This window comes from Streptomyces sp. AC558_RSS880 (assembly GCF_019049255.1).
GTDB lineage: Bacteria > Actinomycetota > Actinomycetes > Streptomycetales > Streptomycetaceae > Streptomyces.
The window spans coordinates 284132-397385 of record NZ_JAGMUJ010000161.1 but is presented as its reverse complement, the minus strand read 5'-3'; the positions used below and the strand labels follow the sequence as shown (position 1 = coordinate 397385).

The 113254-nt window shown below is 72.4% G+C and carries 110 protein-coding genes and 1 riboswitch (2 of these 111 cut by a window edge); of the genes, 71 read left to right on the top strand and 39 right to left on the bottom strand.

All coding sequences use genetic code 11. The annotated features are described in order from the left end of the window. The 6 genes from KUM38_RS37870 to KUM38_RS37845 all read left to right on the top strand — a co-directional run. A protein-coding gene (locus KUM38_RS37870) for a metallophosphoesterase (protein WP_217136647.1) crosses the window boundary here: on the top strand, positions 1-481 show its 3' portion. The gene continues 317 nt to the left of window position 1, outside the view; only the last 481 of its 798 coding nucleotides appear in the window; the start codon falls outside the window, past its left edge; its stop codon occupies positions 479-481. Between the two features lie 140 nt (positions 482-621). Further along, on the top strand, positions 622-1065 hold the full coding sequence (locus tag KUM38_RS37865) for an SRPBCC family protein (protein ID WP_217136645.1): 444 nt from the start codon (positions 622-624) through the stop codon (positions 1063-1065). A gap of 147 nt (positions 1066-1212) precedes the next feature. Next, positions 1213-2367 (top strand): ArsA family ATPase, encoded by a 1155-nt coding sequence (locus KUM38_RS37860; RefSeq protein ID WP_217136643.1) that lies wholly within the window; start codon positions 1213-1215, stop codon positions 2365-2367. Positions 2368-2424: 57 nt separating this feature from the next. Then, on the top strand, positions 2425-2943 hold the full coding sequence (locus KUM38_RS37855) for a DUF5304 domain-containing protein (RefSeq protein ID WP_217136641.1): 519 nt from the start codon (positions 2425-2427) through the stop codon (positions 2941-2943). 127 nt (positions 2944-3070) lie between these two features. Continuing rightward, positions 3071-4024, top strand: coding sequence for an ROK family glucokinase (locus KUM38_RS37850; protein ID WP_217136638.1), 954 nt, complete (start codon positions 3071-3073; stop codon positions 4022-4024). Between the two features lie 189 nt (positions 4025-4213). Further along, positions 4214-4969, top strand: a complete 756-nt coding sequence (locus tag KUM38_RS37845) for an endonuclease/exonuclease/phosphatase family protein (protein ID WP_217136637.1) — start codon at positions 4214-4216, stop codon at positions 4967-4969. A gap of 6 nt (positions 4970-4975) precedes the next feature. Here the strand turns inward: KUM38_RS37845 and KUM38_RS37840 are convergent, their stop codons facing one another. Next, on the bottom strand, positions 4976-5563 hold the full coding sequence (locus KUM38_RS37840) for a hypothetical protein (RefSeq protein ID WP_217136635.1): 588 nt from the start codon (positions 5561-5563) through the stop codon (positions 4976-4978). Beyond that, positions 5556-6353, bottom strand: coding sequence for a carboxylesterase (locus tag KUM38_RS37835; protein WP_217136633.1), 798 nt, complete (start codon positions 6351-6353; stop codon positions 5556-5558). Before KUM38_RS37835 ends, KUM38_RS37840 begins: the two co-directional genes overlap by 8 nt. A gap of 189 nt (positions 6354-6542) precedes the next feature. Between KUM38_RS37835 and KUM38_RS37830 the strand changes: the two genes are divergently transcribed. From KUM38_RS37830 to KUM38_RS37815, 4 genes are all read left to right on the top strand, one after another. Further along, entirely contained in the window at positions 6543-7346 is an 804-nt protein-coding gene (locus KUM38_RS37830; protein WP_217136631.1) for a 1-acyl-sn-glycerol-3-phosphate acyltransferase, read from the top strand. Positions 7347-7381: 35 nt separating this feature from the next. Continuing rightward, positions 7382-8620 (top strand): MacS family sensor histidine kinase, encoded by a 1239-nt coding sequence (gene macS, locus KUM38_RS37825; protein ID WP_217136629.1) that lies wholly within the window; start codon positions 7382-7384, stop codon positions 8618-8620. Next, on the top strand, positions 8617-9309 hold the full coding sequence (locus KUM38_RS37820; RefSeq protein WP_217136626.1) for a response regulator transcription factor: 693 nt from the start codon (positions 8617-8619) through the stop codon (positions 9307-9309). The genes macS and KUM38_RS37820 overlap by 4 nt, the downstream gene beginning before the upstream one ends. A 118-nt stretch (positions 9310-9427) precedes the next feature. After that, positions 9428-10423, top strand: a complete 996-nt coding sequence (locus KUM38_RS37815; RefSeq protein ID WP_217136849.1) for a 2-hydroxyacid dehydrogenase — start codon at positions 9428-9430, stop codon at positions 10421-10423. 123 nt (positions 10424-10546) lie between these two features. Here KUM38_RS37815 and KUM38_RS37810 read toward each other — a convergent pair whose 3' ends face one another. The 3 genes from KUM38_RS37810 to KUM38_RS37800 form a co-directional block, all read right to left on the bottom strand. Next, complete coding sequence (locus KUM38_RS37810; RefSeq protein ID WP_217136624.1) at positions 10547-12403, bottom strand: anthranilate synthase family protein; 1857 nt, start codon at positions 12401-12403, stop codon at positions 10547-10549. 104 nt (positions 12404-12507) lie between these two features. After that, positions 12508-12564, bottom strand: coding sequence for a trp operon leader peptide (locus KUM38_RS43900; protein ID WP_107062014.1), 57 nt, complete (start codon positions 12562-12564; stop codon positions 12508-12510). Positions 12565-12574: 10 nt separating this feature from the next. Further along, a complete protein-coding gene (locus KUM38_RS37800) occupies positions 12575-13195 on the bottom strand; it encodes a TetR/AcrR family transcriptional regulator (RefSeq protein ID WP_217136622.1) in 621 nt (206 codons plus the stop codon). Between the two features lie 51 nt (positions 13196-13246). Here KUM38_RS37800 and KUM38_RS37795 point away from each other — a divergent pair, with 51 nt between their 5' ends. From KUM38_RS37795 to KUM38_RS37785, 3 genes are all read left to right on the top strand, one after another. Beyond that, positions 13247-14140 carry a DUF2867 domain-containing protein gene (locus KUM38_RS37795; protein ID WP_217136620.1) on the top strand — a complete coding sequence of 298 codons (894 nt, stop codon included), beginning with the start codon at positions 13247-13249 and terminating at the stop codon, positions 14138-14140. A gap of 201 nt (positions 14141-14341) precedes the next feature. Next, the gene (locus tag KUM38_RS37790) at positions 14342-15697 is read left to right on the top strand and encodes a class II 3-deoxy-7-phosphoheptulonate synthase (protein ID WP_217136618.1); all 1356 of its coding nucleotides are present in this window, start codon (positions 14342-14344) and stop codon (positions 15695-15697) included. 144 nt (positions 15698-15841) lie between these two features. Continuing rightward, on the top strand, positions 15842-16078 hold the full coding sequence (locus KUM38_RS37785; protein ID WP_308409146.1) for a (2Fe-2S)-binding protein: 237 nt from the start codon (positions 15842-15844) through the stop codon (positions 16076-16078). Between the two features lie 7 nt (positions 16079-16085). Here KUM38_RS37785 and bfr read toward each other — a convergent pair whose 3' ends face one another. Then, positions 16086-16604 carry a bacterioferritin gene (bfr, locus tag KUM38_RS37780; RefSeq protein ID WP_217136616.1) on the bottom strand — a complete coding sequence of 173 codons (519 nt, stop codon included), beginning with the start codon at positions 16602-16604 and terminating at the stop codon, positions 16086-16088. Between the two features lie 184 nt (positions 16605-16788). Here bfr and KUM38_RS37775 point away from each other — a divergent pair, with 184 nt between their 5' ends. Continuing rightward, a complete protein-coding gene (locus KUM38_RS37775; protein WP_217136614.1) occupies positions 16789-17436 on the top strand; it encodes a sulfite oxidase-like oxidoreductase in 648 nt (215 codons plus the stop codon). A 14-nt stretch (positions 17437-17450) separates the two neighbouring features. Here KUM38_RS37775 and KUM38_RS37770 read toward each other — a convergent pair whose 3' ends face one another. The 5 genes from KUM38_RS37770 to thiO form a co-directional block, all read right to left on the bottom strand. Next, complete coding sequence (locus KUM38_RS37770; protein WP_217136612.1) at positions 17451-18329, bottom strand: deoxyribonuclease IV; 879 nt, start codon at positions 18327-18329, stop codon at positions 17451-17453. A 34-nt stretch (positions 18330-18363) separates the two neighbouring features. Further along, positions 18364-20289, bottom strand: coding sequence for a Stk1 family PASTA domain-containing Ser/Thr kinase (gene pknB, locus KUM38_RS37765; RefSeq protein WP_217136609.1), 1926 nt, complete (start codon positions 20287-20289; stop codon positions 18364-18366). A gap of 207 nt (positions 20290-20496) precedes the next feature. Further along, positions 20497-21291, bottom strand: coding sequence for a thiazole synthase (locus KUM38_RS37760; protein ID WP_217136606.1), 795 nt, complete (start codon positions 21289-21291; stop codon positions 20497-20499). A gap of 2 nt (positions 21292-21293) precedes the next feature. Next, positions 21294-21494 (bottom strand): sulfur carrier protein ThiS, encoded by a 201-nt coding sequence (thiS, locus tag KUM38_RS37755; protein WP_217136604.1) that lies wholly within the window; start codon positions 21492-21494, stop codon positions 21294-21296. After that, the gene (thiO, locus tag KUM38_RS37750; protein WP_217136603.1) at positions 21491-22657 is read right to left on the bottom strand and encodes a glycine oxidase ThiO; all 1167 of its coding nucleotides are present in this window, start codon (positions 22655-22657) and stop codon (positions 21491-21493) included. The genes thiS and thiO overlap by 4 nt, the downstream gene beginning before the upstream one ends. Then, positions 22655-22766: riboswitch (TPP riboswitch) on the bottom strand. Its footprint overlaps the gene before it by 3 nt. A gap of 42 nt (positions 22767-22808) precedes the next feature. Between thiO and KUM38_RS37745 the strand changes: the two genes are divergently transcribed. The 6 genes from KUM38_RS37745 to KUM38_RS37720 all read left to right on the top strand — a co-directional run bounded on the left by KUM38_RS37745 (position 22809) and on the right by KUM38_RS37720 (position 27863). Continuing rightward, positions 22809-23150: a hypothetical protein gene (locus KUM38_RS37745; protein ID WP_217136601.1), complete on the top strand. Its 342-nt coding sequence runs from the start codon at positions 22809-22811 to the stop codon at positions 23148-23150. Between the two features lie 28 nt (positions 23151-23178). Next, positions 23179-24420 (top strand): NAD(P)/FAD-dependent oxidoreductase, encoded by a 1242-nt coding sequence (locus tag KUM38_RS37740; protein ID WP_217136599.1) that lies wholly within the window; start codon positions 23179-23181, stop codon positions 24418-24420. 76 nt (positions 24421-24496) lie between these two features. After that, a complete protein-coding gene (locus KUM38_RS37735; RefSeq protein WP_217136597.1) occupies positions 24497-24862 on the top strand; it encodes an Rv2175c family DNA-binding protein in 366 nt (121 codons plus the stop codon). Positions 24863-25165: 303 nt separating this feature from the next. Continuing rightward, complete coding sequence (gene thiE / locus KUM38_RS37730; protein ID WP_217136594.1) at positions 25166-25831, top strand: thiamine phosphate synthase; 666 nt, start codon at positions 25166-25168, stop codon at positions 25829-25831. A 107-nt stretch (positions 25832-25938) separates the two neighbouring features. Next, a complete protein-coding gene (gene metF / locus KUM38_RS37725) occupies positions 25939-26862 on the top strand; it encodes a methylenetetrahydrofolate reductase [NAD(P)H] (protein WP_217136592.1) in 924 nt (307 codons plus the stop codon). Positions 26863-26918: 56 nt separating this feature from the next. Continuing rightward, positions 26919-27863 (top strand): hypothetical protein, encoded by a 945-nt coding sequence (locus KUM38_RS37720; RefSeq protein ID WP_217136590.1) that lies wholly within the window; start codon positions 26919-26921, stop codon positions 27861-27863. 6 nt (positions 27864-27869) lie between these two features. On the opposite strand, the gene KUM38_RS37715 is transcribed toward KUM38_RS37720, so the two are convergent. The 4 genes from KUM38_RS37715 to KUM38_RS37700 form a co-directional block, all read right to left on the bottom strand. Next, positions 27870-29366 carry an NAD(P)/FAD-dependent oxidoreductase gene (locus tag KUM38_RS37715; protein WP_217136589.1) on the bottom strand — a complete coding sequence of 499 codons (1497 nt, stop codon included), beginning with the start codon at positions 29364-29366 and terminating at the stop codon, positions 27870-27872. Positions 29367-29770: 404 nt separating this feature from the next. After that, complete coding sequence (locus KUM38_RS37710) at positions 29771-30400, bottom strand: TetR/AcrR family transcriptional regulator (protein ID WP_217136587.1); 630 nt, start codon at positions 30398-30400, stop codon at positions 29771-29773. Positions 30401-30435: 35 nt separating this feature from the next. Beyond that, entirely contained in the window at positions 30436-32520 is a 2085-nt protein-coding gene (locus tag KUM38_RS37705) for a YhgE/Pip family protein (protein ID WP_217136585.1), read from the bottom strand. Further along, positions 32492-33256 carry an ATP-binding cassette domain-containing protein gene (locus KUM38_RS37700; protein ID WP_217136583.1) on the bottom strand — a complete coding sequence of 255 codons (765 nt, stop codon included), beginning with the start codon at positions 33254-33256 and terminating at the stop codon, positions 32492-32494. The genes KUM38_RS37705 and KUM38_RS37700 overlap by 29 nt, the downstream gene beginning before the upstream one ends. A 166-nt stretch (positions 33257-33422) precedes the next feature. On the opposite strand from KUM38_RS37700, the gene KUM38_RS37695 reads away from it, so the two are divergent. From KUM38_RS37695 to KUM38_RS37685, 3 genes are all read left to right on the top strand, one after another. Next, complete coding sequence (locus tag KUM38_RS37695) at positions 33423-33941, top strand: SAV_6107 family HEPN domain-containing protein (RefSeq protein WP_217136581.1); 519 nt, start codon at positions 33423-33425, stop codon at positions 33939-33941. Between the two features lie 222 nt (positions 33942-34163). Beyond that, positions 34164-34934 (top strand): methyltransferase, encoded by a 771-nt coding sequence (locus tag KUM38_RS37690; RefSeq protein ID WP_217136580.1) that lies wholly within the window; start codon positions 34164-34166, stop codon positions 34932-34934. Between the two features lie 288 nt (positions 34935-35222). After that, positions 35223-35624, top strand: coding sequence for a DUF3040 domain-containing protein (locus KUM38_RS37685; protein ID WP_217136578.1), 402 nt, complete (start codon positions 35223-35225; stop codon positions 35622-35624). A 316-nt stretch (positions 35625-35940) separates the two neighbouring features. Here KUM38_RS37685 and KUM38_RS37680 read toward each other — a convergent pair whose 3' ends face one another. From KUM38_RS37680 to KUM38_RS37665, 4 genes are all read right to left on the bottom strand, one after another. Beyond that, positions 35941-38331, bottom strand: a complete 2391-nt coding sequence (locus KUM38_RS37680; RefSeq protein WP_308409145.1) for a DUF3488 and transglutaminase-like domain-containing protein — start codon at positions 38329-38331, stop codon at positions 35941-35943. After that, on the bottom strand, positions 38328-39689 hold the full coding sequence (locus KUM38_RS37675) for a DUF58 domain-containing protein (RefSeq protein WP_217136576.1): 1362 nt from the start codon (positions 39687-39689) through the stop codon (positions 38328-38330). Before KUM38_RS37675 ends, KUM38_RS37680 begins: the two co-directional genes overlap by 4 nt. Next, positions 39689-40738: a MoxR family ATPase gene (locus KUM38_RS37670; protein ID WP_217136574.1), complete on the bottom strand. Its 1050-nt coding sequence runs from the start codon at positions 40736-40738 to the stop codon at positions 39689-39691. The genes KUM38_RS37675 and KUM38_RS37670 overlap by 1 nt, the downstream gene beginning before the upstream one ends. 262 nt (positions 40739-41000) lie before the next feature. Further along, positions 41001-41549, bottom strand: coding sequence for a carbonic anhydrase (locus KUM38_RS37665; RefSeq protein ID WP_217136573.1), 549 nt, complete (start codon positions 41547-41549; stop codon positions 41001-41003). Between the two features lie 414 nt (positions 41550-41963). Here KUM38_RS37665 and rsmH point away from each other — a divergent pair, with 414 nt between their 5' ends. The 16 genes from rsmH to KUM38_RS37585 all read left to right on the top strand — a co-directional run bounded on the left by rsmH (position 41964) and on the right by KUM38_RS37585 (position 59732). Next, the gene (gene rsmH / locus KUM38_RS37660) at positions 41964-42920 is read left to right on the top strand and encodes a 16S rRNA (cytosine(1402)-N(4))-methyltransferase RsmH (RefSeq protein ID WP_217136571.1); all 957 of its coding nucleotides are present in this window, start codon (positions 41964-41966) and stop codon (positions 42918-42920) included. Positions 42921-42995: 75 nt separating this feature from the next. Then, positions 42996-43466, top strand: coding sequence for a septum formation initiator family protein (locus KUM38_RS37655; RefSeq protein WP_217136569.1), 471 nt, complete (start codon positions 42996-42998; stop codon positions 43464-43466). 5 nt (positions 43467-43471) lie between these two features. Further along, positions 43472-45430: a penicillin-binding protein 2 gene (locus tag KUM38_RS37650; RefSeq protein WP_308409144.1), complete on the top strand. Its 1959-nt coding sequence runs from the start codon at positions 43472-43474 to the stop codon at positions 45428-45430. Positions 45431-45654: 224 nt separating this feature from the next. Then, the gene (locus tag KUM38_RS37645; protein ID WP_217136566.1) at positions 45655-47175 is read left to right on the top strand and encodes a UDP-N-acetylmuramoyl-L-alanyl-D-glutamate--2,6-diaminopimelate ligase; all 1521 of its coding nucleotides are present in this window, start codon (positions 45655-45657) and stop codon (positions 47173-47175) included. Between the two features lie 4 nt (positions 47176-47179). Next, the gene (gene murF / locus KUM38_RS37640; protein ID WP_217136564.1) at positions 47180-48595 is read left to right on the top strand and encodes a UDP-N-acetylmuramoyl-tripeptide--D-alanyl-D-alanine ligase; all 1416 of its coding nucleotides are present in this window, start codon (positions 47180-47182) and stop codon (positions 48593-48595) included. Then, positions 48595-49665: a phospho-N-acetylmuramoyl-pentapeptide-transferase gene (gene mraY, locus KUM38_RS37635; RefSeq protein ID WP_217136846.1), complete on the top strand. Its 1071-nt coding sequence runs from the start codon at positions 48595-48597 to the stop codon at positions 49663-49665. Before murF ends, mraY begins: the two co-directional genes overlap by 1 nt. Continuing rightward, the gene (gene murD, locus KUM38_RS37630; RefSeq protein WP_217136562.1) at positions 49647-51065 is read left to right on the top strand and encodes a UDP-N-acetylmuramoyl-L-alanine--D-glutamate ligase; all 1419 of its coding nucleotides are present in this window, start codon (positions 49647-49649) and stop codon (positions 51063-51065) included. The genes mraY and murD overlap by 19 nt, the downstream gene beginning before the upstream one ends. Before the next feature lie 73 nt (positions 51066-51138). After that, a complete protein-coding gene (gene ftsW / locus KUM38_RS37625; RefSeq protein WP_217136560.1) occupies positions 51139-52491 on the top strand; it encodes a putative lipid II flippase FtsW in 1353 nt (450 codons plus the stop codon). Positions 52492-52497: 6 nt separating this feature from the next. Beyond that, positions 52498-53592 carry an undecaprenyldiphospho-muramoylpentapeptide beta-N-acetylglucosaminyltransferase gene (gene murG / locus KUM38_RS37620; RefSeq protein WP_217136558.1) on the top strand — a complete coding sequence of 365 codons (1095 nt, stop codon included), beginning with the start codon at positions 52498-52500 and terminating at the stop codon, positions 53590-53592. A gap of 25 nt (positions 53593-53617) precedes the next feature. Beyond that, entirely contained in the window at positions 53618-54415 is a 798-nt protein-coding gene (locus tag KUM38_RS37615) for a cell division protein FtsQ/DivIB (RefSeq protein WP_217136556.1), read from the top strand. 288 nt (positions 54416-54703) lie between these two features. Then, positions 54704-55897 (top strand): cell division protein FtsZ, encoded by a 1194-nt coding sequence (gene ftsZ / locus KUM38_RS37610; protein ID WP_217136554.1) that lies wholly within the window; start codon positions 54704-54706, stop codon positions 55895-55897. Beyond that, positions 55894-56622: a peptidoglycan editing factor PgeF gene (pgeF, locus tag KUM38_RS37605; RefSeq protein ID WP_217136552.1), complete on the top strand. Its 729-nt coding sequence runs from the start codon at positions 55894-55896 to the stop codon at positions 56620-56622. Before ftsZ ends, pgeF begins: the two co-directional genes overlap by 4 nt. A gap of 6 nt (positions 56623-56628) precedes the next feature. Next, positions 56629-57348, top strand: coding sequence for a YggS family pyridoxal phosphate-dependent enzyme (locus tag KUM38_RS37600; RefSeq protein WP_217136550.1), 720 nt, complete (start codon positions 56629-56631; stop codon positions 57346-57348). Positions 57349-57477: 129 nt separating this feature from the next. Then, positions 57478-58119 (top strand): cell division protein SepF, encoded by a 642-nt coding sequence (locus tag KUM38_RS37595; RefSeq protein WP_217136549.1) that lies wholly within the window; start codon positions 57478-57480, stop codon positions 58117-58119. 49 nt (positions 58120-58168) lie between these two features. Further along, complete coding sequence (locus tag KUM38_RS37590) at positions 58169-58459, top strand: YggT family protein (RefSeq protein ID WP_217136548.1); 291 nt, start codon at positions 58169-58171, stop codon at positions 58457-58459. A gap of 52 nt (positions 58460-58511) precedes the next feature. Continuing rightward, positions 58512-59732, top strand: a complete 1221-nt coding sequence (locus KUM38_RS37585; protein ID WP_217136547.1) for a DivIVA domain-containing protein — start codon at positions 58512-58514, stop codon at positions 59730-59732. A 338-nt stretch (positions 59733-60070) separates the two neighbouring features. Here KUM38_RS37585 and ileS read toward each other — a convergent pair whose 3' ends face one another. Continuing rightward, a complete protein-coding gene (gene ileS / locus KUM38_RS37580) occupies positions 60071-63214 on the bottom strand; it encodes an isoleucine--tRNA ligase (protein ID WP_217136546.1) in 3144 nt (1047 codons plus the stop codon). 581 nt (positions 63215-63795) lie between these two features. Here ileS and KUM38_RS37575 point away from each other — a divergent pair. The 6 genes from KUM38_RS37575 to KUM38_RS37550 all read left to right on the top strand — a co-directional run bounded on the left by KUM38_RS37575 (position 63796) and on the right by KUM38_RS37550 (position 69608). Then, positions 63796-64962 (top strand): TraR/DksA C4-type zinc finger protein, encoded by a 1167-nt coding sequence (locus tag KUM38_RS37575; protein ID WP_217136545.1) that lies wholly within the window; start codon positions 63796-63798, stop codon positions 64960-64962. A gap of 66 nt (positions 64963-65028) precedes the next feature. Beyond that, complete coding sequence (gene lspA, locus KUM38_RS37570) at positions 65029-65631, top strand: signal peptidase II (protein ID WP_217136544.1); 603 nt, start codon at positions 65029-65031, stop codon at positions 65629-65631. 43 nt (positions 65632-65674) lie between these two features. Further along, positions 65675-66619: an RluA family pseudouridine synthase gene (locus KUM38_RS37565; RefSeq protein WP_217136542.1), complete on the top strand. Its 945-nt coding sequence runs from the start codon at positions 65675-65677 to the stop codon at positions 66617-66619. Then, the gene (locus KUM38_RS37560) at positions 66616-67083 is read left to right on the top strand and encodes a GNAT family N-acetyltransferase (RefSeq protein WP_217136540.1); all 468 of its coding nucleotides are present in this window, start codon (positions 66616-66618) and stop codon (positions 67081-67083) included. The genes KUM38_RS37565 and KUM38_RS37560 overlap by 4 nt, the downstream gene beginning before the upstream one ends. A gap of 87 nt (positions 67084-67170) precedes the next feature. After that, on the top strand, positions 67171-68757 hold the full coding sequence (locus KUM38_RS37555; protein ID WP_217136538.1) for a Na+/H+ antiporter: 1587 nt from the start codon (positions 67171-67173) through the stop codon (positions 68755-68757). 110 nt (positions 68758-68867) lie between these two features. Continuing rightward, the gene (locus KUM38_RS37550) at positions 68868-69608 is read left to right on the top strand and encodes an SDR family NAD(P)-dependent oxidoreductase (protein ID WP_217136535.1); all 741 of its coding nucleotides are present in this window, start codon (positions 68868-68870) and stop codon (positions 69606-69608) included. Between the two features lie 7 nt (positions 69609-69615). Here the strand turns inward: KUM38_RS37550 and KUM38_RS37545 are convergent, their stop codons facing one another. Then, positions 69616-70731, bottom strand: a complete 1116-nt coding sequence (locus KUM38_RS37545; protein ID WP_217136533.1) for a mechanosensitive ion channel family protein — start codon at positions 70729-70731, stop codon at positions 69616-69618. Between the two features lie 107 nt (positions 70732-70838). Here KUM38_RS37545 and KUM38_RS37540 point away from each other — a divergent pair, with 107 nt between their 5' ends. Continuing rightward, on the top strand, positions 70839-71411 hold the full coding sequence (locus KUM38_RS37540) for a dienelactone hydrolase family protein (protein ID WP_217136531.1): 573 nt from the start codon (positions 70839-70841) through the stop codon (positions 71409-71411). A gap of 293 nt (positions 71412-71704) precedes the next feature. On the opposite strand, the gene KUM38_RS37535 is transcribed toward KUM38_RS37540, so the two are convergent. From KUM38_RS37535 to KUM38_RS37515, 5 genes are all read right to left on the bottom strand, one after another. Next, positions 71705-72223 carry a hypothetical protein gene (locus KUM38_RS37535; protein ID WP_308409143.1) on the bottom strand — a complete coding sequence of 173 codons (519 nt, stop codon included), beginning with the start codon at positions 72221-72223 and terminating at the stop codon, positions 71705-71707. 273 nt (positions 72224-72496) lie between these two features. Next, positions 72497-74182 (bottom strand): alkaline phosphatase, encoded by a 1686-nt coding sequence (locus KUM38_RS37530; protein WP_217136528.1) that lies wholly within the window; start codon positions 74180-74182, stop codon positions 72497-72499. Between the two features lie 90 nt (positions 74183-74272). Further along, complete coding sequence (locus KUM38_RS37525; RefSeq protein ID WP_217136526.1) at positions 74273-75085, bottom strand: DsbA family protein; 813 nt, start codon at positions 75083-75085, stop codon at positions 74273-74275. Between the two features lie 94 nt (positions 75086-75179). Then, entirely contained in the window at positions 75180-75881 is a 702-nt protein-coding gene (locus KUM38_RS37520; RefSeq protein ID WP_217136524.1) for a hypothetical protein, read from the bottom strand. A 68-nt stretch (positions 75882-75949) separates the two neighbouring features. Further along, positions 75950-77275: a DUF2252 domain-containing protein gene (locus KUM38_RS37515; RefSeq protein WP_217136522.1), complete on the bottom strand. Its 1326-nt coding sequence runs from the start codon at positions 77273-77275 to the stop codon at positions 75950-75952. A 205-nt stretch (positions 77276-77480) separates the two neighbouring features. Here KUM38_RS37515 and dnaE point away from each other — a divergent pair, with 205 nt between their 5' ends. Beyond that, a complete protein-coding gene (gene dnaE, locus KUM38_RS37510; RefSeq protein ID WP_217136520.1) occupies positions 77481-81020 on the top strand; it encodes a DNA polymerase III subunit alpha in 3540 nt (1179 codons plus the stop codon). A gap of 91 nt (positions 81021-81111) precedes the next feature. On the opposite strand, the gene KUM38_RS37505 is transcribed toward dnaE, so the two are convergent. Further along, a complete protein-coding gene (locus KUM38_RS37505; protein ID WP_217136517.1) occupies positions 81112-81279 on the bottom strand; it encodes a hypothetical protein in 168 nt (55 codons plus the stop codon). A gap of 220 nt (positions 81280-81499) precedes the next feature. Here KUM38_RS37505 and KUM38_RS37500 point away from each other — a divergent pair, with 220 nt between their 5' ends. The 4 genes from KUM38_RS37500 to KUM38_RS37485 all read left to right on the top strand — a co-directional run bounded on the left by KUM38_RS37500 (position 81500) and on the right by KUM38_RS37485 (position 85648). Continuing rightward, positions 81500-82708 (top strand): NYN domain-containing protein, encoded by a 1209-nt coding sequence (locus KUM38_RS37500; RefSeq protein ID WP_217136515.1) that lies wholly within the window; start codon positions 81500-81502, stop codon positions 82706-82708. Positions 82709-83032: 324 nt separating this feature from the next. Then, the gene (locus tag KUM38_RS43445; protein WP_217136845.1) at positions 83033-84007 is read left to right on the top strand and encodes an ABC transporter ATP-binding protein; all 975 of its coding nucleotides are present in this window, start codon (positions 83033-83035) and stop codon (positions 84005-84007) included. An 80-nt stretch (positions 84008-84087) separates the two neighbouring features. After that, positions 84088-84909 carry an ABC transporter permease gene (locus KUM38_RS37490; protein ID WP_217136513.1) on the top strand — a complete coding sequence of 274 codons (822 nt, stop codon included), beginning with the start codon at positions 84088-84090 and terminating at the stop codon, positions 84907-84909. A gap of 34 nt (positions 84910-84943) precedes the next feature. After that, positions 84944-85648 carry an AAA family ATPase gene (locus tag KUM38_RS37485; RefSeq protein WP_217136511.1) on the top strand — a complete coding sequence of 235 codons (705 nt, stop codon included), beginning with the start codon at positions 84944-84946 and terminating at the stop codon, positions 85646-85648. A gap of 140 nt (positions 85649-85788) precedes the next feature. Here KUM38_RS37485 and ybaK read toward each other — a convergent pair whose 3' ends face one another. The 4 genes from ybaK to KUM38_RS37465 all read right to left on the bottom strand — a co-directional run bounded on the left by ybaK (position 85789) and on the right by KUM38_RS37465 (position 89918). Next, the gene (ybaK, locus tag KUM38_RS37480; protein WP_217136510.1) at positions 85789-86292 is read right to left on the bottom strand and encodes a Cys-tRNA(Pro) deacylase; all 504 of its coding nucleotides are present in this window, start codon (positions 86290-86292) and stop codon (positions 85789-85791) included. Positions 86293-86321: 29 nt separating this feature from the next. Next, entirely contained in the window at positions 86322-87062 is a 741-nt protein-coding gene (locus tag KUM38_RS37475) for an LON peptidase substrate-binding domain-containing protein (RefSeq protein WP_217136507.1), read from the bottom strand. An 11-nt stretch (positions 87063-87073) separates the two neighbouring features. Further along, the gene (locus KUM38_RS37470; RefSeq protein ID WP_217136505.1) at positions 87074-88150 is read right to left on the bottom strand and encodes a hypothetical protein; all 1077 of its coding nucleotides are present in this window, start codon (positions 88148-88150) and stop codon (positions 87074-87076) included. A gap of 190 nt (positions 88151-88340) precedes the next feature. Further along, positions 88341-89918 (bottom strand): oxidoreductase, encoded by a 1578-nt coding sequence (locus tag KUM38_RS37465; protein ID WP_217136503.1) that lies wholly within the window; start codon positions 89916-89918, stop codon positions 88341-88343. A 193-nt stretch (positions 89919-90111) separates the two neighbouring features. Here KUM38_RS37465 and hisD point away from each other — a divergent pair, with 193 nt between their 5' ends. Genes hisD through hisF form a run of 8 tightly spaced genes read left to right on the top strand, consistent with a single transcriptional unit; the run spans position 90112 to position 95837 of the window. Continuing rightward, positions 90112-91437, top strand: coding sequence for a histidinol dehydrogenase (gene hisD / locus KUM38_RS37460; RefSeq protein WP_217136501.1), 1326 nt, complete (start codon positions 90112-90114; stop codon positions 91435-91437). Beyond that, a complete protein-coding gene (locus KUM38_RS37455) occupies positions 91434-92540 on the top strand; it encodes a histidinol-phosphate transaminase (protein WP_217136499.1) in 1107 nt (368 codons plus the stop codon). The genes hisD and KUM38_RS37455 overlap by 4 nt, the downstream gene beginning before the upstream one ends. Next, entirely contained in the window at positions 92537-93130 is a 594-nt protein-coding gene (gene hisB, locus KUM38_RS37450; protein WP_019525453.1) for an imidazoleglycerol-phosphate dehydratase HisB, read from the top strand. Before KUM38_RS37455 ends, hisB begins: the two co-directional genes overlap by 4 nt. A 2-nt stretch (positions 93131-93132) precedes the next feature. Further along, positions 93133-93291: a hypothetical protein gene (locus KUM38_RS37445; RefSeq protein ID WP_030858893.1), complete on the top strand. Its 159-nt coding sequence runs from the start codon at positions 93133-93135 to the stop codon at positions 93289-93291. Between the two features lie 4 nt (positions 93292-93295). After that, entirely contained in the window at positions 93296-93937 is a 642-nt protein-coding gene (hisH, locus tag KUM38_RS37440; RefSeq protein ID WP_217136497.1) for an imidazole glycerol phosphate synthase subunit HisH, read from the top strand. A gap of 4 nt (positions 93938-93941) precedes the next feature. Continuing rightward, entirely contained in the window at positions 93942-94664 is a 723-nt protein-coding gene (gene priA, locus KUM38_RS37435) for a bifunctional 1-(5-phosphoribosyl)-5-((5-phosphoribosylamino)methylideneamino)imidazole-4-carboxamide isomerase/phosphoribosylanthranilate isomerase PriA (RefSeq protein WP_217136495.1), read from the top strand. Between the two features lie 16 nt (positions 94665-94680). Beyond that, the gene (locus tag KUM38_RS37430) at positions 94681-95085 is read left to right on the top strand and encodes a Rid family hydrolase (protein WP_073936538.1); all 405 of its coding nucleotides are present in this window, start codon (positions 94681-94683) and stop codon (positions 95083-95085) included. Next, on the top strand, positions 95082-95837 hold the full coding sequence (gene hisF, locus KUM38_RS37425) for an imidazole glycerol phosphate synthase subunit HisF (RefSeq protein WP_217136493.1): 756 nt from the start codon (positions 95082-95084) through the stop codon (positions 95835-95837). Before KUM38_RS37430 ends, hisF begins: the two co-directional genes overlap by 4 nt. Before the next feature lie 2 nt (positions 95838-95839). Here hisF and KUM38_RS37420 read toward each other — a convergent pair whose 3' ends face one another. Together KUM38_RS37420 and KUM38_RS37415 are read right to left on the bottom strand one after the other, a co-directional pair. Further along, on the bottom strand, positions 95840-96238 hold the full coding sequence (locus KUM38_RS37420; protein WP_217136491.1) for a VOC family protein: 399 nt from the start codon (positions 96236-96238) through the stop codon (positions 95840-95842). A 21-nt stretch (positions 96239-96259) separates the two neighbouring features. Further along, complete coding sequence (locus tag KUM38_RS37415) at positions 96260-96895, bottom strand: TIGR03085 family metal-binding protein (RefSeq protein ID WP_217136489.1); 636 nt, start codon at positions 96893-96895, stop codon at positions 96260-96262. Between the two features lie 172 nt (positions 96896-97067). Between KUM38_RS37415 and hisI the strand changes: the two genes are divergently transcribed. The 11 genes from hisI to lgt all read left to right on the top strand — a co-directional run bounded on the left by hisI (position 97068) and on the right by lgt (position 105801). Then, positions 97068-97451 (top strand): phosphoribosyl-AMP cyclohydrolase, encoded by a 384-nt coding sequence (gene hisI / locus KUM38_RS37410; RefSeq protein ID WP_217136487.1) that lies wholly within the window; start codon positions 97068-97070, stop codon positions 97449-97451. 11 nt (positions 97452-97462) lie between these two features. Then, positions 97463-98956: an anthranilate synthase component I gene (locus KUM38_RS37405; protein WP_217136484.1), complete on the top strand. Its 1494-nt coding sequence runs from the start codon at positions 97463-97465 to the stop codon at positions 98954-98956. A 41-nt stretch (positions 98957-98997) separates the two neighbouring features. After that, positions 98998-99639, top strand: a complete 642-nt coding sequence (locus tag KUM38_RS37400) for a TIGR02234 family membrane protein (RefSeq protein ID WP_217136482.1) — start codon at positions 98998-99000, stop codon at positions 99637-99639. Between the two features lie 102 nt (positions 99640-99741). Beyond that, positions 99742-99993: an HGxxPAAW family protein gene (locus tag KUM38_RS37395; RefSeq protein WP_217136480.1), complete on the top strand. Its 252-nt coding sequence runs from the start codon at positions 99742-99744 to the stop codon at positions 99991-99993. A 75-nt stretch (positions 99994-100068) separates the two neighbouring features. Further along, positions 100069-100506 carry a DUF2752 domain-containing protein gene (locus KUM38_RS37390; RefSeq protein WP_217136478.1) on the top strand — a complete coding sequence of 146 codons (438 nt, stop codon included), beginning with the start codon at positions 100069-100071 and terminating at the stop codon, positions 100504-100506. Positions 100507-100673: 167 nt separating this feature from the next. Then, complete coding sequence (gene trpC, locus KUM38_RS37385) at positions 100674-101483, top strand: indole-3-glycerol phosphate synthase TrpC (protein ID WP_217136476.1); 810 nt, start codon at positions 100674-100676, stop codon at positions 101481-101483. Between the two features lie 21 nt (positions 101484-101504). Beyond that, on the top strand, positions 101505-101723 hold the full coding sequence (gene trpM, locus KUM38_RS43895) for a tryptophan biosynthesis modulator TrpM (RefSeq protein ID WP_374227127.1): 219 nt from the start codon (positions 101505-101507) through the stop codon (positions 101721-101723). A gap of 54 nt (positions 101724-101777) precedes the next feature. Continuing rightward, positions 101778-103061: a tryptophan synthase subunit beta gene (gene trpB, locus KUM38_RS37380; protein ID WP_217136474.1), complete on the top strand. Its 1284-nt coding sequence runs from the start codon at positions 101778-101780 to the stop codon at positions 103059-103061. Next, positions 103058-103873, top strand: a complete 816-nt coding sequence (trpA, locus tag KUM38_RS37375) for a tryptophan synthase subunit alpha (protein ID WP_217136472.1) — start codon at positions 103058-103060, stop codon at positions 103871-103873. Before trpB ends, trpA begins: the two co-directional genes overlap by 4 nt. 98 nt (positions 103874-103971) lie before the next feature. Beyond that, positions 103972-104751 (top strand): thioredoxin domain-containing protein, encoded by a 780-nt coding sequence (locus KUM38_RS37370; RefSeq protein ID WP_217136470.1) that lies wholly within the window; start codon positions 103972-103974, stop codon positions 104749-104751. Positions 104752-104844: 93 nt separating this feature from the next. Beyond that, on the top strand, positions 104845-105801 hold the full coding sequence (lgt, locus tag KUM38_RS37365; protein WP_217136468.1) for a prolipoprotein diacylglyceryl transferase: 957 nt from the start codon (positions 104845-104847) through the stop codon (positions 105799-105801). A gap of 147 nt (positions 105802-105948) precedes the next feature. Here lgt and KUM38_RS37360 read toward each other — a convergent pair whose 3' ends face one another. Genes KUM38_RS37360 through KUM38_RS37335 form a run of 6 tightly spaced genes read right to left on the bottom strand, consistent with a single transcriptional unit; the run spans position 105949 to position 112950 of the window. Next, positions 105949-106779 (bottom strand): CoA ester lyase, encoded by an 831-nt coding sequence (locus KUM38_RS37360; RefSeq protein WP_217136466.1) that lies wholly within the window; start codon positions 106777-106779, stop codon positions 105949-105951. Next, a complete protein-coding gene (locus tag KUM38_RS37355) occupies positions 106776-107981 on the bottom strand; it encodes a CaiB/BaiF CoA-transferase family protein (RefSeq protein WP_217136464.1) in 1206 nt (401 codons plus the stop codon). The genes KUM38_RS37360 and KUM38_RS37355 overlap by 4 nt, the downstream gene beginning before the upstream one ends. Next, positions 107978-109462, bottom strand: coding sequence for an ADP-ribosylglycohydrolase family protein (locus KUM38_RS37350; protein WP_217136463.1), 1485 nt, complete (start codon positions 109460-109462; stop codon positions 107978-107980). The genes KUM38_RS37355 and KUM38_RS37350 overlap by 4 nt, the downstream gene beginning before the upstream one ends. Further along, positions 109450-110637: an ADP-ribosylglycohydrolase family protein gene (locus tag KUM38_RS37345; protein WP_217136461.1), complete on the bottom strand. Its 1188-nt coding sequence runs from the start codon at positions 110635-110637 to the stop codon at positions 109450-109452. Before KUM38_RS37345 ends, KUM38_RS37350 begins: the two co-directional genes overlap by 13 nt. Positions 110638-110644: 7 nt before the next feature. Continuing rightward, positions 110645-111907, bottom strand: a complete 1263-nt coding sequence (locus KUM38_RS37340; protein ID WP_217136458.1) for an ADP-ribosylglycohydrolase family protein — start codon at positions 111905-111907, stop codon at positions 110645-110647. After that, positions 111904-112950: an ADP-ribosylglycohydrolase family protein gene (locus KUM38_RS37335; protein WP_217136456.1), complete on the bottom strand. Its 1047-nt coding sequence runs from the start codon at positions 112948-112950 to the stop codon at positions 111904-111906. Before KUM38_RS37335 ends, KUM38_RS37340 begins: the two co-directional genes overlap by 4 nt. 259 nt (positions 112951-113209) lie before the next feature. Between KUM38_RS37335 and KUM38_RS37330 the strand changes: the two genes are divergently transcribed. Then, positions 113210-113254, top strand: the 5' portion of a protein-coding gene (locus KUM38_RS37330; protein ID WP_217136454.1) for a VIT1/CCC1 transporter family protein. 687 nt of this gene lie beyond the right edge of the window; only the first 45 of its 732 coding nucleotides appear in the window; its start codon is at positions 113210-113212; its stop codon lies beyond the right edge, outside the window.

Here is a 113254-nt window from a genome sequence, read left to right as displayed (position 1 = left end):
GTACGCCGAGCTGTTCGCCGCGTTCCCCACACCGACGTACGCGACGTACGGCAACGTCGACATGCCGCCCCTGTGGCCGGAGTACGCGGGCCCCGGCACGACCGTGCTGGACGGGCAGCGGGTGGAGATCGGCGGCTGGACCTTCGGCTTCGTCGGCGGCGGCCTGCGCACACCGATGCGCACGCCGTACGAGATCGACGACGAGGAGTACGCGGCGAAGATCGAGGCCGTCGGCGAGGTCGACGTGCTGTGCACGCACATCCCGCCGGAGGTGCCCGAGCTGGTCTACGACACCGTCGCGCGCCGCTTCGAACGCGGCAGCCGCGCCCTGCTGGACGCCGTCCGCCGCACCCGACCCCGCTACTCCCTGTTCGGACACGTCCACCAGCCGCTGGCGCGGCGGATGCGGATCGGCGCCACCGAGTGCGTGAACGTGGGGCACTTCGCGAGCAGTGGGAAGCCCTGGGCACTCGAATGGTGAGGCCGGAAGGGTGTGGATGCCCCAGGTCGGGTGAGTTCCGTCGGTCCGCCGCACGGTAGCCTTCCGCTGCACGCGCGTGCGCTGTGCGACTCGCGCACGGCGATGACGACTACCGGCCCGCATCTGGAGGAGCCACGGCGATGGCGGAACACACCAGCTCGAGCATCACGATCGAGGCGGCACCGGCCGACGTCATGGGGGTGATCGCCGACTTCGCCCGCTACCCGGACTGGACCGGTGAGGTGAAGGAGGCCGAGGTCCTCGCGACCGACGGCGAGGGCCGCGCCGAGCAGGTGCGTCTCGTCATGGACGCCGGCGCGATCAAGGACGACCAGACCCTCGCCTACACCTGGACCGGCGCGCACGAGGTCTCCTGGACCCTGGTGAAGTCCCAGATGCTCCGCTCCCTCGACGGCTCCTACATCCTCACCCCGGTGGGCCCCGGCACCACCGAGGTCACCTACCGCCTCACCGTCGACGTCAAGATCCCCATGCTCGGCATGATCAAGCGCAAGGCCGAGAAGGTCATCATCGACCGCGCCCTGGCAGGCCTGAAGAAGCGCGTGGAGTCAGGCCCGAAGTAACCCCCGCGACTGCGGGCAGTCGTGCCTCCCCCAGTGCCTCAAGGGCCTGGGAGGTACCCCCAGGGCGGCACGGGTGGGCGCGGCGGCACCCGCGAGCGCGGGCAAGCGAAACCCACCCCCGCCCGGTGTCAGTTACCGTTCACCCCCATGCGCACCCTCCTGATCACGGGCCCCGGCGGCAGCGGCCGCACCACGACCGCCGCCGCCACCGCGCTCACGGCAGCCCGTGCGGGTGCCCGCACCCTGCTGCTCGGCACCGACAGAACGGACACCCTCGGACCCGTACTGGGCGACGAGGCCACTCCACGCCTCACCGTGCGGCGCGTCGACCCCGACGCGGACTTCCGTGCGGACCTCGCCGCCCTCCAGGAGCGCGCAGCCTCCGCACTGGACCTCCTCGGCGCCTCCCGACTCGACATCGAGGAGACCACCCCCCTCCCCGGTGCCGAGGAACTCGCCGTCCTGCGCGCCCTGCGCGACGCCGCGCTCTCGGAGGACGCGTACGACCTCGTCGTCGTCGACCTCCCGCCCACCCCCCGCGCCCTCTCCCTCCTCGCCCTCCCCGAGGAGCTCCGCCGCTACCTGCGCCACCTGCTCCCGCCCGAGCGGCAGGCCGCCCGCGCCCTGCGCCCCGTGCTCGGCCGCCTCGCCGGCGTCCCCATGCCCGCCGAGTGGCTGTACGGCACGGCGGCCCGCCTGGACCTTCAGCTGGCCGCCGTGGAGGCCGTGCTCGCCGACCCCGGCACCGTCGTACGCCTGGTCGCCGAGCCGGGACCCGCCGGCGCCGACGCCGTACGCACCGCGGCCCTCGGACTCGCCCTGCGCGGACTGCGCGCCGACGCGCTGATCGCGACCCGCGTCCTGCCGGAGAGCGACGCGGACAGCTGGCTCGCCGGCCCCGTCGCCCAGCAGCGCAAGACCCTGGAGGAGTGGCGCGAGGCGTACGACGTCCACCCGGTCGCCCACCTGGGCCGCGACCCGCGCGGCACCGACGACCTCACCGCGCTCGCCGTACCCGGTGCCGGGACCGGACCGGGCGGTGCCACCCGGTGGCCGGTGGAGGACCGGCTGGCCGACGACGGCGTCCTCGTCTGGCACATCCCCCTGCCGGGCGCCCGCCGCGACGAACTCGACCTGATCCGGCGCGGCGACGAGGTCGTCGTCACCGCCGGACCGTTCCGCCGCATCGTCCCGCTGCCCTCCGCGCTGCGCCGCTGCACCGTCGCCGGCGCCGCCCTGCGCGAGAACGAGCTGCGCATCCGGTTCCGGCCGGATCCGGAGCTGTGGCCGCGCACCCGGTGAAGCGACGACGGCCGTTCGGGTAACGTCGAAGGTGCCATCCGTAGTCAGGAGTCCGTCATGAGCGAACAGCTCCCTCCGTCCGACGACGCCGGGGACGAGATCGTCGGCAAGCCGGTGGACGACGTACGGGCGGCCGAGACCCACGCCGACGCCTGGGCGACCGCCGCCGCCGAGGACCTCGAGGCGGAGAAGGCCCGCCGCCGGACCCAGTACGGGCCGCCCCCCGGTTCCGCAGCCGAGGAGCTGAAGAAGCTCGTCGACGCGGTCGCCGACAAGCTCTCCGGCCTGCAGTCCCCGCTGTTCGGCGCGGTCGCCGGACCGGCCGCCCAGCAGGTGGTGCGGCAGGTCGTCCAGCAGGCCAAGGCCGCCGTCGAACCCGTCATCGAACGCAACCCCGACGTCTTCGACCACCTCGCGGCCGCCGGCAATGAACTCCTCGCCGCCTACCGCTCCGCCGTGCAGGACCAGGAGCGCCGCTGGACGGCCCGCGAGGCCGACCCCCGCGACCTCGACGAGCGCCGGGACCGGGGCGACGACCCCGGCACCGGCCCCGGCGAGCGCATCGACCTGGACTGACGTCGAGGTCCCCGGCGGGGTTCCCATGATCCCCGCCGGGCCGCCCACCGTGCGGACGCCGGGCCCCTCACGGCAGTGCCTCGGGTACCGTTGGCGGTAGCGGGGCTCGACCGGAACTGAGGGATTCATGGGACTCACCATCGGCGTCGACATCGGCGGCACGAAGATCGCGGCCGGCGTGGTCGACGAGGAAGGCAACATCCTCTCGACCCACAAGGTGCCGACCCCGGGTACGCCCGAGGGCATCGTGGACGCCATCGCCTCCGCGGTGGAGGGAGCGCGCGCCGGGCACGACATCGTCGGCGTGGGCATCGGTGCGGCCGGATACGTCAACCGTCAGCGCTCCGAGGTCTACTTCGCGCCCAACATCGACTGGCGCAACGAGCCGCTCAAGGAGAAGGTCGAGGCCCGTACGGGTCTCCCGGTCGTCGTGGAGAACGACGCCAACGCCGCCGCCTGGGGCGAGTACAAGTTCGGCGCGGGCGCCGGCCACCGCAACGTCATCTGCATCACGCTCGGCACCGGCCTCGGCGGCGGCATCATCATCGGCAACAAGCTGCGCCGCGGCCACTTCGGCGTGGCCGCCGAGTTCGGCCACATCCGCATGGTGCCGGACGGCCTGCTGTGCGGCTGCGGCTCACAGGGCTGCTGGGAGCAGTACGCCTCCGGCCGCGCCCTCGTGCGCTACGCCAAGCAGCGCGCCAACGCCACCCCCGAGAACGCGGAGACCCTGCTCTCCCTCGGCGACGGCACCCCCGACGGCATCGAGGGCAAGCACATCTCCATGGCCGCCCGCCAGGGCGACCGGGTGGCCGTCGACTCCTACCGGGAGCTGGCCCGCTGGGTCGGCGCCGGCCTCGCCGACCTGGCCTCCCTCTTCGACCCCTCCGCCTTCATCATCGGCGGCGGCCTCTCCGACGAGGGCGAACTGGTCCTCGGCCCGATCCGCAAGTCCTACAAGCGCTGGCTGGTGGGCAGCAACTGGCGCCCCGTCGCCGACGTCCTCGCCGCCCAGCTGGGCAACAAGGCGGGCCTGGTCGGCGCGGCGGACCTGGCCCGGGAGCCCGACCCGGTCATGTGACACCCCTTCACGTGCACGGCTGCGCCCGCCTGGCCCCTCCGGGGACGGCGGGCGCAGCCGTACCCGGCAGAGGGCGTGCCCGGTGCGGAGCCGAAAGCCGTGGGTTCCTCGTCCGCGGGGGGCGGCTTCCTCGGGTACGTGCGGCGCCGAGCCGCACCGCGTGGTGCGCGTAGGCGTATCTTGATCCGCATGGCGACGACTCCGCTGCTGCCCGACTCCCGGACCGAGTCCGACGGTTCGGCCGTCATCCGGGTGCTGAGTTACAACATCCGTTCCCTGCGCGACGACACCGACGCCCTCGCCCGGGTGATCACCGCCTGCGCTCCCGATCTCGTCCTGCTCCAGGAGGCGCCGCGGTTCTTCCGCTGGCGCAAGAAGCTGGCCCGGCTCGCCTCGGAAACGGGCCTCGTCATCCTCTCCGGGGGCGCCACCGCCGCCGGGCCCGCGATCCTGTGCTCGCTGCGGGCGACCGTCGAGCGCACCGAGGACGTGCTGCTGCCGCTCACCCCGGGGCAGCACCGGCGCGGGTTCGCCACCGCCGTCGTACGGTTCGGGGGCGCCCGGATCGGCGTGCTGAGCTGTCACCTGTCCCTGGAGAAGGGCGAGCGGTACGAGCAGGGCGGCATGCTCCTCGACCGGCTCGCCGGGATGGGCGTCGAGCACGCGGTCGCGGGCGGGGATCTCAACGAGCGGCCGGGCGGGCGGACCTTCCGGCGGCTGGCCGAGTCCCTGACCGACTGCTGGACCGCGGCTCCCTGGGGCGGTGAGCACACCTGGGTCCGCGACGAACCGCAGCGGCGGATCGACGCCCTCTTCGTCACCAAGGGCGTCGAGGTGCTGGGCTGCGGGGTTCCGCTCGAGCAGCCCGGGGTGAGCGCGGCGGACCTGAGGGCGGCCACGGACCACCTTCCGGTCCTGGCCGCCCTCCGGATTCCGGCCGCGTGACAGCGGTCAGACCACCGCGCCCCGCCCCGGATCGTCGTCGTCCTCGTCGTCCGTGCGCATGCGCATCACCAGCGTGACGAAGCCGCCCAGGAAGCCGCCGATGCACAGGGTGGTCAGCCACCAGGTCATCTCCCAGCCGAGCAGGATCGCCAGCAGAAGCAGGAGCGGGCCACCGAGCACTCCCAGCCAGGCGAACTTCGACGTGACGTCGGCCTCCGGCAGCGGCGGGGGCTCCGGCGGGACGAAGTGGCCCTCGTCGGTCTCGTCGAGGTCGTCGTCCGACGGCTCCTGCACGCTGTAGTCGCGCGGGCCGCCGACGCCGGGCGCGAAGGAGACGGAGCCGCCCAGCGGCTTGGCCGGCTTGTCCTCGGCCTTGACGGGGGACTCGGCCTTCGCCTCGTCGTCGTTCGTCTCGGGCTCCAGCAGCGCCAGGTCCTCGACGGACTTGAACGGCTTGGCGCCCGGTGGATCCGGCGGCTCCTCCCCGTACCCGGCGACGATCGCCTCCCACGCGGCGGTCTCGTCGAAGGGGACCCCCTTCTCCTCGGGCTCGCGGTCCTCACGGTCCTCGCGGTCCGAGTCGTGCTCAGCCACCTGTGGTCGTCCCTTCCGTGCCGAGACCGGGCTCCTTGACGGCGCCGGGTGCGAGCCGGCCGATGAACGCGGTGCTCTCCCGGAAGATCCGCTCCGCGTCGTAGTCCAACGTCGCCACGTGGTAGCTCTGTTCCAGCAGGATCTCCGTGACGTCCGTCGACGACACCCGGCCGAGGATCCGGGCCGAGTCCGCGGGCGGCACCACGTGGTCCTGCGGACTGCGCATCAGCAGCAACGGCTGGGTGACCTGGGGCAGCTCGCCGTCGACGAGCCGGAGGAAGTTCCGCAGCGAGTGCGCCGCGTGCAGCGGCACCCGGTCGTACCCGAGCTCCCTGCTCAGCGGCTTCGCGATGTCGCTCGCGATGCCCTTCGTCGCCGGGACGAGATGGCGGAGCACCGGAAGGGCGTGCGCGGCCACCCCGTGCACCTTGTTCGCCGGGTTCACGACCATCACCCCGCTCACCGCGGCACCGTGCCGCGCGGCCAGCCGCAGTGCCAGCGCGCCGCCCATCGACAGACCGGCGACGAACACCCGCTCGTGGCGGTCCAGCAGCAGCCGCAGCTCGCGGTCCACCTCCGCGTACCAGTCCTGCCAGCCGGCGACCCCGAGGTCCTGCCAGCGGGTGCCGTGCCCGGGCAGCAGGGGCAGCGAGACGGTCAGGCCGTGCCCGGCGAGATGCTCGGCCCAGGGGCGCAGCGACTGCGGTGAACCGGTGAAGCCGTGGCAGAGGAGGACGGCGCTCTCCCCGCCCTCGTGGCGGAACGGCTCGGCTCCGGTCAGGAGCGGCACCTTCGGCCTCCTGTTCGTAGGAAGGTCTGGTACGTCACGGTGATCGCGGCAGGCGCCGCACACGGGTTGCAGGACCTTCACCGTACGCGACCGCACTGACACCGACCAGGGCCGTCGGGGCCTTTGACGGCGCTCCGGGATATGGTCTGACCAACACGCACGGGAGGCACTCGGTTGTTGTACGGCACGATGAAGGTCGCCATCGGAGGGCCGCTGAAGCTCGCCTTCAGGCCCTGGGTGGAGGGCCTGGAGAACATCCCCGCCGAGGGCCCCGCCGTCCTGGCCAGCAACCACCTGTCGTTCTCCGACTCCTTCTTCCTCCCGGCCGTGCTGGACCGCAAGGTCACCTTCATCGCCAAGGCCGAGTACTTCACCACCCCGGGCGTGAAGGGCCGGCTGACGGCCGCCTTCTTCAAGGGCGTGGGCCAGCTCCCGGTGGACCGCTCCGGCGCGCGCGGCGCGGGCGAGGCGGCGATCAAGAGCGGCATCGAGGTCATCGAGCGCGGCGAGCTGTTCGGCATCTACCCGGAGGGCACCCGCTCGCCCGACGGCCGCCTCTACCGCGGCAAGCCCGGTGGCCTCGCGCGCGTGGCGCTGGCCACCGGAGCGCCCGTCATCCCGGTCGCCATGATCGACACGGAGAAGATCCAGCCTCCCGGTCAGGTCATGCCCAAGCTGATGCGGCCCGGCATACGGATCGGCAGGCCGCTGGACTTCAGCCGTTACCAGGGCATGGAGCACGACCGCTTCGTGCTCCGCGCGGTGACCGACGAGGTCATGTACGAGATCATGAAGCTGTCCGGCCAGGAGTACGTCGACATGTACGCCACCGCCATGAAGCGGCAGCTCTCGGAGGCGGCCAAGGCCGAGAAGGAAGCGGAGAAGGCGGCGAAGGCCGCGCTCGCCCGCGCGGAGAAGGAACAGGCCGAGAAGCTGAAGGCCGCCATGGAGCAGGCCGACCGGGAGCAGGACGGGCGGCGGTCGGGCCCTTAGGGTCCGGACGCGGGGCTCGGGGGGGAGTGGGGGACATGGCCAGGCGCGAGAGAGTCATGCGCATGTCGGTGGAGCAGCCGCTGTGGCGCGCCCTCACCGGCTACCGGATCCTCACGCTCGTGTACGCGATCGGCCTGTTCGCCACCGCCCACGAGGAGTTCCCCCGCCCCTGGCTCGCCGTCGGCTACTTCACCGTCCTCGCGGTGTGGACCCTGGCCACCCTGCCCAGGACCGCGAGTGAGGCCGCCTGCACCAAGCGCTTCCTCACCGCCGACCTGACCATCGCGATCGTCGGCATCCTGATCACGCCCCTCGCCGACGCACCCGAGCGCATCCACGAGGGCGGCCCGACCCTGCCGTCCATCTGGACCGCCGGATCGGTGCTCGCGTTCGCCGTCAAGGGCGGCTGGCGCTGGGCGGCCCTCGCCTCCACCCTCGTCGCCGTGGCCAACCTGATCGAACGCGGCAGCCCCGTCCGCGACACCGTGCACAACGTGATCCTCGTGTGGGTCGCCTCCATCGCCATCGGCTACGTCGTCGAGGTCGCCCGCGCCTCCGAGCGCACCCTCGCCCGCGCGCTGGAGATCGAGGCCGCGACCAGGGAGCGGGAGCGCCTCGCGCGGGACATCCACGACAGCGTGCTCCAGGTGCTGGCCATGGTGCAGCGCCGGGGTGCGGTGATCGGCGGCGAGGCCGCCGAACTGGGCCGGCTGGCCGGGGAACAGGAGGTCGCGCTGCGCACCCTGGTCTCCGGCGGGCTCGTCCCCGTCTCCCGGGCCTCGGAGGACGCCGCCGAGGGCGCCGTCGTACGGGCCGTGGACGAGGACGACACCGGGGACGACGAGCCGGTCGACCTGCGCACCCTGCTCGCCCCCTACGCCGGATCCCTGGTCAGTCTCGCCGAGCCCGGAGCGCCGGTGCGGCTGGCGCCGGCCGCCGCGCGGGAGGTGGCCGCCGCCGTCGGGGCCGCCCTGGACAACGTCCGCAAGCACGCGGGGGAGCGGGCGCGCGCCTGGATCCTGGTCGAGGACGAACCGGACGAGGTGATCGTCACCGTCCGCGACGACGGACCCGGCATCCCCGAGGGCCGGCTCGCCCAGGCCGAGGGGGAGGGGCGGCTCGGCGTCTCCCTGTCCATCCGGGGCCGGCTGCGCGACCTGGGCGGCAGCGCGGAACTGATCTCGGTGCCGGGGCAGGGCACGGAGGTCGAACTGAAGGTGCCCAAGGACGTGAAGGAAACGAAGGACCCACGGGGGAAGGCGGAACAGCGATGACGGACAGCACCGGGGAACACAAGGACCCGATCAGGGTCATGGTGGTCGACGACCACCCCATGTGGCGCGACGCCGTCGCCCGCGACCTGTCCGAGTCCGGCTTCGAGGTCGTCGCCACCGCCGGCGACGGCGAGCAGGCGGTGCGCCGCGCCAAGGCCGCCGTACCCGACGTCCTCGTCCTCGACCTGAACCTGCCCGGCAAGCCCGGCGTCCAGGTCTGCAAGGAGGTCGTCGCCGCGAACCCCGCCGTCCGCGTGCTCGTGCTCTCGGCGAGCGGCGAGCACGCCGACGTCCTGGAGGCGGTGAAGTCCGGTGCCACCGGCTATCTGCTGAAGTCCGCCTCCACCGAGGAGCTGCGGGACGCGGTGCGCCGTACGGCCGTCGGCGACCCGGTGTTCACCCCCGGCCTGGCCGGGCTGGTCCTCGGTGAGTACCGCCGCCTCGCCTCCGAACCGGCGGGGCCCGCCCCCGCCGACGGCGAACCGGGGGCACCCCGGCTGACCGAACGCGAGACCGAGGTGCTGCGCCTGGTCGCCAAGGGCCTCAGCTACAAGCAGATCGCCGAACGGCTCGTCATCTCCCACCGCACGGTGCAGAACCACGTCCAGAACACCCTCGGCAAACTCCAGCTGCACAACCGCGTCGAACTCGTCCGCTACGCCATAGAGCGCGGCCTCGACGACGAGTAGACCGGCCCCACCGCTGCCCCGTTCGGCCCAGGCGCGCCCTCCCCGGCCCCCGTATATTCGCGGGTACGGCATATGCGCGGGTACGGCAATGAACCCGGCACAAACCCCGGAGGGAACCGTGGAGATCCTGGCGTTCGGTGTGCAGGCCGACGAGAAGCCGCTGATCGAGCGGGCCTTCGCGGGCCACCACGAGGTGCGCGGCCTCGACGTCTTCCTCAACGCGGACACCGCCCCCATCGCCGCCGGCCACGAGATCGTCTCCACCAGCGTCAACTGCGACCTCGGCGCCGAGGTGCTCTCCGGCCTCGCGGCCGGCGGCACCCGGATGGTCGCCCAGCGCTCCACCGGCTTCAACAACATCGACCTGGAGGTCGCCGAACGGCTCGGCCTGACGGTCGCCCGGGTGTCGTCCTACTCGCCGTACTCGGTCGCCGAGTTCGCCTGGACCCTCGCCATGGCCGTCAACCGCCGGGTCGTCCGCGCCTCCACCCGCACCCGCGACTTCGACTTCCGGCTCGACGGACTGATGGGCCGCGACCTGCACGGCCGCACCGCGGGCGTCCTCGGCACCGGGAAGATCGGCGAGGCGTTCGCCCGGATCGCCCACGGCTTCGGCATGCGGCTGCTCGGCTGGGACGTCACCGAGAACCCCGCCTGCCTGGACCTCGGCATGACCTACGTCCCCAAGGAGCAACTCCTCGCCGAGTCCGACCTGGTCACCCTGCACGTCCCGCTGCTGCCCGCGACCCGGCACCTCATCGACGCCGACGCCCTGAAGACGATGCGGGACGACGCGATCCTGGTGAACTCCAGCCGGGGCGGCCTCATCGACACCGCGGCCCTCGTCACCGAACTGCGCGCCGGCCGCTTCACGGGCGTCGGCCTGGACGTGTACGAGGCGGAGGCGGGACTGTTCTTCCTCGACAAGTCCCTGGAGGCCGTCGACGACGACACCCTGGCCCGCCTCGTCACGTTCCCGAACGTCCTGGTCACCTCCCACCAGGCGTACTACACCGTGGACGCCGTCGGGCAGATCGTCGAGACCACGGTGAACAACGTCCTCGACTACAGCGCCGGCCGCCGCTCCGAGAACGTCCTGGTGCCGCGGAGCTGACGAGCCATCCCCGCGTGTGCGGGGAGCAAGCACTGCGTGGGCACGGCTTGGCCGGAGTGCAAGGGCCATCCCCGCGAGACCGGGGAGCAATTCGCCAGGACAACGACGGCGCCCCGGGAATGGTCACGGCTGTCGGACCAGTGGTTCGGCCATCAGCGTCGTGATGATCGCCTGACCGTTCAGCGTCAACACGGACTCGGGATGGAACTGCAGCGACGCGAACCTTGCGCCCCGCAGCGCGTGCACCTCGCCGTTGGCGGCACGGCTCACCTCGACGCCGTGCGCGGCCAGTTCCCGCGCGGTGTCCTCGTCGCAGTGCGCCACGAAGCTGTTGTAGAAGCCGACCGTCTCCGGCCGCCCGAACAGGTCGATCCCCGTCTGCGCCCCCTGGTACGGCACCTCCTTGCGGACGATCTCCAGGCCCAGCTCGGCCGCGATCAGCTCATGGCCGAGGCAGACCCCGAGGACGCCGTGCCGGCCCTCCCGGAGCACCTCGGCGGCCAGCGCGCGCAGGAATCGCATCTTCGGGTCGGCCGTGTCGGACGGGTCGCCCGGCCCGGGGCCCAGCACCAGCGGCCCCTCGTGCCCGAGCACCGCCTCCCGCAGCCCCGGCTCGTCGTAGCGCCGGACGGTCACGTCCAGCCCGGCGGCGCGCAGTACGTGGGCGAGCATCGCGGTGAAGGTGTCCTCCCCGTCGACGACCAGGGCGTGACCGGTCAGCGCGTCCGACCGCTCCTGCATCCGCAGCCAGAACGGCGCCAGCGAGGCCCGCCGCCCGTCCAGCGCCGCCCGCACCCGGGGGTCGTCGGCCAGCTTCGGCCGCACGGACTCCTCGCGCGGCCGCCCGGGACGCACCCCCAGCGCGGCCAGCACCCCGGCCGCCTTGGCGTGGGTCTCCGCGACCTCGCCCGCCGGGTCGGAGCCGCGCACCAGCGTGGCCCCGACCGGCACCCGCAGCCGCCCGGCCGCGTCGATGTCGGCGGTGCGGATGAGGATGGGGGAGTCCAGGGTCTGGGCGCCGCCCTCGTCGCGGCCGATGAGCGCCAGCGCGCCCGCGTAGTAACCGCGCCCGCCGGCCTCGTGCCGCTCGATCACCCGGCAGGCGTTCTGCACCGGCGACCCGGTGACGGTCGCCGCGAACATGGTCTCCTTCAGCACCTCGCGCACATCCAGCGAGGACCGGCCGCGCAGCTCGTACTCGGTGTGCGCGAGGTGCGCCATCTCCTTCAGCCGGGGCCCGACCACGACCCCGCCCATGTCGCCGACGGTGCACATCATCTTGAGCTCCTCGTCGACGACCATCGACAGCTCCTCGATCTCCTTGCCGTCGGCGAGGAACTCCAGCAGGTGCTCCGGGGTCGGGCCCCCGGCCGGATAGCGGTAGGTGCCGCTGATCGGATTCATCACGACCGTCCCGCCGGACGCCCGGACGTGCACCTCGGGGCTGGCCCCGACCAGCGTGCGCTCACCGGTATGGACGACGAACGTCCAGTAAGCGCCCCGCTCGCCCTCGAGAAGCCGCCGGAACAGCGCGAGCGCGTCGGCCCGTCCGAACCCGGGGATCTCACCCCCGTACGTCCGCCGGATCACGAAGTTGGCGCCCTCGCCCCGCCCGATCTCCTCGTCGAGGACGCGCCCGACGATCCGCGCGTACTCCTCGTCGTCGACGTCGAAGCCGCCGCCCTCCACCCGGACGTCGTGCGCGGGGAGCCGGTCGAGGGCCTCGGCGAGCGGGATCTCGTACCGCTCCTCGGGCGTCAGCACCAGCAGCGGGGTGCCGTCGTCGCGGACGTCGAAGCCGCGCTCGCGGATCTGCCGGAAGGGGACGACCGCCAGGCACTCGTCGGGCAGGTCGGCCAGGCGGTCACGGGTGCCGACCGGTCCGACCAGCAGCTCGACCATGTCGTGATCGTGGCCCGGTGTGCGGCGGCGCAGCAGGGCGAAGGGGCGGTCGTCGTGCGGGAGCTGTGCCAGGTCCATGGGGTGTCCCTCGTCTCGTCGCTGTCATGAGCGTGAGGAACGACCCCGGGAAACACCGAAGGCCGCCCCTCGGGCGGCCTTCGCGAAGTCTTGCGTACGCGCAGTCAGTGGGCCGCCGGAGAAGCGGGCCACCACCAGTTCTGGGTCGAGTGCGCGAACATGCGACGCACCCTACCGCATCAGCAGCAGATCGAGCGTCCGCTCCAGATGGCGCTCCAGCTCCGCGTCCGCGGGCAGCGAGGCCGGGACGGCGCGGCCGAGCTGGACGTGCCCCAGGTAGACGCTGTACGCCAGCAGCCCTCGCCGCCGCGCCTCCGGCTCCGGGAAGCCGGCCAGCTCGAACTGGCGCGCCACGTAGGCGATCCGGCGTTCCGTGACCCGTTCGAGCACGGCCGCGACGCGCGGGTCGTCGGCGGTGGCCAGCAGGGCGACCTCCAGCGGGTCCTCGGCGGCCGACCGCACCGCCTCGGCGAACAGCCGCCGCAGCCGCGACTCGGCGTCGGGCCCGGTCGTCTCCTCCAGCTCGGCGATCGGACGCTCGGTCTCGGTCTCCGCCCAGCGTTCCAGCGCCGCCTCGATCAGCGCGTCCCGGTTCGCGAAGTGCCAGTAGAAGCTGCCCTTGGTGGTGCCGAGCCGGGCGGCCAGCGGCTCCACGGCGACGGCCGCGAGCCCGCCCTCGCGCATCGCGGCGAGCGCGGCGTCCGCCCAGTCCCGGGCGCTCAGCCGGGGCCTGCCGGACTTCCGGCGGGGAGAAGCGGGGGAGGCGGGACCGTCCGCGGGGCGTTGCACCATGACCATACGCTACCGTACGGTTGACCATACGCAACCGTATGGAGGTCCTCGGTGAGCACGGTACGCAACGTCCACATCCGTACGCTCCCGGTGCCGGCCGACAGCGCCGGCGCCCTCCTGGACCGCCTCGCCGGGCCGGACGACCCGCTCTTCCCGGGCCCCGCCTGGGCCCCGGTCCGCTTCGACCGGCCCCTCGCGGCCGGCGCCACCGGCGGCCACGGCCCGGTCCGCTACTCGGTCGCCGAGTACGAGCCCGGCCGCAGGATCCGCTTCGCCTTCGACCCGCCCGACAACGGCTTCCACGAGCTGTCCGTCGAACCGCTCGGCCCCGGCCGCTGCCTGCTGCGCCACGTCCTGGAGCAGGACCAGCGCGGCACGGAGCGCCTGGCCTGGCTGCTGGCCGTCCGCGCGGTGCACGGCACGGTCGTGGAGGAGCTGTTCGACAACGCCGAGCTGGCCCTCACCGGCACCGTCGCCCGCCCCGCCCGCCGCGGCCGTTACGCGTGCCTGATCCGATGGCTCACCTGGGACCGTCCGGCCGCGACCGACGTACCCGAGGGCGCGAGGCTGCTGCGCGCCGCGCTGCCCGTCGCCGACCACGAGGACGCCTTCGCCCTGGAGTGGCGCCCCGGCATGCCCGCCGACCCACGGGCCTGGGACGTCCTGCCCGGCCGCCTGTCCGTCACCGAGTACGCCGGTGGCGAGGGTCTGTACGGCGAGGACGGCGCGCACCTGAGCTACCGGGTGTCGATCCTGGTGGACGGGCCGGGCCGACGCGTGACGATGAGCTCCGCGGTCCGGCTGCACGACCGGTGGGGACGCCTCCACTGGGCGCTGGTCCGCCGCGGCCACCCCGTCGCCGCCCGTCTGCTGCTGCGCCGCGCCCACCGCCGTCTCGCCCTTACGGCGCCCCGCGCGGCGATGCGTGGCACGAGCGTGACCTGATGCCGTTCCGCGTCGTTGACCCGAGCGCTCCCCGCCGACGCGGGGATGGCCCGAAGCTCAAGATGCTGCTTCGGATGGGCGCTGTCTGCTCCCCGCCGCTGCGGGGATGGTGGCGTGCCCCCGCCCGGTCGGTGGGGCACGCGCGTCTCACGGATTGAGCGGCGGGATGGACGCCCCGACCGAACGCGTACTGTTGGGCACGTGACCGTGAACGCTGATTCCCGAAGCGTCGCCGCTCAGGCGACGTGGCGAAACCTGCCCGCGGCGCAGCAGCCCGAGTACCCGGATGCCGAGGCTCTGCGCGATGTGATCGCCGAGCTGGAAACGTATCCCCCGCTGGTCTTTGCCGGCGAATGCGACCAACTGCGCGCGCGTATGGCTGCCGTCGCTCGAGGAGAGGCGTTCCTGCTCCAGGGCGGCGACTGCGCCGAATCCTTCGACGGGGTGTCCGCCGAGCACATCCGGGCCAAACTCAAGACGCTGCTCCAGATGGGCGCCGTCCTCACGTACGCCGCCTCCGTGCCGGTCGTGAAGGTCGGCCGGATCGCCGGCCAGTACTCCAAGCCGCGCTCCAAGCCGACCGAGACCCGCGACGGCGTGACGCTGCCGACCTACCGGGGCGACTCCGTCAACGGGTTCGACTTCACCGAAGAGGCCCGGATCCCGGACCCCGAGCGGCTGAAGCGTATGTACCACGCGTCGGCGTCCACGCTGAACCTGGTGCGCGCCTTCACCACCGGCGGCTACGCCGACCTGCGCCAGGTGCACGCCTGGAACCAGGACTTCGTGAAGTCGTCCCCGTCCGGCCAGCGCTACGAGCAGCTCGCCCGGGAGATCGACAACGCGCTGAACTTCATGCGGGCCTGCGGCACCGACCCGGAGGAGTTCAAGACCGTCGAGTTCTTCTCCTCGCACGAGGCGCTGCTGCTCGACTACGAGTCCGCGCTCACCCGAGTCGACTCCCGCACCGGCCAGCTGTACGACGTCTCCGCGCACATGGTGTGGATCGGCGAGCGCACCCGGCAGCTGGACCACGCGCACATCGAGTTCGCCTCGCGGATCCGCAACCCGATCGGCATCAAGCTCGGCCCGAGCACCACGGCCGAGGAGGCGCTGCAGTACATCGACCGCCTCGACCCCGAGCGTGAGCCCGGCCGGCTGACCTTCATCGTCCGGATGGGCGCGGACAAGATCCGCGACAAGCTCCCGGAGCTGGTCGAGAAGGTCACCGCGTCCGGCGCCACCGTGGCCTGGGTGACCGACCCGATGCACGGCAACACCTTCGAGGCGGCCTCGGGTCACAAGACCCGCCGCTTCGACGACGTGCTCGACGAGGTGAAGGGCTTCTTCGAGGTCCACAAGGGCCTCGGCACCCACCCGGGCGGCATCCACGTGGAGCTCACCGGCGACGACGTCACCGAGTGCGTGGGCGGCGGCGACGAGATCTTCGTCGACGACCTGCACCAGCGCTACGAGACGGCCTGCGACCCGCGGCTCAACCGCAGCCAGTCGCTGGACCTGGCGTTCCTCGTCGCGGAGATGTACCGCGACCAGTAGCCGGTGACACCGGCCAAGGGGTGGGGCGCGCATCACACGGGATCGCGCCCCACCCCTCTTCTGTGCGTTTCGGGTGGCGGGTAAGGTTAGGTTAGCCTCACCGATCAGGGGTCGGGACGGCTCGACCCAGTACCCTCCCGGGAGGTGAACCGCGTGTTCGTCTGCAGTTGCTTCGGTGTGACCGAGGAACAGGTGAGGAGTCACGCGGACGCCGGAGCGTGCACGCCCCGGCAGATCGCCTCCGCCTGCAAGGCCGGCACCGACTGCGGCGGCTGCGTACGGCGCATCCAGGCGCTGCTCGGCCGCGGCTCCTGCCCGCGCCGGCAGCTCATCGACCAGGGTGAGCAGCCGCTGGCGGCGAAGGTCCCGGAAGCCGCCTAGCCCCGTCCTAGTGCGTGGAGAAGCCGCTCGTTCCCGGGCCTGAGGAGTCGGGCTGGGACTGTTCGATGACCGTCGACAGGTACAGCGACTCGCCCAGCTTCTCGATCAGGTCCAGCTGGGTGTCCAGATAGTCGATGTGGTGCTCTTCGTCGGCCAGGATCGCCTCGAAGACGTTGGCCGACGTGATGTCGCCCTTGTTGCGCATGACCTCCACTCCGCGGCGCAGCCGGTCGATCGCCTCGAGCTCGATCTCCCGGTCCGCCTGGAACATCTCGGTCACGGTCTGCCCGACCCGGACGTGGAACAGCCGCTGGTAGTTCGGCAGGCCGTCGAGCATCAGGATGCGGTCGGTGAGCACCTCGGCGTGACGCATCTCGTCGAAGGACTCGGCGCGCGTGTACTCGGCGAGTTTCGTCCAGCCCTTGTGGTCCTGCAGCTTCGAGTGCAGGAAGTACTGGTTGATCGCCGTGAGCTCGGCGGTCAGCTGCTCATTGAGGAATTCGATGACCTCGGGGTCGCCCTGCATCGCATGGGCTCCTTCCGCGCGGGGGAACTGGCAGGTTGGAGCGCATGATTGCACCGGCGGAGAAGATCGTCCAGTAAGTATTGACTTAGTAAGTAAGTCCGTGCTTAGTCGACTTTGTACCTGTTTGACCGAATCTGTCGGGCCCGGTTCAGGGGCATCGCCACCGGTCTGTCAGGATGGGGACATGGGTCAGCCGGCGGAACGCGAATCGGGGGAGCGCGCATCAGAAGGGGCGGCGCGGTTCGAGCTCCCGCCGGGGCAGCGGCTGCAGAAGGGCTGGCCGGTCACGCACTACGGGCCGGTCCCCAAGTTCCGGCCCGAACGCTGGGAGTTCCGGGTCTTCGGCGCCACCGCCGACGGTGAGAAGCACTGCTGGAACCACGAGGAGTTCACGGCCCTGCCGTACACCACCGTCGAGGCCGATCTGCACTGCGTCACCAAGTTCAGCATGGTCGGTGCCGAGTGGGGCGGGATCCCGGCGCGCACCGTCGTGGACATCGCCCCGCCCGCGCCGGACGTCACCCATGTGATGGTCTGGGCGGAGTACGGATTCAGCTCCAACCTCCGGCTGGCCGACTTCACCTCCGAGCGCACCCTCTTCGCCACCCACAAGGACGGCGAGCTGCTCACCGCCGAGCACGGCTTCCCGCTGCGGCTGATCGTCCCCCATCTGTACGCCTGGAAGGGCCCCAAATGGGTCCGCGGTGTGGAGTACATGACCGCCGACCGCCGGGGCTTCTGGGAGGAGCGCGGCTACCACAACGTCGGCGACCCCTGGCAGGAGCAGCGCTACTCCTACCAGGAGGGGCCCGGGGACGGCCCCGAGATCTGACCCGGGGGAGTCCTTCAGGCGTCCCGGAGCTTCTTCAGCCGCTCCACGTCCGCGGCGTGCCCCTCCTTGCCGCCGGGCGTCTCGATGACCAGCGGTACGCCCTCGGTCGCCGGGTGCGTCATCAGCGCCCGGAACGGGTCCTCGCCGATGTGTCCGGCGCCGATGTTCGCGTGCCGGTCCTTGTGGGCGCCGACCACATCCATGGAGTCGTTGGCGTGGATCAGCTTCAGCCGTCCCTCACCGACCGTGTCCACCAGCAGATCCAGCGTCTGGTGCATCCCGCTCGGCCCGGTCAGGTCGTGGCCGGCCGCGAAGATGTGGCAGGTGTCCAGGCAGACGCCCAGCTTCGGGTGGGCGTCCAGCGCCTCGAAGTACGGTCCGAAGTCCCAGGTCCGTGAGCACAGCGAGGCGCCCTGGCCGGCCGTCGACTCCAGCAGCAGGAACGGGTCGTCGTCATGGGTGAGCTCGTCGAGCAGCGGCAGCATGTGCTCCCGTACCTGCCGCAGCGCCACCGGACGCTCCCGCCCGCCGGTCGCGCTGCCCGTGTGCACCACCACACCCAGCGCGCCGATCTCCCGGCCGCGCCGCAGCGAGTGCCGCAGCGACTCCACGGACCGCTCGACGGTCGCCTCGGTGTGGGACCCGAAGTTGATCAGGTACGGGGCGTGCACGTACGCCGGGATCGAGCCGTCCGCACAGGCCGCGCGGAACGCCTCGTCCTGCTTCGGATTGCCGGCCGGGGTGGCCCAGCCGCGCGGATTGGCGACGAAGACCTGCACGGTCTCGGCCTTCAGCTCACGGGCGTAGGACAGGCCGACGGAGTGCAGGCCGCCGGCCACGGGCACATGGCCGCCGACCGGGTTGCGGGCGGGGCCGGACAGGTGACTCTTCACCCGTCAAGGGTGCCACGCGTGCCGGCCCCGCCCGTCAGCGGATCTCGATGGTGATCGTCGAGCCCTTGGGCGCGGTGTCCCCGCCGTCCACGGACTGGCCCTTGACGGTGTCGCCGAAGAATCCGAGCAGCCCGCGGTCCTCGTCCACGTCGAACCCGGCGTCCTCCAGCTTCTCCTTGGCCTCGTCCACGCTGTCCCCGATCACGTCCGGCACCTCGATCATCTCCGGGCCCTTGGACAGCGTCAGCGTCACGGTGTCGCCCTCGGCGGCCTGCCGGCCCGCGCCAGGGCTCTGCCGGGCCACCTGTCCGGCGTCGTGCTCGGAGTTGACCCGCTCGGCGGCGATCCTCACCTCGAGGCCGGCCTCCTCCAGCTCCGCGCGGGCGTCCTCCGCGTCGTCACCGGTCACGTCCGGCACGTCCACCGGGCTGCCCTTGCTCACGGTCAGCGCCACGGCGGAGTCCGCGCGGACCTCGGTGCCCTTGCCCGGTTCGGTGGAGATCACCGAACCGCGCGGCACGGTCCCGCTGAACTCACGGGTGACCATGCCCGGCTCCAGGCCGTCGTCCTTCAGCAGGTCCCGCGCCTTGTCCAGCGGGTAGCCGTCGAGGTCGGGCACCCGCACGGTCTGCGGACCCTTGGAGAGGGTCAGCGACACCGAGTCGTTGCCACGGATGCGGGCGCCCGCCTTCGGGTCGGTGCTGATCACCGTGCCCCGCTCCACGGTGTCGCTGTACGCCTCCGTCACCTGGCCGGCCTCCAGCCCGGCGTCCGACAGCCGGTCCCTGGCCTCCTGCTCGGTCTTCCCCAGCAGCGGCGGGACCTTGGTGAACTGGCCGGAGTTGATGTACCAGATTCCCGTGCCGACCCCGAGGACCAGGAGCACGGCCACGACGATCGCCATCGGCCCGCGCCGCAGCGCCGTCCGGCGCCGGGGCGGCAGCGGCGGCGGGGACCGGAACCGGCTGGTGTGGTGCACGGGGTCCGCGGGCTCGTCCTCGTTGACGGGCAGCGGGCGGGGAACTGTCAGGGAGCGCGGGATGACGCTCGTACGGTCCTCCGCGTTGTCGTGCTCCGACGCCAGCGCCTGCGGCGGCACCGCGTCGAGCTGCTCGGCGGTGAGCCGGCCGCGCCCCGCGCGGACCTGCGCGAGCAGCGCCACCGCGTCGTACGGGCGGACCTCGGGGTTGCGGGCGGTCGCCGACGCGACCAGCTCGTCCAGCTCGTACGCCATGCCGGGCACGGCGGCCGACGGGGCCGGCACGTCGTCGTGCAGGTGCTTGTAGAGCACGATCGCGGGGGAGTCGCCGTCGTGCGGCTTCTCACCGGTCAGCATCTCGTGGAGCAGGATGCCGCAGGCGTAGACGTCCACGCGGGGGTCGGCGACGCCGCTCTCGATCTGCTCCGGGGCCAGGTACGAGACCGTGCCCAGCACGGTGCCCGTGGTGTTCGTCACCGAGTCCACGGCGCGGACCAGCCCGAAGTCGGCGACCTTGACCCGGCCGTCGTCCCCGATCAGCACGTTCTCGGGCTTCATGTCGCGGTGCACGAACCCGGCCCGGTGCGCGGCGCCGAGCGCGGCCAGCACCGGCTCCAGGATGTCCAGCGCGGCGCGCGGCTGGAGCGCCCCGCGCTCGCGCAGCACGTCGCGCAGGGTGCAGCCGGCGACGTACTCCATCGCCAGGTAGACGTACGCCCCGTCGGTGCCCTGGTCGAAGACCTGCACCACGTTCGGGTGGGCCAGCCGGGCGACCGACTTCGCCTCGCGGATGAACCGCTCGACGAACGAGCCGTCGGCCGCGAGGGAGGGGTGCATCACCTTGAGCGCGAGGATGCGGTCCAGACGGGTGTCCACGGCCCGGTAGACCGTGGCCATCCCGCCGACCGCGATCCGCGCCTCGACGCGGTACCGGCCGTCGAGCACCTGCCCGACCAGAGGGTCCTGAAGGGTCGTGTCCACGCAGTGAGTCTACGAGCCCCCACCGACACCCCTCGCCGCTTCGACCTCCGTTGCAGCGGACCTGTGACGTGCGTATCGCGTAACTGCGGGCAATCGTGCCTCCCCCAGTGCCTCAAGGGCCTGGGAGGTGCCCCCAGGCGGCACGACTGCCCGCGGAAACGCGGAACTGCCTGCGGAAACGCGGAGCTACCCGCGGAGTGCGGCGGGCTAGAACGCCGGCCGCTCCGGATCCAGTACGGCCAAGCCCTCCGCAGGAGACGACGCCTCGGCGTACCACCGCCGAGGGATCCGCCCCGCCAGCCGAGCGAGCCGCCCCGCCTCCACCGCACACCGCATCGCGGAAGCCATCACCACCGGCTCCTGCGCCCGGGTGACGGCGGACGCCAGCATCACCCCTGCACACCCCAACTCCATCGCCAACGCCACATCGGACGCGGTCCCGGCCCCCGCATCAAGAATCACCGGCACCCCCGCCCGCTCCACGATCAACTCGAAGTTGTGCGGGTTACGGATCCCCAGCCCCGACCCGATCGGCGACCCCAGCGGCATGACCGCCGCACACCCCACGTCCTCCAGCTTCCGCGCCAGCACCGGATCGTCGTTCGTGTACGGCAGCACCGTGAACCCGTCGTCGACCAGCGTCTCCGCCGCGTCCAGCAGCTCGACCGGGTCCGGCAGCAGGGTCCGCTCGTCGGCGATGACCTCCAGCTTGACCAGGTCCGTGCCGAGCGCCTCCCGCGCGAGACGCGCGGTGAGCACCGCCTCCCCGGCGGTGAAGCACCCCGCCGTGTTCGGCAGCACCCGGATGCCCAGCTTCTCCAGCACCGAGAGCACGGACCCGTGCACCGAGGGGTCCACGCGCCGCATCGCGACGGTCGTCAGCTCCGTCCCGGACGCCACCAGCGCCCGCTCCAGCACGTCGAGGCTCGGCGCCCCGCCGGTGCCCATGATCAGGCGGGACGTGAGGGACGTACCGCCGAGGAGGAACGGATCGTCGGCCATGGTCAGCCTCCCTGGACGGCGGTCAGGACTTCCACGCGGTCACCCTCACGGAGGGGCGTGGCGGGCCACTGCGCGCGCGGGACGACGGTTTCGTTGAGGGCGGCGGCCACCCCCGAGGGCGCCGCGGTGAGCGACTTCACGACGAGGTCGAGAGCCGTGCCGGGCGCGAACTCCCTGCGCTCCCCGTTGACCGAGACGTTCATGCGGGCTGCTCCGTACGGACGGCGGCGCCGAAGCGCCGTGGGGTGAACGGACGGGCCACCTCCGGCAGGACGCCGGTGGTCAGGACCTCCGCCATGACATCGCCGGTGACCGGCGTCAGCAGGACGCCGTTGCGGTAGTGGCCGGTGGCCAGCAGCAGCCCCTCGAGACCGGTCGGGCCGAGCAGCGGAGCGTTGTCGGGGGAGCCGGGGCGCAGTCCGGCCCGGGTCTCGGTCAGCGGCAGCTCGGTGATGCCGGGGACCAGCTCGTGGGCGTCGCGCAGCAGCTCGTACACGCCGCCCGCGGTCACCGTCGTGTCCCAGCCCATCTCCTCGCTGGTCGCCCCGACCACCAGCTCGCCGTTCCCGCGCGGCACCAGGTAGACGTGGCTGCCGCGCACCACGGCCCGCACGGTCCGGCTCAGGAAGGGTCCGTGCCGCGCGGGCATCGTCAGCCGTACGACCTGCCCCTTCACGGGGCGCACCGGCGGCAGCACGTCCTCGGGGACGCCCGCGAGCCGCCCGCTGAGGCTGCCCGCGGCGAGCACCACCTGCCCGGCACCGAGGCCGGTGCCGTCGGCCGTGACCACACCCGTCGCGCGGTCTCCCGCGACGACGAGCCGCTCGGCCCACGCGCGGTGGACGGTCACGCCCGCGCGTTCGCAGGCGGTGACCAGCGCGGCCGCCAGCCGCCGCGGGTCGATCTGGTGGTCGCCGTCCACCCGCAGGCCGCCGCGCACGCCCGGCGCGAGCATCGGCTCCAGGCGCCGGCAGTCCCGCCCGGACAGCCACTGCGAGTCCAGCCCCGACCGCTGCTGCAGGGCGTGCAGTTCCCGCAGGTGGGCGCGGTCGTCGGCGTCCAGTGCCACGGCGAGCGTGCCGCACGCGCGGTAGCCGAGGTCGTGGCCGGTCAGCTCGGTCAGCTCGGCCGCGAAGCCGGGATAGCGCTGCGCGGAGGCGAGGTTCAGACCGAGCAGGGTCTCCTCGCCGTAGTGCAGTTCCGTGACGGCGGCCAGCATCCCGGCGGCCACCTCGGCGGCGCCGCCGCCCGGCTCGGGGTCCACCACGGCCGTGGTGAGACCGCGCTGCGCGGCCCGCCAGGCCGTGACCAGACCGATGATTCCGCCCCCGACGACGAGGACGTCTGAGGTGCGCGTGGGCGACATGGGCGTCCAGCCCCTCCCTTCGCCGGCATGACCCGGATCAGGTTCGTACGGTCGGAGGCCGCCAGCCTCCCTCTCAGCCCGGTGCGTCCGGGCTCCCGCGAGTGCTTGTACGTTGGCCACCCTAGCAACGCACTCGTAAGGGAGCCTCCGCGTGGCACCATCGCTCGACGGACTCGTCCTCGCCCCCGTGGCCGACCAGGCTCCCGGCCAGGTCGGCACCCGCACCCGCTTCGTCTACCACGAGCAAGGCGGCGAGATCTGGGCCGAGTACGCGGGCGGCGACGTCGTGCGCGGGCACTTGGTGGGCACCCGCGCGGGGGACCGGCTGGACTTCCGGTACGTGCAGCTGAAGCGGGACGGCACCACCTCCTCGGGGCACTGCGTGTCGACGGTCGTGGAGCTGCCCGACGGACGGGTACGGCTGGAGGAGAGCTGGGAGTGGGAGTCGCAGCCGGGCAGCGGGACGAGCGTGGTGGAGCAGCTCGGCCGATGACGCCGCGTCAGATGTCTAAGGTGATCGGGTGAGCGAGCAGACGCAGGAACCGGGACGGCCGGAGCCGCGGCGAGTGGTGGTGGCGGGCGCGGGCATGGCCGGCGTGCAGACCGCCCTCGCCCTGCGGGAGCAGGGTTTCACCGGCACCGTGACCCTGATCGGTGCGGAACCCCACCAGCCGTACGACAGGCCGCCGTTGTCCAAGGCGGTGCTGCTGGGCAAGGCCGAGGACTCCGCCTTCGACGTCGACTTCGAGGACGCCGGCATCGAACTGCGGCTCGGCTGCGAGGTGCTCGGCCTGCGCCCCGGCGACCACGAGCTGGACACGGAGGCCGGGCCCGTCCCGTACGACGTCCTGGTGGTCGCCACCGGCGCGGAACCGGTCCGGCTGCCGGGCGCGGAGGGCGTGCCCGGCGTGCATCTGCTGCGCACCCTGGACGACGCCGCGCGGCTGCGGCCGGTGCTCGCGCGGCAGCACGACATCGTGGTGGTCGGCGCCGGCTGGATCGGCGCGGAGTTCGCCACGGCGGCCCGCGAGGCGGGCTGCGCGGTCACCGTCGTGGAGGCCGAGGAGCGGCCGCTCACCGGGGTGCTGCCCGCCGAGGTGGCCGCCCCGATGGCCGCCTGGTACGCGGAGGCCGGCGTCACGCTGCGCACGCACGCGCGCGTGGAGCGCGTCGAGCCCGGCACCGTGGTCCTGGACGACGGCACGCGGCTGCCCGCGGGCGCCGTGGTCGTCGGCATCGGGGCCCGGCCCGCCACCGCCTGGCTGGCGGGCTCCGGGATCGAGCTCGGGACGCACGGGGAGGTCGTCGCCGACCGTCATCTGATGACCTCCCTGCCGGACGTGTACGCGGTCGGCGACTGCGCGTCCTTCCCGTCCGGGCGCTACGGCGAGCGTCTGCTGGTCCACCACTGGGACAACGCCCTCCAGGGGCCGCGCACGGTCGCCGTGAACGTCCTCGGCGCGCCCACCGGCCGGGAGCCGGCGGTCTACGACCCGGTGCCGTACTTCTGGTCCGAGCAGTTCGGACGTTTCGTGCAGTACGCGGGGCACCACGCGGACGCCGACCGGACGGTGTGGCGCGGGGACCCCGCCGAGGCGGCGTGGAGCGTCTGCTGGCTGCGGGAGTCCCGCCTGGTCGCGCTGCTCGCGGTGGGACGGCCCCGGGACCTGGCGCAGGGGCGCAGGCTGATCGAGGCGGGCACGGCGATGGACGCGGAGCTGCTGGCGGACCCGGCGCGGCCCCTGAAGTCGGCGACGGCGTGACACTCCGGCCCGGCGCGTCCGCCCAGGTGGGCGGGGCTGACTTCCGACTGTCAGTGGCAGATGGCAGGCTTGTCCCGTGACCGAGATTGACGCAAAGATCGATGCTCTCGTCCCCGCCTGGCTCACTCTCCCCGACATCGCCGAGATGTTCGGCGTCGAGGTGACGCGCGTCCGGCAGCTGGTCAAGGAGGGCCAGCTCATCGCCGTGCGCCGGGGTGAGAACCGCGCGCTGCACGTGCCCGCCGCCTTCATCGACGGGGACAAGATCGTCAAGGGCCTGACCGGAACCCTGACGCTCCTGCGGGACGACGGCTTCACGGTCGAAGAGATGCTGGAATGGCTCTTCACCCCCGACCCCACCCTGCCGGGCACGCCCGCGCAGGCGCTCAGCGAGAACCGCGGCACGGAGGTGAAGCGCCGGGCCCAGGCGCTCGCGGTCTGACCGCACCCGACCGGACCTTCGAACGACAACGGCCGGGGCGTCAGCCCCGGCCGTGGGGGCGGTCCGCGCCGGCGCCACGGCCGGGCCGGGGCGGGGCGGCTCCCGGACCGGGCTTCGCGCACCGGTCGAGGGCGTCTCGTGGCGTGCGGGCATCCGTGAGGGGTGTCTCGCGGTCGCCGGTGCGGCGGCATAGGGTCCGTTGCGGTGTGTGCCGCCCCGGTCCGTGACCGTCGTGAGCGCCCGCCGCCGACACGCCGGACCCACCGGGTCCGTACGCCGCCGACACTCCGGGGGGACCCACGTATGACCGACACCGCTCGCGCCCGGCTCGCCGACGCCCGGCTCTACCTGTGCACCGACGCCCGCAGGCGGCAGGGCGATCTCGCGGAGTTCCTGGACGCGGTCCTGGCCGGCGGGGTCGACATCGTGCAGCTGCGGGACAAGGGCATGGAGGCCGGCGAGGAGCTGGAGCACCTGGCGGTCCTCGCCGACGCCTGCGCCCGGCACGGCAAGCTGCTCGCGGTCAACGACCGCGCGGACGTCGCCCACGCCGCCGGCGCCGACGTCCTCCACCTCGGCCAGGGCGACCTGCCCGTCCCCGCCGCCCGCGCGATCCTCGGCGACGGCGTCCTGATCGGCCGCTCCACCCACGCCGAGTCCGAGGCCGCCGCGGCGGCCGTCCAGCCCGGCGTGGACTACTTCTGCACCGGCCCCTGCTGGCCCACCCCCACCAAGCCCGGCCGCCACGCCCCCGGCCTCGGTCTGGTCCGGTACACCGCCGCCCTGGGCACCGAGCGCCCCTGGTTCGCCATCGGCGGCATCGACCTCGGCAACCTCGACGAGGTGCTGGACGCCGGTGCCCGCCGGGTCGTCGTCGTACGGGCCGTCACCGAGGCGGACGACCCGGGCGCGGCGGCGGCCGAGTTCGCGAAGCGGCTGCGGCAGGCGGCGCCCGTGGACGCCGGATGACCCCCGCGCGTCTCAGGTCTGTCCAAGGGATGGACAACAAGTCGGCATTCCAGACAAATGTTCCGCATCCGGTTGGGGGACCGCCGACCCCTGGCTAACCTGCCGGTATGGCCCTCGGAACAGCATCCACCAGGACTGATCGCGCACGCACCGTGCGCGACATGCTCGCCGCCGGCAAGACGACGTTCTCGTTCGAGTTCTCGGCACCGAAGACCCCCAAGGGTGAGCGGAACCTGTGGAGCGCGCTGCGCAGGGTCGAGGCGGTCGCCCCGGACTTCGTCTCCGTGACCTACGGCGCGGGCGGCTCCACGCGCGCGGGCACGGTCAAGGAGACCCAGCAGATCGTCGCCGACACCACCCTCACCCCGGTCGCCCACCTCACCGCGGTCGACCACTCCGTCGCCGAGCTGCGCAACATCATCGGCCAGTACGCCGACGCCGGGATCCGCAACATGCTCGCCGTGCGCGGCGACCCGCCCGGCGACCCGATGGGCGACTGGGTGCCGCACCCGCAGGGGCTGACCTACGCCGCCGAACTCGTCCGGCTCATCAAGGAGTCGGGCGACTTCTGCGTCGGTGTCGCCGCCTTCCCGGAGATGCACCCGCGGTCGGCCGACTGGGACACCGACGTCGCCCGCTTCGTCGACAAGTGCCGGGCCGGCGCCGACTACGCGATCACCCAGATGTTCTTCCAGCCCGAGTCCTATCTGCGGCTGCGTGACCGAGTCCACGCGGCGGGCTGCGCGACCCCGGTGATTCCCGAGGTCATGCCGGTGACCAGCGTGAAGATGCTGGAGAGGTTGCCAAAGCTCAGTAACGCCGCGTTCCCGGAGGCCCTCAAAGAGCGGATCCTCGCAGCGAAGGACGATCCGGCGGCGGTACGCTCCATCGGTATCGAGTTCGCCACGGAGTTCTGTGCCCGGCTGCTGGCCGAGGGAGTGCCCGGACTGCACTTCATCACGCTCAACAACTCCACGGCGACCCTGGAAATCTACGAGAACCTGGGCCTGCACCACCCACCGCGGGCCTAGACCGGTCGCACTCATATACGACACACTGAGTAGCGACCACTGGGAGAGGGGCGTACATGGGCTGGACGGTCCTCTACATCGCGTTCGGCATCGTCGCGCTGTGGTTGCTCGGTGAGGTGCTGCTGCAGTACAAGGCGCGCCTGCGCTGGCGGCTGCTCGCCTTCGGCGGCTTCCTCGGTGTCGTGCTCGGTGTGCTGATCCCGTCCGTGGTCGTCATCGGTCTTGGCGCCGCGGCCTTCGCGGTCGGCCAGACCTATGTGACGCTGTCGTTCCGCCGCGGCTTCGCGGCCGGCTGGGCGGTCAACGCGCCGGTGCTGGCCGCCGCCAAGCGCCGCCGCGGCGACCGCGGACGCCAGGAGCCGACCCTGGAGGTCTCCGACCTGGAGGCGTCCGGCGCCGGTCACGGCGACGAGGACGACGGCCACCGCGACCGGTCCGGCCACCGCGCGGACGACGACTACGACCGCGACGACGTGTTCACCCCGGTCGCCCGCCCCGACCAGCCGGCGGCCGACGGGACCACCGCCGTCTACGAGCCGCAGCCCATGCCCGACGACACCGGCTCCTACGGCGTCTACGGCGACACCGGGTACGCCGCCCCGTCCCAGGACCAGTACGCGGCGACCGCCCAGGGCGCCGACCCGAACTACGCCTACGACTACTCCGGTTACGGCCAGCAGCAGGGCTACGACACCACGGGCCAGCAGCAGTACGCGGCCTACTCCGACCCGTACACCGGCGACCCGGCCTACGGGAACACCTCGTACGACACCGGCTACGCCGACCCGCAGCAGTACCCCCAGCAGGGCTACGGCCAGGACCCGTACGCCCAGCAGGGCTACGGCGGCGAGACCCCGGCCGGCGGCCTGTGGGTCCCGCAGCAGCGCAGCGCCGACGACCCGTACGGCGGTGAACTCCCGCCCGAGCAGCAGTACCCGTACCAGGGCGACGAACAGACGCACGGCAACGGCAACGGGTACGACGAGCAGTACCGCTACTGAGCGCGTTCACTGCGACCCGCGGAACTCCGGCCCCTCCACGATCAGTCCGGCCACCAGCGCCCCCGACATCCCGGCGTGCGGGAGCCCGCCGCCGGGGTGGGACCAGCCGCCGGCCGTGAACAGCCCCGCCAGCCCGGTGCTGTTGGCCGGGTGCAGCAGCCGCCCGTCCGCCGCGGCCAGCGCCGGCACCGGCACCGCGCCGCCCTCCGCGCCGGTCTCCCCGGCGATGTCGGCCGGGGTGCGCACCTCGTGCCACAGCAACCGGTCGCGCAGGCCGGGTACGGCACGCTCGGCGACGGCGATCAGATTCCCGGCGTACGCGTCCCAGGCCCCCTCGGTCCCGGCGGGCACCACCGACGTCACCGTGACCGCCTCGTGGCCGGCGTCCGGGACCAGCGCGGGGTCGTCCGGCCGCAGCACCGTGACCGTGGGCCGCGGGGGCAGGCCCCCGGGGGCACCGGACAGCGACTCCAGTTCGGCCTCCCGGTCCTCCGTGTGCACGACCGTGCGGTGCGGGGTCCCCTCCGGGCGCCCGCCCCGCAGCGCCAGCGCCAGCGTCACCCGGCTCGCCGTCCCCCGCCGGCCCGGGACCTCGCCGTCACCGCGCACCCGTGTCCCCCTGCCCAGCCGGTCCAGCTCCCCGGGAGCCACCCCGGCGACCACGAAGTCCGCCTCGGCCACCGCGCCGCCGGCGAGCTCCAGCCCCGCCGCCCGGCCGTCCTTCTCCAGGACCCCGACGGCCTCCGCACCGAAGTGGAACTCCACCCGGCGGGCCAGGCACCGCTCGTACACCGCACGCGCCAGCTCCCGCATGCCACCGCGTACGTACCACATGCCGAAGGCGTGCTCCATGTACGGCAGCACCGCCGCGCTCGCCGGGGTGGAGCGGGGATCGAGGCCGTACGCCAGCGCATGGCTCTCCAGCAGCGCGATCAGCCGGGGATCGCGCAGCTCCCACGCCCCGACCTCCGCGAGCGTGCCCGCCGTACGCGTGCGCAGGAACTTCTTGTGGGGGACCGCCGGATACGGCTCACGCTCGGCCAGGACCCGCCAGTTGGGCCACAGCGGCTCCTCCAGCAGCGGCCGGCGCGACCGGTCCCAGGCCTCCCGGGCCCGCACCAGGAAGTCCCCCCAGCGCCTGGCCGCGTCCGCCCCGAGACTCTCCTCCAGCGCGGAGACGACGCCCGCGCGGGAGGCGCCCGCCAGCGACACGCGCGTACCGTCCGCGAACACGTGGTGCGACGACGGGTCGGCCTGGACCAGTTCGACACACGCCTCCAGCGGCTCCTTGCCGGTCTTCACGAACAGATCCCGGTAGACCGCCGGAAGCGGGAGCAGTCCGGGTCCGGTGTCGAAGGCGAACCCGTCCCGCTCGAGACGGCGCAGCGCACCGCCGTACGTCTCCGTCCGCTCGTACACCGCCACCCGGTGGCCCGCGACGGCCAGCCGGGCGGCGGCCGCCATCGCGCCCATCCCGGCGCCGATCACCGCAATCCGTGCCATGCCAGGGACTTTATCCGCCGCCACCGACAGTCCGTCCCGAGTACCCGCGCCCCCGCTCCGGGCCCCAGTCGGCGGCACCGGGCCGTGGGGGCGCGTGCGCGGCCCTGAGTACCCGTACCTAGCCGCCGAGTTGAGTACGCGCGCGGATGGGGGCCGGCCCCCGGGAACGGGAGAGTGGAGACCACGGAGAGGGGCCCCGCCCCGGACCGGCGACACGGGGCGCCGGAACGGTACGGGCCCGCGATCCGCTCCTTCCGCCGGAACCGTCGGCGGGAGCGAGGCACGGGGGAACCCGGGGGACGACCGCACGGGGGAACGTACGGGGGAGCAAGGAAGGCGCCGGTCCGACGGTGGCCCGCGGGGGACGCGGCCACCCCGGGCCGGCGCCTTCGTCCGTCCGGGATTCAGCGGCGGCCGCTGACCCGCCCCTGCAACAGCCGGGACAGGGCGGAGTGCACGTCGTCCAGGGAACGCTCCGGCTGGAAGGACTTCCAGTCCAGCGCCGCCACCAGCACCATGCCGACCAGCGCCGCCGCCGTCAGCGGGACGTCGATCTCGTCGCTGAACTCGCCGTTCGCCACCCCCTCGCGCAGCACGCCCTCGACCACCGCCACGGCCTGCTGCCGCACCACCATCAGCGTGGACTGCCAGGCCCGGTTGGTGCGCCACAGCTCGGCCACGTACAGCTGGGTGAAGGCCGGGTAGCGGTCGATGAAGACGAGCCCCGCGCGGATCATCGCGTCCAGGGCGTCGACCCTGCCGACGCCCTCCGCGGCCGTCCGTTCGGCCGCCTCCCGCAGTGAGGCGGTCAGCAGACCGACCCCGTGCCGCAGCAACTCCTCGAAGAGGACCGACTTGCTCGCGAAGTTGTAGTAGACCGTGCCCTTCGCGACCCCCGCCCGCTCGGCGATCTCGTCCACGGTGGTGGCGGAGAAGCCTTGTTCGGCGATGAGGGTGACGGCCGCCTCGTAGAGCTTCTGCCGGGTGGCCTCGCGGCGGGCACTGCCGCCCGGCGTGGTGCTGCTGCGTTCCATGGCCCTGATTCTCACAGGAGCCCCGGCGCGCCCGTTCAAAGGCTCAGCTCGGGGTGAAGGCGGTCCATCGTCCACACCTGGCGGCGGCGGGCCGACAGCGCGGTCAGCGCGAGGGCGCCCGCGGTGAAGGCCGCGAGCACGGCGCACGCCTGCCACACCGGTGCGAGGCCGCCGCCCGTGATGAGCCGCCGCAGCGCCCCGACGACATGGCTCATCGGCAGGAACGGGTGCAGCGCGTTGAAGAAGCCGGGGCTGGTCTGCACGGGGTACGTGCCGCCCGCCGAGGTCAGCTGGAGCATCAGCAGCGCGAGGACGAGGATCCGGCCGGCCGCGCCGAAGCGCGCGTTCAGCCACTGCACGATCGCCGCGAAACACGCCGTCACCAGGCACAGGAAGCCCACCGTCCCGGCCGCCCGCGCCATCTGCAGCCCGAGCGCCCAGTGCAGCACCGCCATCAGCGCCAGCGTCTGCAGCACCCCGATCGCCACCACCGGCAGCCAGCCCGCCAGCGCGATCCGCCAGGCGGAGGCGCCTGCCGCGAGCGCGCGCCGGTTCATCGGCGCGATCAGCATGTACGCCACCATCGCGCCCACCCAGAGCGACAGCGGGATGAAGTACGGGGCGAAGCCGGTGCCGTAGTCGGGCGCCTTGTGCAGGTCGTGGGAGACGAGCCGGACCGGGTCGGCCATCACCTCGGTGCGCCGGTCGCGGTCCCGCTCGTCGTAGTCGGGGATCTTCCCGGCACCGTCGTGCAGACCGCCGGCGAGTTCGCCGGAGCCGTCGACGAGCTTGTAGAGGCCGCCGTTCAGGTCGTCCGCGCCGGTCTTCAGCTCGCCGACGCCCTCGTCCAGGTCCGCGGCGCCGGTCTCGGCGGTGCCGAGTCCCCTGTTCAGCTTCTTCGCGCCGGCGGCGACCTTGCCGGCCCCGGCGTCGAGCGCGTTGATCCTGGTGACGGCGTCGTCGAGGTCCTCGGAGAGGTGCGGGGCGCGGCCGGCGAGCGCCCGGGCCTGCTTCTCCAGGGCGGCGAGGCGGGTGTCGAGCTTCTTCAGGTCGTCGCGGTGGCCGGTGACCAGGGCACCGGTGTCGGCGGCGACGTCCGCCGCCGTGGCCGCCGCGTTCCTGGCCTTCTCCAGGTCCGGGCAGGCGGCGTCGGGCAGGACGGGGTCCTCGCAGCGCGCCTTGTGGATGCCGTCCATGGTGTCGGACGCCGCACGGGTGTCCTTCGCGGCGGCCGGCGCCTTCTCCTCGAGGGTGTCGAGGTCCTCGCGGAGCTTTCCGGCCGAGTCGGCGACGAACCGCGCGGTGTCGCCGATGGTCTTCTCGTTGTCCTTCAGGAACGGGCCCACCTCGGCGTCGACCGCGTTCACCTTGTCGGCGAGTCTCCGCGTGCCGTCCGCGACCTTCTTCGAGCCGTCCTCCAGGTCACCGGCGCCCCTGTGGAGGTCCTTCAGCCCCTTGGAGAGCTTCCCGCTGCCCTTGCGGGCGTCCGCCAGGCCGTCGGCGAGGTCCTCGGAGCCCTTCTCCGCCTTCCCGATGCCGCCGCTCAGCTTGTCGGCCCCCTCGGCCGCCTTCACGGTCTCGCCGTGGATGTCCGAGAACGAGACGAAGATCCGGTCCAGGAAGGAGCGCGCGGTCTTCGTGGACGCGGCCCGGCGCACCTCGCCGAAGACCGTCCGGGAGATCTGCCCGACGATGTAGTTGTTGGCGTCGTTCGTGCGCACCTGGAGGGCGCCGGTCTCGGGGGAGTCGCCCGCACCGGAGGCGATACGGCGGCTGAGGTCGGCGGGCAGGGTCAGCGACAGGTAGTACGTGCCGTCCTCGACGCCCCGCCGGGCCTCGGCCGCGCTCACCTCCCGCCAGTCGAAGGTGCCGCTGTCGAGCAGCCCCTCGGCGATGTCGTCGCCCGCGGTGATCCGCTTCCCGTCGGCGCGCGCCCCCTGGTCGTCGTTCACCAGCGCCACCGGGATCCGGTCCAGACGGCCGTACGGGTCCCAGAACGACCACAGGTACAGGGCGCCGTACAGCAGGGGCAGCACCAGCAGGGCGACCAGGGCCGCGCGCGGCAGTGCGCCCCGGCCGAAGCGCCGGAGCTCAAGAGCGGCCAGTTCCGGCGAGCGCATCGGCCGCCGCCTCCTTCGCGTCGTCGTGCCCGCCGGTTCCCGTGCGGACGACCACCGCGTCGCGCGGTGCCTCGCTGCACACCGCCAGCACGGTGGTGCCGGTCCCGGCGACGGACCTCAGCAGGGCCCACACCTCGGCCCGTCCGGCGGGTGGGAGTTTCAGGTCGGTGTCGTCCACGCCGAGCAGCCGGGGACGCCCCAGCAGCGCCAGCGCGAGCGACAGCCGCAGCGCCTCCACCCGCTCCAGATCCCGGACGGCGGTCCGCGCGGCCTTGGGCAGGGCCGCGAGGTCCAGCCCGGCGACGGCCAGCGCGTCGTCGACGCGCTCCCTCTCCTCACGGGTGCGTTCTCCGCGCGGGCGCGGCCACGGGCGCGGGCGGGGAAGCGAGCCGCCGAAACGGCGCTGCAGCAGGGCCTGTTCCCGCAGGTGCTCGCCGACGGTGAGGGCGGGGTCGAGATCGGTGACTCCGGCGACGTGCGCGAGCGCGCTGCGGCGGCGTACGGCGGACATGCGCTTGGGCAGTTCCAGCCCGCCGACGGCGGCCAGGCCCTCCGTGGGCCGCATCCGGCCGGTGAGGGCGAGCAGCAGGCAGGTGCGGCCCGACCCGGACGGCCCCTCCACCGCGATCAGCGAGCCGGGCTCCGCGTCGGCCGAGACCCCGCGGAACGCCCATCCCCGCGGCCCCTTCAGGCCGAAGCCGCGGGCCGTGACGGCGAGTCCGAGCGGACCGTCCACCAAGTCCCCCTGTTTTTGAACTGACTGGTCAGTGCAAAAACTAGCGCGAACAGTCGAGCGAAGCAAAAGCCCAGGTCGGAACGGATTGTCAGTGCCATACCTCACGATGTGCACATACGGCACCTCTCAGGAGGGGCGCCGTCACCAAGACGACAGGAGGTTCGTCATGGCCAACTCGTCCGCAGCCGCCGCCCGTCGGCGCCGCACCACCGGCCCTGCCCCCTCACTGAACGGCCCGGCGAGCGACATCCACCCCGTGCTGCGCCGCGCCACGGCCCCGCCCGCCGCCCTCGACCTGCTCGCCCAGGCCCGTGCCGGACTCGACGAGGCCGCCGCCCTCGAGACACCCAACGAGCGCTACGCGACGGCCCACCTGGCCGCCCTGCGCACCGCCGCCGCCGTGCTCGCCGCCCGCGGCCGGCCCGAGACCTCGCCCCGGGCCCGGGCCAAAATACGGAGCGCCTGGGAAGTGCTCCCCGAGATCGCGCCCGAGCTCACCGAGTGGAGCGCGCTGTTCGCCTCCGGGGCCCGGCGCCGCGCCCGGGCCGAGGCCGGCATCCAGGGCGCGGCGAGCAGCCGGGACGCCGACGACCTGATACGCGACGTGGCGATGTTCCTCCGCCTGGTCGAACGCATGCTGGTCCTCCAGCCGGTCCTGCCGTACCAGGGGCGCGGGGCCGTATAGAGGTGCGGCTCCGCCACGTGGGCGCGAAGGAGGTCCGGGGCGGGAGGGGAAGGGGCGGCGGGGGCGAAACACCTCGCGCCGCCCCCTGGGTCCCCGGCCGGGTGGCCGGCCACCACGGCACAGGCCATAGGGTGGACAGCGCCTGAAGCCCTGCCCGCCGGGGGAGGGAACCCGATTGCTCCGCCGAGGAAGAGGCGGTGCCGCGCCGAGGAGTCAACTACCGTGTCGGACCCGATGCGGCCCCGAGCCGCCCTCCGTACCGCCGTGGTCTGGGAGGTCCTCCAGGACGCCCTGGAACGCCGGGTCAAGGCGACCGGACGGCAGGCGCTGGACATCCTCGACACCGGCGGCGGCAGCGGCAACTTCGCGGTGCCCCTCGCCCGGCTCGGCCACCGGGTGACCGTCGTCGACCCCAGCCCCGACGCGCTGTTCGCCCTGGAGCGCCGCGCCGCCGAGGCCGACGTCGCCGACCGGGTCCGGGGCGTCCAGGGCGACGCCCGGGGCCTCTTCGACGTGGCCGAGCGCGGCGGCTACGACATCGTGCTGTGCCACGGCGTCCTGGAGTACGTCGACGACCCCGCCGAAGGCGTCCGCAACGCGGTGGCGGCCCTGCGCCCCGACGGCGTCCTCAGCCTGCTCGCCGCGGGCCTCGGCGGCGCCGTGCTCGCCCGCGCCCTCGCCGGTCACTTCACGGAGGCCAAGCAGGCGCTCGACGACCCCGACGGCCGATGGGGCGCCGGCGACCCCGTGCCGCGCCGCTTCACCGCCGACCGGCTCACCGCGCTCGTGGAGGGCGCGGGCCTGAGGGTCGGCGCCGTGCACGGCGTGCGGGTCTTCGCCGACCTCGTCCCCGGCGTGCTCGTCGACACCGAGCCTGGAGCCCTGGACGCGCTGCTGAAGCTGGAGGCCGCGGCGGCCGAGCTCGCCGCCTTCCACTCCGTGGCCACGCAACTTCATGTGCTCGGTGAGACGCGGGGGACCTCGGGGGCCTGAGCGGCTGCCGGGACGCGGTGCTGATCAGCGGCGCGTCCGGTGGCCCCGCCGTGCATGGAGTGCGCCACAGGCCCCCCGAATGGCGGCTTGGCGCCGTATGATCGAGGGAGACCGCCCGGCATGACGGGCCGGCCGCCGGGGAATGAGAAGTCTCAGCGGGCCGGGACGTGATGGCTGGTACCGGTTGGCCAATTGGCGCAGAGGGGCGGGTTTCACGGGGGCGATTCCCTGCCTATCCTGAAGGGACCCCCCGGGTCGCCCCGGCGACTGCACGATGAGGAGGACTCCGTGCCGCTCTCGGAGCACGAGCAGCGCATGCTCGAGCAAATGGAGCGAGCGCTGTACGCCGAAGATCCCAAGTTCGCGACAGCGCTCGAGGGAAGCGGGCTGCGTACGTACACCCGGCGACGGGTCTACCAGGCGGTCGCGGGCTTCCTCGTGGGTATTGCGCTCCTCATGGCCGGTATGGTCGCCCAGCAGGTCTGGCTCAGTGTCGTGGGGTTCCTCGTGATGCTGGGCTGCGCGGTCCTCGCGGTGACCGGCTGGCGCAAGGCGCCCAAGCCGGGGGAGCAGGCCGCCGGTGCGACGGGTACACCGCAGGCGGCGCGCCAGGGCAGACCGCGCCGCTCCGTGATGGACCGCATCGAGGAACGCTGGCAACGCCGTCGCGACGAGCAGGGCGGCCACTAGCGCCTTTGGCGCACACCCGAAGACATGGCTCAGGGGCGATCACCGAACGGTGGTCGCCCCTTCGGCGTCCGCCGCGGGCAGTCGTGGCGGGCCGTGGGGGCCGCCGGGGTGGGTGCTGGGCGGGGGTGAGTCGCGCGGCCCGGCGCTTGAGGGATGCCTCCCCGCTCTCGGCTCCTCCCCCACTCCCGGTTTCGCTCGAGCGGGGAGACCCCCACCGCCCTGGGGGCACCTCCCAGGCCCTCAAGGCACGGGGGGGAGGCACGACCCGCCCGCGGCTGACGCCGGAAGCGCCCCACCCCGCGAGGCCCGGTGGGTCTCAGCCCTGCTGTCGCGACGGCCTGCGCCAGGTCGGGCGCAGCGACAGGAGCCGCTGCCGGACCCCGGCCCACCACGCCGACACCACCCACACCACCCGCACAGCGGACCGCGGCGCGAACACCGCGCGCAACCGCACCCGCCGGCCGCCGGCCGAGGCCCGCAGCCCCGCCACAGCCCCCCGCACGTCATCCGTCAGCCCCACCACCGGCCGCGGCCGCGGCGCGTACAGGACCTGTTCCACCGCATCGGCCACCCGGTGCACCGACGCCGCCGCGTCCGGGCCGAGCCGGCCCAGCCGCACGATCCGGTCCGCCGTCCCGCGCGGGGTCAGTGACTCGTCCGGCGCGATGCCGTAGTCCCACGCCGCGTCGGTCAGCTCGTCCCAGACGGCCAGGACGTACGGCACCGCCTCCGCCTCCGAGCGGCCGTGTCCGCCCAGCCGCACCGCCCGGGTCCTCGCCCGCCACAGCATGGGCGACAGCGGCAGCACCAGCACCACGAGACCGGCCAGCGCCCATCCCAGCAGCGCGTACCACTTCGGCCCGTCGCCGCCCGTGGGCAGGGCCGCCTGCGGCGACTCGCTCTCGCACGCCCCGAGCTTCCTCCGCTCCGCCGTGCAGCTCTCGCTCTCCGAGGGCTCCGCCGACGGCTCCGCGGACGCGGTCTGTGAGGGCCGGGCGGGATCGGGCACCGTGTTCTCCGCGGTGTCCTGCACGGTGTACGACGGCGTCGAACCACGGGCCGGGGTCGGCTCGAACCGGGTCCAGCCCGCACCCTCGAAGTACAGCTCCGGCCAGGCGTGCGCGTCCCGCAGCCCGATCGAGACCGTGCCGTCCGCCTGCGGGGTGCCGGGCGCGAAGCCCACCGCGACCCGCGCCGGTATGCCCAGCGAACGGGCCATCGACGCCATCGCGAACGAGAAGTGCACGCAGAAGCCCTGCCTGTCCCGCAGGAAACGGGCGATCGCCTTCGAGTCGCTGCCGACGTCGACCTCGGTGTCGTACTCGAAGCCGCCGGTCAGCGTGAAGTACTCCTGGAGCTTGACCGCCTGGTCGTAGGCGCTGTCCGCGCCCTCGGTGACCTCGCGGGCGGTGCGGGACACCACGGCGGGCAGCGAGTCCGGCAGCTCGGTGTACTCGCGCTGCAGCGCGGGCACCGGCTCCGCCGCGTTGGCCAGCTGTTCCGCCGTGGGCCGCACGTGGAGGCTGCGCACCTCGTACGTCAGACCGCGCGTGTTCTGCCCGCGGTCGCCGACCAGCGTCATGTCGACGGGTTCGTAGCGCCAGTCACCCCGGATGCTCACCCCGCTCGGCGGGTACGGCATCGGCAGCCAGTCCTGGGCGTACCAGTCGGCGGTCGAGATCGTCGTGCCGATCTCCGTGCGCTCGATGTCGGTGCCGAGGCCCGGCGGCGTCGGGAACGTGCCGGTGGGGACGGTGGTGAAGGACCGCTTCGACGGCTTCCACGTGGTGCCGTCGAAGTCGTCCAGGGACACGATCCGCAGATACAGGTCGGACACGTCCGTCAGCTCGGAGCGCACCGACATGACCTGGCGGTCGTCGTCCCTGTTCAGCGAGTCCTGCAGCGACACCAGCAGGTTCACCGCCGAGACGGTGCCGTTCCCGCCGGTGCCCGAGCCGACTCCCGTACCGGTGGGGTCCAGCAGGCCGCCGTTCATCGCGGGCAGGCCGAGCGGCACCACCAGGGCGATGCCCAGCGCGACCGCGCCGATCCGTCGCCCGGTGCGCACCGGTGCGACGGCGCCGGGCGAGTCCCCGCCCGGGCCGGGCGCCCCGCCGAACACGCGCCCCCACTGGGAGAGCCGGTCCCGGCCCTCGGCGAGCAGCAGCATCAGATAGCCGGCCGCCGCCAGCAGGAACCACAGCCAGTCGATGCCGTTGTCGGCCAGCCCCGCGGCCACCGAGTACAGGGCGAGCAGCGGCAGCCCGGCAGGGGCCGCGCTGCGGAAGGTCACCGCGAGGGCGTCCACCAGCAGCCCGATCACCAGCACGCCGCCGACCAGCATCAGCCGGATGCCGTCGGACAGCGGCGCCGGGATCGCGTACCGGCTGACGTCGTTCCCGCCCTGCTCCAGCAGCTCGGCGAAGAAACGGAGGGCGTCGGGGCCGGGTATCAGCCCGGCGAAGGCGTGCTCACGCGCGAACACCAGGGTCAGCAGCACCAGCGTCACCAGGACCTGCGCCGCCACCGTCAGCGGACGCGCCAGCGGTACCCGCCGGGCCGCCGCGCCCACGCCCGACTGCACCGCCAGCAGGAACGCCGCCTGGAGGATCCAGGCCGCCGGGTCGACCAGCGGCAGCAGGGCGCACGCCGCCGCCAGTGTGGCCGCCCACGCGCACAGCGTCAGCCTCGCCCGTCCGCTGATCACGGTCCCTCCCCGCCACTCGCCGCGGCCAGGCCCGAACGCTCCCGGTCCGCCTGCCGCCACAACTCGTCCAGCGAGGCGCCCCGTGGCACGCCCAGCGCCGTCCAGCCCGCCTCGCGCAGCATCCGCAGCCACTCCCCGCGCCGGTCCGCCGCACCGGGCACATCGGTCGGTTCCCGCAGCCAGGTCCCGCTGTCCAGCAGGAAGGCGAGTGCGCCTCCGCTGCGCTGCCGCATCCGGGCGAGCACCGCGGCCTGCTCCTCGTCCAGGTCGCCGAGGAAGGCGACCAGCAGCCCCTCGTTCCCGCTGCGCAGCACGTCGTAGGCGCGGGACAGGCCCTCCTCGTCGGAGTGGTCCACCACGGCGAGGGCGTCCATCATCAGCCCGGCCGCGTCCGCGGACTCCTGGTTCACCCCCGCGAACCCGTCGGAACCCTCGCCCGGCACCGAGGTGCCGGTGTCGGTCAGCAGCCGCACCGAGAAACCGCGCTCCAGCATGTGCACCAGCACGGAGGCCGCACCGGACACCGCCCACTCGAACGCCGAGTCCGGTCCGGCGCCCGCGTAGGCGACGGCCCGGGTGTCGAGGAGCACCGTGCACCGGGCGCGCTGCGGCTGTTCCTCGCGGCGCACCATCAGCTCGCCGTAGCGGGCGGTGGAGCGCCAGTGCACCCGGCGCAGGTCGTCGCCGTGGCGGTAGCCGCGCGGGATCACGTCGTCCTCGCCGGCCAGCGCCAGCGCGCGCTGCCGTCCGTCACCGTGCCCCTTCGCCTCGCCGCTCAGCCGCACCGGCGGCAGCGGCTCCACGCGCGGGATCACCGTCAGCGTGTCGTACGTGGAGAAGGACCGGGTCAGCTCGCACATCCCGAACGGGTCGGACAGCCGCAGCTGCAGCGGGCCCAGCGGATAGCGGCCGCGCAGGTCGGAACGGACCCGGTAGGACACCTCGCGGCGCCCGCCCGCCTCCACCCGGTCCAGGACGAACCGCGGGCGCGGGCCGAGCACGTAGGGCACCCGGTCCTGGAGCATCAGCAGGCCCGTGGGCAGCCGCGAGACGTTCTCCATCCGCAGGTGCACCCGCGCCTCGGAGCCGGCGGGCACCCGCCCGGGGGAGAGCCGGCGGCTGCCGGCGACCCGGTAGCGGGTGCGGTAGAGCACGCCCGCGCACACCAGCGGAAGCACCGCCAGCAGCAGCCCGACCCGCAGCAGATCGCTCTGCCCCAGCACATACGCGCAGATCGCGGCGGCCACACCGGCGGCCAGGAAGGAGCGCCCGCGGGTGGTGAGACCGGCCAGGGCCGTCCTGACGCCGCTCCGGCCGCCCGTGTCGCCGTCCGTGTGGACGGCGCCGGCGGTGGTCATCACAGCCTCCGGGGCGGCTGGCCGAACTCCGGACCGCCGTGGCCGAGGCCGCTCCGCCGCGGGGTGTTCGCGGACGCCTGGGGGCGGTCCGCGGGCACCGGGGTGCGCTGGAGGATCTCCTGCACCACCTGTTCGGCGGTCCGGCGGTTGAGCTGGGCCTGGGCGGTGGGCAGCAGCCGGTGGGCGAGGACGGCCACGGCGAGTGCCTGCACGTCGTCCGGCAGCGCGTAGTCCCGGCCGCCGAGGGCCGCCGCCGCCTTCGCCGCGCGCAGCAGGTGCAGCGTCGCGCGCGGCGAGGCGCCGAGTCTGAGATCGGGGTGCGTGCGGGTGGCGGCGACCAGGTCCACCGCGTACCGGCGGATCGGTTCGGCCACGTAGACGTCGCGCACCGCCTCGATGAGCTTGAGGATCTCGTGCGCGTGCGCCACCGGCTGGAGGTCCTCCAGCGGGGAGACGCCGCCGTGCACGTCCAGCATCTGCAGCTCGGCCTCCGCGCTCGGGTAGCCGACCGAGACGCGGGCCATGAAACGGTCGCGCTGGGCCTCCGGCAGCGGGTAGGTGCCCTCCATCTCGACCGGGTTCTGCGTCGCCACGACCATGAACGGGCTGGGCAGTTCGTAGGTCTTGCCGTCGATGGTGACCTGGCGCTCCTCCATCGACTCCAGCAGCGCGGACTGCGTCTTCGGCGACGCGCGGTTGATCTCGTCGCCGATCACCACCTGCGCGAAGATGGCGCCCGGCTTGAACTCGAAGTCACGGTGCTGCTGGTCCCAGATGGACACACCGGTGATGTCCGAGGGCAGCAGGTCCGGAGTGAACTGGATCCGCCGCACCGAGCAGTCGATGGACCGCGCCAGCGCCTTGGCCAGCATCGTCTTGCCGACTCCCGGGACATCCTCGATGAGCAGATGTCCCTCGGCGAGCAGTACGGTCAGCGAGAGCCGTACGACCTCGGGCTTTCCCTCGATCACGCCTTCCACCGAATTCCGCACGCGCTCCACCACGGCGGTCAGATCAGTGAGGCTCGCTCGATCGTCATAGGTCGTCACCCGGCCCTCCTCGGCCTTTCCCCGCGCTCCGGAAAGGAGCGGGGGACCCCAAATGTCCCGGGCCGACGCCTTGCCGTGCGGACCGGCCCACCCCGAATCACGGACACCACGCGGGAAAAGTTCCGCGTGGCACCACTCCCGCATTCTTGCCGCCGTTACCGATTCGTGTCACTCGCCTGTGGACAACTGACAGCGATATGTCAGGTCTTGCGACGTCGAACGGCGTCCGGAGTCCGGGTTCCCTCCGGGGTGGGCGGCCGGGTCAGGCGGGGTCGATCTCGCGCAGCAGGCCCGTCTTCACGTCGAAGACGAAGCCGCGCACGTCATCGGTGTGCAGCAGGAACGGCGAGGTGCGCACGCGCTGCATCGACTGCCGTACGTCCTGGTCGACGTCCCGGAAGGCCTCCACGGCCCAGTTGGGGCGCTGGCCCACCTCCATCTCCAGGTCGTGCCGGAACTCCTCGGTGAGGGACTCCAGACCGCAGCCGGTGTGGTGGATGAGGACCACGCTGCGGGTGCCCAGTGCCCGCTGGCTGATGGTCAGCGAGCGGATCACGTCGTCGGTGACGACGCCGCCCGCGTTGCGGATGGTGTGGCAGTCGCCGAGCGACAGGCCCAGCGCGGCGTGCAGGTCGAGGCGGGCGTCCATGCAGGCCACCACGGCGACGTTGAGCACCGGGCGGGCGTCCATCCCGGGGTCGGTGAAGGCGGCCGCGTACTGCTGGTTGGCGTCGACCAGACGGTCGGTGACCGTGCCGTGGCCGGTGGCGGCGTTCTGGGGGCCGGTGGGAACCGATGTGGAAGTCGTCATACCCATGACGGTACTGGTCACGAGGGCATCGGGCCCGTTGTGAGAGGCGACAAAGAACGTCAGCGCGTCTTGGTGTGAGGTAACCCACAGGGGTGGTGTGAGCCCCCTCCCGCGGGTGATGTGTCCGATCCACCCCTTGACCTGCCGCGCGGACCGCGACGCGCAGGCCGGTTGATTGACCGGGCGGGACCGTGGACTAAAGTGGCGCGAAGCGGGAGGCGAGAGCGCCCGCTGCACTGATTTCCCCGGATCCCCCGGCGACGACCGGGGAATCTCCCCGCGTGCGCGGCGCGCACGTACGGCTCGGCCTCCTCCCGCCGCCCGGCCGACGTCTGACGGCGCCGGTCGCCCCTCACCGGGGGAGGGCGGGAACCCGGCGGTGCGTGAGCGCCGCGCCGGATTTGAGAGGGCCACTTGAGCCAGAGTCGACACGTCCCGGTGATGCTCCAGCGGTGCCTGGACCTGTTGGCGCCCGCCCTGGAGCGGCCGGGAGCGGTGGTGGTCGACTGCACGCTCGGGCTCGGCGGCCACAGCGAAGCCCTGCTCCGGCGGTTCCCCGAGGCCCGGCTCGTCGCCCTGGACCGCGACAAGGAGGCCCTGCGCCTGTCCGGTGAGCGGCTCGCGCCCTTCGGCGACCGGGCCACCCTGGTGCACGCCGTCTACGACGAGCTCCCCGACGTCCTCGACCGGCTCGGCGTCCCGCGTGTGCGAGGCGTCCTGTTCGACCTCGGGGTGTCCTCCATGCAGCTCGACGAGGCCGACCGCGGCTTCGCCTACGCCCAGGACGCCCCCCTCGACATGCGCATGGACCAGACGACCGGCGTCAGCGCCGCCGAGGTCCTCAACACCTACCCGGCCGGCGAACTCGTCCGCATCCTGCGCGCCTACGGCGAGGAGAAGCAGGCCAAGCGCATCGTGGCCGCCGTCGTGCGCGAGCGCGAGAAGGAGCCGTTCACGAACAGCGCCCGCCTGGTCGAGCTGATCCGCGACGCGTTGCCGCAGGCCGCCAAGCGCACCGGCGGCAACCCGGCCAAGCGCACCTTCCAGGCCCTGCGGATCGAGGTCAACGGCGAGCTGTCGGTGCTGGAGCGGGCGATCCCGGCGGCCGTGAAGGCCCTCGACGTCGGCGGACGGATCGCCGTGCTGTCGTACCACTCCCTGGAGGACCGGCTCGTCAAGCAGGTGTTCGCGGCCGGCGCCGCCACCACCGCCCCGCCCGGGCTCCCGGTCGTCCCCGAGCAGTACCAGCCCCGGCTCAAGCTGCTCACGCGCGGTGCCGAACTTCCCACCGAGGAGGAGATCGCCGAGAACCGCCGCGCGGCCCCCGCGCGGCTGCGCGGCGCCGAGCGGATCCGGGAGGACGTCGGTTGAGGCGCGGACGGCGCACGAGGCGGGTGACGGGCGGCCGGGCGTACGGGTGGGAAAAGCGAACTCAGGGGAGCGTGAGTGAGTAGGAAACCCGAACTGAAGGGGTGGCCCGAGCCGAAGGGGAGGCCCGAGCTGAAGGGAAGGGCGGCCCGGCTCGCCCGGCTTCTGCCCACCGGGCGCGCCCAGGCGGCGCGCACCCCCTTCGTCCTCCTCGTCGTCGTCCTCCTCGGCGGAGGTCTGATCGGCCTCCTGGTGCTGAACTCCGCCCTCAGCGAGGGCGCGTTCCAGCTCGACGACATCCAGCGGGAGACCAAGAACCTCACCGACGAGGAACAGGCCCTGCAACGGGACATCGACGCCTACTCCGCCCCCGACGCCCTCCAGCGCCGCGCCCGCGAGCTCGGCATGGTGCCCGGCGGCGACCCCGCCTTCCTCGGTCCCGACGGCAAGGTCAAGGGCGCACCCGGCGCCGCCCACGCCCCCCTGCTCCTCGCGCCCGGGGCGCCGGCCACCACGCCCACGCCCTCCTCATCGACCCCCGGCAGGTGACGGAAGTGTCCGACAGGGAACCGCCCCGCCGCCGGGTGCCCGGCCCCGCCAGGCCCGCCCGCCCGTCCGCCGGACAACGCCCCGGCCCCGGCGCCCGCCCGGCCCGCAGGCCCGCGGGACCCCGTCCCGCGCCCCCGAAGGCCATCCGGCTGGGCAGCCCGCGCCCCCGGCTGCGCCTGATCGGCGTGGCCCTGACCCTGGTCCTGCTCGCCTTCGCCGTACGGCTGTTCCAGGTGCAGGCCGTCGACGCGAGCACCTACGCCGCCAAGGCCGACCGGAACCGCTACGTCGGCCAGGTGCTGGAGGCCCAGCGCGGCGGGATCACCGACCGCCACGGCGTGGCCCTGGCGACCACCGAGGACGCCTACGACATCACGGCCGACCCCACGATGTTCGCCCCGGACGAGCTGGAGATCGCCGACGGCCCCGAGCAGGCCGCCGCCCTCCTCGCCCCGATCCTCGGCCAGGACCAGGACGAGCTGGTCGGGAAGCTGCGCCCGGAGAACAAGGCCCTGCGCTACGTCAAACTGGCAGCCCGCCAGACCCCGCAGACCTGGAAGCAGATCAAGGACCTGAAGACCGCGCTCGCCAAGAAGGCCGGGACGGACGACTCCACCGCCAACGTCCTGGCCGGCGTCTTCTCCGTGCCCACCAGCAAGCGGGTGTACCCCAACAACGAGCTGGCCGCCGGAATACTGGGCTGGGTCAACGCCGAGGGCAAGGGCGGCGGCGGCATCGAGCTCCAGCTCGACGAGCGGCTCGCCGGCCAGGACGGCAAGATCCGCTACGCCCAGTCCGGCGGCCGTCTCGTCCCGACCGCGGGCTCCACCGAGACCCCGGCCGTGCCCGGCAGCGACGTCGAGCTCACCATCGACCGCGACATCCAGTGGGCCGCGCAGAACGCCATCAGCGAGCAGGTGAAGGAGTCCGCGGCCGACCGCGGCTACGTCATCGTCCAGGACACCCGCACCGGCGAGGTCCTCGCGATGGCCAACGCGCCCGGCTTCGACCCGGGCGACCTCTCCGAGGCCGACCCGGAGGCGCTCGGCAACGCGGCCGTCCAGGACGCCTTCGAACCCGGCTCCACCGCCAAGGTGCTCTCCATGGCGGCGGTCCTCGAGGAGAACGCCGCCACCCCCGGAACGCACGTCGTCGTGCCCAACCGGCTGCACCGCGGCGACCGCCTCTTCAAGGACGACATCGACCACCCGACCTGGTACCTGACGCTCAACGGCGTCCTCGCCAAGTCCAGCAACATCGGCACCATCCTCGCCACCGGCCAGCTCGGCAGGACCCAGGCCCAGGCCAACAAGGTCCTCTACGAGTACCTGCGCAAGTTCGGCCTGGGCAGCCACACCGGGCTCGGCTTCCCCGGCGAGACCAAGGGCATCCTCGCCCCGCCGGACGAGTGGTCCACCTCGCAGCAGTACACGATTCCGTTCGGCCAGGGCGTCTCCATCAACGCCATGCAGGCCGCGTCCGTCTACTCGACCATCGCCAACGGCGGCGTCCGCGTCGAACCCACTCTCGTACGCGGCTCCAAGGGCCCCGACGGACGCTTCACCCCCGCCCCGGAGCCCGAGAGGACCAGGGTCGTCAGCGAGAAGACGGCGAAGACGCTCGCCCGGATGCTGGAGTCGGTCGTCGACGACGAGGAGGGCACCGGCACCAAGGCGCGCATCCCGGGCTACCGGGTCGCGGGGAAGACGGGTACGGCGAACCGCGTGGATCCGGCCACCGGCAAATACCACGGCTACACCTCGTCCTTCGCCGGCTTCGCCCCCGCCGACAAGCCCAGGATCACCGTCTACTGCGTCATCCAGAACGCCACCGAGGGCAGCTACTTCGGCGGCCAGATCTGCGGACCCGTGTACAAGCAGGTCATGGAGTTCGCCCTGAAGACCCTCCAGGTGCCGCCGACCGGCGCCGCCCCCGCCGACCTCCCGGTCACCTTCAAGCCCTGACCCGTACCGAGCACCGAGCCACCAGGAACCACCCCGTGACGACGAACACCCCCGACCCCGGGAACCGGAACGCCTCCCGCCCTTCGCCCACCCGTCACCCACCGTCGCCCTCGTCGGACCGCGCTGCGCGCGGGCCCCTCTTTGGCCCCCCGGCCGGTACGCCCGGTACGCTCACCGCCGTGCCACACGCTGATCAGTCCCAAACCGCCCAGAAGGGCCACCCCGTGACATATCCGGGACCGCCCCGTCCGGTTCAGGTCTCCGCCACACCCCTCGCGGAACTCGCCGGTCAGCTGGGTGCCCCCACGCCGGAGCGGGCCGCGGAGGTCACGGGCATCACCCATGACTCGCGCGCCGTCCGCCCCGGCGACCTGTACGCCGCCCTCCCGGGCGCCCGCGCCCACGGCGCCGACTTCGTCACCCAGGCCGCCGGCCTCGGCGCGGTCGCCGTGCTGACCGACCCGTCCGGCGCCGAGCGCGTCGCCGCGGCCGGACTGCCGGCGCTGGTGGTCGACGACCCGCGCGCGCGGATGGGCGAGCTGGCGGCCACCGTCTACGGCCACCCGGGCCGCGATCTGCTCCAGATCGGCATCACCGGCACTTCGGGCAAGACCACCACCGCCTACCTGGTCGAGGGTGGCCTGAAAACCACCCACAGCACGGGGCTCATCGGCACGGTCGAGATGCGCATCGGCGACGAGCGCATCAAGTCCGAGCGCACCACCCCCGAGGCCACCGACCTCCAGGCCCTGTTCGCCGTCATGCGCGAGCGCGGCACCGACGCGGTCGCCATGGAGGTCTCCAGCCACGCCCTGGTCCTCGGCCGGGTCGACGGCTGCGTCTTCGACATCGCCGTCTTCACCAACCTCAGCCCGGAGCACATGGAGTTCCACTCCGACATGGAGGACTACTTCCGGGCCAAGGCACAGCTGTTCACACCGCAGCGCAGCAGGCTCGGCGTGGTCAACGTCGACGACGAGTACGGCCGCCGGCTCGCCAAGGAGGCCGGCGTCCCGGTCGTCACCTACTCCGCCGAGGGCCACCCGGACGCCGACTGGCGCGCCGAGGGCGTCGAGGTCGGCCCCCTGGACTCGACGTTCACCGTGATCGGCCCCGAGGGCGAGCGGATCGCCGCCCGGTCGCCGCTGCCGGGCCCGTTCAACGTGGCCAACACCCTCGCCGCGATCGTCGCGCTCGCCGCCGCCGGACTCGACCCGCAGACCGCCGCCGACGGCGTCGCCGCCGTACCGGGCGTGCCGGGCCGGCTGGAGCGCGTGGACGCCGGACAGCCGTACCTCGCGGTGGTGGACTACGCCCACAAGACCGACGCCGTGGAATCGGTGCTGCGCGCCCTGCGCAAGGTCACCGAGGGCCGGGTGCACGTCGTGCTCGGCTGCGGCGGCGACCGCGACAAGACCAAGCGGGAGCCCATGGGCGCCGCCGTCGCGCGGCTCGCCGACACCGCCGTACTGACCTCCGACAACCCCCGCTCCGAGGACCCCCTCGCGATCCTCGCCGCCATGCTCCGGGGCGCGGCCTCCGTGCCCGCCCACGAGCGCGGTGAGGTGCAGGTCTTCGAGGACCGGGCCGCCGCGATCGCCGCCGCCGTCGCCCGGGCGCGGCCCGGTGACACGGTGCTGGTCGCCGGCAAGGGCCACGAGCAGGGGCAGGACATCGCCGGGGTGGTGCGTCCCTTCGACGACCGCCAGGTGCTCCGGGAAGCCATCAAGAAAACCCAGGGATGAACTTGTGATCGCCCTCTCCCTCGCCGAGATCGCAGAAGTCGTCGGCGGGCAGACGCACGACATACCGGACCCGTCCGTCCAGGTCACCGGACCGGTCGTCCGGGACTCGCGGGAGGCGGGTCCGGGCAGCCTGTTCGTCGCCTTCGCCGGCGAGCGCGTGGACGGCCACGACTTCGCGGCCCAGGTCGTCGAGGCGGGCGCGGCCGCCGTGCTCGCCTCCCGGCCCGTCGGGGTCCCCGCGATCGTCGTGGCGGACGTCCAGGCGGCCCTCGGTGCCCTCGCCCGGCACGTCGTCGGCCGGCTGGGCACCACCCTCGTCGCGCTCACCGGCTCGGCCGGCAAGACCAGCACCAAGGACCTCATCGCCCAGGTGCTGCGGCGCAAGGCGCCGACCGTCTTCACCCCCGGCTCGCTCAACAACGAGATCGGGCTGCCGCTCACCGCGCTCACCGCCACCGAGGAGACGAAGTTCCTCGTGCTGGAGATGGGAGCGCGCGGAATCGGCCACATCCGGTACCTCACCGGACTGACGCCCCCGAAGGTCGGACTCGTCCTGAACGTCGGCTCCGCCCACATCGGCGAGTTCGGCGGCCGGGAGCAGATCGCCCAGGCCAAGGGCGAGTTGGTGGAGGCCCTGCCCCCGGCCGAGGAGGGCGGCGCCGCGGTCCTCAACGCGGACGACCCCCTCGTACGGGCCATGGCGTCCCGTACGAAGGCGAAGGTGATCCTTTTCGGAGAGTCCGACGAAGCGGACGTTCGGGCCGAGAACGTGCGACTCACGGACAGCGGACAGCCTTCCTTCAGGCTTCACACACCCTCCGGTGCATCCGATGTGACCATGCGCCTGTACGGTGAGCATCACGTGTCGAACGCGCTCGCCGCGGCCGCCGTCGCCCACGAGTTGGGCATGTCCGCAGACGAGATCGCCACCGCGCTCTCCGAAGCGGGCTCCCTCTCCCGCTGGCGGATGGAGGTCACCGAGCGCCCGGACGGCGTGACGGTCGTCAACGACGCCTACAACGCGAACCCCGAGTCCATGAAGGCCGCGCTGCGTGCGCTGGCGGCCATGGGCAAGGGACGCCGTACGTGGGCGGTGCTCGGCAAGATGGCCGAGCTCGGGGACGAGGCGCTCGCCGAGCACGACGCGGTCGGACGGCTTGCCGTCCGGCTCAACGTCAGCAAGCTCGTCGCGGTCGGGGGCAGGGAAGCCGCCTGGCTGCAACTGGGCGCATATAACGAGGGTTCGTGGGGTGAGGAGTCGGTGCACGTGTCCGACGCACAGGCGGCGGTCGACCTGTTGCGCAGCGAGTTGCGCCCGGGAGACGTCGTTCTCGTGAAGGCGTCCCGTTCGGTCGGGCTCGAGAGCGTGGCGCAGGCGCTGCTCGAGACCGGTGCCGAGGGTGAGGTCGCAGCCCGATGATGAATCAGATCCTGTTCGCAGGAGTCATTGGTCTCTTCCTGACGCTGATCGGCACCCCGCTGCTGATCAAACTGCTCGCGCGCAAGGGCTACGGGCAGTACATCCGTGACGACGGCCCGCGCGAGCACGCCAGCAAGCGCGGTACGCCGACCATGGGCGGTATCGCCTTCATCCTGGCGACGGTCGCCGCGTACTTCCTCAGCAAGGTGATCAGCGGCGAGTCGCCGAGGTACTCGGGCGTGCTGGTGCTGGGCCTGATGGTCGGCATGGGTCTGGTCGGCTTCCTGGACGACTACATCAAGATCGTCAAGCGGCGCTCGCTGGGTCTGCGGGCCAAGGCGAAGATGGCCGGCCAGCTGATCGTCGGCATCGCCTTCGCGGTGCTGTCCCTGCAGTTCGCGGACTCCCGCGGGCAGACCCCGGCCTCCACGAAGCTGTCGTTCATCACGGACTTCGGCTGGACCATCGGCCCGGTGCTGTTCGTCGTCTGGGCGCTGTTCATGATCCTCGCGATGTCGAACGGCGTGAACCTGACCGACGGTCTGGACGGCCTCGCCACCGGCGCCTCCGTGCTCGTCTTCGGCGCCTACACCTTCATCGGCGTCTGGCAGTTCCAGGAGTCCTGCGCCAACGGCGAGACGCTGACCAACCCGGGCGCCTGCTACGAGGTGCGCGACCCGCTGGACCTCGCGGTCGTCGCCTCCGCGCTGATGGGTTCCTGCCTGGGCTTCCTGTGGTGGAACACCTCGCCGGCCAAGATCTTCATGGGCGACACCGGTTCGCTGGCGCTCGGCGGTGTGCTCGCGGGTCTCGCGATCTGCTCCCGCACCGAGCTGCTGCTGGCCATCCTGGGCGGTCTGTTCGTCCTCATCACCATGTCGGTGGTCATCCAGGTCGGCTCGTTCAAGCTCACCGGGAAGCGGGTCTTCCGGATGGCGCCACTCCAGCATCACTTCGAACTCAAGGGCTGGTCCGAAGTCCTCGTGGTGGTCCGCTTCTGGATCATCCAGGGCATCTGTGTGATCGTCGGACTGGGCCTCTTCTACGCGGGATGGGCAGCGGACAAGTGACCGACTGGCAGGGGAAGAACGTCACCGTCGCCGGACTCGGCGTCTCCGGCGTCCCGGCGGCCAAGGTGCTGCACGGGCTCGGCGCGAAGGTCACCGTCGTCAACGACGGGGACGACCCGCGCGCCCGCGAGCAGGCCGCCGAACTGGAGGCGCTCGGCATCACCGTGCGCCTCGGCGACGGGGCGACCCTGCCGGAGGGCACCGAGCTGATCGTCACGGCCCCCGGCTGGAAGCCGGACAAGCCGCTGTTCGCGGCGGCGGACGAGGCCGGGGTGCCGGTGTGGGGCGACGTCGAACTCGCCTGGCGGCTCAGGAAGCCCGGCGCGGCTCCCTGGCTCGCGGTCACCGGCACCAACGGCAAGACCACGACCGTCCAGATGCTCGCCTCCATCCTGAGGGCGGCGGGCCTGCGCACCGCCGCCGTCGGCAACATCGGCGTCTCCCTCCTCGACGCCGTGCTCGGCGAGGAGGAGTACGACGTGCTCGCCGTGGAGCTGTCCAGCTACCAGCTCCACTGGGCGCCCTCCCTGCGCGCCCACTCGGCGGCCGTGCTCAACCTCGCCCCGGACCACCTCGACTGGCACGGCTCCATGGAGGCGTACGCCAGGGACAAGGGCCGCATCTACGAGGGCAACCGCGTCGCCTGCGTCTACAACATGGCCGACAAGGCCACCGAGGACCTGGTCCGCGAGGCCGACGTCGAAGAGGGCTGCCGCGCCGTCGGTTTCACCCTGGGCACCCCGGGCCCCTCCCAACTCGGCGTCGTGGAGGGCATCCTGGTCGACCGCGCCTTCGTCGAGAACCGGCAGAAGAACGCCCAGGAGCTCGCCGAGGTCTCCGACGTCAACCCGCCCGCCCCGCACAACATCGCCAACGCCCTGGCCGCCGCGGCCCTCGCACGGGCCTACGGGGTGCCCGCCGGCGCCGTACGGGACGGCCTGCGGGCCTTCACCCCGGACGCCCACCGCATCGCGCACGTCGCCGACGTGGACGGGGTCGCGTACGTCGACGATTCCAAGGCGACCAACACGCACGCCGCGCAAGCCTCGTTGGCGGCCTACGAGTCGATCGTGTGGATCGCCGGCGGGCTCGCCAAGGGCGCCACCTTCGACGAGTTGGTCGCCGGTGCGGCGAAGCGGCTGCGCGGTGCCGTGCTGATCGGCCGGGACCGTGCCCTGATCCGCGAAGCCCTCGCGCGACACGCCCCGGAAGTACCCGTCGTCGACCTCGACCGGACCGACACTGGGGCGATGCTCCAGGCCGTCCAGGAGGCGCGGCGGCTCGCCCGGCCCGGCGACACGGTGCTGCTGGCCCCGGCCTGCGCCTCGATGGACATGTTCACCAACTACAACAAGCGCGGTGACGCGTTCGCACAGGCGGTGCGCGAGCTCGGCGCCTGATCCCGGCCGCCTGGCGCCGGGCGACCTCGGGAGGGACGCGTGGGACCGTCGACGGCGTACAGCGGAGGCCCGGATGACCGGTAGCCGTACCGGCCGCCCGCCCGTGCAGCGGGCGGCACGCGGACCCGTCGTGCCCGGGCCCCCGCGCGAGAACCCCCTGCGCACCCTGATCACCCGGGCGCGCAGGGCCTGGGACCGGCCGCTGACCGCGTACTACCTGATCCTCGGCGGCAGTCTGCTGATCACCGTGCTGGGCCTGGTGATGGTCTACTCGGCCTCTCAGATCACGGCGCTGCAGATGTCGCTGCCGGGCTCGTACTTCTTCCGCAAGCAGCTGCTGGCCGCCGTGATCGGCGGCGTACTGCTGCTGGTGGCCTCCCGGATGCCGGTGAAGCTGCACCGCGCCCTGGCCTACCCGATCCTCGCGGGCGCCGTCGTCCTGATGGCCCTGGTGCAGGTGCCGGGGGTGGGGGTCGCGGTCAACGGCAACCAGAACTGGATCGCCCTCGGCGGCTCCTTCCAGCTCCAGCCCAGCGAGTTCGGCAAGCTCGCACTGGTGCTGTGGGGCGCCGATCTGCTCGCCCGCAAGCAGGACAAGCGGCTGCTGTCCCAGTGGAAGCACATGCTGGTGCCGCTCGTTCCGGCCGCCTTCATGCTGCTCGGGCTGATCATGCTCGGCGGTGACATGGGTACGGCGATCATCCTGACAGCGGTCCTCTTCGGCCTGTTGTGGCTGGCGGGGGCGCCGACCCGGCTGTTCGTCGGCGTGCTGTCGATCGCCGCACTGCTCGGCGCGATCCTCATCCGCACCAGCCCCAACCGCATGGCCCGGCTCACCTGCCTCGGCGCCACCGAGCCCCGGACGGGACCGGTCGACTGCTGGCAGGCCGTGCACGGGATCTATGCCCTCGCCTCCGGTGGGATCTTCGGTTCCGGACTCGGTGCGAGCGTGGAGAAATGGGGCCAACTCCCCGAAGCGCACACGGACTTCATCTTCGCCGTCACCGGTGAGGAACTGGGCCTGGCGGGGACGCTGTCGGTACTCGCCCTGTTCGCGGCTCTAGGCTATGCGGGTATCCGCGTGGCCGGACGCACGGAGGACCCCTTCGTCAGGTATGCCGCGGGAGGCGTGACCACCTGGATCACGGCCCAGGCCGTGATCAACATCGGTGCGGTGCTCGGTCTGCTGCCGATCGCCGGAGTCCCGCTCCCGCTGTTCTCCTACGGAGGATCCGCCCTGCTGCCGACCATGTTCGCCATCGGGCTGCTGATCGCCTTCGCGCGTGAGGACCCCGCTGCACGGATGGCGCTTGCCATGCGGCAACCCCGCTTTGGTAGAAAGCGGGGCGGGGGTTCACAGCGGCCCCGGAGATGGAACACGATGCGACGGCGCGCCCCGGTGGCGCGTTCGTCCGGAGAGCGGTGAATTTCGGTGCATGTCGTACTCGCCGGCGGAGGAACCGCGGGCCACATCGAGCCCGCGCTCGCCCTCGCGGACGCCCTGCGCAGGCAGGATCCGACCGTGGGCATCACGGCCCTGGGCACGGAGCGTGGCCTGGAGACCCGTCTCGTACCCGAGCGCGGGTACGAGCTGGCGCTGATTCCCGCCGTACCGCTGCCGCGCAAGCCCACCCCCGAGCTGATCACCGTTCCGGGCCGGCTGCGCGGCACCATCAAGGCGGCCGAGCAGGTCCTGGAACGCACCAAGGCGGACGCCGTGGTCGGCTTCGGCGGCTACGTCGCCCTGCCCGGCTACCTCGCGGCCAAGCGGCTCGGCGTGCCGATCGTGATCCACGAGGCCAACGCCCGGCCCGGACTGGCCAACAAGATCGGCTCCCGGTACGCCGCCCAGGTCGCCGTCTCCACGCCCGACAGCAAGCTGCGCAACTCCCGCTACATCGGCATCCCGTTGCGCCGCTCCATCTCCACCCTCGACCGGGCCGCCGTACGCCCCGAGGCCCGCGCCGCGTTCGGCCTCGACCCCAATCTGCCCACGCTGCTGGTCTCCGGCGGCTCGCAGGGCGCCCGCCGGCTCAACGAGGTCGTCCAGCAGGTCGCTCCGTGGCTCCAGCAGGCCGGGATCCAGATCCTGCACGCGGTCGGCCCGAAGAACGAACTGCCGCAGGTACACCAGATGCCGGGAATGCCCCCCTACATCCCGGTAAGTTACCTGGATCGGATGGACCTCGCGTACGCCGCGGCCGACATGATGCTCTGCCGCGCGGGCGCGATGACCGTCGCCGAACTCTCCGCCGTCGGGCTCCCGGCCGCCTACGTACCGCTGCCCATCGGCAACGGCGAGCAGCGGCTCAACGCCCAGCCGGTGGTCAAGGCCGGCGGCGGACTGCTGGTCGACGACGCGGAGCTGACGCCCGAGTGGGTGCAGCAGAACGTCCTGCCCGTGCTCGCCGACCCGCACCGGCTGTACGAGATGTCCCGCGCCGCCGCCGAGTTCGGCCGCAGGGACGCCGACGACCTGCTCGTCGGCATGGTGTACGAGGCGATCGCCGCCCGTGCGCACCGCTAGAGGCGTATGACGGAAGGCAGGCGACATGGCCGGATCGACCACCGCCGAGCGTGGTGAACGCAAGCGGGAGTCGTCCGGCCCGCCGCCGCGTGCCCGGCGGTTCGGACGGCGGCAGGTTCGTCGGATCATCGCATCGGCGGTTGCCCTGGTGTTCTTCGGCAGCGGGGCGTTCTGGCTGCTGTACGGGTCGGACCTGGTGCGCGTGGAGCGCGTATCGGTGTCGGGCACCCGTGTCCTGACTCCCGAGCGGGTGCGCGAGGCCGCCGACGTCCCCCTCGGGGAACAGCTGGTCTCCGTCGACACCGGCGCGATCGAGGCGCGACTTTCCTCCGCGTTGCCCCGAATTGACACCGTCGAAGCGGTTCGTTCCTGGCCGGACGAAATCACCCTGAAAGTGACGGAACGCACCGCTGTTCTTCTCGTCCACAAAGGCGGGAAGTTCATCGAAGTGGACGATGAGGGTGTCCGGTTCGCCACGGTTTCCAAGGCGACCGAAGGCGTGCCCGCGCTGGAACTGGCCGTCTCCCGGACCGGTTCCGCGGCGGCGAGCCTGCGCCGCTTCGGCGAGGACCGGCTGACCCGGGAGGCGGTGCGGGTGGCCGGTGCGATTCCGGCCTCCGTGGCGCACGCCACCCGCAGCGTCAAGGTCCGTTCCTACGACGACATCTCGCTGGAACTGACGGACGGCCGTACGGTCGACTGGGGAAGCAGTGAGAAGGGCGCCGAGAAGAGCCGTACTCTCACCGCACTGATGAAAGCGGAGCCCGGTGCGCGGCACTTCGACGTCAGCGTGCCCACGGCCCCCGCGTCAGCGGGGAGTTGACGCACATCAGCGCAGGCCAGCACCCTGGTTGGGCAGCGCTACGGCTGATCACATAGGGTGAAAAGAAAAACGGGAGGTTCGGCGTGTTCGTTGAACGGGCGCCGCTTGTCGACTTAGTGTCCTGTTCAGAAGACTCCAGGGAACGGACACACTGGTAACCCTAAACTTCAACGTTAGGGTTCGGGTCGGCGCTACGGACCGTCCCATTCGGCATCAGTCGTCGGATCGCGGGGGCATCAGTGCTTCAGCGGTCGGGCGACACGTAACTCGAGGCGAGAGGCCTTCGACGTGGCAGCACCGCAGAACTACCTCGCAGTCATCAAAGTCATCGGTGTCGGCGGCGGTGGTGTCAATGCCATCAACCGGATGATCGAGGTCGGTCTCAAGGGCGTCGAGTTCATCGCCATCAACACCGACGCGCAAGCCCTGTTGATGAGCGACGCCGACGTCAAGCTCGACGTCGGCCGTGAACTCACCCGCGGACTCGGCGCCGGAGCCAACCCGGCCGTCGGCCGCAAGGCCGCGGAGGACCACCGCGAGGAGATCGAGGAGGTCCTCAAGGGGGCCGACATGGTCTTCGTGACGGCCGGTGAGGGCGGCGGCACCGGTACCGGCGGCGCGCCCGTCGTGGCCAACATCGCCCGCTCGCTGGGGGCCCTCACCATCGGCGTGGTCACGCGCCCGTTCACCTTCGAGGGGCGGCGCCGCGCGAACCAGGCGGAGGACGGCATCGCCGAGCTCCGCGAAGAGGTCGACACCCTCATCGTCATCCCGAACGACCGGCTGCTGTCCATCTCGGACCGCCAGGTGTCGGTCCTCGACGCCTTCAAGTCGGCGGACCAGGTGCTGCTCTCCGGTGTCCAGGGCATCACCGACCTCATCACCACGCCCGGTCTGATCAACCTGGACTTCGCGGACGTCAAGTCGGTCATGTCCGAGGCGGGCTCGGCCCTCATGGGCATCGGCTCGGCCCGCGGCGACGACCGCGCGGTGGCCGCCGCCGAGATGGCCATCTCCTCGCCGCTCCTCGAGGCCTCCATCGACGGCGCCCGCGGCGTGCTGCTCTCCATCTCCGGCGGTTCCGACCTCGGCCTGTTCGAGATCAACGAGGCCGCCCAGCTGGTCAGCGAGGCCGCCCACCCCGAGGCCAACATCATCTTCGGCGCGGTGATCGACGACGCCCTCGGCGACGAGGTCCGGGTCACCGTGATCGCGGCCGGCTTCGACGGCGGCCAGCCGCCGGCCAAGCGGGACAACGTCCTCGGCTCCTCCTCGGTCAAGCGTGAGGAGCCCGCCCCGGCGCGGCAGCCGGAGAGCCGTCCCTCCTTCGGTTCGCTCGGCAGCGTCACGCCCAAGGAGGACCCGGAGCCGCCGGCGCCGGAGCCGGTGCGCGACATCCCGGCCGTCCAGCCCCCGGTCCCGCCGTCGCGGACCTACGACAGCGCGGCCGAGGAACTGGACGTACCGGACTTCCTGAAGTGATAGGACGGCGCGAGAGCGTGAGCGGCGCGCACTTCGCCTTCACCGACCGGTGGGGCGGGGTGAGCGCCGCTCCGTATGAGGAGCTCAACCTCGGCGGAGCCGTCGGCGACGACCCCGGCGCCGTACGCGCCAACCGCGAACTGGCCGCCAAGTCCCTCGGCGTGGATCCGGCCCGGGTGGTCTGGATGAACCAGGTGCACGGGGCCGACGCGGTCGTGGTCGACGGACCCTGGGGCGAGCGCCCGGTCCCCGAGGTCGACGCGATCGTCACCGCGCGGCGCGGACTCGCCCTCGCGGTGCTCACCGCCGACTGCGTGCCGGTGCTGCTCGCCGACCCGGTCGCCGGCGTCGTGGCCGCGGCCCACGCGGGCCGGCCCGGCATGATCGCCGGGATCGTCCCCGCCGCCGTACGGGCCATGACCGGGCTCGGCGCCGACCCCGCGCGGATCGTCGCCCGCACCGGACCCGCCGTCTGCGGCCGGTGCTACGAGGTGCCGGAGGCGATGCGCGACGAGGTGGCCGCCGTCGAGCCGGCGGCGCACGCCGTCACGAGTTGGGGCACGCCGGCGGTCGACGTGGGCGCGGGCGTGCACGCTCAGCTCGAACGGCTCGGGGTGCGCGACCGGGAGCGGTCGCCCGTGTGCACGCTGGAGTCGGACGATCACTTCTCGTACCGCCGCGACCGCACCACCGGGCGGCTCGCGGGCTACGTGTGGCTGGACTGATGGGACATGACGGACCGTAAGGACGAACTCGCCGCGAATCTGGCGAGAGTGGAAGAGCGGATCGCCGCGGCGTGCGCCGCCGCCGGACGCGGGCGCGACGAGGTGACCCTGATCGTGGTCACCAAGACCTACCCCGCGGACGACGTGCGGATCCTGTCCGGACTCGGGGTGCGCCATGTCGCCGAGAACCGGGACCAGGACGCCGCCCCCAAGGCGGCCGCATGCGCGGATCTGCCCCTCACCTGGCACTTCGTCGGTCAACTTCAGACCAACAAGGTGCGTTCTGTGGTGGGTTACGCCGATTTCGTGCAGTCCATCGACCGTTCCCGGCTGGTGACGGCCCTCTCCAAGGAGGCCGTGCGGGCCGGGCGCGAGGTCGGCTGCCTCCTCCAGGTGGCGTTCGACGCCGGTGAGGGCGGCCGGGGGGAGCGCGGAGGCGTGGCACCCGCCGGCATCGCGGAGTTGGCCGAGCTGGTCGCGCGGTCCGAGGGGCTGCGGCTCGACGGGCTGATGACCGTCGCCCCGCTCACCGGGGAGTACGCGGGACGCGAACAGGCGGCCTTCGAGCGGTTGATGGATTTGTCGACCGACCTGCGCCGGACCCATCCGACTGCGAACATGGTCTCGGCAGGGATGAGTGCGGACCTCGAACAGGCCGTGGCCGCCGGGGCGACACATGTGCGCGTCGGCAGTGCGGTACTCGGAGTCCGCCCCGGGCTCGGGTAACGTCGCCAAGAAGTCGGACCACAGCAGAAAATATGGTCAGTTCCGCCGAACAGCGGACGTAAAGACCTAGTGGATCGCGGGCACTCGGCGGTCGTCAGCGGATCCACCACAGAGCGGAGGACTCGGAGCATGGCCGGCGCGATGCGCAAGATGGCGGTCTACCTCGGCCTCGTGGAGGACGATGGGTACGACGGCCGCGGATTCGACCCAGACGACGACTTTGAACCCGAACTCGATCCGGAGCCCGAGCGGGACCACCGGCGGCACGAACCGTCCCACCAGGCACATGTTTCACACCAGCCCCAAAGGGACGAAGAGGTGCGAGTCGTCCATCCTCCCGCACCGCGCGAACCGATCGCCCGATCCGCTTCGCTCCCCGCGGAATCGCCACGTCCGGCGCGGATCGCGCCCGTGGCATCCATCACACAAGAACGCGCGAGCCTGGAGAAGAACGCACCGGTGATCATGCCCAAGGTCGTGTCGGAACGAGAGCCTTACCGGATCACCACACTTCACCCCCGGACCTACAACGAGGCCCGTACCATCGGGGAACACTTCCGTGAAGGCACGCCGGTGATCATGAATCTGACTGAGATGGATGACACAGACGCGAAGCGACTTGTCGACTTTGCGGCCGGTCTGGTGTTTGGTCTTCACGGCAGCATTGAGCGGGTGACGCAGAAGGTGTTCCTGTTGTCGCCTGCTAACGTCGATGTCACGGCGGAGGACAAGGCCCGCATCGCAGAGGGCGGGTTCTTCAACCAGAGCTGAGACGCAGGACCGGACGAAGAGCGGTACAGGGGAGAGGGAAAAGCAGGCCATGAGCGTGTTCGCGCAGGTGATCTACATCGCGCTGATGGTGTTCCTCATCGTGCTGATCTTCCGTTTGGTCATGGATTACGTGTTCCAGTTCGCCCGCTCGTGGCAACCCGGCAAGGCGATGGTGGTCGTCCTGGAGGCCACCTACACTGTCACCGATCCACCGCTGAAGCTTCTGCGGCGGGTCATCCCGCCGCTGCGTCTCGGGGGCGTGGCGCTCGACCTGTCCTTCTTCGTCCTGATGATCATCGTCTACATCCTGATCTCGATCGTGGGCAATCTCGCGAGGTGACTGTGGACGATACGGTCTTGCCGACTGCCGATGACTACGTTGAGGTGAAGAGATGCCGTTGACCCCCGAGGACGTGCGGAACAAGCAGTTCACGACCGTCCGCCTCCGAGAAGGCTATGACGAGGACGAGGTCGATGCCTTCCTCGACGAGGTCGAAGCCGAACTGACGCGCCTGCTCCGCGAGAACGAGGACCTGCGCGCCAAGCTGGCCGCGGCCACGCGCGCTGCTGCCCAGAACCAGCAGAACATGCGCAAGCCTCCCGAGCCGCAGGACCAGCAGCAGCAACAGCAGGGACCGCCCCAGGGCATGCCCCAGCAGGGCATGCGAGGTCCCGGCGCTCCGGTGCCCGCCGGCATATCGGGCCCGCCGCAGCAGCAGATGGGTGGCCCCATGGGTGGTCCGCCCCAGCTGCCGAGCGGTGCTCCTCAGCTGCCCGCCGGCCCCGGCGGACAGGGCGGCCCGCAGGGTCCCGGCCCCATGGGCCAGGGTCCCGGGCCGATGGGTCAGGGTCCCGGGCCGATGGGCCAGGGCGGCCCGATGGGTCAGGGCCCGATGGGGCAGGGCCCGATGCAGGGGCAGATGGGCCCTGGTGGCCCGATGGGCGGTCCCATGGGCGGTCCCGGGATGCCCGGCCAGGGTGGCCCCGGGATGCCCGGTCAGGGTGGCCCCGGTGGCGACAGCGCCGCGCGCGTCCTGTCGCTGGCCCAGCAGACCGCCGACCAGGCGATCGCGGAGGCCCGTTCCGAGGCCAACAAGATCGTGGGCGAGGCGCGTTCGCGTGCCGAGGGCCTCGAGCGGGACGCCCGTGCCAAGGCGGACGCCCTGGAGCGGGACGCGCAGGAGAAGCACCGCGTCGCGATGGGCTCCCTGGAGTCCGCCCGCGCCACGCTGGAGCGCAAGGTCGAGGACCTGCGCGGCTTCGAGCGCGAGTACCGCACGCGGCTGAAGTCCTACCTGGAGTCGCAGCTGCGCCAGCTGGAGACGCAGGCGGACGACTCGCTCGCCCCGCCGCGCCAGCCCGCGAGCGCCGCGCCGTCGCTGCCGCCGTCCCCGGCGCCCTCGATGGCTCCGGCCGGTGCCGGTGCGCCGTCCTACGGCGGCAACCAGACGATGGGTGGCGGTCAGGGCGGTCCGTCCTACGGTGGCGGTCAGCAGCAGATGCAGCCGGCGATGACCCAGCCGATGGCGCCGGTGCGTCCGCAGGGCCCGTCGCCGATGGGTCAGGCTCCCTCGCCGATGCGCGGCTTCCTGATCGACGAGGACGACAACTGACGGCCCTTCGGCCATGAGTACGGCGTAGCAGTCGGCAGCGTTCAGGGCGGGCCCCGGGTTCACGAACCCGGGGCCCGCCCTTGTGCCACGTGTGTGCACGGGGTTTGTGGTGTTTGTTCGGGCTTGCCTGTGGTGTCCGACGCACGCAACGCCGAAGGCCCGGCCCACCAAGATTTTTTGGTGGGCCGGGCCTTCGGCGTCGCGTCGTGCCTTCCCGTCCGTAGGGGCATGCCGTCCGGCGTCCGCGGGTGGTGCGTGGCCGGCCGCGCCCGCGCGGCGGCAGAGGCGCGTACCGACACGGCCCCGCGCCCCTGGGGGCGCGGGGCTCACCGGGAGCCTTACGCCTTCCGCAGGCGGAACGTCAGCGACAGGCCCTCGTCCGTGAAGGCGTCCCCGTACGTGTCGTCCGCCGTGCCCTGGGCGAAGTCCGTGGCGAGGACCTCGTCCGCGATCAGGGCGGAGTGATCGGTCAGCGCGGCGACCGTCGCGGGCTCCGTGGCCGTCCAGCGCAGGGCGATCCGGTCGGCCACGTCCAGGCCGCTGTTCTTGCGGGCCTCCTGGATCAGGCGGATGGCGTCCCGGGCCAGGCCCGCGCGGCGCAGCTCCTCCGTGATCTCCAGGTCCAGGGCGACCGTGGCACCGGCGTCGGACGCCACGGACCAGCCCTCGCGCGGGGTCTCCGTGATGATCACCTCGTCCGGGGCGAGGGTGATCGTCTCACCGTCGACCTCCACCGAGGCCGTGCCCTCGCGCAGCGCCAGGGACAGCGCCGCCGCGTCCGCGTTCGCGACGGCCTTGGCGACATCCTGGACCCGCTTGCCGAACCGCTTGCCCAGCGCGCGGAAGTTGGCCTTCGCCGTGGTGTCCACCAGCGAGCCGCCCACCTCGGACAGGGACGCCAGGGACTCGACGTTCAGCTCCTCGGTGATCTGCGTGTGCAGCTCCGGGTCGAGGGCCGCGAAGCCGCCCGCCGCGATCAGCGCGCGCTTCAGCGGCTGGCGGGTCTTCACGCCGGACTCCGCGCGCGTGGCCCGGCCCAGCTCCACGAGCCGCCGCACCAGCACCATCTGCTTCGACAGCTCCGGGTCGATCGCGGACAGGTCCGCCTCCGGCCACGAGGACAGGTGCACCGACTCCGGGGCGCCCGGGGTGACCGGGACGATCAGGTCCTGCCAGACCCGCTCGGTGATGAACGGGGTCAGCGGCGCCATGAGCTTCGTCACGGTCTCGACGACCTCGTGCAGCGTGCGCAGCGCGGCCTTGTCGCCCTGCCAGAAGCGGCGCCGGGAGCGGCGGACGTACCAGTTCGACAGGTCGTCGACGAACGCGGACAGCAGCTTGCCGGCGCGCTGGGTGTCGTAGCCCTCCAGCGCCTGGGTCACTTGGTCGGTGAGCGCGTGCAGTTCGGAGAGCAGCCAGCGGTCCAGGACCGGGCGGTCGGCCGGGGCCGGGTCGGCCTCACTCGGCGCCCAGTTCGACGTACGGGCGTACAGGGCCTGGAAGGCGACCGTGTTCCAGTACGTCAGCAGCGTCTTGCGGACGACCTCCTGGATGGTGCCGTGGCCCACCCGGCGGGCCGCCCACGGGGAACCGCCGGCCGCCATGAACCAGCGGACCGCGTCGGCGCCGTGCTGGTCCATCAGCGGGATCGGCTGCAGGATGTTGCCCAGGTGCTTGGACATCTTGCGGCCGTCCTCGGCGAGGATGTGACCGAGGCAGACGACGTTCTCGTACGACGACTTGTCGAAGACCAGGGTGCCGACCGCCATCAGCGTGTAGAACCAGCCGCGGGTCTGGTCGATGGCCTCGGAGATGAACTGCGCCGGGTACCGGCTCTCGAACAGCTCCTTGTTCTTGTACGGGTAGCCCCACTGCGCGAACGGCATCGAGCCCGAGTCGTACCAGGCGTCGATGACCTCCGGCACGCGCGTGGCCGTCTTCCCGCAGCCGTCGTGGCGGCAGCCGAAGGTGACCTCGTCGATGTAGGGGCGGTGCGGGTCGAGCCCGGACTGGTCGGTGCCGGTCAGCTCGGTCAGCTCCGCGCGGGAGCCGACGACCGTGAGGTGGTCGTCCTCGCAGCGCCAGATCGGCAGCGGGGTGCCCCAGTAGCGGTTGCGGGACAGCGCCCAGTCGATGTTGTTGTTCAGCCAGTCGCCGAACCGGCCGTGCTTGACGGAGTCCGGGAACCAGTTGGTCTTCTCGTTCTCCTGGAGCAGGCGGTCCTTGACGGCCGTGGTGCGGATGTACCAGGACGGCTGCGCGTAGTAGAGCAGGGCGGTGTGGCAGCGCCAGCAGTGCGGGTAGCTGTGCTCGTACGGGATGTGCTTGAAGAGCAGGCCGCGCTCGTCGAGGTCCGCGGTGAGCTTCTCGTCGGCCTTCTTGAAGAAGACGCCGCCGACCAGGGGGACGTCCTCCTCGAAGGTGCCGTCGGGGCGGACCGGGTTGACCACCGGCAGGCCGTAGGAGCGGCAGACCTTGAGGTCGTCCTCACCGAAGGCGGGGGACTGGTGGACCAGACCCGTACCGTCCTCGGTGGTGACGTACTCGGCGTTCACCACGTAGTGGGCGGGCTCGGGGAACTCCACCAGCTCGAAGGGGCGCCGGTACGTCCAGCGCTCCATCTCGGCGCCGGTGAAGGACCGGCCGGTGGCTTCCCAGCCCTCGCCGAGGGCCTTGGCGAGCAGCGGTTCGGCGACGACGAGCTTCTCCTCGCCGTTCGTGGCGACGACGTAGGTGACCTCGGGGTGGGCGGCGACCGCCGTGTTGGACACCAGGGTCCACGGCGTGGTCGTCCACACCACCAGCGCCGCCTCGCCGGCCAGCGGTCCTGAGGTGAGCGGGAAGCGGACGTAGACGGACGGGTCGACGACCGTCTCGTAGCCCTGTGCCAGCTCGTGGTCGGACAGGCCGGTGCCGCAGCGGGGGCACCAGGGGGCGACGCGGTGGTCCTGGACCAGCAGGCCCTTGCCGAAGATCTCCTTCAGCGACCACCAGACGGACTCGACGTACTCCGGGTCCATGGTGCGGTAGGCGTCGTCGAGGTCGACCCAGTAGCCCATGCGGGTCGTCAGCTCGGTGAAGGCGTCGGTGTGGCGGGTCACCGACTCGCGGCACTTGGCGTTGAACTCGGCGATGCCGTACGCCTCGATGTCCTGCTTGCCGGAGAAGCCGAGCTCCTTCTCGACGGCCAGCTCCACCGGGAGGCCGTGGCAGTCCCAGCCGGCCTTGCGGGCCACGTGGTAGCCGCGCATGGTGCGGAAGCGGGGGAAGACGTCCTTGAAGACGCGGGCCTCGATGTGGTGGGCGCCGGGCATGCCGTTGGCGGTGGGCGGACCCTCGTAGAACACCCATTCGGGGCGTCCCTCGGACTGCTCCAGGCTCTTGGCGAAGATCTTCTGCTCGCGCCAGAAGTCGAGCACCGCGTGCTCGAGGGCGGGCAGGTCGACCTGGGCGGGTACCTGGCGGTACGTCGGCGTTGTCATCAGCGGGCTTCCTCCGGCGGACTTGCTGCCTTCCGTCCGGAGGGACGAGAGCTGTGTCGATCTCTGCGCCGCCGTCGGCGCGCTCCCGCGGTACCACCCTCCTTGGCCCCCCGGTGCGACGTGCGCTCCGGTGAGCCCCCTCATTGGGGTCGCGATACCGGTTCTACCGCCCCGTACAGGGGTTTCTTCCGGCGGCTCCGGGGTGATCTTCACGTCGCGCTCGCCCCCGGGCTCACACCGTCCCCGGGTCGCTCTGGGCTGCGTACGCCGCTACTCGTCCCCATCCACGCTTTTCGCTCCGCCCAGTGTACGGCGCGGAGGGGACGGCGGCCGACCGGATTTCCGCTCGCCGTACGACCCGGCGTACCTCGAATGGCGAGGTGCGCCCGTCCGGATCCCGGGGACGTCCATGTCGGCGGCATACCCGGCGGGGAGCTGGGCACAACGCATGCAGGTTCGCCGCGCGGCGCCCGCGGGGCGAGGGAATCGGGCGGTGTGCCCCGTTGCCGCGGGACTCGAGTCGATTTATCGTCCCATAACGATTTGCGCGCAAGATCACAATATGTGAAGGGGCCGCGGCCATGGTGGCGAAGAAGACCGCCGTACAGCAGCCGGCACCGTCCGGCAGGCCCGGACCCGCTCATGGCGGCGGGGCCAGGGAGAGGGCGCCTGCCGAGGCGGCGGCGAGGAAGAGGGCGAAGAAGGCGGCGGGCGCCGCCGAGGAGGCGGCGGCGCGCACGGCTCACGACGGAGTGACGGTGGCGACCGGGCTGCCCGCCGCGTCACCCGTGAAGAAGGCGTCGGTCAAGAAGGCCACGGCCGGGAAGGAACCCGCCGACGAGGCCATCGCGCGGGGGGCGGCGGCCGAGGCCGCGCCCGTCGAGGAGGCGTCGGTGAAGAAGCCGCCCGCGGGGAAGACGTCGGCGGGGAAGGCGACGGGGCGGAAGGCGGTGGCGAAGGACGCCTCGGCGAAGAGGGCACCCGCGCGGAAGGCGGCCGGGGAAGCGGCCGTCGAGAAGGCGTCCGCGCCCGGGAAGCCGTCCGCGGCGGGGAAGCCGTCCGCGGCGGGGAAGAAGGGCCGAGAGAAGGTGGCCGGTGAGGTGCCGGGGAAGGGGGCCGCCCCGGGGGCGGTTTCCGCGGGGTCCCCGGAGGCGGGTCGCTCGGGGAGCGGCGCCGCCGGGGCCAGTGGGTCCGTAGAGGATGTGGCCGGGCACAGCACGGCCGATGACGCGGGCGCGGTGGATGCCGCGGCGCAGACGGGAGTGACGACGGTGGGTGCGAAGAAGACTCCTGGCACGGCCACGGCGGCGAAGAGCCCCGTACCCAAAGCCCGGATCGGCACGGCGGGCCCGGGCGACCTCGCGGTACGTCCGGGCGAGGAGCCCTGGACTCCGGAAGAGGCCCAGGAGGCGCGGGCCGAGCTGACGTCCGAGGTGCTGCGGCTGCGCGAGGAGATCGCCTCCTCCGAGCAGTCGCTGGCCGGCCTGATGCGGGACTCCGGCGACGGCGCGGGCGACGACGACGCCGACACCGGCACCAAGAACATCACGCGCGAGCACGAACTCGCGCTCGCCGCGAACGCGCGCGAGATGCTCAGCCAGTTCGAGCGCGCCCTCCAGCGGCTCGACGCCGGTACCTACGGCCTGTGCGAGAACTGCGGCAATCCCATCGGAAAGGCTCGTATGCAGGCCTTTCCCCGGGCCACCCTGTGCGTCGAGTGCAAGCAGAAGCAGGAGCGACGGTACTGATCGGCGGCCGCGCGGGGCGTGCCGTACCCTCATCCTTTAGTCAGGTACCTAGGTTGAGGGACTCACGTGGCAGAGGCGGAGCGCATCATCGGTACGCCGGACACCCCGGACGCGGACCGGGGGGAGCGGGAGCGGGCCGGCACCGAGGGGACGGCGGCGGAGGCGGAGGCCGGAGGGCCCCGCGGCAAGCGGCGGATCGCCGTGCTGTTCGCCGTCGCCGCGTTCGCGTACGCCCTCGATCTGATCAGCAAGATGATCGTGGTCGCCAAGCTGGAGCACCACGAGCCCATCGAGATCATCGGGGACTGGCTGAGGTTCGAGGCGATCCGCAACGCGGGCGCGGCCTTCGGCTTCGGCGAGGCCTTCACCGTGATCTTCACGGTGATCGCGGCAGCCGTGATCGTGGTGATCATCCGCCTCGCCCGCAAGCTCTACAGCCTGCCGTGGGCGATCGCGCTGGGCCTGCTGCTCGGCGGCGCCCTGGGCAACCTCACCGACCGGATCTTCCGCTCGCCGGGCGTCTTCGAGGGCGCGGTGGTCGACTTCATCGCGCCCAAGCACTTCGCCGTGTTCAACCTGGCGGACTCGGCGATCGTGTGCGGCGGCATCCTGATCGTGCTGCTGTCGTTCCGCGGCCTCGACCCGGACGGCACCGTCCACAAGGACTGAACGCGCCTACGGGGTTGTCGGACCCGTCCGGCATACTCGACGGGTGAGCACGATTCCCGAGATCCGTACCCTGCCCGTGCCCGACGGCCTGGAGGGCGAGCGCGTCGACGCCGCCATCTCCCGCATGTTCGGCTTCTCCCGCACCAAGGCGGCCGAGCTCGCCGCAGCGGGGAAGGTCACGGTCGACGGATCGGTGGTCGGCAAGTCCGAGCGGGTCAGCGGCGGCGCCTGGCTCGAGGTGGAGATGCCGCAGGCGCCCGCGCCGGTGCAGGTGGTCGCCGAGCCGGTCGAGGGCATGGAGATCGTGCACGACGACGACGACGTGGTCGTGATCGTCAAGCCCGTCGGCGTCGCCGCCCACCCCTCGCCGGGCTGGTCCGGCCCGACCGTGATCGGTGGCCTCGCCGCCGCCGGGTACCGCATCTCGACCTCCGGCGCCGCCGAGCGCCAGGGCATCGTGCACCGCCTCGACGTCGGCACCTCCGGCCTCATGGTCGTCGCCAAGTCGGAGTACGCGTACACGTCGCTGAAGCGCCAGTTCAAGGAGCGCACGGTCGACAAGCGCTACCACACGCTCGTCCAGGGCCACCCCGACCCCACCAGCGGCACCATCGACGCCCCCATCGGCCGTCACCCGCAGCACGACTACAAGTGGGCGGTCACCGCCGACGGCAAGCCGTCCGTCACGCACTACGACCTCATCGAGGCCTTCCGCGCCGCCTCCCTCCTCGACGTCAAGCTGGAGACCGGCCGCACCCACCAGATCCGCGTCCACATGGCCGCCCACCGGCACCCCTGCGTCGGCGACCTGACCTACGGCGCCGACCCCACGCTGGCCAAGCGGCTCCGGCTGACCCGCCAGTGGCTGCACGCCGTACGCCTCGGCTTCGAGCACCCCGGCGACGGACAGTGGGTGGAGTTCTCCTGCGACTACCCGGACGACCTGCAGCAGGCGCTGGACCAGGTCCGCGAGGAGACCTACGCATGAGCGCCGCCTTCGTGGTCCGCGTGGCGGAGGAGGCCGCCGACCGCGAGGCGTGCTTCGCGGTCCGCAAGGAGGTCTTCGTCGCCGAGCAGGGCGTCCCCGAGGACATCGAGTACGACGCCTACGACGCCGGCGCCGTCCACGTGCTGGCGGTCGGGGAGGACGGCACCCCGCTGGGCACCGGACGCCTGCTGCACGGCGAGGCCGCCGCGGCGAAGAACGGCGGCGACCCGGCGGTCGGCTCGCTCGGCCGGCTCGCGGTGACGCGCCGGGCGCGGGGCCTCGGGGCCGGGGCGGCGCTGGTGCGGGCCATCGAGGAGGCGGCCCGCGCGCGGGGCCTCACCGCCGTCGACCTGCACGCGCAGACGCACGCCCTCGGTTTCTACGAGCGGCTGGGCTACGAGGCGTACGGGCCCGAGTTCCCGGACGCGGGGATACCGCACCGGGCCATGCGGCGCGTCCTGTAGCCGGGGCCGCGAACGGCCTGGTGAGGGCGTCGGCGTGGCAGGGTGGAGATCCGCCCGCCGATCGTCGATGCGCCCGGAGCCGTGACCGTGGACCAGTTGACCCTGCTGTTCGCCCTGCTGCTCGGGGCCGTGGTGAGCGTCCCGGTCGGGGAGCGGCTGGGGCTGCCGGCACCGGTGCTGATGACGGTCCTCGGAGCCGTGCTGGCGCTGCTGGAGTTCGTGCCGAACGTCGACATCCCGCCCGACCTGATCCTCCCGCTGCTGCTGCCGCCCCTGCTGTACGCCGCCGTACGACGGACCTCCTGGCGGCAGTTCGCGGCGAACGTCAGACCGATCCTGCTGCTCGCGGTGGCGCTGGTCTTCGTCACCATGCTGTGCGTGGCCGTCGTCGCCCACGCGATCGTGCCGGGACTGCCGCTCGCCGCCGCCTTCGCCCTCGGCGCGCTGGTCGCGCCGCCCGACCCGGTCGCGGCGACCGCCGTCGCCGGGAAGCTGGGGCTGCCGCGCCGGCTGGTGTCGATCCTGGAGGGCGAGGGGCTCTTCAACGACGTCACGGCCATCGTCCTCTACAACGTGGCGATCGCCGCCGCCGTGAGCGGTGGCTTCTCGGTCTGGGAGGCCGGGCTCGACCTGGTGCTGTCGGCCGTGGTGGCGGTGGCGGTCGGGCTCGCGCTGGGCTGGGGCGCGAACAAGCTGATGGATCTGCTCGGGGACGCGACCCTGCAGATCGGGCTGAGCCTGCTCGTGCCGTACGCCTCCTACGTCCTGGCCGAGGAACTGCACGGCTCGGGTGTGCTCGCCGTGCTCACCACCGCGTTGTTCCTCGTCGAGTACGCCACCGACGCCGACGACGTCATGACCCGGCTCGCCGGGCACACCTTCTGGGACATCGTCGACACCCTCGTCACCGGGGTCGCGTTCGGGCTGGTCGGGCTCGAACTGCACAACGCGGTGCGGACCGCGGCCGGTCACTGGGGCGAACTGCTGACCTGGGCGGCGGCGGTCGTGGGTGTGGTGGTCCTGGTACGGCTGCTGTGGCTGCTGCCGGCGACCTGGCTGACGAAACGGCTGCACGCCGCGCGGGACACCGCCGAGGAGATCCCGGTGAGCTGGCGCGAGACCGTGGTGATGTGGTGGTCCGGGATGCGCGGGGTGGCCTCCGTCGCACTGGCGCTGGCCATCCCGCTGGAGACCGACACCGGAGGTGACTTCCCCGGCCGGGACGAGATCGTCTTCATCGCGTTCGGCGTGATCATGGCGACCCTGCTGGTGCAGGGGCTGAGTCTGCCGTGGCTGGTGGGGCGGCTGGGAGTGCGGGCCGACAGCGGGCGGGAGAAGCGGTTCGAGCGCGACCTGGCGGTCCGCGCGGCCAGGGCGGCGAAGCGCAGGCTGCGCGAGATCGAGGAGGCCGAGGAACTGCCGGAGGAGCTGTTCGAGCAGATGCTGCGCAGCGCCTTCGACATCGGGGTGCGGATCAGCCCCGACCTCGCGGACGACGAGCGGCGGGAGGCACACCGGCAGCGGGCGCGGCGGTTGAAGCGGGTGCGGGCGATCCAGCGGGAGATGCTGAGCGCGGCGCGACACGAGGTGATCGCGGCGCGGAGTGAGTCGGGGGCGGACCCGGCGGTCGTGGACCGGGTGCTGCGGCATCTGGATGTGCGCAGCCTGCGCTGACGCTTCGCGGGTCTCCCACCCGTGCACCGCCCGTTTCGGTTGGTCGGGAAGTGGGCGTTTCCCGTAGGAGCTTGACGCCTTTGGCGGCTTTTCGTTCGTAAAGTGCCGTTATGAACCGGAATGTTGTGATCAGTGGAGGCGGTACCGGGATCGGGCTCGCCACCGCACGGGTGTTCGCCGCCGACGGGGACCGGGTGCTGCTGCTCGGTCGGCGTCGGGATGTGCTGGAGCGGGCGAAGGTGCCGGACGCGCTGACGTACGCCGCCGATCTCGCGGACCCCGCAGCGGTGCGGGGGGTCGCCGGCTTCGTGGGACGGGAGTTCGGCGCGGTGGACGTGCTGATCCACAGCGCCGGGGGCAACGGGCTCCTCGAGCCCCAGTCCGGCGGCGACGACCCGCTCGACGCCGTCGCCCGCTCCTGGACGGTCAACTTCCGGCTCAACCTGCTGACCGCCGCCCTGCTCACCGAGGCCCTGCGGGCCCGGCTCGCCGAACCCGGCGGGCGCGTGCTGTTCCTCGGTTCCATCGCCGCCTACCGGGGCCACGGACAGGTGGCGTACGCGGCGGCCAAGGCCGGGCTGCACCCGTACGCCCATGACCTGGCCCGGAGACTGGGCCCGCACGGCATCACCGTGAACGTGGTCGCCCCCGGCTACATCGAGGACACCGCCTTCTTCGGCGACGGCATCGACGAGGAACTGCGCGCCCGGCTGGTCGCGGAGACCCTGGACGGGCGTGCCGGAACGCCCGGGGACGTCGCCGCGACCCTGCACTGGCTCGCCTCCCCGGGCGCCGCGCACATCACCTCCCAGATCGTCCAGGTCAACGGCGGCGCCGAACGCGGCCACTGAGAGCGGGTCAGCGCTCCCTCGGATGCTGGTGCGCGCGACGGGCCGCCGGCACGCCGTCGGGGGAGCGGTGGCCGTCGAGTCGGGGCGGCAGCACCGCGTCGGCCGTGTTGACCCGGGGCAGCGCGTACGGGTGCGCGTCGGCCAGCCAGCGGATCATCTGCTCGCGGACCTCGACCCGTACCGTCCAGATGTCGTCCGCGTCCTTGGCCGTCACCAGGGCCCGCACCTCCATCGTGCTGGGCGTGCTGTCCGTCACGTTCAGGTTGTAGGCGCGGCCGTCCCAGGCCGGGCACTCCCGCAGGATGTCGCGGAGCTTGCCGCGCATCGCCTCCAGCGGGGCCGAGTGGTCGAGGTGCCAGAAGACGGTGCCGGTCATCTGCGGCGTGTCGCGCGACCAGTTCTCGAACGGCTTGGACGTGAAGTACGACACGGGCATGGTGATCCGTCGCTCGTCCCAGGTGCGCACGGTCAGGAAGGTCAGCGTGATCTCCTCGACGGTGCCCCACTCGCCGTCCACGACCACCGTGTCCCCGATGCGCACCATGTCGCCGAAGGCGATCTGCAGCCCGGCGAACATGTTGCTCAGCGTGGACTGGGCGGCCACACCGGCGACGATGCCGAGGATGCCGGCCGAGGCCAGCAACGAGGCCCCGGCCGCCTGCATCGCGGGGAAGGTCAGCAGCATCGCGGCCACCGCCACCACACCGACGATCGCGGAGACCACCCGCCGGATCAGCGTCACCTGGGTGCGCACCCGGCGGACCCGCGCCGGGTCGCGCTCGCGGTGGTTACTGGCGTACCGCGTGTACGTGGTCTCGACGACCGCGGCCGCGATACGGATCGCCAGCCAGGCGGCCGAGCCGATCAGCACCAGGGTCAGGGTCCGGCCGATGACGGCCTCGTGGTCCGGCAGCAGGTCCGCCTCGTCGTACGACCCTCTCAGCAGGGCCGCGCACAGCAGCAGCTGGTAGGGGATCCGGCCGCGGCGCAGCAGACCCCACAGCGGGGTCTCGTGGTGGCGTTCGTCGGCCTTGCGCAGCAGGAGGTCGGTGGCCCAGCCGAGCAGCAGTGTGAGCACGACCGAGCCGCCGACCACGAGCAATGGGCGGAGCACGTCATCCATGTCCCCGAACCTAACCGGCCCGGGCGGGCATGAACATGTGACTTCCGCGCGATCGCGGGTAGTGCCGCGATCCGGCGTCGTCACACCGGGCTGGCACCATGGACGGCATGAACATCATGCTCTTTCACTCGACCTACGGTCCGCGGCCCGCGGTGCGCCGGGCCGCGGACCGGCTGCGCGCGGCCGGACACGAGGTGTGGACGCCCGACCTCTTCGAGGGCCGCACGTTCGACACGGCCGAGGAAGGCATGGCGTACAAGGAGGAGACCGGCAAGGACGAGCTGCTGAAGCGGGCCGTGCTGGCCGCCGCGCCCTACTCCGAGCGGGGGCTGGTGTACGCGGGGTTCTCCTTCGGCGCCTCCGTCGCCCAGACGCTGGCCCTCGGTGACGACAAGGCCCGCGGACTGCTGCTCCTGCACGGCACCTCGGACATCGCGGAGAACGCCTCGGTGGACGAGCTGCCGGTGCAGCTGCACGTCGCCGAGCCCGACCCGTTCGAGACCGACGACTGGCTCACCGCCTGGTACCTGCGGATGGGCCGGGCCGGTGCCGACGTCGAGGTGTACCGGTACGCGGGGGCGGGTCACCTCTACACCGACCCCGACCTGCCGGACTACGACGAGGAGGCCGCCGAGGCCACCTGGCGGGTGGCGCTCGGCTTCCTCGACAGCCTTCAGTAGGTTCAGCCGGCCGCGCGGTAGGACGCCCAGTGCTGCGGGCCGCGTGCGCTCGGCTGATTTCGCGGAAAGCGGGGCGTGGCGGAAGACGGTAGGGTGACGGCCTGCCTTCGAGCAGCGGTCAGGGCTTGACCGCCGCGAGGCTCAGTGGGCCGAGCGGGAAGCTGCCGCAAGTGGGCGGCGGAGTCACGAAGTTGTGGATCGGGTTTCGACACAACTTGTCGCAGGTGGACGCGAAGTTCTACTGCGTGGGCTGGATGGCCCAACTTGTGGGGCGCCTCCTCGTGAGGCGCCCTTCACAGGTCGGCGGTGCCGGCCTCGCTGGGGAAGGTGGCCCAGCCGAGGAGGCCGTCGCCGATGTCGGCGGTGTGGAAGTTGAGCGCGTTCGCGCCGCCCTGGTGCAGGGCGGTCTTCATCGCCTTCTCCTCCGGCGAGCCGTAGCCGACGGTGTACCAGGCGGGGTTGTCGGTGTAGTCGGTGCCGGCCGGCGTGAACTGGAAGCCCGAGTCGGTGTTGCCGGTGCCCTGGCCGGCGTACGCGGCGTTCAGGACGTCCAGCTGGGCGGTGATGTCCGCGGAGCTGAGCTTGCCGGTCTCGCCGTCGTGGATGACGTGGAAGTAGACCGGGACGGTCGCCGAGGCGGCCGCGGTGCTCCGGCCGGCCGTGCGCAGCTTGTCGAGCCTGGCCCGCAGGTCGGTGTCCATGGCCCGGGCCCGCGCCTCGCTGATCTCGTTCGGCTCGGCGGCGTGCTCGTCGTGGCCGGGACGGGCCTGGCGGATGCGGTGGGGAGAGGGGCCGGGGGTCTTCCTGGCCACCGCCGGGAGATTACGTGCACATGGTCAGACGCCAAGAGGAGCGATCAGGCCCAATCAATCGCCCGTCAAACAGGGGCAATCGGGAAGGTGGCGAATGCGGAAACGTTACGGCGTCCGGAGTTCGAGAGCTCGATGTCATCGATCCGGCCACCGGGCGGGTGGTGTGTCCGGATTCGACTCACGGACCACACCACCCGCCGTAACGACGCGATCTGTCCTGGACGGCCCGCTCCGCGGTCGTAGATGGCCGAAAATCGCCCTTCCGGGAGTGGCCTACACGGGGTCGTAGGTGCGCTCGGCCTTCTGTGTGCCGCTGCGGGTGCGGTAGGAGCGGGCCCACTCGGACGTGGCGTCCGCCTCCGTACGGCTCGACAGCACGTAGTAGTCCATCTGCGCCCGCTCGGCGGTGACGTCCAGTACGCCGTAGCCGTGGCGGTCGGTGTCGACCCAGTGGACGTGCCGGTTGGCGGCCCGGATCAGCGGTGAGGCCAGCGCGGAGACGGTGCCCTCGGGGACCTTCACGATGTCGTCGAGGTTGTCGGAGGTGACCGAGGTGACCACGAACTCCGTGGCGGCGGAGGCCGACAGCGGATAGGTGCCGGCGTTCACCGGCACGTCGTTGGCCCACGCCATGTGGATGTCGCCGGTGAGGAAGACCGTGTTGCGGATCGCGTTCGCGCGCAGGTGGGCGAGGAGTTCGCGGCGGTCGTCGGTGTAGCCGTCCCACTGGTCGGTGTTGAGGGCGAGCCCCTCCTGCGGCAGGCCCAGCAGCTTCGCCAGCGGCTTCAGCAGGCTCGCGGGGAGGGAACCGACCGAGAACGGCGAGATCATCACCGAGGTGCCGACCAGCCGCCAGGTGGTGTCGGACGCCGTCAGTCCCGCCTTCAGCCAGTCCAGTTGGGCGCGCCCGGTGAGCGTGCGGTCCGGGTCGTCGACCTCGCCGTCGCCGAGGGAGACCTGCTGGGAACGGAAGGAGCGCAGGTCAAGGAGCGAGAGGTCGGCCAGCTTGCCGAAGCGCAGCCGGCGGTAGGTGGTGCCGGCGATCGCGGGCCGTACCGGCATCCACTCGAAGTAGGCCTGCTTGGCGGCGGCCTGACGGGCCGCCCAGGCGCCCTCCGCGCCCTCGGTGTGGTTCTCGGCGCCGCCCGACCAGGTGTCGTTGGCGATCTCGTGGTCGTCCCAGATGGCGACGACCGGCGCCCTGTGGTGCAGGGCCTGGAGGTCGGGGTCGGTCTTGTACTGGCCGTGCCGGGCGCGGTAGTCGGCGAGGGTGACGATCTCGTGCGCGGGCGTGTGCGGGCGGACGGCCCCGCCGCGGGTGCCGTACTCACCGGCGGCGTATTCGTAGAGGTAGTCGCCCAGGTGCAGCCAGGCGTCCAGGTCGGACCGGGCCGCGAGATGGCGGTACGCCGAGAAGTGGCCGGCCTCCCAGTTGGAGCAGGAGACCACGCCGAAGCGCAGGTGGGGCACGGCGGCGTCGGCGGCCGGGGCGGTGCGGGTGCGGGCGACGGGCGAGTCGGTGCCGCCGGCGGAGAAGCGGAACCAGTAGTCGGTGGCCGGCCGCAGGCCGCGGACGTCCGCCTTGACGGTGTGGTCGGAGGCGGCGGTGGCGAGCGTCGAACCCTTCGCGACGACGTCGGTGAACGCCTTGTCCCGGGCGACGGTCCAGCCCACCTCGGTGTCCGGGCCGAGCCCGGAGCCGGGTATCGCCTCCGGCACCGGCGTCACCCGGGTCCACAGCAGGATGCCGTCCGGCAGCGGGTCGCCGGAGGCCACGCCGTGCAGGAAGGCGGGCGCCTGCGCGGTCGCGGCGCGCGCGGGCAGGGCGGCGGCGAGCGGTCCGGCCAGCACCGCGGTGGCGGCGGCCGCCCTGACGACCGTACGACGGCGCGGCGCGAGGGAGTTGGCGTCCGCGGTGGCGGGAACGGCGCTCTCGGATGATCTCTGTCGACTGGTCACAGCCGATCAGGTTACTGACAGGTACACGTGAGAGCGGGCGAACCGGTGAAAGTTCGCCCGCTCTTCAGCGCGCCGTCAGCCGGCCGGGGTTCAGGCCTTGAGGGCCGCGTCGACCGCCGTGTTGAACTCGGCCACCGTCATGGGCGCGTTCTCGCCGTCGGAACCGGTGAGCTTCTTGCCGTCCATCATCAGCGTCGGCGTGCCCCGGGCCTCGCTGTTGTCGAACACGTCGGACATCTCCAGCGCCCACTTGTCGTAGGTGCCGTCCTTCACGGCCGACTGGAACTCCTTGTCGCCCTTCAGGGCGTCGACCGTGTTGGCGATCTTGATCAGGTACGCGTCGTCCTTGAACTTGTCGTCCGTCTCCTCGGGGTGGTACTCGGCCGAGTAGAGCGCGCTCTTGTAGGCGAGGAACGCCTCGGGGCTGACGTTCAGCGCCGCGCCCAGGGCGCTCAGGGCGTTCTTGGAGCCCTCGCCGGTCAGGTTGCGGTCGAGGAACGAGGCGCCTATGAAGCGGATCTTGTACTTGCCGTCCGCGACGTCCTTCTCGATGGTCTTGCCGACCGTCTGCTCGAAGGAGGCACAGACCGGGCAGCGCGGGTCCTCGTACAGCTCGAGGGTCTTCTTCGCGTCGGACTCGCCGATGACGACGGTCGTGCCGTTCTTGCCGCTGGTGTTGGCCGGCTTGACGAGCTTGGCGTCCTTCGCGGTCTCCCAGTAGTCGGGCTGGTTGGCCTGGACGACCGCGTAGCCGATGCCGCCGGCCGCGGCCAGCACGCCGACGACCGAGGCGGCGACGATGAGCTGCCGCCTGACCTTCGCCTTCTTGGCCTGGCGCTCGCGCTCCACGCGCAGCCGCTCTCGGGCCGCCGACTTCGCCGCCTGGCTGTTCCGCTTGCTCATGGTGATGTCTCCACGGGGGACGCGCACACGGTCGTGTGCGGGATACGTAGGGGGACTGCTGGTGCTCGGGGGGTTCGCGGGGGCGGGGATCGCCTCAGGCGAAGGTGAGGGAGCACGGCGGTCCGCGCCGCCCCAGGGAGTGCGCGAGGAGCAGGGTCCGGGCCGTGGCGGTACGACGGACCGGGTGGGCCGGACGGAGGGCCTCCGGGGCCCGGCGCACGGTCACCGCGGCGACCGCGAGCAGCAGCGGCCGGAACGTCGTGGCCGTCACCGCGCTCAGCAGCTGGGCCAGCGCCCGCTCGCCGCGGCGCAGCCAGGCGGCGGCCAGCAGGCCGACCCCGAGGTGCGCGCCGAGCAGCGCCCAGGCGGTCGCCGGGTCGGCCTGCGCCAGCAGGGCCGCCAGCCGGTCGCCGCCCTCGGCGGCGTGCCCGGTGGTCCGGGCGAGCGGCGCGCCCACACTGGTGCCGTCGCCGCACAGCACGTCGAAGCCGACGGAGCGCAGCGGGCCCGCCACGGGTCCGCCCATCCGGCCGTAGCAGACGTGCTGGCCGGTGGTGAAGACCGTGTCGGCGGCCAGCTCCAGCGGGATCAGCAGGGCGGCGATCCGCCCGAAGGAACGCTCCCGCCCCGCCAGGGCGTACGCCAGCCCGAACACGGCGGCGGCGATCGCGGCCACCGTGTTCAGCGGCAGCGGAACCCCGGACAGCAGCACGTGCGACGCGGTGCTGAGCGTCACGACGACGGCCGTGAACAGCGCCGCGCGCACGGCTCTGAGCTGGGTTCCGGATATGTCCATGGCGGTGAAGAGTGTGTCACGTGCTCCGGTAAAGGGTCCTTAAAGGGTCCCTGTGGACGGGCGGATCGTCAGAGTCCCGGGATCCTGCCGTTGCGGAACAGGTCCAGGAAGGTCTGGTGGTCGGCGCGGGCGCGGGCGCCGTAGCCGTGCGCGAATTCGACCAGGAGGGGGACCAGGGAGTCCTCGTCGGCGGCGATCGCGGCGTCGATGGCGCGCTCGGTGGAGAACGGCACCAGGGACTCGCCGGAGGTGTCGTCCGCCGCCGCGTGCATCGTGGCCGTGGCCCGGCCGAGGTCGGCGACGACCTGGGCGATCTCCTCCGGCTCGTCGATGTCGCTCCAGTCCAGGTCCACGGCGTACGGCGAGACCTCGGCGACCAGCTGGCCCGCGCCGTCCAGCTCGGTCCAGCCCAGCCACGGGTCGGCGTGCGCCTGGAGGGCGCGCTGGGAGATCACCGTGCGGTGCCCCTCGTGCTGGAAGTAGTCCCGGATGGCCTGGTCGGGGATGTGCCGGGAGACGGCCGGGGTCTGGGCCTGCTTGATGTAGATCACCACGTCGTTCTCCAGGGCGTCGCTGTGACCCTCCAGGAGGATGTTGTACGACGGCAGCCCGGCGGAGCCGATGCCGATGCCGCGGCGGCCCACGACGTCCTTCACGCGGTAGGAGTCCGGGCGGGCCAGGGAGGCGTCCGGCAGCGTCTCCAGATAGCCGTCGAAGGCGGCGAGCACCTTGTAGCGGGTGGCGGCGTCCAGCTCGATCGCGCCGCCGCCGGCGGCGAAGCGGCGCTCGAAGTCGCGGATCTCGGTCATCGAGTCCAGCAGCCCGAACCGGGTCAGCGAGCGGGCGTCGCGCAGCGCGTCGAGCAGCGGGCCCTGGGCGGTGTCCAGGGTGAACGGCGGCACCTCGTCGCTCTTCGCGCCGGTGGCCAGCGCGTGGATCCGCTCCCGGTAGGCGGTCGCGTAGACGGCGACCAGCTCGGTGATCTGCTCGTCGCTGAGCGCCTTCGCGTAGCCGATCAGCGCCACGGAGGCGGCGAAGCGCTTGAGGTCCCAGGTGAAGGGGCCGACGTAGGCCTCGTCGAAGTCGTTGACGTTGAAGACCAGGCGGCCGTTCGAATCCATGTACGTGCCGAAGTTCTCCGCGTGCAGATCGCCGTGGATCCACACCCGGGACGTCCGGTCGTCCAGGTACGGGCCACCCCGCTTCTCCGCGTCCAGATCGTGGTAGAAGAGGCACGCCGTCCCGCGGTAGAAGGCGAACGCCGAGGCCGCCATCTTCCGGAACTTCACCCGGAACGCGGCCGGGTCGGCGGCCAGGAGCTCGCCGAAGGCGGTGTCGAGGACGGCGAGGATCTCCTCACCGCGGTGCTCGTCGTTGAGCTGCGGGACCGACATCGCTTTGTGCCTCCTGGTGCGGGATCTTTCGGGACGGCTGGTCCGTCCCCTGCCTAACGTGCGACGGGTCACGGGAGTGCCCGCGCCACCGCCCGAAGGTACGTCGGGATGCGCTCCGTGTGTCAGTGCCGGGGCATAGACTTCGACGCTGTCCCCCGGACTGTCCGCCCGCCCGTCGCCGAGTGTTCTCCTTGGAGGCCGCACCGTGTCAAAGCCGCCGTTCACGCACCTGCACGTCCACACCCAGTACTCGCTGCTGGACGGTGCCGCGCGGCTCAAGGACATGTTCAACGCGTGCAACGAGATGGGCATGACGCACATCGCCATGTCCGACCACGGCAACCTGCACGGGGCGTACGACTTCTTCCACTCCGCCCAGAAGGCCGGGGTCACCCCGATCATCGGGATCGAGGCGTACGTCGCGCCCGAGTCCCGGCGCAACAAGCGCAAGATCCAGTGGGGCCAGCCGCACCAGAAGCGGGACGACGTCTCCGGTTCCGGCGGTTACACCCACAAGACGATGTGGGCCGTGAACAGCACCGGTCTGCACAACCTCTTCCGGCTCTCCTCCGACGCGTACGCCGAGGGCTGGCTGCAGAAGTGGCCCCGGATGGACAAGGAGACCATCGCCAAGTGGTCCGAGGGCATCGTCGCCTCCACCGGCTGCCCCTCCGGCGAGGTGCAGACCCGGCTGCGCCTCGGCCACTTCGACGAGGCCCTCAAGGCCGCCGCCGACTACCAGGACATCTTCGGCAAGGACAAGTACTTCCTGGAGCTGATGGACCACGGCATCGAGATCGAGCACCGGGTCCGCGACGGCCTGCTGGAGATCGGCAGGAAGCTCGGCATCCCCCCGCTGGTCACCAACGACTCGCACTACACGTACGCGCACGAGGCGGGCGCCCACGACGCGCTGCTGTGCATCCAGACCGGCAAGAACCTCTCCGACCCCGACCGCTTCAAGTTCGACGGCACCGGCTACTACCTCAAGTCCACCGACGAGATGTACGCCATCGACTCCTCGGACGCCTGGCAGCAGGGCTGCGCCAACACCCGGCTGATCGCCGAGATGGTCGACACCACGGGCATGTTCGAGAAGCGCGACCTGATGCCGAAGTTCGACATCCCGGAGGGGTACACCGAGGTCAGCTGGTTCCGCGAGGAGACCATGCGCGGCATGGAGCGCCGCTTCCCGGGCGGCATCCCGGACGACCGCATGAAGCAGGTCGAGTACGAGATGGACACCATCATCTCGATGGGCTTCCCCGGCTACTTCCTCGTCGTCGCCGACTTCATCATGTGGGCGAAGAAGCAGGGCATCGCCGTCGGCCCCGGCCGTGGCTCCGCGGCCGGCTCGATCGTCGCCTACGCCCTCGGCATCACCGACCTCGACCCGATCCCGCACGGCCTGATCTTCGAGCGGTTCCTCAACCCCGAGCGCATCTCGATGCCCGACGTCGACATCGACTTCGACGAGCGCCGGCGCGTCGAGGTGATCCGGTACGTGACGGAGAAGTACGGCGCCGACAAGGTCGCCATGATCGGCACCTACGGCACCATCAAGGCCAAGAACGCCATCAAGGACTCCGCGCGCGTGCTGGGCTACCCGTACGCGATGGGCGACCGGCTCACCAAGGCGATGCCGGCCGACGTCCTGGGCAAGGGCATCCCGCTCTCCGGCATCACGGACCCGAGCCACCCCCGGTACTCCGAGGCCGGCGAGATCCGCGGGATGTACGAGAACGAGCCGGACGTGAAGAAGGTCATCGACACCGCCAAGGGCGTCGAGGGCCTGGTCCGGCAGATGGGCGTGCACGCCGCCGGCGTGATCATGTCCAGCGAGACCATCACCGACCACGTGCCCGTCTGGGTCAGGCACACCGACGGCGTGACCATCACGCAGTGGGACTACCCGAGCTGCGAGTCGCTCGGCCTGCTGAAGATGGACTTCCTGGGCCTGCGCAACCTGACCATCATGGACGACGCCGTCAAGATGGTGAAGGCCAACAAGGGCATCGACATCGACCTGCTGTCGCTGCCCCTGGACGACCCCACGACCTTCGAGCTGCTCCAGCGCGGCGACACGCTCGGCGTGTTCCAGTTCGACGGCGGCCCGATGCGCTCCCTGCTCCGGCTGATGAAGCCGGACAACTTCGAGGACATCTCCGCCGTGTCGGCCCTGTACCGGCCGGGCCCGATGGGCATGAACTCGCACACCAACTACGCCCTGCGCAAGAACGGCCAGCAGGACATCACGCCCATCCACCCCGAGCTGGAGGAGCCGCTCAAGGAGGTCCTGGACGTCACCTACGGCCTGATCGTCTACCAGGAGCAGGTGCAGAAGGCCGCCCAGATCATCGCCGGCTACTCGCTCGGCGAGGCCGACATCCTCCGCCGCGTGATGGGCAAGAAGAAGCCCGAGGAACTGGCGAAGAACTTCACCATCTTCCAGTCCGGCGCCCGCAAGAACGGCTACAGCGACGAGGCCATCCAGGCCCTCTGGGACGTGCTGGTGCCGTTCGCCGGCTACGCCTTCAACAAGGCGCACTCCGCCGCGTACGGACTGGTGTCGTACTGGACCGCCTACCTCAAGGCGAACCACCCCGCCGAGTACATGGCCGCGCTGCTCACCTCGGTGAAGGACGACAAGGACAAGTCGGCGATCTACCTCAACGAGTGCCGCCGCATGGGCATCAAGGTGCTCCCGCCGAACGTCAACGAGTCGGTGCACAACTTCGCCGCCCAGGGCGACGACGTGATCCTCTTCGGCCTGGAGGCCGTGCGGAACGTCGGTACGAACGTGGTCGAGTCGATCATCAAGAGCCGCAAGGCCAAGGGGAAGTACGCCTCCTTCCCCGACTACCTCGACAAGGTCGACGCGGTCGCCTGCAACAAGCGCACCACGGAGTCGCTGATCAAGGCCGGCGCCTTCGACACCCTGGGGCACACCCGCAAGGGCCTCACCGCGCAGTACGAGCCGATGATCGACAACGTGGTCGCGGTCAAGCGCAAGGAGGCCGAGGGACAGTTCGACCTCTTCGGCGGCATGGGGGAGGAGGAGACCAGCGAGCCCGGCTTCGGCCTCGACGTCACCTTCACCGACGACGAGTGGGACAAGACGTACCTGCTCGCCCAGGAGCGCGAGATGCTCGGGCTCTACGTCTCCGACCACCCGTTGTTCGGCCTGGAGCACGTGCTGTCCGACAAGGCCGACGCGGGCATCTCCCAGCTCACCGGCGGTGACTTCGGCGACGGCGCGGTGGTCACCATCGGCGGCATCATCTCGGGCCTGCAGCGCAAGATGACCAAGCAGGGCAACGCCTGGGCGATCGCCACCGTGGAGGACCTCGCGGGCTCCATCGAGTGCATGTTCTTCCCGGCGACGTACCAGCTCGTCTCGACGCAACTCGTCGAGGACGCCGTGGTGTTCGTCAAGGGCCGGCTCGACAAGCGGGAGGACGTGCCGCGGCTGGTCGCGATGGAGCTGATGGTCCCCGACCTGTCCAACGCCGGCACCAACGCGCCCGTGGTGCTCACCATCCCGGCCACCCGCGTGACCCCGCCGATGGTCAGCCGGCTCGGTGAGATCCTCACCCACCACAAGGGCGACAGCGAGGTGCGGATCAAGCTCCAGGGGCCGACGAAGACGACGGTGCTGCGCCTGGACCGGCACCGGGTGAAGCCGGATCCGGCCCTGTTCGGCGATCTGAAGGTCCTCCTCGGACCGTCCTGCCTGGCGGGCTAGCGGCGTCCGGTCGACGCGCGTGAGGGGCGCACCCCGCGGTGGGTGCGCCCCTCTTCATGTGCCCGGGCCGCGACGGCCCGCCGTGCGGATGTCAGTTGTGGCCGAAGCGCTTCTGTCGGCCCTTGCCCTGGCCGACCTCGCCGGGCACGACCTGTGTGGTGCGCTGCTCGTCCGGCGTCTCCATCGTGGACGGTTGTGCCGCCCGCTGGGCGCGTTGGGCCTGCGGCTGCTTACGGTCACGGTTCTTGTTCTTGGCCATGGTGGTGCCTCCTGTGGGGGACTAGGGGCCAGGGCCGGGACCAGATTCACATGGCCGGATAACGGGCGCATGTTGGACAATTACCGTGTGTGACCGGGGTGATCGGGGAGGAAGTGTGGAAACGCCACGCCGAAGATCGAGTTCGGGCCGTTAACCCCGGCGTGGTCGGGCAGACTCGAAGCAAGCCCGAAGCAAACCTCCCGGAAAGAGGGTGGACCGCGTGGACCGCTGCATCGTCCTGGTGGACGCCGGGTATCTGCTGGGGGCCGCCGCCAGTCTCCTCGCCGGGGAGCCCTCGCGGTCCCGCATCACCGTCGACCACGCGGCCCTCATCCAGGGGCTGCGGGAGCGCGCCGAGTCCGAGACGCGTCAGCCGCTGCTGCGCATCTACTGGTTCGACGGCGCCCCCGACCGCGTCCCGCAGCCCGAGCACCGCAGGCTGCGCGTGATGCCCCGGGTCACCGTCCGGCTGGGGGCGCTGACCCGCAGCGACGGCCGCTGGGCGCAGAAGGGCGTCGACGCCGCGATGCACGCCGAGCTGACCGAACTGGCCCGCAACCGCGCCTGTTCCGACATCGTCCTGGTCACCGGGGACGGCGACCTGCTGCCCGGCATGATGGCCGCCAAGGAACACGGCGTCGCCGTCCACCTGTGGGCCGTGCAGGCCGCCGACGGCGACTACAACCAGTCCGAGGACCTGGTCGCCGAGGCCGACGAGCGCCGGGTGCTGGACCGGGCGTGGATCACCCGGGCCGTACGGGCCAAGGAGCACACGGGGGTGTGCGCCCCGCCGCCCGTGCCGCGGCCCGAGATCGCCGCGATCCTCTCCGCCCCGCTGCCGGAGTCCGCGCTCGGCGCGACGGCCGAGCGGACCGTCCAGGAGCCGCGGCACCCGGCCGCCGCCGGGCCCAACGGCACCGCCGAGCGGGCGTCCACGGCCAAGGGCGTACCCACCCCCAAGGACCTGGCCGCACTGCGCGGCCCCGGTCCGCACCCGCCCCAGCAGCCCGCCTCCGCCACCCTGCGCTGGTCCTCCGACAAGGGCTGGGTCGACCGGCCGGCCGCCGAGCCGCCGGACGCGGCCTCCATGCCGACGCTCGCCCAGCTGACCACGGCGGAGCAGCGGTGGGCCGACCGCGAGGAGGACATCACCACCGTCGGCGGGGACCCCTTCGAGGTGGGGCAGGTCTTCGCCCGGCGCTGGGTCGAGCGGCTCGGCGACCAGGGCCACATCCAGAAGCTGTCCGGCATGTACCCCCGCATCCCGCACCGCATCGACGGCGAGCTGCTGCGGTACGCGGCCCGCTTCGGTCTGCTCGCCCACAAGGACGACCAGATCGACGAACGCGACCGTTACGCCATCCGGGCGGGCTTCTGGCGGGAGCTGGACCTGCGCACCGGCACGGAACGGGCTCCCGCCGGGGAGTGAGCGGGCGGTGCGTGGCCCCGCCTCCTGTGCCCCCGCCGGGAGCTCCCGCCCCCGGACCCCGGCCCATGTCCACCCACCACCCGACTCGGTCGGCTGGAAGGCGGGCCACAACCCCGGCGTGTGCGGGTGCTGTCCCGGGTCGGCGAGGTGGGAGGCGGGCCGTGGTTCCTGTGTGCGGAGGGTCGGCTCGGCGGGCCGGTGGGTGGTTGGGGCGGGTTCGCGGGCACCGGGGTGACCCGAGGGCGGGTCGGGGTCGTGGACCCCGTAGGCTCGTCCCTTGTGAGTACGCGCGCGGCACAGGGATTCCGGCACGGTGGTGACGTCGTGTGTGCGGTGCGCGGGCTGACCAAGACCTACCCGGCGGTGCGCGGCCGGCGCGGGGTCCCCGCGACGCCCGAGGTCCGGGCCACCGACGACGTGGGGCTCGACATCCGGCGCGGCGAGATCTTCGGACTGCTCGGCCCGAACGGCGCCGGCAAGTCCACCCTCGTACGCCAGCTGACCGGCCTGATGCGGCCCGACAGCGGCAGCGTGGACATACTCGGCCACGACATCGTGCGCCACCCCGAGCGGGCCGCACGCATCCTCGCCTACCTCGGCCAGGAGTCCAGCGCCCTCGACGAGCTGACCGTGTCCCTCGCCGCCGAGACCACCGGCCGGCTGCGCGGGCTCGACGCGCGCCGGGCGCGGGCCGAGCGGGACGACGTCCTGGACGAACTCGGGCTCGCCCCGCTCGCCGGGCGCCCGCTGAGGAAGCTCTCCGGCGGCCAGCGCCGGCTGGCCTGCTTCGCCGCCGCACTGGTGGGGGCCCGCCCCCTGCTCGTCCTGGACGAGCCCACCACCGGCATGGACCCGGTGGCCCGGCGCGCGGTGTGGTCCGCCGTCGACCGGCGCCGCGCCGAGCACGGCACCACCGTGCTGCTGGTCACCCACAACGTCATCGAGGCCGAGACCGTGCTCGACCGGGTCGCCGTGCTCGACCGGGGCCGGGTCATCGCCTGCGACAGCCCGGCCGGCCTCAAGGAGCGGGTCGCCGGCGAGGTCCGGGTCGATCTGGTGTGGCGCGAGGCGGCACCCCTGCACGTGCCCGAGGTCGCCGCGCTGCGGGACCGGGTCGTCGAGTCGGGCCGCCGCTGGACCCTGCGGCTCGCGCCCGAGGAGGCCCGCACGGTCGTCGCCACCGTCACCGGCGGGGCCGCCTTCGCCGCACTGGACGACTTCACGCTGGCCACGCCCAGCCTGGAGGACGTCTACCTGGCCCTGGGCGGCGCCGTACGACAGGGACTGGTGAAGGCGTGAGCACACGGGCCGCGACATCCGTACGGAACAGGGCCGCAGTGGTTCCGGGCGAACCTCCGAACGAAGGGGAGCAGCACGACGTGAGTGTCGTACCCGCCGATGCCCTGCCGGGCGGCGCCCTGGCCGTGGAGGAGGCCGCACCGGAAGCAGCCGAGCTCGGCCCCCGGGCACGGCTGTGGCCGTCGCTGGCGGCCGTGTACCGGGCGCAGCTGTCCCGGGCCCGGGTCGCGCGGATACCGCTGCTGTTCGTGGCGACCTTCCAGTCGGTCGGGATCATGGTCCTGATGCGCGGGGTCGTGGACGGCGGCGGCGAGGCGCAGGCGGTGGTCGCCGGCTCGGCGGTCCTGGTCGTCGCCTTCGTCGCGCTGAACCTGCTCGCCCAGTACTTCGGGCAGCTGCGGGCCAGCGGCGGGCTCGACCACTACGCGACGCTGCCGGTACCGCCGGCGGCGGTGGTGCTGGGCGCGGCGGGCGCGTACGCCTCGTTCACCGTGCCGGGGACCGTGGTGACCGCCGTCTTCGGGTGCGTACTGTTCGGGCTGCCGCTGGCGCACCTGTGGGTGCTGGCCGCCGTGATCCCGCTCGCCGGGGCCGCGCTCGCCGGACTCGGTGCGGCGCTCGGCCTGCTCGCGCCCCGCGCGGAGCTGGCCACGCTGCTGGGCCAGCTCGGCATGTCGGCCGCGCTGCTGCTCGGTGTGCTGCCGGCGGAGCGGATGCCGGAGGCGGTGCGTCTCGCCCGGGACCTGCTGCCGTCGACGTACGGCGTCGAGGCCTTCGCGCGGACCTTCGGACCGCATCCCGACTGGGCGCGCGTACTCGGTGACCTCGCCGTGTGCGGGGGCGTCGGCGTGATCTCGCTGGCCGTCGCGACCTGGGCGTACCGCAGGGCAGCCGTCCGGTGACGCGCCGCACGGCCGGGCCTGGCACGATGGCAGGGTGAGCGCACCTCTGACACCACCACCGCCTCCGCACGAGCGTTCCGCGCGGGACGTGTGGCAGCCGCCGTCCGACGGGCGGACGGCCGCCACGACTCCGCACGCGGACGGGACCGGGCACGCCGAGGACCCACGGCACGGCCGGTGGTACGAACAGGACGGCCCCGGGATGAAGGCGGAGATACGTGAGGCCGCCGTGACCGCGGTGGCGGTGGCGCTCGGCGGGGTGTTGCTCGGGGTGCTGTGGTGGTGGCTGGCGCCGCGCGTGCCGTACGTGGGTGACGTGGTCGGCGACAACTGGGTCGTGTACCTCAAGGACTCCGAGGGTGAGCAGGGCATCGGGGTGGACGGCACGTTCTCGCTGCTCGCGCTGGGGTTCGGTGCGGTGAGCGCGCTCGCCGTGTTCCTGGTGCGGCGGCGTGGGGGCGTGCCGTTGGTGGTGGCGCTGGCGGTCGGCGGGCTGCTGGGGTCGGTGCTGGCCTGGCGGCTCGGGGTGTGGCTGTCGCCGGCTTCGGATGTGATCGCCCAGGCGAGGAGCGCGGGCAAGGGGGTCCCGTTCGACGCGCCGTTGACGCTGAGTGCGAAGGGGGCGCTGCTGGCGTGGCCGTTCGCGGCGCTGGCTCTGCATCTGGGGTTGACGGGGCTGTTCGGGCCGCGGGATCCGGAGGAGTTCCCTGCGGGGGCGTACGGGGTGCCGGGGGCGTAGGCCGCCGGGTGCCCCATGTGGGTGCCGACCGGGGGGTGGGTCGCGCGGCCCGGCGCTTGCGGGGTGCCTCCCCCAGAGGGGGGACCCCCAGCCCACCCGTGCCGCCCTGCGGCACGATTGCCCGCGGGTACGGCGGGGCGCTACGGGCGGCCGATGGGGGCCAGGGTGGCCGATGTCAGGGTGGTCAGGTCGCCGGGGGAGAGTTCCACCTCCAGGCCTCGGCGGCCTGCCGAGACGCAGATCGTGGTGTGCGCGGTGGCCGACTCGTCCAGGACCGTGGGGAGTTTCTTGCGCTGGCCCAGGGGGGAGATGCCGCCGCGGACGTAGCCCGTGGTGCGTTCCGCCAGTGCCGGGTCGGCCATCGCGGCCCGCTTGCCGCCCACCGCCGCCGCGAGGGCCTTCAGGTCCAGCTGCCCCGCCACCGGCACCACCGCCACCGTCAGCGCGCCGTCGACGTCCGCCACCAGCGTCTTGAAGACCCGGTCCGGTGAGACCCCCATCGCCTCGGCCGCCTCCTCGCCGTAGGACGGGTGGGAGGGGTCGTGGTCGTAGGAGTGCACCGTGAACGGCACTCCGGCCGCGGTGAGCGCCACCGTCGCGGGCGTGCCTCCCGACTGCTGCTGCTTCTTGGACTTCTTCGCCATCCCCGCCTGTACCCCCAGTAGTTCGTACGTCAGTTGAGACTCGTCGGACCGCGTGTCAGCTCCGCGGCCGGCAGCGACGGCAGATGACGGATGACGGCCGTCTCCGTGCGCAGCAGTTTCAGCTCGTCACGGAGCCGGGACGCGGTGTCCGGCGCCTGGAGCAGCCGCTGCTTCGTCGGCGTGTCCAGCATCATCGCGGCGGCGACCAGATAGGAGACGACACCCGGCTCGTCCGGCAGGTCCGCGCCGGTCGTCAGCGACCGTTCCCGCGCCCCCGCCAGCCGCTTCTGGTACTGGCGGAACGACCGCAGCACCCCCTCGGCCAGTGCCCCCGCCCCCTCGCCGGGATCCTCGGCCAGCGGCTCCGACTCGGCCGTCAGATACGGCCCCGAGGCGTCGACGGACAGCAGCCGCACCCGGGTCGTACCGGTCGCCAGCACCTCGAAGGTGCCGTCGGCCCGCTCCCGGATCGTCGCCGCGTCGGCGACACAGGCCACCTTGTGGAAGGCGCGCAGCGGATCGGTGCCGAAGCCCGCCGCCGGGCCGCGTGCGGGCACGGCCGTCGGATCGGGCATGCCGGGCGCGCTCGGCGCCACCTCGTGCCCGTCGCGGATCGCCACGACGGCGAACCGGCGCGGCTCGTCCTCCGGGGTCTTCAGCAGCTCGCGCATCATGGCGCGATAGCGCTCCTCGAAGACGTTGAGCGGAAGTACGAGCCCCGGGAACAACACCGTGTTCAAGGGGAAGAGCGGGAGCCGGACGGTCGTCACGAGCCAAGAGCCTAATGGTCGCCGAAGCGGAGTCGACCTCCCCGCTCACTCCTCGGCCGGTCGAGGGCCGGTGCCGGGGAGCCGGAGCCCGGCTCGGGAGAGCCGGACGCGACCGCCGCGCGCACGCTCTGACGGACCTCCAGGAACCGGCCGAGCGGATCGTCCGCGTCCCGGTCCCAGGGGAAGGAGGTCGCGTACGGGCCGGTCAGCCGCAGCTGCTCCAGGGCGTCCCGCCGGCGTTCCAGCCGGACCAGGACGTACGTCAGCAGATTGCGCAGCTCGGCCGGCCAGGGCTGGCCCGCCGGCAGCCGGGCGGACAGGGCCACGGCGCGGTCGGCCGCCGCCTCGAGCCGTTCGCGCGGCACTTCGGGACCGCAGCGGTCGGTCAGATAGCCGAACGCCGCCCGCAGCGGCAGCGCCTGGGTGAGCGAGTCCTCCGGCGCGTCCTGCGCGGCCAGGTCCGCGAAGGTGAAGCACTCGTGGTGCGAACCGTGCCACGAGGACGCCAGGTAGCGCAGGGCCGCCACATGGCAGCCGTGGTGGTGCGGGGCCCGCCGGACCGCCGCCTCCCACAGCTCCTCGAAGTACGTGTGCCCGGCGCGTGCGCCACGGGCGTGGTCCAGGGCGAGCCGCCAGGGCACCGGATCGCGGTTGTCCGCCCGGGCGGCGGCCGTGATCAGCGGGCTCACCTCGCGCAGCAGCTCGGCCCGGGCCGGTGAGTCCCAGGCGCGGTCCACCGCCCGCTGGGCGTCCACCAGCAGCCCGTCGGGGTCGCGCGGGTCGCGGGCGCGCCAGGTGTCCAGCCACTCGGGGCGCGAGCGCGCGAAAGCGGCCAGCCGCCGCACGTACCGGTCGCGGTGCTCCCAGGCGCCGGTGCGCCGGGTGACGGCGAGCAGTCCGGCGACGGGCGTGTGGTCACCGCCCGCGGCCCCGACCAGCGCCGGGCCCAGCAGATCGTCGGGTGCGTCGAGCAGCACCTCGTCGTCGGCGGGCAGCACGACGGGGACGGGGGGCGTGGCGCCCGTCGTCTTTCCTCGCACCCGGGAAGTACGGGTGAACCCGTGCAGCAGAGCCATGGTGTCGACCATTGAAAGACCGCAGGTCACAGCGGCGCCAGAGGCGACACGGAAGTCGCGGAAGGTTGTACGGGGCTGGGTCAAGGCCCGGCAAAAAGCAGAGTGCTTTTCACCTTGCGCGGGCCTCTCACGCCCCCCGGTCACCGGTGGTCACGGAGGTCGCTACGTCCATCGCCACGGACGTCGCGACGCACGTCCATCGCTACGTACGTCGCAGGGTCCGCGTCGCCCCCGCCGCCACCGTCGTCGCCAGGATCCAGCCCAGCAGGACGAACGCGGCCGACAGCCACTGCCAGCCGCCGCGCAGCTGCCAGAAGCCGACCTGGCCGAGGTCGATCACCGGCAGCAGCAGGTCCAGGGTGAACAGGGGCGGGTTCCACGCGGGATGCTCACCGTTCTTGAGGGGCGGAGGATCGGCACGCGCGAAGGCCAGCGAACCGCCCGCCCACAGGACCGCCATCCACACCGCGGCCCGGCCCGGCCGGTATCCGTAGGCGACCGTCCAGTCCTGTACGTAACCCCACAGCTTGGCCGCCATCGGCAGGCTCTCGCGGCGCCGGCGCTGCTTGGCGAGCAGCACCTCGCGGGCGTCCTCGTCCTCCCCGCCCTCCCGCAGCACGGCGGCCAGCCGCTCGTACGGTTCCGGGTTGTACTCGGCGCTCGCCGCGTCCACCCAGCGCAGCCGCAGCGCCAGCGGGAACGGCCCGCGCGGCACCAGGTTCTCGTAGGTGAAGCCGCCCATGTGCAGTCGGCCGGGGCCGGGCCAGCTGTCCGCCCGGTCCATCAGGTTGACCACCCGCGCCCCCGACAGCACGACCCTGCCGCGCACCGGCCGCTCCCCGAGGAAGCGCAGCTCCGGCGTCTGCACCCGGCGCAGCGACAGCTCCTGCTCGTCGGTGAAGGTGAACCGGGCCCCCTCGAAGTCGACCGCGTCCCCGAACCGCCCGTCGTCAAGGCGCACCCCGCCCCGGCACTCGAAACGCTGGATCCGCGTCCCGCGCGCCGGTGTCATCCCGCTGCGCGCCTGGGCACCCACCCCGGCCGGGGTCAGGTACAGCGAGCGCTCCACGGTCAGCTGCGGCGCGTTCAGCGCGAGCCGGGTGTACGGGTTGTCCAGCCGGGCCCCGCGCAGGCTCAGCGAGACGCCTATCGTCGCGCTGCGCAGGCTCAGCTCGCCGTGCGACTCCAGCATCTCCGCCTGCAGGTCCTGGCCGACGTTCATGCCGTCGGCCGCCATCGAGCGGCCACTGCGGTCCCGGTGCACGATCGCCTGGTTGAGCAGCAGATCCGTACCGATCCGCGCGTCGGTGAGCCGTATGCCGCCCAGGAACCGGCAGCGCGGCAGATGCAGATCGCCCTCGGTGTGCAGCCGGGCCGCCTCCAGGCGCGGTATCGAGCAGTCCACCATCCGCACGGTCGTGAAGCGGGCCTCCGGCAGCAGCACGTCCCGCTCGAAACGGCAGGCCCGCATCTCCAGGTACGGCACCACCGTGCCGCCCGCCAGGTCCAGCGCGCCGCTGATCTGCACCCCGACCAGCTTCAGTGACGAGACCCGGCCGGCCAGCGCGGGCGGCCCGTCCAGCAGCAGCCAGCACACGACACGGGCCCGGACCGTCCGCTCGGGGCCCCACGGATGTCCTCCGTGCGGATCGTCGACGACCGTGTCCCCGCTGCTCAGGTCGTACACGCTGCCGTTGCGGAAGGCCTGCCACATCCCGGCCTCCGTGGCGGTCAGGTCCTCCGGCGGCTCTCCGCCGCCCGGTCCCACCCCCTCGGTCACGGAACTCCCCTCCTCCTCACGTACTCGTCGGTTCGTCCCTTCGTACAACCGTTCATGCCCGGTGAGGTGACCGGTTGAACACGGAAAGTGAAAGGGATCTCGGGTGTGTGTGCGGACCGTCACCACGGGCGTGACGTATCAGCCACTGGAACGGACGGACGGCCCACCGCGCGGGTCTGAGAGAATTGAGCACGTGATCTCCCGAATCGATCTGCGCGGCGACGCCCTCCCCGAGGGCCCCGCCCTGCGCGACCTGCTGCCCCGAGCCGACTTCGACGTCGCGGCCGCCCTGGAGAAGGTGCGGCCCATCTGCGAGGACGTGCATCATCGGGGCGACGCGGCGCTGATCGACTTCGCCGAGAGGTTCGACGGCGTCCGGCTCGACCAGGTACGGGTCCCGGCCGCCGCCCTCGAGCGCGCGCTGGAGGAACTCGACCCGGCCGTGCGCGCGGCCCTGGAGGAGTCCATCCGCCGCGCCCGGCTCGTCCACCGCGCGCAGCGCCGCACCACCCACACCACCCAGGTCGTGCCCGGCGGCACGGTCACCGAGAAGTGGGTCCCGGTCGACCGCGTGGGCCTGTACGCGCCCGGCGGCCGGTCCGTCTACCCGTCCTCCGTGATCATGAACGCCGTGCCCGCCCAGGAGGCCGGTGTCCCGTCCGTCGCGCTCGCCTCCCCGGCCCAGGCGGAGTTCGGCGGGCTGCCGCACCCCACCATCCTCGCCGCCTGCGCCCTGCTCGGCGTCGACGAGGTCTACGCGGCCGGCGGCGCCACCGCCGTCGCGATGTTCGCGTACGGCACCGAGTCCTGCCCGCCCGCGAACATGGTCACCGGCCCCGGCAACATCTGGGTCGCCGCCGCCAAGCGCTACTTCACCGGCAGGATCGGCATCGACGCCGAGGCCGGCCCGACCGAGATCGCGATCCTCGCGGACTCCACGGCCGACCCGGTGCACGTGGCCGCCGACCTGATCAGCCAGGCCGAGCACGACCCGCTGGCCGCCGCCGTCCTCGTCACCGACTCCGCCGACCTCGCGGACGCGGTGGAGAAGGAGCTGGAACCGCAGGTCAAGGCCAGCAGGCACATCGACGACCGGATCGTCCCGGCCCTGTCCGGCCGCCAGTCCGCGATCGTCCTGGTCGACGGCGTCGAGGAGGGCCTGCGGGTCGTCGACGCCTACGGCGCCGAGCACCTGGAGATCCAGACCGCCGACGCCACCGCCCTCGCCGACCGGGTGCGCAACGCGGGCGCGATCTTCATCGGTCCCTGGTCCCCGGTCTCCCTCGGCGACTACGCGGCCGGCTCCAACCACGTGCTGCCCACCGGCGGCTGCGCCTGCCACTCCTCGGGCCTGTCCGTGCAGTCCTTCCTGCGCGGCATCCACATCGTCGACTACACCGAGGACGCGCTGGCCGAGGTCGCGCACCACGTGGTCACGCTGGCGGAGGCGGAGGACCTGCCCGCGCACGGCGCGGCGATCAAGGCGAGGTTCGACTGGAAGGTTCCCCAAGGCAAGTGACCGGCATCGACGACCTCCCCGTACGGGACGAGCTGCGCGGCAAGTCCCCCTACGGCGCGCCCCAACTGGACGTCCCCGTACGGCTGAACACCAACGAGAACCCCTACCCGCTGCCCGAACCGCTGGTCGAGCGGATCACCGAGCGGGTCCGCGAGGCCGCCCGGCACCTCAACCGCTACCCCGACCGGGACGCGGTCGAACTGCGCACCAGGCTGGCCGAGTACCTGACGAAGACGGCCGGACACCCGGTCGCCGTCGAGAACGTGTGGGCCGCCAACGGCTCCAACGAGGTCATCCAGCAGCTGCTGCAGACCTTCGGCGGACCGGGCCGTACCGCCATCGGCTTCGAACCGTCGTACTCGATGCACGGCCTGATCTCGCGCGGCACCGGCACCGGCTGGATCTCCGGGCCCCGTAACGAGGACTTCACGATCGACCTCGCCGCCGCGGAGAAGGCGATCGCCGAGCACCGGCCCGACGTCGTCTTCGTCACCACCCCCAACAACCCCACCGGCAACGCGGTCCCGCCGGAGACGGTCCTCGCGCTGTACGAGGCCGCCCAGGCGGCCAAGCCGTCGATGGTGGTCGTGGACGAGGCGTACATCGAGTTCAGCCACGGCGACTCGCTGCTCCGGCTGCTCGACGGACGGCCCCACATGGTCGTCTCCCGCACCATGTCGAAGGCGTTCGGCGCGGCGGGCCTGCGCCTCGGCTACCTCGCCGCGCACCCGGCGGTCGTCGACGCCGTCCAGCTGGTCCGGCTGCCGTACCACCTCTCGGCGGTCACCCAGGCGACCGCGCTGGCGGCCCTCGAACACACCGACACGCTGCTGAAGTACGTCGAGCAGCTGAAGGCCGAACGCGACCGGCTGGTCGCCGAACTGCGCGCCCTCGGCTACGACGTCACCGAGTCCGACGCGAACTTCGTCCAGTTCGGCAGGTTCGAGGACTCCCACGCGGCCTGGCGCGCGATCCTCGACCGGGGCGTCCTGGTCCGGGACAACGGCGTACCGGGATGGCTGCGGGTCACCGCGGGCACCCCGGCCGAAAACGACGCGTTCCTCGACGCGGTACGTGACTTCAAGAAGGAGCAGAGCGCATGACCCGCGTAGGACGCGTGGAACGCACCACCAAGGAGACGTCCGTCCTCGTCGAGATCGACCTCGACGGCACCGGGAAGACCGAGATCTCCACCGGGGTCGGCTTCTACGACCACATGCTCGACCAGCTCGGCCGGCACGGTCTGTTCGACCTGACCGTGAAGACCGAGGGCGACCTGCACATCGACTCCCACCACACCATCGAGGACACCGCCCTCGCGCTCGGCGCCGCCTTCAAGCAGGCGCTCGGCGACAAGGTGGGCATCTACCGCTTCGGCAACTGCACGGTCCCGCTGGACGAGTCCCTCGCCCAGGTCACCGTCGACCTGTCCGGCCGCCCCTACCTCGTGCACACCGAGCCCGAGAACATGGCGCCGATGATCGGCGAGTACGACGTGACGATGACCCGGCACATCCTGGAGTCCTTCGTCGCCCAGGCCCAGATCGCGCTGCACGTGCACGTGCCCTACGGGCGCAACGCGCACCACATCGTGGAGTGCCAGTTCAAGGCCCTCGCCCGCGCCCTGCGCTACGCCTCCGAGCGCGACCCCCGCGCGGCCGGCATCCTGCCCTCCACGAAGGGCGCGCTGTAGGCATGAACGGTCTGTCCACCGTCCTGATCGTCGTCGGCCTGTTCTTCGTCGGCGGGATCATCTCCTTCGTCAAGCAGAAGATGCCCACGAGCCTCATCGTGCTGCTCTCCATCGGCGCCGTGATGTGTCTCGGCACGGGGCTCCTGAGGCTGGAGGTGTGAACCCTTGAGCACCACCAAGAAGGTCGTGGTCTTCGACTACGGCTTCGGCAACGTCCGCTCCGCCGAGCGCGCCCTCGCCCGCGCGGGAGCCGACGTCGAGATCACCCGTGACTTCGACGCGGCCATGAACGCCGACGGGCTGCTGGTGCCCGGCGTCGGCGCCTTCGCCGCCTGCATGCAGGGCCTGAAGGGGGCGCGCGGCGACTGGATCGTCGACCGCAGGCTGTCCGGCGGCCGCCCGGTGATGGGCATCTGCGTCGGCATGCAGATCCTCTTCGCGCGGGGCATCGAGCACGGCGTGGAGTCCGAGGGCCTCGACGAGTGGCCCGGCTCGGTCGAGCCGCTCCAGGCCGAGATCGTGCCCCACATGGGCTGGAACACCGTGGACGCCCCGGCCGGCTCCGAGCTGTTCGCCGGCCTCGACGCGGACGCCCGCTTCTACTTCGTGCACTCCTACGCCGTCCACGACTGGACCCTTCAGACCACCAACCCGGCGATGCGCGCCCCGCTGGTCACCTGGTCCACGCACGGCAAGCCCTTCGTGGCGGCCGTGGAGAACGGCGCCCTGTGGGCCACCCAGTTCCACCCCGAGAAGTCCGGCGACGCCGGTGCCCAGCTCCTCACCAACTGGATCGGAACCCTGTAGAGACATGGCCAAGCTCGAACTCCTCCCCGCCGTCGACGTCCGCGACGGCCAGGCCGTCCGCCTGGTGCACGGCGAGTCCGGCACCGAGACGTCCTACGGCTCCCCCCTTGAGGCCGCCCTCGCCTGGCAGCGCTCGGGCGCCGAGTGGCTGCACCTGGTCGACCTGGACGCCGCGTTCGGCACCGGCGACAACCGCGCGCTGATCGCCGAGGTCACCCGGGCGATGGACATCAAGGTGGAGCTGTCCGGCGGCATCCGCGACGACGACACCCTCGCCGCCGCCCTCGCCACCGGCTGCACCCGCGTCAACCTCGGCACCGCCGCCCTGGAGACCCCCGAGTGGGTGGCCCGGATCATCGCCGAGCACGGCGACAAGATCGCCGTCGGCCTCGACGTACGCGGCACCACCCTGCGCGGCCGCGGCTGGACCCGCGACGGCGGCGACCTCTACGAGACGCTGGAGCGCCTCGACAAGGAGGGCTGCGCCCGCTACGTCGTCACCGACATCGCCAAGGACGGCACCCTCCAGGGCCCCAACCTGGAGCTGCTGAAGAACGTCTGCGCCGCCACCGACCGCCCGGTGGTCGCCTCCGGAGGCGTCTCCTCCCTGGACGACCTGCGCGCCATCGCCGAGCTCGTCCCGCTCGGTGTCGAGGGCGCCATCGTCGGGAAGGCCCTGTACGCCAAGGCGTTCACCCTGGAAGAGGCCCTGGAGGCCATCTCTTGAAAAAGGACACAGCCCGATGACATCCGATGCCGTACGGCGCGTGCAGGGCACGAATCCCTGGGAGGAGACCCTCGGCTCCGCACGTGCCGTGGCGGCGGGTGACCGCGTCCTGGTGGCGGGCACGACCGCGTTCCGGGGCGATGTGCTGTACGGGGAGGGCGACCCGTACGAGCAGGCCAAGGTGGCCTTCACCAGCGCGCTGGAGGCGATCGGCGAGTTCGGGCTCGGCATCGAGTCCGTGATCCGCACACGCCTCCACCTCGCCCACGCGCGGGACGTCGACGCGGCCGGACGCGCCCACAAGGAGCTGTTCGACGCGGTGCGCCCGGTCACCACCCTGCTGGTGGTCGAGGGCTTCGTCGACTCGCGCGTGCTGGTCTCAGTGGAACTCGAAGCATTCAGAGGAGCCGTGACCTCATGACCCTGGCGGTCCGAGTCATCCCCTGCCTGGACGTGGACAACGGCCGGGTCGTCAAGGGCGTCAACTTCCAGAACCTGCGCGACGCGGGCGACCCCGTCGAGATGGCCAAGGTGTACGACGCCGAGGGCGCCGACGAGCTGACGTTCCTGGACATCACCGCCTCGTCCGGCAACCGCGAGACGACGTACGACGTGGTGCGCCGCACCGCCGAGCAGGTGTTCATCCCGCTCACCGTGGGCGGCGGCGTCCGCACCACCGAGGACGTGGACAAGCTGCTCCGCGCGGGCGCCGACAAGGTGGGCGTCAACACGGCGGCCATCGCCCGGCCCGACCTCATCCGCGAGATCGCGGAACGCTTCGGACGGCAGGTCCTGGTGCTGTCGGTGGACGCCCGCCGCACCGAGTCCGGGTCCTTCGAGGTCACCACGCACGGCGGCCGCCGCGGCACCGGCATCGACGCCGTGGAGTGGGCGCACCGGGCCGCCGAGCTGGGCGCGGGCGAGATCCTGCTCAACTCCATGGACGCCGACGGCACCAAGGACGGCTACGACCTGGAGATGATCACCGCCGTCCGCGAGCACGTCACCGTCCCGGTGATCGCCTCCGGCGGCGCCGGGAAGCTGGCCGACTTCCCGCCCGCGGTCGCGGCGGGCGCGGACGCGGTGCTGGCCGCCTCCGTCTTCCACTTCGGCGACCTGCGCATCGGCCAGGTCAAGGAGACGCTGCGGGGCGCCGGTCACCCGGTGCGGTGAGTTCAGCCGGTCGGCTGGGCCAACTGGATGAGATTGCCGACCGTGTCGTCCAGGACGGCGGCGAGCACCGGACCCTGCTCCTGCGGGTCCTGGACGAAGTGGACGCCCTCCCCGCGGAGCCGCTCGTACTCCGCGCGGAGGTCGTCCACGGAGAACACGATCGCGGGCAGGCCGGCCTCCCGCACCGCCCTGCGGTACGGCTCCGCTATGGGCCCCTGCCCCGGCTCCAGCAGTAGCTCCAGGTCCCGCTGGGCGCCCTCCTTCGCGCCCACGGTGACGAACAGCGTGCCGCCGCCCAGATCCATGTGGGTACGGGTCTCGAAGCCGAGGACATCGGTGTAGAAGGCATGCGCCTTCGCCACGTCGTCGACGTACACACTGGTCATGGCCACTTTGATCACGAGCTGCGCCTTTCGTGCGGATCAGATGCCGAGCTGTTTGGTCTCGCGCAGTTTCGCGATCGCGTTCTCGTCGCCGTCCAGATCGACCTTGGCGGCGCTCTGCCGGCCGTAGGCGAACAGCACCAGCTCGGACGGCTCCCCGATCACCGTGACCACCGGGGTGCCGCGGTGCGCCACCACCGTCCGGCCGTCCGGACGGCGCAGCACCAGGCCCGTCGGCACCCCGCGGCCCATCAGCCGGGCGGAGCGCTCGAGCCGCGACCACAGGACGTCCTGGAACACCGGGTCGAGCTCGCGCGGCGTCCAGTCGGGCCGGGCGCGGCGCACGTCCTCCGTGTGGACGTAGAACTCGACGATGTTCGACAGCTCGTCGATCTGCTTGAGAGAGAAGGGCGAGAAGCGCGGCGGACCCGTCCGGATCAGCTGGATCAGTTCCTCGTACGGCTTGGCGGCGAACTCCGCCATCACCCGCTCCAGACGCGCCGCCAGCTGCTTGACCAGCATGCCGCCGGCCGCGTCGGGGCGGCGCTCGCGCACCACCACGTGGGCGGCGAGGTCCCGGGCCGTCCAGCCCTCGCACAGGGTCGGGGCCTCGGGCCCCGCGGTCTCCAGCAGATCGGCCAGGAGAAGTCGTTCACGCTTGGCATGGGTCGACATGCGAGCCAGCCTACGGCCAGGCAGAGGGTCCGCCCACCCGTCACCCGACCCCCGCCCCTCAACGAGCCTCCCCCAGTGCCTGAACGGCCTGGGGGCACCCCCAGCGCGCCACTGCTTCCAGTCAGTGGACATCCGCGCGGGGGTGTCGGCTCCGCGCGGCACAATGGTCCGCATGACCAGCACGCCCCGGCCCAGCCGCCTCGACCCGGAGATCGCCGCGCGGCTCAAGCGCAGCTCCGACGGCCTCCTGCCCGCCATCGCCCAGCAGTACGACACCGGAGAGGTGCTGATGCTGGGCTGGATGGACGACGAGGCGCTGCACCGCACGCTGACCACCGGCCGCTGCACCTACTGGTCGCGCAGCCGCCGGGAGTACTGGGTCAAGGGCGACACCTCCGGCCACTTCCAGTGGGTCAAGTCGGTCGCCCTCGACTGCGACGCGGACACCGTGCTGGTCAAGGTCGACCAGGTGGGCGCCGCCTGCCACACCGGCGCCCGCACCTGCTTCGACGCCGACGTCCTGGCGGTGGCGGACGCCCCCGATCCGGATCAGTAAGGTCTGCCGCCATGGACCTCGAGACGTTCCGCAAGCTCGCCACCGACCGCCGGGTCATCCCGGTCACCCGCAAGCTCCTCGCCGACGGCGACACCCCGGTCGCGCTCTACCGCAAACTCGCCGCCGAGCGCCCCGGCACCTTCCTGCTGGAGTCCGCCGAGAACGGCAGGTCCTGGTCCCGGTACTCCTTCGTCGGGGTCCGCAGCGCCGCCGCCCTCACCGAACGCGACGGCCAGGCGCACTGGGAGGGCACCCCGCCCGTCGGCGTCCCCGTGGACGGCGACCCGCTCGCCGCGCTGCGCGCCACCCTGCAGACCCTGCACACCCCGCGCGACCTCGCCCACGACCTGGGCCTGCCGCCCTTCACCGGCGGCCTGGTCGGCTACCTCGGCTACGACATCGTGCGCCGCCTGGAGAAGGTCGGCCCCGGCGAGCGGGACGACCTGAGGCTCCCCGAGCTGACCATGCTGCTCACCAGCGACCTCGCCGTCATGGACCACTGGGAGGGCGCCGTCTGGCTGATCGCCAACGCGATCAACCACAACGACCTGGAGACCGGCGTCGACGAGGCGTACGCCGACGCCGTGGCCCGGCTCGACGCCATGGAGGCCGACCTCACCCGCGCGGTGGCCCAGCCGCCCGCCGTGCTGCCGCCCTCCGAACTGCCCGAGTACACCGAGCTGTGGGGCGGCCCCGACTTCCGGCGGGCCGTGGAGGACATCAAGGAACGCATCCGCGCGGGGGAGGCCTTCCAGGTCGTCCCCTCCCAGCGGTTCGAGACGCCGTGCACGGCGAGCGCCCTCGACGTCTACCGGGTGCTGCGGGCCACCAACCCGTCCCCGTACATGTACCTGTTCCGCTTCGACGGCTTCGACGTCGTCGGCTCGTCCCCCGAGGCGCTGGTGAAGGTCGAGGACGGGCGGGCCATGGTCCACCCCATCGCCGGCACCCGGCACCGCGGCGCCACCCCGCAGGAGGACCAGGCCCTCGGCGACGAACTGCTCGCCGATCCCAAGGAGCGCGCGGAGCACCTGATGCTCGTCGACCTCGGGCGCAACGACCTCGGCCGGGTCTGCGACCCCGGATCCGTCGAGGTCGTCGACTTCATGTCCGTCGAGCGGTACTCGCACGTCATGCACATCGTCTCGACGGTCACCGGCCGGGTCGCCGCCGGCCGTACCGCGTTCGACGTGCTCACCGCCTGCTTCCCGGCCGGCACGCTCTCCGGCGCGCCCAAGCCCCGCGCGCTGCAGATCATCGACGAACTCGAGCCGTCCCGGCGCGGGCTGTACGGCGGCTGCGTCGGCTACCTCGACTTCGCGGGCGACTCCGACACCGCGATCGCGATCCGTACGGCGCTGCTGCGGGACGGCACCGCGTACGTGCAGGCCGGAGCGGGGATCGTGGCCGACTCCGACCCGGTCGCGGAGGACACCGAGTGCCGCAACAAGGCGGCGGCGGTGCTGCGCGCGGTGCACACCGCGAACCGGCTGGGAACGGTCTGAGACGAACCCCGGGTGTCGGTTCGCCCGGCGTTCAGGCGATAGTGGATGACGTGACTGCCGTACCTACCCCCCGTTCCGAGGCCGCCGGCTCCGCCCGCAGCGGTCGCCTCAGCCTCGCCGTCGCCCTGCTGTGCGGTGCCCTGGGCGCGGCCGTGGCCCTGCTCGCCACCCGGCAGCAGTGGTCGGAGGGCACCGCCACGGTGGCCGGCGGCGCGTTCCCTCTGACCGCGAAGGGGAGCGACGTCACGGGCGTGCCCGCCGCCCTGGCCGTCGTGGGGCTGGCCGCGCTGGTCGCGGTGTTCGCCGTGCGCCGGGCCGGCCGCCTCGCCGTCGCGGCGCTGCTGGCGCTGTCCGGAGCGGGCACGGTGGCGGCGGCACTGCTCGGGGCGTCGGACAGCGGGGCGCTCGACGAGAAGGCGGCCCAGGCGTCGGGGGACACCTCCGCGACCGTGGACGCCCTCAGCCACACCGCGTGGCCGTACGTGGCCGCCGTGGGCGGTGTCCTGCTGCTCCTGGCCGGCCTGCTCGCCCTGCGCTACGGCCGCCTCTGGCCGGCCATGTCCGGCCGCTACGAACGGGGCGGCACGCCGCGCCCGCGCCGCAAGCCCGTGGCCGTCGACCCCGACCGTCCAGAGGACCTCTGGAAGGCCCTGGACCGGGGCGAGGACCCGACGGGCGCGTAACCGCGCGACTGCGCCGCACCCCCGCTCACCGTCGGCGCGCGGGTGCGGGACAATGAGACCGAGCGTCTGCTCAGACACGTACACAGCAACGAGGAGCAAGCAATGGCGGGCAGCAGCCACGGTCACACCCCGGCCGCCTGGACCGGTGTCATCATCGCCTTCATCGGTTTCTGCGCCGGGGGCGCCTTCATGGTGATGGACCAGCCCGTGGGCTTCTGGGCCAGCATGGGCCTCGTCCTCCTCGGCGGTGTCGTCGGCGCCGTCATGCGCGCGATGGGCATGGGCCAGCCGAAGAGCAACCACCCCGTGCACCAGGTCACCGGCGACCGCACGCCGGCCCGCGCCGAGGGCTGAGCACCGCGGAGCACTCCGCACGGGGGCGGACCCGGCACGGTGCCGGAGCCGCCCCCGAGCCGCGTTCGGGGCACAATGCACAGCGTGAACGCTCCCACCCCCGGCGCGACCCCCGGCCGTGCCGCCCGGCTGGCCGTCCCCGCCGGGCTGCTCGTCGTCGCCGCCGGGGCCTTCGCCTACGTCGGGGCCGTGGACCCCAACGAGCCCGGCCACTACCCCGCCTGCCCGCTGCTGCGCCTCACCGGTCTGTACTGCCCCGGCTGCGGCGGACTGCGCAGCGCGCACGCCGTCGTCCACGGCGACCTCCCGGCCGCCCTCCAGGCCAACGCGCCCGCCGTCCTCGGCTACGCCGTCTGCGCCGTGCTGTGGACCGTCTGGGTGGTCCGCGCGGCGCGCGGCGGGCCGCCGCCGCGGATCGATCCGCCACCGGTGCTCCTGTGGTCCCTGGGAGCGCTGCTGCTGGCTTTCACGGTTGTCCGGAACCTGCCACTCGGCGGCTGGCTGCATCCTTGAGCAACAGGCAGAAGTCCAGGAGGGAGACGTCTCCCGCCCGAGCCGTGCGAAGCCGGTTCGAGGGCGGGGGAGGGGCCGGACTCGGCCTGGATGCGAGGCATACGTCCCACTGCGGATACCATCGCAGTGACCAGTGAAGACCGACCGTCAGGAAGGGGGCCGCTCGCGTGAGTGTGCTCGACGAGATCATCGAGGGAGTCCGTGCCGACCTCGCGGAGCGGCAGGCGCGCGTCAGCCTCGACGAGCTCAAGGAGCGTGCGGCGAAGGCTCCCGCGGCCAAGGACGGCGTGGCCGCCCTGCGCGGTGACGGCGTCAAGGTGATCTGCGAGGTCAAGCGCTCCAGCCCGTCCAAGGGCGCGCTGGCCGCGATCGCGGACCCGGCGGGACTCGCCGCCGACTACGAGGCGGGCGGCGCGGCCGTCATCTCCGTCCTCACCGAGCAGCGCCGCTTCGGCGGTTCGCTGGCCGACCTGGAGGCCGTCCGCGCGCGCGTGGACATCCCCGTGCTGCGCAAGGACTTCATCGTCACGTCGTACCAGCTCTGGGAGGCCCGCGCGTACGGCGCCGACCTCGCGCTGCTGATCGTCGCGGCCCTCGACCAGCCGGCCCTGGAGTCGCTGATCGAGCGCGCCCAGTCCATCGGTCTCACCCCGCTCGTCGAGGTGCACGACGAGGACGAGGTCGAGCGCGCGGTCGACGCGGGCGCCAAGGTCATCGGCGTCAACGCCCGCAACCTCAAGACCCTCGAGGTCGACCGCGGCACCTTCGAGCGGGTCGCCCCCGAGATCCCCGACACCCTGGTCAAGGTCGCCGAGTCCGGCGTCCGCGGGCCGCACGACCTCATCGCCTACGCCAACGCCGGTGCCGACGCCGTCCTGGTCGGCGAGTCCCTGGTCACCGGCAAGGATCCGAAGACGGCCGTCTCCGACCTGGTGGCGGCGGGCGAACACCCGGCACTGCGGCACGGCCGCGGCTGACGTCCCGGTAGGCTGGCCCCGATGACCCTCTCCCGCCTCGCACGTGGCTGCCGGCCCCGGGGCTGCCGTGCCCCCGCCCGCAGGGTGCACGGCCGCAGGGTCCGCTACGTCATCGGCGACGAACCGGGACAAGTGAACGGGCGGCGATGGCAGCGCGCCCCACAGGGGCGCGGGGCTGTACTGAATACGCGACTCCGTCGCGTGAGCGCGACCAGCCACAATCGGCCGGCGACCGACTGACGACCCCGCCCCCACGGCGATTAGTCCCGACGACACTCACCGTGAGGTACCCGCATGCCCAGCAACTTCTTCATCCCCGACCCGGAGGGTCAGATCCCCACCGCCGAAGGGTACTTCGGCGCCTTCGGCGGCAAGTTCATCCCGGAAGCCCTCGTCGCGGCGGTCGACGAGGTCGCCGTCGAGTACGACAAGGCCAAGTCCGACCCCGAGTTCGCCCGGGAACTCGACGACCTCCTGGTCGACTACACCGGCCGCCCGAGCGCGCTCACCGAGGTCCCCCGTTTCGCCGAACACGCCGGCGGAGCCCGGATCTTCCTCAAGCGCGAGGACCTGAACCACACCGGCTCACACAAGATCAACAACGTGCTCGGCCAGGCCCTCCTCACCAAGCGCATGGGCAAGACCCGCGTCATCGCCGAGACCGGCGCCGGCCAGCACGGCGTGGCCACCGCCACCGCCTGCGCCCTCTTCGGCCTCGACTGCACGATCTACATGGGCGAGATCGACACACAGCGCCAGGCCCTCAACGTGGCCCGGATGCGGATGCTCGGCGCCGAGGTCATCGCCGTGAAGTCCGGCAGCCGCACCCTGAAGGACGCCATCAACGAGGCGTTCCGCGACTGGGTCGCCAACGTCGACCGCACGCACTACCTCTTCGGCACCGTCGCGGGACCGCACCCCTTCCCGGCGATGGTGCGCGACTTCCACCGCGTCATCGGCGTCGAGGCCCGCCGCCAGGTCCTGGAGCGCGCCGGACGCCTGCCCGACGCCGCGATCGCCTGCGTCGGCGGCGGCTCCAACGCCATCGGCCTCTTCCACGCCTTCATCCCGGACACCGACGTACGCCTCATCGGCTGCGAGCCGGCCGGACACGGCATCGAGAGCGGCGAGCACGCGGCCACCCTCACCGCGGGCGAGCCCGGCATCCTGCACGGCTCCCGGTCCTACGTCCTCCAGGACGACGAGGGCCAGATCACCGAGCCGTACTCGATCTCGGCCGGCCTGGACTACCCGGGCATCGGACCCGAGCACTCCTACCTCAAGGACAGCGGCCGCGGCGAGTACCGCGCGGTCACCGACGACGCCGCCATGCAGGCCCTGCGCCTGCTGTCGCGCACCGAGGGCATCATCCCGGCCATCGAGAGCGCCCACGCCCTCGCCGGCGCCCTGGAGGTCGGCAGGGAGCTGGGCGAGGACGGGCTGATCGTGGTCAACCTGTCCGGCCGCGGCGACAAGGACATGGACACCGCCGCCCGCTACTTCGGGCTGTACGACACCGACGCCGAGGTCGCCGCCGACGAGGCCGGCACCGCCGAGATCGAGGGGGACGCCAAGTGAGCGGGAACGTGCGGCTGCTGGACGACACCCTCGCCGCGGCGAAGGCCGAGGGCCGCTCCGCCCTCATCGCCTACCTCCCGGCCGGGTTCCCGACCGTGGACGGCGGCATCGAGGCGGTCAAGGCCGCCCTGGACGGCGGCGCCGACGTCGTCGAGGTGGGGCTGCCGCACAGCGACCCCGTCCTGGACGGCCCGGTCATCCAGACCGCCGACGACATCGCCCTGCGCGGCGGCGTGAAGATCGCCGACGTGATGCGCACGGTCCGCGAGGCGCACGCGGCCACCGGCAAGCCGATCCTCGTCATGACCTACTGGAACCCCATCGACCGCTACGGCGTGGAGCGGTTCACCGCCGAGCTCGCCGAGGCGGGCGGCGCCGGGTGCATCCTGCCCGACCTGCCCGTGCAGGAGTCGGCGCTGTGGCGGGAGCACGCGGAGAAGCACGGGCTCGCCACCGTCTTCGTGGTCGCGCCCAGCAGCAAGGACGAGCGGCTCGCCGAGATCACCGCGGCCGGCAGCGGCTTCGTCTACGCCGCCTCCCTGATGGGCGTCACCGGCACCCGCGAGTCGGTCGGCGCGCAGGCCGAGGACCTGGTGCGGCGCACCCGCGCCACCACCGACCTCCCCGTCTGCGTCGGCCTGGGCGTCTCCAACGCCGCCCAGGCCGCCGAGGTCGCCGGCTTCGCCGACGGCGTGATCGTCGGTTCCGCCTTCGTCAAGCGGATGCTGGACGCCCCCGACGACGCGGCCGGCGTCGAGGCCGTGCGCGCCCTCGCCGGTGACCTGGCCAAGGGGGTACGCCGGCAGGCGTGACCGACCGGGGTGTCCGCAGGTAGTCATACGGGTCCCTCGTACGGGTGGACCTGGGACCGGGGAGGCGCTGTGCGCCTCCCCGGTTCGTTCTGCGGGGTGTGAGCGAGAAGAACCGTGAGGGAAAGCGCACCGCCCGGGAGCGGATGGCGGTCGAGCGCGAGAAGCAGAAGACGGCGGAGAAGCGGCGCCGCGCCCTGATCGTGGGCGCGAGCGTGCTCTGCGTCCTGGGACTCGCGGCGGTGATCGGCGTCGTCGCCGCCAATTCGGGCGGGGACGACGAGAGGGAGGCGGCCGGCCCCGTCGTGGCGCCCTCCGGGGCCCTGGGCAAGGACGGGCTCGCCATCCCGGTCGGCAAGGAGAGCGCCAAGGCCACCCTCGCGGTGTGGGAGGACTTCCGCTGCCCGGCCTGCAAGGTCTTCGAACAGAACTACAGCCCCACCATCCACGAGCTGACCGACTCCGGCCAGCTGAAGGTGGAGTACCACCTGGTCACGCTGATCGACAACGGCATGGGCGGCACGGGCTCCCGCAACGCGGCCAACGCCGCCGCCTGTGCCCAGGACGCCGGGAAGTTCGCCGCGTACCACGACGTGCTGTTCGAGAACCAGCCGAGGGAGAGCGACGACGCCTTCGCCGACGGCGACAGGCTGATCGAGCTGGCCGGCAAGGTCGACGGACTCGACACCCCCGCCTTCCGCACCTGCGTCGAGGACGGCACGCACGACAGCTGGGTCACCAAGTCCCACGAGGCGTTCCAGAAGGGCGCCTTCACCGGCACGCCGACGGTGATGTACGAGGGCAAGAACATCAACCAGGACCGCTCGATGACCCCCGAGAAGTTCAAGCAGATGGTCCAGGAGGCCAACAAGGGACAGTGACGCCCCGGACCGACCGTCCGACGGTCCTGTTATGGAGCCGTAGCCGGACCGCCTGCCGTGCGGCCGGTCCGGCACGGTAGCGTCGACCCTGCCATGGAACTTGCCTACATTCCCAGCCCGTCGAGCGGAGTGCTGTACCTCGGCCCCGTTCCGCTGCGCGGCTACGCGTTCTGCATCATCATCGGCGTCTTCGTTGCCGTCTGGCTCGGCAACAAGCGCTGGATCGCCCGGGGCGGGCGGGCCGGCACGGTGGCCGACATCGCTGTCTGGGCCGTGCCCTTCGGCTTGATCGGCGGCCGGCTCTACCACGTGATCACGGACTACCAGCTGTACTTCAGCGAGGGCCGTGACTGGGTGGACGCCTTCAAGATCTGGGAGGGCGGCCTCGGCATCTGGGGCGCGATCGCCCTCGGTGCGCTGGGCGCGTGGATCGGCTGCCGGCGCCGGGGCATCCCGCTGCCCGCCTACGCCGACGCCATCGCGCCGGGCATCGCCCTCGCCCAGGCGATCGGACGCTGGGGCAACTGGTTCAACCAGGAGCTGTACGGGCGGGCCACCGATCTGCCGTGGGCCGTGGAGATCACGTCCTCCGCCGACGGGCGGGAGCCGGGCACGTACCATCCGACGTTCCTGTACGAGTCGCTGTGGTGCGTCGGTGTGGCGCTGCTGGTGATCTGGGCGGACCGGCGGTTCCAGCTCGGGCACGGACGGGCGTTCGCGCTGTACGTCGCCGGGTACTGCGCGGGACGGTTCTGGATCGAGTACATGCGTGTCGACGAGGCGCATCACATCCTCGGGCTGCGGCTGAACAACTGGACGGCGCTCCTGGTGTTCCTGCTGGCGGTGCTGTACATCGTGCTGTCGGTGCGGAAGCGGCCGGGGCGTGAGGACGTGGTGGAGCCGGGTGCCTCCGGTGGTGAGGTTGCCTCCGGCGGTGAGGCCGATGGGGCCGAGGGCGACTCCGCCGAGGGCGTGGAGAAGGACGAGGCTGAGTCGTCGGATGCGGCCGAGGACGCCAAGGACGGGGCCGGGTCGGCGAAGAAGAGCTGACGGTTCGCTGTACGACACCGAGGGCGTCCGGGTTTTCCGGGCGCCCTCGGTTTGTGTGGGGCGGGGTGTTGCGCAGCCCGGCGATTGCGGGGTGCCGTCGCGCCCACCCGTGCCGCCCTGCGGCACGACTGCCCGCGGAATCGAGGGTCAGGTTCTGTGGGCCAGGGACAGGGTTCTTTGGGCTGCCAGTACTACCGCCGTGTCGATGAAGGTGCCGTCGGGGAGGGCCTGGGCGCCCTGGGTCATGGCCGCTGCCTTGACGACCGTTTCCGCCTGTTCGATCTCCTCCTCCGTGGGGAGGTAGGCACGCTCGATGATCCGCAGTTGGCGGGGGTGGATCGCCGCGCGGCCCAGGAAGCCCAGGGCGCGGCCGTGGGCGCAGGAGGCGGCCAGGCCGTCCAGATCGCGGGTGTCGGGGTGGACGGACTGGGTGGGCGGGGCGAGACCCGCCGCCCGCGCGGCGACGACCACCCGGGAGCGGGACCAGTCGAGGCCCGCGTCGTCGCGTACGCCCAGGTCGGCCCGTAGGTCCGCCTCCCCGATGGCGATCCCGCGCAGGGACGGGTGGGCGGTGGCCACGGCATGGGCGCGTTCGATGCCGAGGGCCGTCTCCAGGAGGGCGTACAGGGGCGGTGCGCCGCCGTGGGCGGACACGGCGCGGCGGGCGACGCGTACGACGTCGGACGGGGACGACACCTTGGGCAGGCGCAGGCCGGACAGACCGGGGGCGGTCGCGACGGCCGCGAGGTCGGCGCGGGCCCAGGGGCCGGACAGGGCGTTGACGCGGACGTGGACCGGGACCGGCTGGGGGTCGCGCAGCAGCTCGGCGGTGGCGGAGCGGGCGTAGGCCTTGCGGTCGGGGGCGACCGCGTCCTCCAGGTCGATCACCACCACGTCGGCGCCGGAGGCGAGCGCCTTCGCCACCACGGGAGGACGGTCGCCGGGGGCGTACAGCCAGGTCAGCGGGAACCCCGTCACAGGGCGCCCTCCGCGCGGAGCTCCGCGAGGTCGTCGGGCGTGAGGCCCAGCCCGGTCAGGACCTCCTCGGTGTCCGCGCCGTGCGGGCGGCCCGCCCAGCGGATCGCGCCCGGGGTGCCGGAGAGCCGGAAAAGCACGTTCTGCATGCGCAGCGGTCCCAGCTCCGGATCGTCGACCGTGGTGATCGTGTCCAGCGCCTGGTACTGCGGGTCCGCCATGACGTCCCGCACGTCCTGGACGGGGGCGACCGCCGCCTCCGCCTTCTCGAAGGCGGCCAGGACGTCGGTGCGGGTGTGCCGGGCGATCCAGCCGCCGACCGCCTCGTCCAGCACGTCCGCGTGCCGGGCCCGGCCCGCGCCGGTGGCGAACCAGGGCTCGTCGATCAGGTCAGGACGGCCCACCAGGTGCATCACGCGCTCGGCGATCGACTGGGCCGAGGTGGAGACCGCGACCCAGGTGCCGTCGGCGGTGAGGTACGTGCCGCGCGGCGCGTTGTTCTGGGAGCGGTTGCCGGTGCGGGGCTGGACGTGGCCCAGCTGGTCGTACCAGGTCGGCTGGGGGCCGAGCACGGTGAGGATCGGCTCGATCAGCGCCATGTCGACGACCTGGCCCTCTCCCGTGCGGTCCCGGCCGGCGAGCGCGGTCATGACCGCGTACGCCGTGGCCAGGCCCGCGATGGAGTCCGCCAGGCCGAACGGCGGGAGGGTCGGCGGGGCGTCCGGCTCCCCGGTGATCGCGGCGAAACCGCTCATCGCCTCGGCGAGGGTGCCGAAGCCCGGGCGGTGCGCGTACGGGCCGAACTGGCCGAAGCCGGTGACCCGGGCCAGGATCAGCCGGGGGTTGACGGCGGACAGCTCGGGCCAGCCCAGGTCCCACTTCTCCAGGGTGCCGGGACGGAAGTTCTCGATGACGACGTCGGCGGTCCCGGCGAGGCGGAGGAGGGTGGTCCGGCCGCCGGGTGTGGACAGGTCGAGGGTGATGGTGCGCTTGTTGCGGCCGAGCACCTTCCACCACAGGCCGATGCCGTCCTTCGACGGGCCGTGACCCCGGGAGGGGTCGGGTTTCCTCGGATGCTCGACCTTGACGACCTCCGCGCCGAAGTCGCCGAGCAGGGTCGCGGCGAGGGGGCCGGCGAAGAGGGTGGCGAGGTCGAGGACGCGCAGGCCGGTCAGCGGGGGATCGGCGGGGGCGGGACTGGTCATGGGCGGGTGGCCTCCAGGTGGGTCAGTCGGGCCAGGGTGTCGAAGCCGGTGCCGTGGAAGTCGCCGACGGAGGTGGCCAGGCGGTTCTTCAGCGGGGCCGTCCAGCGTTCGGGGAGCGCGCGGGGCGAACCGGCGAGAAGGGCGGCGATGCTGCCGGCCGTCGCGCCGTTGGAGTCGGTGTCCCAGCCGCCGGACACCGCACGGCAGACGGAGCCGGTGAAGTCGCCGTCGGCGTGGGTGAGGGCGGCGGCGATCAGGGCGGTGTTGGGGACGGAGTGCACCCAGTGGTGGGTGGCGGCGTAGGTGTCGTGCAGGACGTCGACGACGGTGTCGAAGTCGGTGTGCTCGTGCGCGAGTCGTACGGCCCGGTGGACGGCCCGGGCGAGCCGGGAGCGGGGCGGGACGACGGTGAGGCCGATGCGCAGACAGGCGTGGACGTCGTGGTCGCCGGTGGCGGCGGTGGCGATGACGGCGGCCGTGAACATCGCCGCGTAGACGCCGTTGGCGGTGTGGGTGAGGGTGGCGTCGCGGTGGGCCTGCTCGGCGGCGGCGGCCGGGTCGCCGGGGTTGGTCCAGCCGTGCACGTCGGCGCGGATCAGGGCGCCGATCCACTCGCGGAAGGGGTTGTGGTGGCGGGCGGTCAGCGGGGGTTCCAGGCCGCTGAGGAGATTGCGGTAGGCGACGCGTTCGGCGGTGAAGGTGCGGCCGGCGGGGAGTTCGTCGAGCCAGACGCGGGCCACGTCGGTGGGGGTGAAGGCGCGGCCGTGGCGCTGGAGGACGAGGAGGGCGAGGAGGGGGTAGTTGAGGTCGTCGTCCTCGGGCATGCCGTCGATGTTCTCGGCGAGGGAGGTCGTTGCGGAGCGGCGGTTCCAGGGGTACCTGGTCAGGAGGTCCTCGGGGACGCCGTGGGCGGTGAAGTAGGTTCTCAGGGGCCAGTTCTTGGTGGCCTTGGCCAGGTGGCGGATCCCCGTCAGGGGGAGCTTCTCCACCGGTTTGCCCAGGAGGCAGCCGACCGCTCTGCCGAGCCAGGCGGCTTCCAGGCGGGCGGGGTGGGGCGCTCGGGGGGTAGTTGCGCAGCCCGGCGTTTGCGGGGTGCCTCCCCCAGAGGGGGTGCCCCCAGCGCCCACCCTCCCCCACTCTCTGCTTCGCTCGAGCGGGGGGACCCCCATCGCCCCAGCGGCACGATTGCCCGCAGTGACGGGCCAGTCGGGGCACAGGGATTTGATTCGGGCCAGGTCGGTCGGTTCGTCGTCCGCCAACGTGCTGGGGAGGTCGGCCAGTTCGTCCAGGAGGTCGGTGGCCAGGAGGCGGAGGTAGGGGGAGGCCGGGGTGGGGGAGGCGCCTGCGGTGAGGGGGGCTTCGGGGCCGCCCGCCGCGCGCCAGCGGGCGGCGACGGCCGAGGGCTCGCGCCCGTCCTGGGACGCCTGGCGCAGTTCGTGGCCGATCAGGTCCTCCGGCTGGACCCAGGTCAGTCGGAGCATTCCGGAGCTCCCCCCGCCAGCTCGGCGAACGCGCGCTCGTGGGTGCGGCGGCGGTCCACGTCGCGCGCGAAGATCTCGCGGGTCACGGCGGTGAGGGCGGCCGCCGGCTCCCACAGGTCGAGGCGGCTGGCCTCCGCCACCGTCTTGGCCCAGCCCTCGGGGACCGGCGAGCCGAGCGCACCGGCCACCGCGCCGGCCATCGTGGCGATGGAGTCGCAGTCGCGGCCGTAGTTCACCGCGCCCAGGACCGCGTGCCGGAAGTCGCCGCCGGCCACCACCAGCATGCCCAGCGCGACCGGGAGTTCCTCGACGGCGTGCAGCCGGGACGGGCGGCGGGCACCCAGGGAGGGGGAACGGTAGTCGGGGCCGACCGTGTCGTACGGCGTCACCGCCTCCCGCAGCGGACGCAGCGCCGACTCGAAGTCCGTGTGCCGCGCGGCGACGTCGCAGACCTTCTCGATCGCCTCCCGCGTGCCGTCCTTCGCCGACGACAGACACGCGGCGACGACCGAGTCCGCCGTCGCGCCCGGCGCGCACGCCGCCGCCACGGCCGCCGCGAAGACACCGGCCGCCTCCCTGCCGTACGACGACTGGTGCGCGCCCGCGACGTCCAGCGCCTCGGCGTAGGCGGCGGCCGGATGGGCGGCGTTGACCAGGCCGACCGGGGCCATGTACATCGCGGCACCGCAGTTGACGATGTTGCCGGTGCCGGCCTCGCGCGGGTCGACGTGGCCGTAGTGCAGGCGGGCCACGAGCCACTTCTCGGCGAGGAAGATCCGCTGCAGCGGGAGCGCCTCCGCCTCCAGTTCCGGGATCCAGCGGGGGTTCGTCATCAGGTCCGGGACCAGGTGGTCGGCGACGGCGTAGGCGTCCAGGTGGTCGCGGACCGTCGCGTACACCCGGACCAGCGCGTGGGTCATCAGGGTGTCGTCGGTGACGTGGCCGTCGCCCTTGTGGTACGGCGCGATGGGGCGGGCGGTGCGCCACTCGGTGCCGTTCCACGGGCCGACGATGCCGTGCACGCGTCCGCCGTGGCGTTCGACGATCTGCTCGGGGGAGTACCCCTCGACCGGCCCGCCGAGGGCGTCGCCGACGGCCGCTCCGACGAGGGCGCCGGTGATCCGCTCGTCCAGGGGCAGGCCCCGGTCGCTGTTTTCTGTGTCTTCGCGCGTCATGCCCGAATCATCCCTCTGTGGGGGCCGGTTGCGCGGCTTCCAGGAGTCCGGCGAGTTCCACCAGGTCCGTGCCGGTGAGCCGGGGAAGCACGCAGCCGGAGAGGGTGCGGCAGCTCTCCCTCCAGGACGCCGGGATCGCCGCGCCGCCGCCCAGCGCGCCGGTGAGGGCGCCGACGAGCGCCGGGGCGGAGTCCGCGACCCGGGACAGACAGGCCGCCGCGGGAACCGCCTCCGCGATCCGGCCGTGGGCGGCGGTGGTGAGGGCGAGGGCGACGGGGACGGTCTCGGCGGCGGCGACGCCGTAGCTGTAGACGTGGTCGACGATCTGGTGCTCCAGCGGTGGTACGAGGGTGAAGGCGCTGTCGGCGTCCGCCGCGAGCTTCAGGGCGTGCCGGGCGTTGCGGCCGATCTCCGTGTCCTCGGGCAGCTCGGTGCAGGCCGCTGCCACGCAGGCGTGCGGGTCCGCGCCGGTCAGCGCGAGGGAGACGGCGGCGGCCATGGCACGGGCACCGTGCACGCCGTCGCCGTCCTGGGTGTAGCGGGCGTCGAACTCGGCGAGGTCGGCGGCGGCCCGTGGGTCGCCGGGGTGGGCCACGGCCAGGACGCAGGCGCGGACGCAGGCGGCGTCGTCGAAGTAGTGCGGGTTGTCGTGGCCGGTGGCGGGCGGGCGCAGGCCGGCGGCGAGGTTGCCGAGGCCGGCGCGGACGGAGATGCGGGCGCGCAGGGGGAGCACGGCGGACTCCGTCTCGGGGGCGCGGTCCGCTGCCGCGGCGATCTCACCGGCGACCGTGTTCCAGGTCAGGTCGATCGCCGCGCGGGTGCGGCGTTCCCGGCTCAGGTCGCCGAAGGCGGTGTCGTCTCCGGCGCGGAGGACGGCCTCCGCGGCGAAGGCCGCCCATTCCGCGTCGTCGGAGGGGCCCAGGCGCAGGGGTTCGGAGGGCTGGTTGAGGGCGATGGGGACGGGGAGGGTGGTCGTCGCGTTCTGTTCGGCGAAGGTGTCCAGTTCGCGGGTGAGGCGTCTCGTCCACTCGGGCATCCTTGCCGCCCGGTGACGGGCGGCCGGCCAGCCGGCGGCGTCGCCTGCGGCGAGGCCGAGGAGGAGGCCCTCGATCCTTGCCCGCGGCGCGGTTTCGACGGCCTCGGCTTCGCCTTCGGCCCGGATGTTCCCATCCGCACCACCCGTGCTGCTTTCGTCGTCGGGTGCGGGTGGCCCCTGTGGGGCTTCCTCGCCGTCGGCGACCGCGGGTCGTGTCTCGGCCAGGGGGATCATGTGGGCGCCTCCGTCTCGTCGGCCGGTGCCGGGAGCAAGGCGTCGGGCTCCTCCGGCGTCAGCAGGTCAGCGATGTCCAGGACGTGGTGGCCCGCCATGGTCGGGAGGCAGGTGCCGCGGGCCGGGGTGATGGCGGACGACCAGGCCGGCGGGATCGCCGCGGCGCCCCGGGTCGCGCCCGCCAGGGCGCCGGCCACCGCCGCCGTGGTGTCGGCGTCGCGGCCCATGTTGACGGCCGTCAGTACCGCCTGCGCGAAGTCGCCGTCGGCCGCCGCGTACGCGCCGAAGGCGAGGGCGACCGCCTCCGGGGCCAGGTCGGTCCACGGGTAGCCGCCGATCACCACCGCCGCGCGGACCGCGCGTTCGCCGAGGTGGGCCGCGGTGACGGCGCGGCGCAGCGAGCGGGCGGTCCAGGAGTCGTCCGGCACCACCGCCAGGGCCGAGGCCACCACCGCGACCACCGGCGCCCCGGCCATCGCCGCCGCGACGCCCGCTGCGACCGCCTGGCCGCCGTAGATGCCCTCGCCGTCGTGGCTGACCGAGCCGTCGATCGCCGCCAGCCGGGCCGCCTCGTCGGGACGGCCGGCCGCGAACACCCCGTGGGGCGCCGCCCGCATCGCCAGCCCGTCGCTCCAGGCGTGCCGGTGCTGGGCGGAGATCGGCGCCGCCAGTCCCCGGCGCAGGTTCTCCAGCGTGCCGCGCTCGCTGAAGCCGGCGCCCCGGAAGGGGCCCTCCTCGCGGTCCGCGATCCACTCGTGCCAGGCCGCCTCGACGTGTGCCGGGGTGAGGGCGGAGCCGTGCCGGGCCAGCAGCAGGCCCGAGAAGATCGCGTACTCGGTGTCGTCCGTGCCCGCCGGGTGCTCCGCCACGTATCCCGTGACGCGGCCCCACCGCGCGCGGATCTCGGAGGGCTTCATGTTCTCGGCCGGGGCGCCCAGCGCGTCACCGACGGCCAGGCCGAGCAGCGCGCCGCGCGCCCGCTCCCGGCGTCCGAGGGTGTCCCCGGGCGCCGGGACGGAGGGGATGCGGGTGGTCGACGCCATGCGCGGCTCTCCTCTCAGGTGCGCCCCGAGAGGCGCGGAGCCCTTTGAGGATCTGTCCCCGGTGCGGTGCCCGGCGCAGCCTCACGGGGCTCAGCGTCACCCGGTCGACATCTGCGCGCCCTTCTACACAAACGAGCGAAATCCGCAAAACCGCAGGTTAGCCCAGCCTTTCCTTGCTGGCGGGAGGGAATCGAAAGGCATACATTGGGTGTTGTCGAAGAATAGAACTTGTCCAAAGAAGACTGTGGGGGACACCGGCATGGCCATCATCGAGACCGAGGCGACGCTGCACGAGGCGCACCGC

Coding starts and splice junctions, on each gene's coding strand:
- KUM38_RS37865 (WP_217136645.1), top strand. CDS start 622: ATGGCGGAACACACCAGCTCGAGCATCACGATCGAGGCGGCACCGGCC.
- KUM38_RS37860 (WP_217136643.1), top strand. CDS start 1,213: ATGCGCACCCTCCTGATCACGGGCCCCGGCGGCAGCGGCCGCACCACG.
- KUM38_RS37855 (WP_217136641.1), top strand. CDS start 2,425: ATGAGCGAACAGCTCCCTCCGTCCGACGACGCCGGGGACGAGATCGTC.
- KUM38_RS37850 (WP_217136638.1), top strand. CDS start 3,071: ATGGGACTCACCATCGGCGTCGACATCGGCGGCACGAAGATCGCGGCC.
- KUM38_RS37845 (WP_217136637.1), top strand. CDS start 4,214: ATGGCGACGACTCCGCTGCTGCCCGACTCCCGGACCGAGTCCGACGGT.
- KUM38_RS37830 (WP_217136631.1), top strand. CDS start 6,543: ATGAAGGTCGCCATCGGAGGGCCGCTGAAGCTCGCCTTCAGGCCCTGG.
- macS (WP_217136629.1), top strand. CDS start 7,382: ATGGCCAGGCGCGAGAGAGTCATGCGCATGTCGGTGGAGCAGCCGCTG.
- KUM38_RS37820 (WP_217136626.1), top strand. CDS start 8,617: ATGACGGACAGCACCGGGGAACACAAGGACCCGATCAGGGTCATGGTG.
- KUM38_RS37810 (WP_217136624.1), bottom strand. CDS start 12,403: ATGGACCTGGCACAGCTCCCGCACGACGACCGCCCCTTCGCCCTGCTG.
- KUM38_RS37800 (WP_217136622.1), bottom strand. CDS start 13,195: ATGGTGCAACGCCCCGCGGACGGTCCCGCCTCCCCCGCTTCTCCCCGC.
- bfr (WP_217136616.1), bottom strand. CDS start 16,604: ATGCAGGGCGACCCCGAGGTCATCGAATTCCTCAATGAGCAGCTGACC.
- KUM38_RS37775 (WP_217136614.1), top strand. CDS start 16,789: ATGGGTCAGCCGGCGGAACGCGAATCGGGGGAGCGCGCATCAGAAGGG.
- KUM38_RS37760 (WP_217136606.1), bottom strand. CDS start 21,291: ATGGCCGACGATCCGTTCCTCCTCGGCGGTACGTCCCTCACGTCCCGC.
- thiS (WP_217136604.1), bottom strand. CDS start 21,494: ATGAACGTCTCGGTCAACGGGGAGCGCAGGGAGTTCGCGCCCGGCACG.
- thiO (WP_217136603.1), bottom strand. CDS start 22,657: ATGTCGCCCACGCGCACCTCAGACGTCCTCGTCGTCGGGGGCGGAATC.
- thiE (WP_217136594.1), top strand. CDS start 25,166: ATGACCGACACCGCTCGCGCCCGGCTCGCCGACGCCCGGCTCTACCTG.
- metF (WP_217136592.1), top strand. CDS start 25,939: ATGGCCCTCGGAACAGCATCCACCAGGACTGATCGCGCACGCACCGTG.
- KUM38_RS37720 (WP_217136590.1), top strand. CDS start 26,919: ATGGGCTGGACGGTCCTCTACATCGCGTTCGGCATCGTCGCGCTGTGG.
- KUM38_RS37715 (WP_217136589.1), bottom strand. CDS start 29,366: ATGGCACGGATTGCGGTGATCGGCGCCGGGATGGGCGCGATGGCGGCC.
- KUM38_RS37710 (WP_217136587.1), bottom strand. CDS start 30,400: ATGGAACGCAGCAGCACCACGCCGGGCGGCAGTGCCCGCCGCGAGGCC.
- KUM38_RS37705 (WP_217136585.1), bottom strand. CDS start 32,520: ATGCGCTCGCCGGAACTGGCCGCTCTTGAGCTCCGGCGCTTCGGCCGG.
- KUM38_RS37695 (WP_217136581.1), top strand. CDS start 33,423: ATGGCCAACTCGTCCGCAGCCGCCGCCCGTCGGCGCCGCACCACCGGC.
- KUM38_RS37675 (WP_217136576.1), bottom strand. CDS start 39,689: ATGACCACCGCCGGCGCCGTCCACACGGACGGCGACACGGGCGGCCGG.
- KUM38_RS37665 (WP_217136573.1), bottom strand. CDS start 41,549: ATGACGACTTCCACATCGGTTCCCACCGGCCCCCAGAACGCCGCCACC.
- mraY (WP_217136846.1), top strand. CDS start 48,595: ATGAATCAGATCCTGTTCGCAGGAGTCATTGGTCTCTTCCTGACGCTG.
- murD (WP_217136562.1), top strand. CDS start 49,647: ATGGGCAGCGGACAAGTGACCGACTGGCAGGGGAAGAACGTCACCGTC.
- ftsW (WP_217136560.1), top strand. CDS start 51,139: ATGACCGGTAGCCGTACCGGCCGCCCGCCCGTGCAGCGGGCGGCACGC.
- KUM38_RS37615 (WP_217136556.1), top strand. CDS start 53,618: ATGGCCGGATCGACCACCGCCGAGCGTGGTGAACGCAAGCGGGAGTCG.
- KUM38_RS37600 (WP_217136550.1), top strand. CDS start 56,629: ATGACGGACCGTAAGGACGAACTCGCCGCGAATCTGGCGAGAGTGGAA.
- KUM38_RS37595 (WP_217136549.1), top strand. CDS start 57,478: ATGGCCGGCGCGATGCGCAAGATGGCGGTCTACCTCGGCCTCGTGGAG.
- KUM38_RS37590 (WP_217136548.1), top strand. CDS start 58,169: ATGAGCGTGTTCGCGCAGGTGATCTACATCGCGCTGATGGTGTTCCTC.
- KUM38_RS37585 (WP_217136547.1), top strand. CDS start 58,512: ATGCCGTTGACCCCCGAGGACGTGCGGAACAAGCAGTTCACGACCGTC.
- ileS (WP_217136546.1), bottom strand. CDS start 63,214: ATGACAACGCCGACGTACCGCCAGGTACCCGCCCAGGTCGACCTGCCC.
- KUM38_RS37575 (WP_217136545.1), top strand. CDS start 63,796: ATGGTGGCGAAGAAGACCGCCGTACAGCAGCCGGCACCGTCCGGCAGG.
- KUM38_RS37560 (WP_217136540.1), top strand. CDS start 66,616: ATGAGCGCCGCCTTCGTGGTCCGCGTGGCGGAGGAGGCCGCCGACCGC.
- KUM38_RS37550 (WP_217136535.1), top strand. CDS start 68,868: ATGAACCGGAATGTTGTGATCAGTGGAGGCGGTACCGGGATCGGGCTC.
- KUM38_RS37545 (WP_217136533.1), bottom strand. CDS start 70,731: ATGGATGACGTGCTCCGCCCATTGCTCGTGGTCGGCGGCTCGGTCGTG.
- KUM38_RS37540 (WP_217136531.1), top strand. CDS start 70,839: ATGAACATCATGCTCTTTCACTCGACCTACGGTCCGCGGCCCGCGGTG.
- KUM38_RS37525 (WP_217136526.1), bottom strand. CDS start 75,085: ATGAGCAAGCGGAACAGCCAGGCGGCGAAGTCGGCGGCCCGAGAGCGG.
- KUM38_RS37520 (WP_217136524.1), bottom strand. CDS start 75,881: ATGGACATATCCGGAACCCAGCTCAGAGCCGTGCGCGCGGCGCTGTTC.
- KUM38_RS37515 (WP_217136522.1), bottom strand. CDS start 77,275: ATGTCGGTCCCGCAGCTCAACGACGAGCACCGCGGTGAGGAGATCCTC.
- KUM38_RS37505 (WP_217136517.1), bottom strand. CDS start 81,279: ATGGCCAAGAACAAGAACCGTGACCGTAAGCAGCCGCAGGCCCAACGC.
- ybaK (WP_217136510.1), bottom strand. CDS start 86,292: ATGGCGAAGAAGTCCAAGAAGCAGCAGCAGTCGGGAGGCACGCCCGCG.
- KUM38_RS37470 (WP_217136505.1), bottom strand. CDS start 88,150: ATGGTCGACACCATGGCTCTGCTGCACGGGTTCACCCGTACTTCCCGG.
- hisB (WP_019525453.1), top strand. CDS start 92,537: ATGACCCGCGTAGGACGCGTGGAACGCACCACCAAGGAGACGTCCGTC.
- KUM38_RS37445 (WP_030858893.1), top strand. CDS start 93,133: ATGAACGGTCTGTCCACCGTCCTGATCGTCGTCGGCCTGTTCTTCGTC.
- priA (WP_217136495.1), top strand. CDS start 93,942: ATGGCCAAGCTCGAACTCCTCCCCGCCGTCGACGTCCGCGACGGCCAG.
- KUM38_RS37430 (WP_073936538.1), top strand. CDS start 94,681: ATGACATCCGATGCCGTACGGCGCGTGCAGGGCACGAATCCCTGGGAG.
- hisF (WP_217136493.1), top strand. CDS start 95,082: ATGACCCTGGCGGTCCGAGTCATCCCCTGCCTGGACGTGGACAACGGC.
- KUM38_RS37415 (WP_217136489.1), bottom strand. CDS start 96,895: ATGTCGACCCATGCCAAGCGTGAACGACTTCTCCTGGCCGATCTGCTG.
- hisI (WP_217136487.1), top strand. CDS start 97,068: ATGACCAGCACGCCCCGGCCCAGCCGCCTCGACCCGGAGATCGCCGCG.
- KUM38_RS37405 (WP_217136484.1), top strand. CDS start 97,463: ATGGACCTCGAGACGTTCCGCAAGCTCGCCACCGACCGCCGGGTCATC.
- KUM38_RS37395 (WP_217136480.1), top strand. CDS start 99,742: ATGGCGGGCAGCAGCCACGGTCACACCCCGGCCGCCTGGACCGGTGTC.
- KUM38_RS37390 (WP_217136478.1), top strand. CDS start 100,069: ATGCACAGCGTGAACGCTCCCACCCCCGGCGCGACCCCCGGCCGTGCC.
- trpM (WP_374227127.1), top strand. CDS start 101,505: ATGACCCTCTCCCGCCTCGCACGTGGCTGCCGGCCCCGGGGCTGCCGT.
- trpB (WP_217136474.1), top strand. CDS start 101,778: ATGCCCAGCAACTTCTTCATCCCCGACCCGGAGGGTCAGATCCCCACC.
- lgt (WP_217136468.1), top strand. CDS start 104,845: ATGGAACTTGCCTACATTCCCAGCCCGTCGAGCGGAGTGCTGTACCTC.
- KUM38_RS37355 (WP_217136464.1), bottom strand. CDS start 107,981: ATGACCAGTCCCGCCCCCGCCGATCCCCCGCTGACCGGCCTGCGCGTC.
- KUM38_RS37350 (WP_217136463.1), bottom strand. CDS start 109,462: ATGCTCCGACTGACCTGGGTCCAGCCGGAGGACCTGATCGGCCACGAA.
- KUM38_RS37345 (WP_217136461.1), bottom strand. CDS start 110,637: ATGACGCGCGAAGACACAGAAAACAGCGACCGGGGCCTGCCCCTGGAC.
- KUM38_RS37340 (WP_217136458.1), bottom strand. CDS start 111,907: ATGATCCCCCTGGCCGAGACACGACCCGCGGTCGCCGACGGCGAGGAA.
- KUM38_RS37335 (WP_217136456.1), bottom strand. CDS start 112,950: ATGGCGTCGACCACCCGCATCCCCTCCGTCCCGGCGCCCGGGGACACC.